This window comes from Candidatus Poriferisocius sp., from assembly GCF_965219775.1.
Classification (GTDB): Bacteria; Actinomycetota; Acidimicrobiia; order Acidimicrobiales; family Bin134; genus Poriferisocius.
The window spans coordinates 2461950-2575979 of the sequence record NZ_OZ244793.1 but is presented as its reverse complement, the minus strand read 5'-3'; the positions used below and the strand labels follow the sequence as shown (position 1 = coordinate 2575979).

Genomic DNA, 114030 nt, shown 5'->3' with positions numbered 1-114030 from the left:
TGGGCTGGACGCTGTTCCTGCTGGCCGTGGTGCTGATCCCCTTTCTGATCGCCGACACCTACAGCCCGACGATCCTGGGCAACCGCTACACGGTGGGGTTGGGCAACCTGAGCCAGGCCATCGGGCTGATGGTGGCCATCTTGGGGTTGAACATCGCCACCGGCTACAGCGGGCAGCTCTCGTTGGGCCACAGCTTCTTCGTGGGGTCGGGGGCGTATCTGACCGCGGTGTTGGTGAGCGAGTTCCACTGGTCGTATGTGGCCACGCTGGGGGTGGTGGTGCCGGGGTTGTTCGTGTTCGGGGTGCTGTTCGGGATCCCGGCGCTGCGCATCCAGGGGCTGTACCTGGGGTTGCTGACCTTTGCGGTGGCCGCGGTGTTCCCGTCGATCATCCGGCTGGACGAGGTGGCCGACCGCACCGGGGGGAGCAACGGGCTGTTGATCGACAGCGACCTGGTGGCGCCGAGTTGGGCGCCGCTGGATGCCGTGACCGAGTGGTTGCACGCCATTCCGCTGGTGGGGTCACGGGTGCCCGACGGCCTGACCGGGCGTCAGGAAGAAGCGGTGTACGGCTACTTCCTGTTGGTGGTGATGGCGGCGGTGTGCTTCTGGCTGGTGCGCAACATTTTGGCGGGCCGGGTGGGGCGGGCCCTGGTGGCCGTGCGGGACAACCCGCTGGGCGCCGCGGCCAACGGGGTGAACCTGGCCGCCTACAAGACCCTGAGCTTCGGCATCAGCGCGGCGGTGGGCGGGGTGGCCGGGACCATGCTGGCCATGCACTCGGGGTTCGTGGGGCCCGACGAGTTCGGCTTCCAGATGGCGATACTGCTGATCGTGGGGTTGATCGTGGGGGGGTCGGGGACGCTGCACGGCCCGGTGGTGGGCGGGCTGGCCATTCAGTTCGTGCCCCACTGGTCGAGCCAGACCCAGACCCTGCCCGGTTCGGACATCGCCCTGGAGGGGCCGTACGGGGCGGCCATCCTGGGGGGGCTGCTGATCGCCATCACCTTCGCTCTGCCCGGTGGTGCCGCCCAGGGATTCCGGCGGCTCAAGGCCCGGCTGTTGCCGGTGCAGCCCCCTCCGCGCTGAAACTGTCGCCGCCGGCGCGTAGGCTTGCCTGACCACTTCACCCCGTTGTCCAACCCTGAAGGGGAAGAATCCATGTCGAAGTCTCTGAGAATCCTGTTCGGTCTGCTCGTTGTGTTCGCGCTGGTGGCCACCAGTTGCGGCAACGACGACGACTCGGGAACCACGACCACCCCGGCGGCCACCGACGAGCCCGCCCCGGCACCGGCCCCCGACGACGACGGCGACACCGACGAGCCCGCCCCGGCACCCGAACCCGACAGCGACGGCGACACCGAGGAACCCGCCCCGGCACCCGAGCCCGACAGCGACGGCGACACCGACGAGCCCGCCCCGGCACCCGAGCCCGAGGTGCCCTCGACCATCGTGGAACTGGGCGGCGGGGCGGTCATCGACATGGCCGAGTGCCCCGAGGAGTGGGACAACTATGCCGGGGTGACCGACGACGAGATTCGCTTGGGCAGCAGCCTGCCCCGGTCGGGCGCCCTGGCCGGGTTCGGCACCATCGCCGACGGCATCCAGCTCTACTTCGACTACGTCGGCCCGATCGACGGGCGCAGCGTGGTGGTGGTCAGCCGGGACGACGCCTACGTGCCGGCCCGCACGGTGACCAACGTGGAAGAGATGATCGACGTGGAGAACCTGTTGGGCTTCGCCGGGATCCTGGGCAGTCCCAACAACCTGGCGGTGCGCGACACGCTGAACGAGAACTGCATTCCCCAGTTGCTGAACCTCACCGGGTTGCCCGAGTGGGGCGACCCCACCAACTACCCGTGGACCACCGGGGCGTTGATGTCGTACGACACCGAGGCCTTCGTGTGGTGCCGCCACATCGCCGACGAACTGGGGGCGGGGGCCACCGCGGCCGTGTTGGCCCTGGGCAACGACGCCGGTGAGGCGTGGCGGGTGGCCTTCAACAATTGTGCCGCCGACGCGGGCATCGAGGTGGTGGACGAGGTCAAGCACGACCCCCAGGCCGATTCGGTGGGGGCCGACGTGATCACCCTGGCGGCCAGCAACGCCGACGTGTTGGTGGTGGCCTCATCGGGGGCGTTCTGCCCGCAGGCGGTGGCCACGGTGGCCAGCCTGCCGTGGGAGCCGCTGACCCTGGTGACCAACGGGTGCCAGCGCATCGCCCTGTTCTGGGTGCCCATCGGGCCGCTGGCCAACGGCATCCGGTTGGTGAACAACCAGAAGGACCTGTCGGACGCCTCGCTGGCCGACGACGAGTGGGTGCAGTTCGTGCGGTCGGCCCTGGAGGAGCAGGGCGTCGACCCCGACGCCGAGTCCCATGCCCTGGGCTACATCTTCGGAGAGGTTCTGCACGAGGTGCTGATGGACGCCGCCGAGATGGACGGCGGCATCAACCGCACCAACGTGATGCGAGCCATGTGGCAGGTGGACTTCGAGTCCCGGGGCGCGCTGGGCAACGCCCTGCGGACCATGGACGGGGCCAACGACTCCTACATGGTGGAAACCGGGCGCATCGAGGAGCTGGTGGTGGACGCGGACGGCGCCTACTACCGGCCAATCAGCGACATCATCTCCTTTGAGGGCGAGACCGGCACCTACGGCCAGTAGCGCCTCCTTCAGGGGACGGTGATGGGCACCGAGGAGTAGCCGGCCACGTTGGACATCTGCACCCGACGTAGGCCGGACTCCTCCACCCGATAGTCGGGCCAGCGGCGGGCGATCTCCTCGATGGCCACCCGGCTCTCCAAGCGGGCCAGGGCGGCACCCAAACAGGCGTGGAGGCCGTGGCCCAGGCCGACGGCCAGGCCGGGGTCGCGGGTGATGTCGAAGCGGTCGGGGTCGTCGTAGCGACGGGGATCCCGATTGGCGGCCCCGGTGATGAAGAACACCGGCTTGTGCTTGGGGATGGTGACCCCGTGCCAGACGGAGTCGACCATGGAGTAGCGGCCCTGATACTGCGAGGGCGCCCAGAACCGGAGCACCTCTTCCACCGCGTTGGCCAGGATTCCGGGGTCGTCCAGCACCTTGGCCCACTGGTCGGGGTGGCGGTGGAACAACACCATGGCGTTGCCCACCAGCTTGGTGACGGTCTCCGAGCCGGCGGCGGACAGCAGGGTGCCGAAACCGGCGATCTCCATGTCGTCGAGGCGGGTGCGCTCTCCGTCGTCGGTTTCCACCTCGGCCTCGATCAGGGCGGTGAGCATGTCGTCGGCCGGTTCGGCTCGCTTGCGCTGAGTGAGCTGATACAGGTACATGCCCTGGGCCATGCCCGCTTCCGCCGCGGCCTCGCCACCGGTGGCCGAGCCCTCCTCCCGGTGCAACATGGCGTCGGCCCAGTGCCGGATCTGCTGGCGGTCTTCGGGGGGCACCCCCAAGATGGTGGAGATGATCTCGATGGGGAACGGGGCGGCGAACTCCTCGAGGATGTCGAAGCGGCGACGGCCCACCAGGGGGTCGAGGTAGTCGCCGATGATCTCGCGCACCAAGGCCTCGTAGTTGTCGATGGACCGGGGGGTGAACGCCCGAGACACCAACTTCCGGTAGCGGGTGTGCTCGGGGGGGTCCATCGAGATGATGGAGTTGAACATGGGCGGGTCCTCGGCGGTGAGCTGCTCGTAGGTCTGCCCGTGGGAGGAGCTGAAGGTGACGAAATCCCGATGGCCGGCCACCACGTCGTCGAACCGGCTCAGGGCGTAGAAGTCGTACTGTTTGCTGTAGTAGCAGGGGGCATGGTCGCGCAGGGCGGTGTAGGTGTCGTAGGGGTCGTCGAAGAAGTCCCGGCTGAACGGATCGAACTCAACGGCGGTCGTCTCGGTGCTCATGGCCCCAGTATTGACTATTTCCCGCCCCCGTCAAACAGGGTGGACCCGGCGGCGGTGATGGCGTCGGCGGCCGGGCCCTGCCAGGTGATGGCCCCGTGGTCGAGGAGGATGGCCCGCTCGCAGAGGGAGAGGGCGTGGCCGACGTGCTGTTCGACGATCAACAGGGCGGTGCCCGCGTCGCGGATGCGGGCCAAAACGGCATACACCTCGTCGGTGACGATGGGGGCCAAACCGAGCGACAACTCATCGGCGATGAGCAGGCGGGGGGTCTCCACCAGGACCCGGGCCATGGCCAGCATGCGCTGCTCGCCCCCCGACAGGGTGCCCGCGATCTGACGGCGACGCTGGGCGATGGGGGGGAACAGCTCGAAGGCCCGGCCGAGGGCGTCGCGCACGCCGGTCCGGTCGCGGGAGCGGGCGAAGGCCAAGGTGAGGTTCTCCTCCACGGTGAAGTCGGGGAACACCGCCCGGCCCTCGGGCACGTGGACCACCCCGTTGCGGACGTAGCGGTGGGCCCGCACGCCGGTGACGTCGTTGCCGTCGACCATCACCTCGCCGGACGTGGGGGTCACCAGGCCGCTGGCCACCCGGGCCACGGTGGTCTTGCCCGCCCCGTTGCGACCCAGAAGGGCCACGGTCTCGCCCTCACCCACGGTCAACGACACGTCGAACAGCGCCCGAAACGGTCCGTAGGCGGCGTTCACCCGGCGCAGCTCCAGCACCGGCACCAACGGCGGGGCGGCCCCGGCCGGGTTGCGGGCGTCCGCGGAAATCACCGCATCGCTCATGACGGCTCCACCGCCAAGTCGCCCAGGTAGGCGGCCCGCACCCGGTCGTCGTCCATGACCTCGGGGGTGGGGCCGTCGGTGATGAGCCGCCCGAAGTCGAGCACGTAGGTGCGCTCGGTGAACGAGGCCACCAACTCCACGTCGTGCTCCACCAGCAACACGCCGAAGCCCTGCTCGGCCTGGATGCGGACCAGGGTGTCGGCCAGGGCGGTGGTTTCGGCCCGGTCCAAGCCCGAGGAGGGCTCGTCGAGCAGCACCACCCGGGGCTGGGTCATGAGCGCCCGGGCCACCTCCACCAGTCGGCTCTGGCCCAGGCTGAGGGCCTCGATGGGTTCGTCGCCCATGCCGCCGAGCCCGAGGCTCTCCAGCAGCTCGTCGCAACGGTCGATCTCGGCGGGCTTGGGCAGGCCGAGGCCGAGGAGGTCCTTCCACAGCGCCCCGTCGCCCTGGCGAATCCGGTGGGCGAACAGCAAGTGGTCGCGCACCGACGACCCGCTGAACAGCTCCACCCGCTGAAAGGTGCGGCCGATGCCGAGGCGGGCCCGGCGGTACACCGGCAACCGGGTGATGTCGCCGCCGTCGAAGCTCACCTGGCCGCGGTCGGGCCGCAGCAGGCCCAAGAGGCAGTTGAACAACGTGGTCTTGCCCGCACCGTTGGGGCCGATGAGACCCACCCGCTCCCCCTCGTCCACGGCAATGTGAACATCCTCGAGGGCGGTGATGCCCGCGAACCGCTTGTCGATGCCCTGGGCGCTGAGCAGGCTCACGGCCCCTCCCCCACCTCGGATGGCGCACCCTCTCCGGGGTCGAGGCGGCCGCCGGTGGCGGCACCGGCCGGGGCCGGTTGCCGTCGGTGGAACAGCCGCTGCATCATGGCCTGCGATCGGCGCTTGCCGTGTTCGAGCACGCCCTCGGGATGGCGGGCGAAGGTAATGGCGGCGAAGCCGAACAGCACGAACCGCCAGGCCCCGTCGAGGTGCAGCCAGCGTTCGAGCACCAGCACGGGAAAGATCACGAACGCGGCCCCGGCCTGGGCGGCCCCCTCCACGGTGCGGGCGCCGAGGACCACGACGATCACCAACCAGAACAGGCCGGTCTGGGGGTCGTAGTTGGCCTCGTAGCTGACCTGCTTTTCCTCCATGGCCAACAGTCCCCCGCCGATGGCGGCGATGGCCGCCGACACCGAGAACACGATGACCCGGGACCGCCAGGCGACGATACCGATGGACTCCGCCGCGGTCTCCGAACCCCGCAGGGCCCGCAGGGCCATGCCGGTGCTGCTCTCTCGGATGAGGATCACCAGCACGCTCACCAAAACCAGAATGGCGATGCACAAGACGAGGAAGTTCTTGTGGCTGGAGAAGTCGACACCGAAGAACTCGGGACGGGGCACGCCCCGGCCGTGGAACAAGGAGCCCCCCACCCAGCCGTACTTCACCAATACGTCGTGGAAGAACAGGGCGAAGGCCAAGGTGGCGATGGCCAGCCAGATGCCGCCGAGTCGCATGACGGGCACGGAAAGGGCGGCCCCCACGGCGGCGGCGATGGCCGCCCCGGCCACCATTCCCACCATGACCGAGACGTCCCAACGCTGGGCGAACTGCATGGCGGTGAAGGCCCCGATGGCGGCGAAGGTCACCTGGCACAAAGCGATCTGGCCGCCGAGGCCGGTGAACACCACGATGGACAAGAAGATGATGGTGAAGATCACCGCGTGGGAGATGCGGGAGATCCAGAAGTTGTTGGCGTAGCCGAACGTCCACACCCCCACGGCGATGAAGAAGGCCAGCGCCATGATGCGGGTGTAGATGGTCATGCCCCGGCTGCGGACGGTGGCGGCCAGCGCCGGTGGGGGCGGGGCCACCCCGAGCAGGGGGTCGGTGCCGGTGATCTGGCGGCGGATGGCGGGCCAGAACACGATGATGGCGAACAGCATCACGTAGGGCAGCGCCGAGCCCCGCAACTCGTTCAGGATCACGTTGTCGCGCGGCAGATGCGTGCGCAACTCGGTGGTGACCACCCCCAGGAGGAGGCCGCCCGCCACCGCGGCGGGCAGGCTGACCAGGCGGCCGAGTGCGGCAGCGGCCAGCGCGGAGATGACGATGGGGAAGTAGCCGCTGGGCTCCAGGACCGTGCCCAACAGGGGTGTGGTGGGCACCAAGAGCACCCCGGCCAGCCCGGCGAACAGGCTGGACAGCACCCAGGAGCCCGACGACACCCAGTCGGCGTTGACCCCGTTGAGCTCGGTCATGCGGGGGCTCTGCACCACCGCCCGGATGCGCAGCCCCAGCCGGGTGTAGCGGAACAGGGCGGCCAGGGCCAGGGCGGCGGCCACCACGATGACGAAGGCGGCGATCTCGTCGCGGGTGACGGGATACCGTCCGAACAGCCGGTACACGGTGGTGCCGTCGGGGATGATGCCCACCGCCCCGAAGGGCTGTTCGCGGTTGTAGTCCACCACCAGCTTGAACAGCTCGGGCAGCGCCACCAACAGGCCCAGGGAGATGACCAGCTTGGCCACCGCCGAGGCGGCGTGGACGTGGCGGAAGATCAGCCGCTCCAGCAGCAGGCCGAGCGCCGGGGCCACCAACACCACCGCCACCAGCACCGCCGCCCAGATGGGCCAGTCGCGGCGGCTGTGGAGTTCGAAGTAGGTGGCGGCGCTGATGAAGGCCTGGGCCCCGAAGGCCAGGTTGAACACCCCGGAGGTCTTGTAGGTGAGCACGAAGCTCATGGCCACCAGGGCGAACCCCGCGCCCACCGGCAGGCCTTGGAAGAAGGCCCGTACGGTGTCCTCCCACACCCCGGCGGCCAGCACCCACTCGGCCATGGCGGCGTCGCTTCCCTCTGGTGTCGGCCGTCAGTTCACGAAGGTGAAGGCCTCGGGATCGTGCCAGTCTTCCCGGACGGTCTCCCAGCACCACCACGGCTTGCCCGGCTCCCCGGTCCAAGGCACGAAGGCGCCGTCTCGGATCTGGACGCCGGTGATGCAGCGGTACTTGTAGTCGGCGTCCGGGTCGTCGTTGGGCAGGGGGATCTGGCGGCTCCAGTCCACCGGATTGGTGAGGCCGTCGTGGCTGTAGTTGTCGAACGTGCGGAGCGCGTCCACCAGGGAGGCCCGGTCGAACTCCGGACCGGCGGCCAGGAGCCCCTCGTAGAACAGGTGGGCGTTGAGCCAGCCGACCATGGTCTGCTCCTCCACCTTGATGCCCTCGGTGTACTCGAAGAACCGCTCCTGCAGGTCGCTCTCGATGTCGGCTTCGAAGGGCACGAACTGGGTGAACACCAAATCGCCCTCGAACAGGTCGGCGTTGGCGGCCACGAAGTCGTGGTTGTAGGTGTTGGGGTGATACATGGTCACCTGGTCGCGGTAGTCCTGCTTGACCAGCTCCTGGGCAATGGTGCGCATGCCGTTGAGGTCGAGGCAGGTGATGATGATGTCCACCCCGGCGTCCTTCATCTCCGACACCTGCGGGGCGACCCCGCCGGCGAGGCCGAACTCGATAGAGGTGTCGAAGAACTCCACGGTGAGACCACCGGCGTCGGCGCCGTGGCGCTCGATGGAGTCGCGGTTGCCCTCGGCGCAGATCTTGGAGTTCTCGCTGTTGCCGTAGCCGAAGATGCCGGCCCGAGTGGCCCCCACCTGCGAGGCCACCCAGGGAATCGAGATGAGAATGCAGCCGATGCAACTCGGGGCGATGTGGCCGAAGATGTTGCGCCGGTCGGCGAACTCGTTGTGGATGCCCCAACCGAAGGTGGGCACCCCGGCGTCGTTGAGGGTGTCGGCCCCGAAGAAGAGCAGGGTGGCCACGAAGGCGGCCAGCGAGTCGTCCTCCTCCACCATGGCCAAGGCCTGGGGCTGGTTCTGGAAGAGCTGATCGTCGCGCTTGTGGGCCAGCACCAACTCCCGGCCGTAGATGCCGCCGGTGTCGTTGATGAAGTTGAAGTAGGCCTCGATGCCGTCGTTGTAGGAAGCGATGTTGGTGCCCAGGGTGTTGTTGCTGATGGTGACGATGGAGGTGACCTTGATCTCCGAGTCGTTCACTCCGGGCACGCCCTCGATGGGCACGAACGTGTGACGGTGGTCGGGCTCTTCGGGCTCGTCGGGGGCGGGCTCGTCGGCCGGGGCCTCCGGGGCCGGTTCGTCACCCGGCTCGTCGGGGGCGGGGGCGGGCTCATCGGCCGGCGCCTCGGGAGCCGGTTGATCGCCGGGCTCGTCGGGGGCGGGCTCATCGGCCGAGGCGTCGGCCGGTGCCTCGGGAGCAGCGTCGGCCGGGGTGGCGGGGGCGCTGCCCTGATCGTCGTCACCGGCGTTGCCGCAGGCGGTGGCCACCACCGCCAGCACGGCCACCGTCCACACCAGCCTCCACATACGAGCAGCCATCGGAAATCCCCCCTTGTCGCTGTGCTCCGTGAACTTAGCCGAAACGGGCCGGGCCCATCCGGGACGATGCGGGAGCGCTCAGTGGCTGGTGCGGTAGTCGCCGAATTTGGCGTCGCGCTCCGACAGGGTGGTGGTGAGGCCCTTCTTCTTGATGGACCCCACGAAATCGGCCATGGCCTGGGTGTGGGTGCCCAGCGCGCACAGTTCGGTGCCGGCCCGGATACCCGACCGCATGCCCATGTGCTCCATCTGGCGGTGGACCACCCGCTTGTTCATCTGCAACAGCTCGGCGGGCACCTGGGCGATGCGCTCGGCGATGTCGAGCACGGCGTCGGCCAGCTCGTCCTCGGGGTAGGCGGCGTTGGCCCAGCCCCGCTCCACCGCCTCGGTGCCCGACACGTAGTCGCCGGTGAGCATCATCTCCATGGCCTTGCGCATCCCCAGGAACCAGGGGTGGAAGTGCATGTCGGGTACGCCGAAGCGCACGGCGGGGTAGCCCATTTTGGCGTCCTCGGCCATGTACACCAGGTCGCAGCCGGTGGCCAGCTCGCTGCCCCCGGCCAGGCAGTAGCCGTGGACCTGGGCGATGACCGGCTTGGCCAGGTCCCAAATGCTCATCCAGCCTTCGGTCACGTGCCGGGGCCACTGGCCTTCGCCGCCGGGGGTGTAGAAGGGAAGCTCGTAGCCCTCGTTGCCCCCGCTGAGGTCGTACCCGGCGGAGAACGACGGGCCCGCCCCGCAGACGATGCTGACCTTGACGGTGTCGTCCTGGTCGGCCTCGGCGAGGGCGTCCAGCACCGCCCCTCGCAACGGGTGGATGAGGCTGTTGCGCTTCTCGGGCCGATTCATGGTGATGCGCCGGACGTGGGGGCGGGGGTTGTCGATCAAGACGATGTTGTCGCTCATGGCCGCCCACCGTAACCTGCCAGCCCATGGCCGACCCCACCGCTGCCGCGGCAACCGGGCCGCCTCGACGTGGCGGCTGACGTGAGGCAGCCGTGAGCGATCCCGTGCTGGTGGCCTCCTCCAAGGGGGCCCAGGTGGCCTTGCACGACCTGGGCGGGGACGGTCCGCCGGTGCTGTTCACCCACGCCAACGGCTTTTGCGGGTTGACGTGGCAGCCGGTGGCCGACGCGTTGGCGTCGCGGGCCCGGTGCTGGGCGATGGACTTCCGGGGTCACGGCGACAGCATTTCGGGCCCCGACGAGGACTACCACTGGTCGGGTATGGCCGACGACGTTCTGGCCGTGGTGGACGTGTTGCGGCCCGCTCCCCGGCTGGCGGCCGGCCACTCGTTGGGCGGGGCGGCCATCCTGAAGGCCGAATTGGCCCGACCGGGTACCTTCGATCGGGCCTGGGTGTACGAGCCGGTGGTGATCCCCCCCGGCGTCATCCCCCCCGGCGGGGTCAACGAGCTGGCCACCACCGCCCGCAAGCGCCAGGCCACCTTCGCCTCGCGCCAGGCGGCCTACGACCGGTACGCGGCCCGGCCCCCGCTCAGCCTGCTCGACCCGAGGGTGCTGCGGGCCTACGTGGACGAGGGCTTCCGGGAGCTGCCCGACCGCACGGTGACCATGAAGTGCTCCCCGGAGGTGGAAGCGGCCGTCTTCGAGAACCCCGAGACCGACGCCTTCAACCGGCTGGGGGAGGTGGCCGCCACCGTCACGGTGGCCACCAGCCCCGACACCGATCCCCCGGCCATGGTGGCGCCGTACGTGGCCGAGCGGCTTGCGGCGGGGTCGCTGGTGCGGTTCGACGATCTGACCCACTTCGGCCCCCTGCAGGAACCCGAGCGCATCGCCGCTTCCATCGCAGCGGCCCTTTTCGACGACTGACTGCCCGGTACCCGGCCGGATACCGGGGGGCGACGGGACGCCCGGGGAGAGCGTCGGCGGTCCTACAGAATGGCGCCCGACTCCTTCATGGCGGCGATGTCGTCCCAGGGGACCCCGGCGTCGAGCAGCAGTGTCTCGGTGTGCTCGCCGTGCTCGGGGGCCCGCTCGACGGCCACCGGCTGCTCGTCGAACATGGCGGGGTTGGCCACCAACTGCACGTCCTGGCCGTTGGCCGCGGTCATGGTGGGCAGGTAGCCGTTGGCGATGACCTGAGGATCGTCGTAGAGCTCGTTGAGGGTCTGGAACGGGGTCCACACCCCTTTGAAGTCGGCCAGCGCCTCCTTCCAGTGGGCCAGGGGTTGGGCGCCGAACACCTCGTCGAGAATGGCGATGCAGGCCTCGTTGTTCTCGGCTCGGGCGGCCATGTCGACAAATCGGGGGTCGGTGGCCAGATCGGGGCGGCCGATGCACTCGCAGAACTGGGGCCAGTGCTTGTCGGTCTGCAGCAGGATGAAGCTCAAGAAGCGGTCGTCGGCGGTGCGGTAGACGTTCACGCCCGGATTGACGGCCTGGGAGCGGTGGGCCACCGGGAAGCCCTCCATGTTGTAGAGCCGGGCCGAGATCACCAGCGGGGAGAGCTGCCACATGGCCGTGGCCAAAAGCGACACGTCGACCACCGAGGGCTCCCCGGTGGCCGACCGCTGGTACAGGGCGGCGGCAATGGCCCCGGCGGTGGCCATCCCCCCCATGACGTCGCCGAAGGCGGGGGCCGGTTGCATCATGGGCCAGCCGTCAGGGCGGGAGGGCAGGGTGACGCCCATGGCCCCTCGGGCCCAGAAGGACGCCCCGTCGTAGCCGCCCTTCTCGGCGTCCGGTCCGAGCGGTCCCTGGCCGGTGCCCCGGGCGATGATGATCCGGGGGTTGCGCTCCCGCAGGTCGTCGTTGTCGATGCGGAGCTTGCGGCGCACCGGGGGCATGTAGTTGGTGAGGAACACGTCGGCGGTCTCCACCAGCTTGAGCAGCATCTCCCGCCCGTCGGGGTGGGCCAGGTTCAAGCCGATGGAGCGTTTGCCCCGGTTGGGTTGCTCGATCATGAAGTTCACTCCGCCGGCGCCGCCGGGGACCAGGCCCGAGGTGATGAGGCCCCGCTGGGGATCGCCGGTGACCGGGTGCTCCACCTTGATGACCTCCGCGCCCCAGTCCACCAGTACCGACCCGCCGGAGGGGACGAACGTCCAGCTCGCCACCTCGACCACACGGACGCCGGCGAGGGGCAGGCCGGCCGCGTTGGTGGAGGCGTCGGGGGAGGCGCTCACCACACCAGCTCCAGGTTGTCGACCTGGCGGACCCCCTGGCTGTAACGCAGCTCGATGCCGTCGGCCAGGCGGTAGTCGGGGACCCGGGCGTGCCACTCCTCCAGGGCCACCCGCAGTTCCATACGGGCCAAATGGGAGCCGAGGCAGCGGTGGACGCCGGCCCCGAAGGCGATGTGCTTGTTGGACTCCCGGTCGAAGTCCACCAGGTGGGGGTTGTCCCACACCCGCTCGTCGGTGTTGGCCGAGCCGACCAGGGCGGTGATGCGGGTGCCCGCGGCGATGGGGCAGCCGCTGATCTCGGTGTCGGCGGCGGTGATGCGGGCCACGGCGGCCACCGGGCTCTCGTGGCGCAGCAGCTCCTCGATGGCGTGGGGGATCACGGCGGGGTCGTCCACCAGGCGCCGGCGGTGGTCGGGGTTCTGGGCCAAGAAGGCGATCATGCACTCCAACGAGGCCGACACGGTGTCGAGCCCGGCCAGGAAGAAGAGGTAGCCGATGTCCACCACGTCGTCGCGGCTGAGGGGTTCACCGGCCACCTCGACATCCAGGATGGTGGAGAAGAAGTCGTCCTGGCGCTCGGCCATGCGGGCCTCCACCACCTCTTCGAGCACGGCGTAGATCTTCTGGCCGGTGGCGGCCACCTTCTCCCGGCGCTCGGCCATGGAGCGGGCCGGCGGGCGGATGATGCCGTCCTTGAGGGCCAGGAACTCGTCCACCCGGCTCACCGGCAACCCCAACAACTCCAGGAACACGGTGGAGGGCAGCGGCTCGGCGATGGCCTGGTGGAAGTTGCAGTGGCCGTCGTCCGCCACCTGGTCGATGAGTTCCCGGACCAGCTCCCGCACCCGCGGCTCGTAAGCGGCGATCTGGCGGGGGGCGAACAGGGGATCGAGCGCCTTGCGGTGCTTGCTGTGGTGGGGGGGATCCACCTGGAGGGGCACCAGGGGGCGAACGGTGCCGATGTCCACGGCGGCGGGATCGGAGGAGAACACCTCGGGGGTGCGCAGGGCGGCCACCACGTCCTCGTGGCGGCTCACGGTGAGCGACCCTCGGCCCATACGGCCCCCCAGCTCGGTGACCGGGGCGTCGTCGCGCAGCTCCCGGTAGAGCCCGTGGGGGTGACGGGAAACCTCGGGGGGGTCAAGGGAGTAGGTGGTCATGGGGTCTCCTGGGTTAGGTATCGGTCAGCAGGATGGCATCTTCGGGACAGTTGCGTTCGGCCCGGCGGGCCTGGTCGGCCAGTTCCGGGGCCACGGGGCGCTCGGCGGTGGGTTGGCAGTAGCCGTCGTCGTCGGCCTCGAACAGCCCCGGCGCCAGCACGTAGCACCGCCCGTGCCCCTGACAGAGCTCGGTGTCCACCCGGATGCGCATTGCTGGGGATAGTAGGCCATCGGGGCGTGGTGGGTTCGGTGAGGCGCATCGGGGGTGGGGGTGGGACACTGGAGGGGTGACGGTGGAGACGGCGCCAACCCAGCAAGCAGGGGTTGACGCGGCGGCGGCTGGGGCCGCGGTTGCGGGGGCGGCGGAGCGGCGGTTCAGCCAGTCGATGCTGGTGTCTGGCACCCGGTGCTTTCTGACCTACTTGGTGTTCCCCTACCTGCTGCCGGTGCTGGGGGTGGCCGAAGGGGTGGGGCCGGTGCTGGGGGTGGTCATCGGGCTGGTGGCCATCGTGTTCAACGGGTTGAGCATCCGGCGGTTCTGGCGGTCCGACCATCGGCTGAGGCGGCTGGTGATCACGGTGAACGTGATGGTGATCGCCCTGCTGTGTTATCTGACCGTCAGTGACCTCGTCGAACTTGCGACCTGATTCCGGCGGCCTTGATTCCGGCGGCCCTGGTTCCGGCGGCCCTGATTCCGGCGAAATGGCCGCCGTCGGCCACTCCAAAGTGGCCGCCAATCCCCTGGCCCGGGGGCTGTGGGCATCCGGGGGGTTGGTGTGCGTGGGAATCGGGACGCTGGGGGTGGTGGTGCCCGGCCTGCCGTCCACGGTGTTCTTCATCATGGCGGCGGGGGCGTTCTCCCGGTCGAGCAGGCGCATGGAGCAGTGGGTGCTGGGGCTGCCGGGGGTGGGGAAGCTGGTGGCCGACTACCGCTCGGGGTTGGGAATGCCGTGGCGGACCAAGGTCACGGCGGGGGTGATGATCGTGGTGGCAGTGGGCGTGAGTTCGGGGCTGCTGCTCGACCCGTGGCCGTGGCGTGGGGTGGTGATCGGGCTGGGGGCTTTGGGGTTGGCCTACGTGTTCGGGCGGGTGCCGACCCGGCGGTAGGGGTTGGTGGGGGTAGAGGCCCCCACGGGATCAGAGGTTGGCGATCTCGTGTTCGATGCGCGACTCGATGTAGGTACGGGCCTCGGCGATGCGGGTGGGGAGGTGCTGGGAGGGGAACAGGCCGTCGGAGGGGGCGTGGCTCTTGAGGATCTGCTTGGCGATGGTGTCCTTGTGGACCTCGGTGGGACCGTCGGCGATGCCCATCACCGGCCCGGAGAGCCACATGGAGGTGAGCGGCATCTGGTTGGACACCCCGAGAGAGCCGTGGGCGTGCATGGCCCGGTACACCACGTCGAGCAGCACCTTGGGGGTGGCCACCTTCACGCCGGCGATGTGCTGGCGGATCTTGGCGTAGTCGCCCTCGTTGTCGATCAGCCAGGCGCAGTGGAGCACCTGGAGGCGGAACTGCTGGATCTGAATCCAGGAGTCGGCGATCCAGTGCTGGATGGACTGCTTCTCGGCCACCAGTGAGCCCTTGGTCTCCCGGGACAGCACCCGCTCGCACATCATGTCGAGAGCCCGCTGGGCCACCCCCACCGAGCGCATACCGTGGTGGACCCGGCCGCCGCCCAGGCGGGTTTGGGCGATCTTGAAGCCCGACCCCTCGTCGCCCAGCAGGTTCTCGGCGGGCACCCGGACGTCGTTGAACCGGAGGTAGGCGTGGTCGCCCTCGTCCAGCGATTCGGTGCCGAGGCCCACGTTGGAGACCACCTCGATGCCGGGGGTGTCGGTGGACACCAGCATCATGGACGAGCCCCGGTACACGGCCACATCGGGGTTGGTGATCAACATGACGATCATGAACTCGGCGTAGCGGTAGTTGGAGGCGAACCACTTCTCGCCGTTGATCACCCACTCGTCGCCGTCGCGGTGGGCCCGGCAGGTGAAGTAGTTGGGGTCGGACCCGCCTTGCGGCTCGGTCATGGCGTAGGTGGAGGAGATCTTGCCGTCGAGCAGGGGCTGGAGGTACTTCTGCTTCTGTTCGTCGGTGCCGTAGTGGGCGATGATCTCGGCGTTGCCGGAGTCGGGGGCCTGGCAGCCGAACACCACCTGGGCCCACAGCGCCCGGCCCAGGATCTCGTTCATGAGGGCCAGCTTCACCTGGCCGTAGCCGAGGCCGCCGAGGTGGGGGCCGAGGTGGCAGGCCCAGAGCCCTTTGTCCTGTACCTGCTGCTGCAGCGGGCGGATCAGGGCGTTGGCCGTCTCGTTGGTGCGGTCGAAGGGGTTGACCTCGCCCCGGAAGTAGAGGTCGATGGGTTCGATCTCCTCGGTGACGAAGGTGTCCATCCAGTCGAGCTTCTCCTGGAAGTCGGGTTCGACGGAAAAATCGATGGCCATGGGATTACCGCGCTCTCCTGGTGGGCTTGTTCTGTTGGCTCTACCCTAAGGCGTCATGAAGTTTGCCATGACGCCCAGCGAGATACTGGCGGCGGCCCGGGCCCCCGAACCCGGTGACGAGGGCTACGACCCGTTCGAGGCCTTCGACCACGCCCAAGGGGCCGACGAGGTGCCCGACCCCTATCCGGTGTTCGCCGAACTGTTGGCCGAGTGCCCCGTTCACCACGGCAGCATGGGTGCCCGGCTGGGCAAGCCCTCGGTGTCGGACCTGTTGGCCGGTGAGCGGCCCATCGTCAACGTGTACTCCTACGACGGGGTGGAGGCGGTGCTGCGGGACGGGGGCACGTTCTCCTCCGCGGGCTACGCCGAGTCGATGGGCCTGGTGATGGGTCACACCATCTTGGAGATGGACGAGCCCGAGCACGGCCAGTACCGCAAGCTCATCCAGCAGGCCTTCACCCGCCGGGAGATGGAGCGGTGGGAGCACGAGATCGTGGTGCCGGTGCTGAATCACTACCTGGACGCCTTTGTGGACCGGGGTCGGGCCGATCTGGTGGGCGAGTTGATGTTCGTGTTCCCGGTTCACGTGATCGCCATCGCCCTGGGGCTGCCCGAGGCCGACCTGCCCGCCTTCTACCGCCGGGCGGTGGAGATCACCAACATGGCCAACGAGATCGAACGGGGGTTCGCGGCCTCCCAATGGCTGTACGACTACCTGGAGCCGGTGGTGGAGGATCGGCGGGCCGAGCCCCAGGAAGATCTCATCAGCCTGCTGGCCCACGCCGAGCTGGACGGTCAGCGGCTCACCAACGACGAGATCATCGCCTTCTGCCGGCTGCTGTTGCCCGCCGGGGCGGAAACCACCTATCGGGCGGCCAGCAACATGATGGTGGGGCTGCTGGGCGACCCGGCCCAACTCGACGCGGTGCGGGCCGACCGGTCGCTGGTGTCGGCCGCGGTGGAGGAAGCCATCCGGTGGGAGGCGCCGCTGACGGGTATCTCCCGCACCGCCACCGTGGACACCGAGGTGGAGGGGTCGGCGGTGGCCGCCGGGTCGCTGGTGAACACCTGCTTGGGGGCGGCCAACCGGGATCCCGACCGCTGGGACGACGCCGAGCGTTACGACATCTTCCGCTCGTCCAAGCCCCACGTGGGCTTTGCCACCGGGCCGCACCTGTGTCTGGGCATCCATTTGGCCCGCATGGAGATGCGGGCGGTGCTGGAGTGCCTGCTGGATCGCCTGCCCGGCCTGCGGCTGGACCCCGACGCCGAGTTGCCCACCATCGCCGGTCTGGCCTTTCGGGCGCCGGCCACCCTTCCGGTGGTGTGGGACGTCTGACTCCTGGTGGGGGCCTGGCGGGGCCTCCGGCGGGTGTGACCCGGCCGTAGGGTCGGCCGGGGCTACAGGGTCGTAGTGCGGGCCAGGTCGGCGGCGTCGCGGGCGAGGTCGAGGACGACCCGGCCGAAGGCCTCCATGCGGGGGTTGTCGGCCCCGCCGGAGACGTAGCGGGCGTAGCCGCCCTCCAGCACGATGGCCAGCTTGAATCGGGCCAGGATCACGTAGTAGTCGATCTCGTCCACATCGCGCCCCGACATGGTGGCGTAGCGCTCCAACAGGTCGTCACGGAAGGGCAGCCCCTCGTAGTCGACATAACCCACCGAGGGGCGGCCGGCCTCGTCCGCGGGCCAGTTCATCACCACCCAGGCCAGGTCGAGCAGGGGGTCGCCCACCGTGCCCATCTCCCAGTCCACGATGGCGGCCATGCGGGCCGGGGCCCCGTGGTGGAACATGACGTTGGCGAACTGGTAGTCGCCGTGCATGATGCCGGGCTCAAAGCTGCGGGGCGTACGACCCCGCAGCCAGTCCCCGGCGACGTCGAGGCCGGGGATGTCGCGGAACTTGAAGCGCTCGAGGTGGGCGTACCAGCGATCCACCTGGCGTTCGTGGAAGCCGTCGGGACGGCCCAGGCCCTCGAGGCCGTTGGCCCGCCAGTCCACCTTGGAGAGCCGGGCGATGGCGTCCACCAGCTCGTAGGCCAGGCCGGGTCGGGCGTCCATGTCGGAGGCGAACGGCTCGGGCCAGCCGGGCTCGCTGATGGGCGACCAGCCGTCGACGAAGTCCATGAGATAGAAGGCGGCCCCCAGCACGCTGGTGTCGTCGCAGCCGCCCGCGGCTCGAGCGTGGGGCACGTCGGTGTCGGCCAACGCCGAGAGGATGCGGTACTCCCGCATCATGGTCTCGTTGCGACCCTCGGGCACGTTGCGGGGCGGGCGGCGCAGGGCCCAGCGGTGGTCGCCCCGGCAAATCTCGAAGATCTCGTTGGAGGCACCGCCGGAGATGAAACGGCTGGTGACCGGCTCGCCCTGGCCGGGCAGCCCCTGGGCGTCCATCCATTGGGCGAGGGCGATCGGGTCGATCAGACCCTGGGTGCGTTCGGCCTCGGCGGCTTCGCCGGTGTCGTCCCGGAGGAAGACCCGGGAGTCGGCCCCGCTGCCTTCGTTGTCGCCGGCGTTGGTGTTGGGGTTGGCGTTGTCGCTCATGCTGCCGGACGAAGGGTGAGGAGCTCCTGGAGGTTCTCGGACATGACCTTGCGCTGATCTGTGGGGCTGCGGTCTTCCACTTCCTTGATGAAGTCGAGGGGGCGTCCGAGGCCCTCGGGGTGGGGGTAGTCGGAGCCGAACAGCACCCGGTCGATGCCGATGGCGTCGATCAGGCCGGCGATGTCCTCCTCGTAGAACGGGCTCACCGAGACATGGCGGCGGAAGGTCTCCACCGGGTCTTCGGCGAACTCCTGGGGCATCTTGCCGTAGGCCTGGGACAGCTCCAGCATCAGGGGGGCCACCCAGGTGGAGCCGTTCTCAATGGAGGCCACCCGCAGGTTGGGATGGCGCTCGAACAGGCCGTGGCAGATCATGGCGGCAATGGTGTCGTAGATGGGACGGCCATGGCCGACGACCAGTCGGAAGGCGGCGGGCTTGAACGGGAGGAACTCGTCGCGGCCCCCCTCCCAGGCGTTGGCGTAGGCGTCGTAGCCGGAATCGGAGGCGTGGCAGGTGACCAGGATCCCGGTCTGCTCCACTGCCGTCCAGAAGTCGTCGAACTCGGGCAGGCCCATGGAGCGGGAGCCTCGCAGGCCGGGTACGGGGGCGGGGCGGATGAGCACGGCCCGGGCGCCGTTGTCCACGCACCATTCCAGCTCCTCGATGGCCCGGCGGGGGTCGGGCAGGGTGATGATCGGGGTGGGGAAGATGCGGTCCTGGTAGTTGAATGTCCACTCGTCGAGCATCCACCGGTTGAAGGCGCCGATGGCGGCGTGGGTGAGTTCGATGTCGTCCTTCATCCGCTCTTCCAACAAGGAGGCCAGGGTGGGGAACAGCAGGGTGCCGAACACCCCCTGTTCGTCCAGCAGCTTGATGCGGTCGTCGGGGTGGCGGAAGGCCGGGTGGCAACGGATGGGCTTGCCGGTCAGCTCTCGGAGGGTCTTGCCCTCGGTGTTGTTGCCGCGGTAGTACTCCTCCCAGGCGCCGGGGGCCGCCACCACCTCGAAAGTGGGGTTGGGGATGTACTCGCTGATCTTGTTGTTGACGGCGATCTTGGTGCGGCCGTCCACGTCCACGTAGCGGATGGCGCTGCGGTAGCGCTCGGGCAGATGGCGGGTGAACGAGTCGATGGGCTCGTACAGGTGGTTGTCGGCGTCGTAGGCGTCGTAGTTCAGGTTCATGGCAACTCCGGGGAGATGATTTCGGGGCCGTGTTCGGTGATCAGCACCGTGTCGCGAGCATATTCCTCGCCGACGAGGGCGCTCACGCTGAGCACCATGTGGGGTTCGATCAGCTCGGCGGCACCGTGGCGGGGGTTGATGACCGGGGGCTCGAAGCCCAGGCCACAGCCCCGCACCAGCCATTGCCCGTCGGGGGCGGCCCGGCGGAGGTCTTCCCCGGAAGCACCGGGTAGGCAGGCGGCGATGAGATCGGCATGGGGGCGTTCCTCGGGGGCGGCGCCGGGGGCCGTTGGTGGGGCCGTGCGGCCCAGGCCGCCCTCGTAGTGCGAGCGGATGCACCCGAAGTCCACCAATGGACCTTGCACCCGGGGTGCGGTGGCGGGGGTGGAGGAACCGGCTCGGGCCATGGCTTCCAGGCCGGCGGCCAGTCGTTGATGGTCGTCGCCGGGGTGTTGCCGGGCAGCGGCCACCGCGGCAGCGGCCACCGCGCAGGCGGCCCGGATGGCGGCCACCTCGGGCGCCAGCTTGATGCGGCGGGCTCGGGCCAACAGGTCATCCACGGGGATCACCTCGGCTCGGGGGGCGATCGACCCGATGAGTCGGGCCATGCCCGGGGACCAGGCGTCGATTCCCACCCTTCGGGCGTCGGCCATGCCAGGGGTGGCGGCCAGTCGGCGGGCCATGGTTGCCCCGTTCCAGGTGATGCCGTGGAGGTGGTGGATGTCGATGTCGTCGGGGATGCCCTCGTCCCAGGTGGACAGCAGGAACAGCTCACCGGTTGCGGTGTTCAGGGTGCAGATCGGGGCGGGCAGGCGGGTGCCGGCGGTCCAGAGCTGGTGGGCGCCGGTGATGTCGTTCACGTTGTCCTGTCGTCCGCACACCAACAGGTCGATGCCGGCGGTGCTGAGGGCATCGACGGTTCTTTGGCGGCGGCGGAGATGGAGGCTCATGGGTGTGACCCGAACGGATGGTGGGGGTGGCCTCCCCCCAGGGGGATCCAACCGTCGTCGGTGACGGCCACGATCTCCTCGGCCCGGTAGCCGCCCACGCCGTCCTCCCAGATGGCGGGCTCCAGCACCAGCACCATGCCGGGGGCCAGGGTGTGGGTGGCGTCGTGGTCGGGGCCGTTGTCGGTGCCCAACAGGGGCATCTCGGCGCTCTCGATGCCCACGCCGTGGGCCAGGTAGAAGTGGGGCATCCAGGGGCGCCCGCCGGCGGGTTGGTGGGGGGTGTCGGCGGCTTCGGCGGCGGCACACACCTCGGCGTAGGTGGCGCCCGGCGCGATGGCGGCGTAGGTGGCGTCCATGACGGTTTGCCATCGCCGGAAACAGCGCTCCTCGGCGGGGGTGGGGGGGCGGCCCACCACCCAAGTGCGACCGAAGTCGGAGGCGTAGCCGTGGTAGTGACTGCCGGCGTCCACCCAGATCAGATCGCCCTCGGCGTACACCGGGTCGCCCGACCAGGTGGGGAAGGCCAGGTGGCCGGTGGTGGTGCGGGGGCCGTCGGCGAGGCGGCGGGCCATGGGCTGGAAGATGACGTCGATGACGTTGGCGTGGATGCCCCTTTCCTGGAGGCGGCGCAGGAACAGGGCGGCCAGCTCGCTGCGGCGCACACCGGGCACCAGGGCTTCGGCCACCGACGTCATGGCCCGGTTGGTGCGGATCTGAGCCTGGTGGATGCAGGCCAACTCGTCGACGGTCTTGTGGAGCTTGACGGCGGCCATGGTGGGGGCGGCGTCGGCGATCTCGGCGGCCGCCAGCACCCCGGCGCGGCGCATGGCCCCGGTCATGCAGTCGACGGCCACCCGCCCGGTTCGGGCCCGGGGTCCGAGAATGGCGTCGAGCTGGGCGCCGAGATCGGCGGCCCCCTCGTCGAGTTCGGGCCAGACGCAGGGGTGGGCGTCCACGTCGAGGTCGCTTGGGTCGCCCCCCAGCAGGGAGGGTCGGGGGTGGTCGGCCACCACCACGGCGATGGGGCGCCGGGCCGAGGCGTGGGTGACATCGATGGCCGGGGGTAAGCAGTCGGTGGCGTAGGCCACGTGAGGGCCGTGCAGCAACACCAGGGCGTCCAGCCCGTCGGCGGCCATCTGCGCCTGCAACTTGGCGAACCGCTCCCCCCGCAACCGCCCCACGTCCGGCCCCCACCCCGTGTCGGGTTCTTCCCCCTTGGTGTGACCCATGGACGGCCCCTCAGACGAACTCTTGGAAGCGGCTGGGGTCAGGCGTTGCGGTGTTCGGCGAAGACGTCTTGCATGGAGGACTTCTGCATGCGCCGCTCCAGGGCGCCCAGGGCGGTGTCGGTGTTGTGCATCCAGTGGTGGGCCATGAAGTGGTAGTCCCAGGCGTCCTTTTGGCCCATCAGCTCCAGGGTCTTGTTGATGGACCGCTTCACCACCGCGGCGGTGGCCGGGGGGACCAGGGCGACGGCCTCGGCCATTTCCTGCGCGGTGGCGGCCAACTCGTCTCGGGGCACCACCCGGTTGACCATGCCGAGACGCTCGGCGTCGGCCGCGGTGATGGTCTGGGCGGTGAGCAGGAACTCCTTGGCCTTGCGGGGCGGCATCTCCCAGGGCTCGATGAGAATCTCCACCGCGGCCCCGGTCATGCGCAGCACCGGGTTCTGAAAGGAGGCGTCGTCGGAGGCCACGATCAGGTCGCACATGCAGGCCAGCATCACGCCAGCGGCGATGCACTTGCCGTGGACGGCGGCGATGGTGGGCTTGGGGAAGTCCCGAATGCGCAGGCACCGGTCGAAGTACATGGTCTTCTCGTGGTGGAACTTGCCCTCGGGGGTGGCCCGCAGGAGCCGCCACTCGTCGGGCTCGACGTCGCCGACGAGGGCCTTGAGATCGTGGCCGGCGGAAAAATGGCGACCGTTGGCGGCCAGAACCACCACCCGGACATCGGCGTCGGCCTCGGCGAGATCGAAGGCGGCGTCGAGTTCGTCGATGAGCCGGGTGTCCTGGGCATTGGCCACCTCGGGCCGGTTGAGGGTGATGGTGGCCACGGCCCCGTCCACTAGATACTCAACGGTGTCGAAAGCGTTGCTCATGGGTGCTCCTAGCGGGGGTCTCGGGGGAGGCCCAGGGTACGTTCGGCGATGATGTTTCTTTGGATTTCGCTGGTGCCGGCGAAGATGGTCGCCGCCTGATAGTACAGCCAGGAGCGTTGCCAGAGGCCGCTGGCCGGGGAGTGCTCGTCGTCCCCATCAAGGGTGGCCGACGGTCCCAGTACGTCGATGGCGGTGGCGTGGAGGCGTTGGCTCATCTCGCTCCAGTAGAGCTTGGCGGTGGCCGACTCCGGCCCGTGGTCTCGGCCCGCGGCCATGCCGGACAGCACCCGCCAGTTCTGCAGCTGGAACAAGCGCACCTCGGAGTAGGCCCGGGCCAGGGCCTGGCGCACCACCGGATCGTGGTTGCGGCCGGTGTCGGCGGCCAGTCGGAACAAGTCGTCGAGGAGCTGGAGGTGGATGACGAGCTGGCGGGGGTTGGTGCCCCGCTCCACACCGAGGGTGGACTGCGACACTCGCCACCCGTCCCCCGGTGGGCCGATCATCTGATCGTGGGCCACAAGCACGTCGTTCAGCCAGACCTCGTTGAAGTCGGACTCCCCGGTGATCTGCCGCAGGGGGCGTACCTCCACCCCGTCGGCCTCCATGTCCACCACGAAAGCGGTGATGCCCCGGTGCTTGGGGGCGTCGGGGTCGGTGCGGGCCAGGCACAGTCCCCACTGGGCGAACTGGGCGTAGGAGGTCCACACCTTTTGGCCGGTGAGCCGCCAGCCGCCGTCGGCGGGCACCGCGCGGGTGGACAGCGAGGCCAGATCGCTGCCCGCGTCGGGCTCGCTGAACAGTTGGCAGAAGATGCGCTCGGCCGGGAGGATCGAGGGCAGCCAACGTCGCTGCTGTTCGGACGTGCCGTGGGCCAAGATGGTGGGGCCGATCAGGTTGACGCCGATGCGGCCGACCAACTCGGGGGCTCGGGCCCGGGCCAGTTCCTCCTGGACGATGTAGTGGTGCAGCGGGCCGGCGCCGCGGCCGCCGTGCTCCTCGGGCCAGGTGACGCCGACCAGCCGGGCCCGGGCCAACGCCGCCTGCCAGCCCCGCAGAAACTCCACTTCCTCGGCCAGGTCGTCGAATCGAGGCGGACGGCCGGTGCCGTACTCCCAGGGAAGGTGCTCTTGCAACCACCGGCGGCACTCGTACCGGAACTCCTCCTGCTCGGCGGTGGGCGCCAAATCCATTGGTCACGATTCTGCCCGATGCTCCTGGCTCCGGAGGGCTCTGGGCGGGAGGGCTTGATGATCAGGCGGCGGTCACAAGAATCCGTTGGGGTTGATGGTCAGGCAGCAGTGACGAGAATCCGTTGGGCTTGACAATCAGGCAGCAGTGACGAGTATCCGTTGGCTGGCGAAGCTGCCGATGCCGACGTGGTGGCCGCCGATCTCCACGGTGGTGGTGCCGTCGGGGGAGGAGGCAGTGATGACGCCCTCGGCGCCGGGGATCATCGAGGATCCTTCCAGGTAGTCGAGCAGCCCCTCGGTGAACTCCAGCTCCTCGGTGATGCGGGTGACCACGAAGCGCTCGCCCACCCCCACGTTGGCCAGCGCCCGGGTTGGCGGGGCCTGGTAGTCAGCCCCGGGGATGGGATTGCCGTGCGGGCAGGTGGTGGGGTCGTCGAGCACCCGCATCATGGCCTTCTCCACGACCGGGGAGATCACGTGCTCCCACTTGCCGGCCTCGGCGTGGGCGTCGGCCCACGACAGACCCAACACCCTGGTGAGGAACACCTCGGCCAAGCGGTGTCGGCGCACCACCCGCTCGGCCAGATCGAGGCCGTCGGGGGACAGCTCGATGGTTCGGCCCTTCAGGGTCACCAGGCCTTCGGCGGCCAACCGGTGGATCATCTCGGACACCGCTGGGCGGGACACGTCGAGGCGCTCGGCGATTCGGGCTTGGATGACGTCGACATCGTCTTCGGCCAACTCGAAGATGGTCTCGCAGTATTCCTCGAACGCGGGGTGCCACTCGGGGGTCTGATACTGGGCCACGTTGGGCAGTTTATCGGGCGGGGTCGTCCAGCATTCGGGCCAGTGCCGACGGGTCGGGCTTGCCCGAGGCCATCCGGGGAAGTTCGGTCACCGGCACCACCTGCTCGGGGCACATGAACCGGGGGGCGCCCCGCTGAGAGAACCAGCGGCGGCACTCTTCCCGATCGAACTCACCTTCGGTCACCACGAAGGCGGTCACCCGCTCGCCGAGGCGTTCGTCGGGCACTCCCAACACCACCGCTTGGCGCACCTGCGGGTGGGCTTCCAGGAGGCGCTCCACCTCGGCGGCGTCGATGTTCTCGCCGCCCCGGATGATTCGGCGCCCCAGTCGTCCGGTCACGATGAGGCGGCCGTCGGCGTCGATGCGTCCCACGTCGCCGGTGCGGAACCAACCGTCGTCGGTGAAGGCGGCGGCAGTCTGGGCCGGGTCGAGGTAGCCCACCGCCACCTCCGGGCCCTTGACTTGGATCTCGAGGTCCTGGCCGATCCTGATCCGGGTGGGCGGGAACGGGCGGCCGTCGGTTTCGGCCATGTGGCGCGGGTCGTCGTCGGTGGTGGCGGTGGTGACGGTGGGGGCTTCGGTGGAGCCGTAGGCCCGCTTCACCACGCAGCCGAAAGCCGCTCGGGCCCGATGCACGAAGGCGGCGGTGACGGTGGCGCCCCCCACCGAGAGGAACCGGAGCGAGGCAGTTCTTTCGGGGCTGAAGTCGGGGTGGTCCATGAGGTCGTTGAAGAAAGTGGGCGGGCCCACCATGTAGGTGACGTGCTCCTGCTCGATGAGCCCCAGGGCTTGGCCGGGATCCCAGCGGGCCATGAGCACCGCCTTCAGGGAGAGGGCACCGGGGATGAGCACCCCGTGAAGCAGCCCGGACACGTGGGCCAGCGACGCGGGGAATAGCACGGCATCATCGGAGGTGAGGCCGCTCATGTTGATGTACTGGCGGACCTTGTAGTCCAAGGTGGCCTGGGTGTGGATCACGCCCTTGGGCACCCCCGACGACCCCGAGGTGAACATGATGAGGGCCCGGTCGTCGGGTCGGGTGTCGGCCGGGGGTGGCGGCTCGACGGGGTTCGAGGCCTCGGCGGGGTCGAACAGCCGGTTCAGGCCGAGCTGGGCAAAGGCCTGGCTCCTCTGGTGGCCGCCGTCGGAGGGCAGCAGGGGGACGGGCACCGCCCCGGCCCGCCAGCACGCCCGGTAGGCGACCACGGCCTCGGGGCCGGTGGGGAGTTGGAACGGGGTGGGCCGGCCGACTTCGAGACCGGCCGATGCCCGGTCGACCCAGTCCACCACCTCTTCGGTGGACAACCGACGCCCACCGGCCACAATGAGGTCGTCCCGGCGAGGCCCGCTGGTGAGCAGGTCGTGCAGGAGGTTCACCGGCGCTGTCCATCGGTTGATCGACGACCGGCAAACGGGTTGGCGTTGCCCATGGCCCTACGGCGCGATTCTCATGGGCCTACGGCGCGAAGCGGTCCGTGAGGATCCGTTGCACGCCGATGCGGTCGATCTTGCCCGAGTCGAGCCACGGCAGCTCATCGGGGGTGGTGTACACCGCCAGGTGGCGGGGCACCTTGTAGGAGGCCAGCCTCTGGCGAGCATGGGCGGTGAGATCCTCGGGGGTCAGCGGTGCGCCGGGTCGCAGCACCACCGCGGCGGCCACATCCTCGAGCCGATCCGGGTGGGGGATGCCGCACACAAAGGCGTGGGCCACCCCGTCGGCCTCCTCCAACGCCAGCTCCACCTCGCGGGGGGCGATGTTCATGCCCGACGACTTGATGAGATCGCCCATGCGCCCGGTGAAGTAGAAGTAGCCGTCGGCGTCGAAGTAGCCGCCGTCGCCGGTGCGGTACCAGCCGTCGGGAGTGAAGGCGTCGGCCCTTTCCACCTTGTACAGCCCGGTCATCAGGGAGTAGCCCCGAACCCACACCTCGCCCTGCTCCCCGGTCGGGCACTCCTGCCCGGTGGCCGGATCCACGATGCGGTGCTCCATGCCCGGTACGGCCCAGCCGAAGGAGCCGCGCTTCTCCTCGGGAAGCCGGGCCCCCATGACGCCCAGGGTGTGGGGCCCGAGGGTTTCGGTCATGCCCAGCGAGTTGACCCGCAGCTCCGGATCGCTCACCCGCCGTTCGGGAGGCAACAGCACATCGAGGCTGCCGGAGCGGACCGACGACAGGTCGCGGCGGGCAAAGTCGGGGTGATCGATCAGCATCTTGGACATGTGAGGCCAGCCCATGACCATGGTCACCCGCTCCCGCTCAATGAGGGCCAGCGTCTCCCCCGGCTCGAACCGCTCCTCGAGCACCAAAGCGGCGCCCACGTGGATGGCGGCCACCAGGGTGAACGACATGCCCCCCACCCAGAACAGGGGCATGGGGGTGTAGATGCGATCGGTGGGGATGAGATCCCGGAACTGGGCCAAGTTGTGGGCGTGGCGCACCATGGCCCCCTGGGTGTGGACGGCGCCTTTGGGAGCGGCGGTGCTCCCCGAGGTGTACACCACGGCGAACTCGTCGGCCGGGGCCACCTGGGCTTCGGCGGCGGCCAGCAGCTCGTCGCTCACGGCGTCGCCCGCGGCCAGCAGGTCGCTCATGGGGTTGGCCCACGGGCGCTCGGCCTGTCCCCAGGACCACACTGAACGCAGGTAAGGGTGCGATGGGGAGCGGATGGTCGGTTCGTCTCCCGGTCGGGCGATCTCCTCCAGTCGTTCGAGGTAGTCGTGACCGAGGTGGTGGGAGGCGCACAGCAGTACTTGCACATCGCCGTGGCGCAGCGTCCAGTCGAGTTCACGGGCCTGGTGGTAAGTGTTGAGCATCACGCCCAGCGCGCCGATCCGCCCGATGGCCAGCCACGCGGCGATCCAGTCGGGGCCATTGGGGGCCAACAGCCCCACCCGGGTGCCCTTGCCCGCGCCGGTGGCCAGCAGGCCCTTGGCCAGGGCGGCCGAGGCGGCCTCGGCGTCGGCGTAGGTCATCCGGCGGCTGCCGAGCACCGCCACCTCGGCGTCGGGGTGGGCGTGGGCCGCCGCCCGGATCAACCGGGGGATGGTGGGCTCGTACGCGGGAAACTCGACCGGATGGGTGGGAGCAGTGGTGGGCAGCGCAGCGGGGCCGACCTCGGCTTGGCCGGCGGTCACCGTGGTTGGGCGGGGGCGATGACGGACTCGCCGTAGCGGCGCATGGTGTCGAGGGTGTGTTCGATGTCGTGGCCGGGGACGTTGACGGTGATCCAGGTGACCCCGAGGGCCTCCAGCTCGGCCAGGCCGGCGATGTGGGCCTCGGCGTCGAAGTCCTCCGACGAGGGCGGGCCACCCTCGTTGTTCAGGTAGCTGACGTCGATGTCGGCCGGGTCGCGGCCCGCTTCGTCCACGTAGGTCCACAGCTCGTCGAGCATGGCCGACAGGTCGTCCAGGGTCTCCAGGGGCGGGGTCTTGGCGGTGGTGGCCAGCACCCGAGGAGCCGGGAACGGGGTCCAACCGTTGCCGAAGGCGGCCACCCGGCGCCGCGCCCGCTTGGAGTTGCCCCCGATCCAGATGGGGGGATGGGGCTCCTGTACCGGTTTGGGGTTGGCGGTTTGGCCCAGGGCGGTGAAGGTGCTGGCTTCAAACGCGAAATCGTCGGTGGTCCAGACGCCGATCATGGCTTCCAGGGCTTCGTCGTAAATCCGATTGCGGTTGTCGAAGTCGACGCCCAGGGCCTTGAACTCCCCCTTGAGGTAGCCGGCGCCGGTGGCGAAAACGAACCGCCCGCCGGACAGGACGTCGACGGTGGCAATGGACTTGGCCATGATGAACGGGTTTCGGTAGGGCACCACCACGATGTTGGGGATCAGCTTGATGCGGTCGGTGATGGCCGCGCAAAAGGCCAAGGCGGCAAACGGGTCGAGGGCGTCGTGTCCGCCGGCCTTGAGCCAGCGATCGGTGGGGCAGGGATGGTCGGTGAAGCCCATGCCGTGGAATCCGGATTCCTCGGCGGTGCGGGCGAAGGCAGCCAGGCCCTGCTTGGTGATCAGCTTCGGATCCCAGGGATGGCCCACCATCGGATAGGTGACTGCGAACTTCATGGTCCTTCATTCTGCCCGACGCCAAGAGGCCCCGCACCGACAACCGCGACCCCGGCTTTCCTCACCGTTCTTCCTTCGATTGCACGGGCTCGGCGGCGGCGTCGCAGGCGGCCCGCCACTGGGGGTAGCGGCGGTCGCAGGCATCGGACCACTCGGGTCGGGGTTCGACCCGGCGGCCGACGAGTGCCCACCGCCCGGCATCGGCCAGGTCGGTGGATTCCCGACCGGCGCTGACCCGGGCCAGCCAGGCCGCCCCCCGGGCCGCCCCCTCGGGCACGGCGGCGACGTCCACCGGTACGTTCACCGTGTCGGCCAGGGCCTGCATCCAGCGGTGGACGTGAACGCCACCGCCGACGGCCACCAGGCGTTGCGGCGACACCCCGGCCACGTCGAGATGGTGGCGGACGACGAACCCGGACGCCTCGTAGGCAGCGGCCAGCACCTCCTCGGGGCCGTGGCCCACGTGGAGTCCGACCAAGGCGGCCCGAAGGTCGGGGTCGTGGCGGGGGGTGCGCTCGCCCCGAATGTAGGGCACCCACAGCGGCACCCGCTCCGGGTGGGCCGGCTCGGCTGCCGGATCGCCGGTGAGGGCTCGAACCCGTTCCAGGAACAGGCCGCCGGCGTTGCTGGGCCCTCCGACGGCGGCCAGCCCCGGCCGCAGATGGGGAATGGTCCACAACCCCTCGGCTGCGGGCCATCCCTCGCCCACCGCCCAGGTGATGAGGGTGGTCCCGCAGATCACCAGCACGTCGCCGGGTTCGTCGGCCCCGGCCACGATCTGCTCGGCCATGGCGTCGACCGTGCCCGCGGCCACCGGCGCCCCGCTGCGGTGCCCCACCGGGGTGTGGTCCAAGGCCGGTCGGGGAAGCTTGGCCGGATCGCACCAGCGGGCGTCCCAGCCACCGGAGTCGAACACGGGCAGACAGCACAACGCGGTGACCCCGTCGATGGCGGCCTCCCCGCACAGGGCGGCCCCGGCTACGGCCTGGGCAGGCCAGTAGCCGGCGGCGTGGGGCTCGGCCTGCTCCAGCCAACGCAGGAACCCGACGAACTCGCCGTCGGGATGATGGCCCCGCTGGTCGCCGTACAGGATGCCGGCGGTGATCGGCACGCCGTCGCCGTCGACCGCGGCCAGCGAGGGGACCATGGCGGCCAGGCCGATGCCGACGACGGAAAACCCGTCGGACACCGCATCGCAGGCGGCGACCACCCGGTCTCGCCACACGGTGGCGGCGTCGTGCTCGAACACCGACGGGGTGGGGGCCACCACGGGGTGGGTGAGGCGGACTCGACGCGGCACGCGTCCGTGGGTGTCGACCGCCACCGCCTTCACCGAGGTGGTGCCGATGTCGATGCCCACCGTCACCTCGACCGCATCCGCCACGGCGATCCACCGTACCGGTGATCGGCGACGATGCCGAGCCGATGGCGAATGCCCGAGGGTCGGGTCGTACGCTGAGGCGGTGAGCCGACATCGGGCCCTGGTCACCGCCCCGCTGCGGGGGCCGGGTTTGGACCGACTGGGTGAACTGGCCGACGTGGTGTTCGACCCGTGGATCGACCACCGGCCCATCCGGCTGTACCGGGCCGCCGAGCTGGCTGCCCGGCTGGAAGAGATTTCCGCCGACCTTCTGGTGTGCGAGGCCGACGACTGTCGGGGACCGGTGTTCGAGCAACCGCTGGTGGCGGTGGCGTCCACCCGGGGCGATCCGACCAACGTGGATGTGGCCGCCGCCACCGCGGCGGACATCCCGGTGCTGCACGCGCCGGGCCGCAATGCCGACGCGGTGGCCGAGATGGCGGTGGCGCTGGCACTGGCGGTCAACCGCCACGTGGTGGCGGGCGACCGGGACATGCGGACGGGCCGGGTGTTCGGCGACACCATCCCCTACCAGCGGTACCGGGCGTGGCAGCTCGCGGGCCGCACGGTTGGCCTGGTCGGCCTGGGGGCGGTGGGGCGGGCGGCCCGCTGGCGTTTCGAGGGACTGGGCATGACGACCATGGCCTGCGATCCCTACCAACCGGACGCCGACAGCTCGCTCGAAGAGGTGCTGGCCACCGCCGACGTGGTGTCGATGCACGCCCCGGCCAACGCGGAGACCGCGGGCATGATCGGTGCCGACCAGTTCGCCTCCATGCGACCGGGCGCGATCTACGTCAACACCGCCCGGGCCGCGCTGCACGACACCGAGGCCTTGGTGGCGGCCTTGGAGTCGGGGCATCTGGGGGGCGCGGGCCTGGACCATGTGACCGGGGAAACCCTGCCCGACGACCACCCGCTGACCCGGCTGGACAACGTGGTGTTGACCCCGCACGTGGGGGGCGCCACGTACGACACCGAGGTGAATCAGACCGACATGGTGGTGGAGGACATCGCCCGCGTCCTGGCCGGCCAACGGCCTCACCGCCTGGCCAACCCGGAGGTGTGGCTATGACCGACGAGACCGACGTCCGGACCCAGGTGGTGGCCGCCGCCCAGGCCATGGCCGCCGCCGGGCTGGTGGTGGGCACGGCGGGCAACGTGTCGGGACGAGACGGCGACGGCACCATCTGGTTGACTCCTTCGTCGCTGCCCTACGACCAGGTGACCGAGACCAATCTGGCCGCGGTGGACGAGAACGGGAACCTGGTGCCGGACACCGGGCGGCCGTCTACCGAGAAGGCCATGCACCTGGCCTGCTACCGGGCCTTCCCGGAGGTGGGCGGGGTGGTGCATTGCCACCCGGTGCATGCGTCGATGTTCGCGGTGACCCACCAGCCGATCCCCGCGGTGATCGAGGAGGTCATCGTCTACCTGGGCGGGGACGTGCCGGTGGCCGACTACCGACCGACCGGGTCGGACGAACTGGGGGCGGAAGTGGTACGCCATCTGGCCGAACGGTCGGGGGTGTTGATGGCCAACCACGGGATGCTGTGCGTGGGCCGCTCGCCCGATCACGCCCTGCACGCGGCCATGGTGGCCGAACACACCGCCCGCATCATGTGGGGGGCCCGTCGCCTGGCCGACCCCGTGGACCTCCCGGAGAAGGCCCGCACCGACTTCGCCGCTGCCTACGCCTACCTGCGCCACCAGACCTGGGTCGCGGGTTGACGGGGAGACCGGCCCTGACGGTGGGCCGCCTTCGGTTGGCAGGCCGGCTCAGACGCCGGCCAGTTCCAGGGGGGCGATGTCCTCGAGGCTGATGGGGCGGTCGGCGATGCCGTCGAAGGGACTGCCACCGGAGTAGACCTCTTCGCCGGTCAGCCGGGCCTCGGGATCATCCAGATCCACCGGCCACACGATGCCCATGCGGGACTGGGCCAGGTAGTAGGAGTCGGGATCCTCCACTTCGATGCCCATGGCCACCAGGGTCTGGCCGGGGTAGGCCATGCGCATGACCCCCTCGGTGAACACGGCGTCGTCGTCCACGATGACCCGGTCGCAGTCGAACTCCAGCCGGTGGGCGCCGGTTTGCACGATGGTGCGGTTGTAGAAGCCCCGGATGGCGTCCTTGGAACCGTGGGGACTGGCCACGGGATCATCGGGGTCCGACCAGATGACGTAGCGGGGTTTGTCGCTGAGGGTGGCCACCACCCCCTCGATGTCGGCCTGGGCCTCGCACTTCATGTGGGCCAGCACCAACTCCAGGACGTGCCGCCGCCGGGGGTTGGTCTCGCCCTCGAGCCGCTCGGCCACCAGGCGCCACGTCTTGTTGGGATTCATCTTCGGATTCATGGTCTTGGCCTTCCCCTTTCGCCTTTGCCCCACGATAGGGCGCAGCCGGCGGTCGAACCACAAGCAAGGGAAGTCGGCGGCCGGCGGCCGGACCACGAGCACAGCCCACCTTTGGCCGGGCGATAGTGTCGCCCGCAGATGAGTGATCGGGAGTTCGCCGGGCAGACGGCCATCGTGGGCATCGGCGGCAGCGAATTCGCCCGGCTGTACCGCTCCCCCGATCCCGATCGCACCGGGGAGGCGCTGGCCACCCAGGCCATCGCCGAAGCCGTCGCCGACGCCGGTCTGCAGAAGTCGGACATCGACGGGCTCATCACCGGGGGGCTGGCCCACTACGAGCCGGTGGCCTACCGCACGGGGCTGACCGATGTGCGCTTCGTGGCCGACTACCCCCAGGCCGGCCGGATGTGCTCCACCGCCCTCATGCACGCCGCCACCGCCGTACACCACCGCTTGGCCGACTACGTGGTGCTGTTCAACTCGGTGACCTTCCGCACCGACCGCACCAGCTTCGGCGCCCAGCCGCAGGGCCTGCTGTACGACCCGGTGTACGGGATGGCCTCGCCGGGCGCGCAATACTCCTTGGCTTTCACCCGCTATCAGGCCCAGTACGGCGGTACCGAGGAGCAGCTCGGGGCCATCCCGGTGGCCATTCGCTCCCACGCCCGGATGAACCCGGTGGCCATCATGCAACAGGAGATGACCATCGACGACTACCTGCACGCCCGTTACGTGGCCCAACCGCTCCGCCTGTTCGACTACTGCCTGGTGAACGACGGGGCGGTGGCCTACGTGGTGACCACCGCCGAGCGGGCCCGCGACCTGGCCCATCCCCCGGTGCTCATCGCGGGCACCGCCGGACGGGCCAACTTCCGTCAGTGGTACGTGGACCTGGGCTTTTGGGAGGAAGCCTGTCGCTCGATGAAGTCCGATCTGTTCGACCCGCTGGGGGTGACCACCCACGACATCGACTGCCTGCAGGTGTACGACAACTTCAGCGTGTCCGTGCTGTGGGGCTTGGAGGGATTCGGCTTCGCCCCCCGGGGCCAAGGCCTGGAATGGGTGCAGGACGGGCGCATCGCCCTCGGCGGGGAGCTGCCGGTGAACACCAGCGGGGGGATGCTGAGCGAGGCCTACCTCCAGGGGTGGAATCAACACGCCGAGGCGGTGCGCCAGCTTCGGGGCACCGCCGGGGCACGCCAGGTGGCCGACTGCGACTGGTCGCTGTACTGGTGCCTGTCGGCCCTGCCGGGGGCCACGCTGTTGTGCCGGGACGGTCTGCTGTGAGTGAGCAGGCTGCCTACGCCAAGCCCCTGCCGGTGGTCACCGCCGAGGATCGGGAGTTTTGGGCGGCGGCCCGTCGGCACCAATTCCTGCTGCCCCGGTGTCGGGCTTGTGGCCATGTGTGGTTTCCGCCCTACGCCAGTTGCCCGCGCTGCCTGTCGTTCGACCGAGGTTGGACCGAGGCCTCGGGCCGGGGTTCGGTGTGGGGCTTCACCGTGATGCGCCAGCCCTACATTCCGGCGTTCGAGGCCGACCTGCCCTACAACGTGGTGCTGGTGGAGCTGGAGGAAGGTCCCCTGGTGTATTCCAACCTGGTGGACATCGACAACGCCGACATCGCCTGCGGGCTGGCGGTGGAGGCGGTGTTCGAGGACGTCACCGACGAGATCACTCTCATCAAGTTCCGCCCAGCAGGCCTTTAGGGGAGCGAGTGGGCCGGTTTCCCGTCAGGCCACGAGGCGGACTCGCTGGTGCTTGACCGCACCGATGTGCAGATGACCGTGGCGCTCGGGCTCGTCCACCAGCTCCAGTTGGGGCAACAGCGGTAGCACCGCCTTGAGCATGGCCCGCAGTTCCCAGCGGGCCAGGTTGGCCCCCAAACAGAAATGGACACCGTGGCCGAAGGCCATGTGGTGATTGGGATGGCGGCCCACGTCGAAACGCTCGGGGTGGTCGAACACCGATTCGTCGCGGTTGGCCGACGGGTAGAACACGCCCACGGTGTCGCCCGCTCGGATTTGCTGGCCGTGGAGTTCCACGTCGGCGGTGACGGTGCGGGCGAACTGGATGACCGGCGACGTCCAGCGGAGGATCTCCTCCACGGCGGGCTCGATCAGCGATTCGTCGGCCAACAGCCGGTCGATCTGGTCGCGGTGTCGCAGCAAGGCGGTCAGCCCCGCGGTGGTGGCGTTGCGGGTGGTCTCGTTGCCGGCACCGAGCAGCAGGGTGATGTAGCCGGTGAGCTGCTGCTGGTTGAGCGGGCAGCCGTCCACCTCGCCATGGACCACCGCCCCGGCGAGATCGTCGCGCGGCTCGCCCTGGCAGCCCTCGATGATGGTGCCGATGTAGGCGCTGAACAGCCTGCTCATGCGCAGCTTGAGGTCGTACATGGTCTCGCCCGGTTCGGCCCAGCGCATGTTCTCCTCGTCATTGAACGCCATCTCGGTGAACCGGTGGACCTTCTCCCAGTCGTCGACGGGCAGGCCCATCAGATCGCAGATGGTGGCCAAGGGCAGCTTCACCGCATAGTCGAGCACCAAGTCAGCCTCACCGTCGCGCTCCAGGATGCCCTCGAACTCGGCGGTGAACCGGGCGGCGTAGGCGGCCAGGTGTTCCTCGTGGTCGCGCATGGCTCGGGGGGTGAATCGCCGGGCGGTGAGCAGGCGGAACTTGGTGTGACGGGGACGGTCCATGAACACCATGTCCATGGGTTCCTCCAGATCCCAGCCCAGGTCGGTGAGCCGTTTGGTGCGGCGCTCCCACATGCCCTGGTCGTCCTCGATGGAGGCGAGGCGCAACCGGGGGCCGCCGTTGATGAACAGCTTGTCGTTGGACGAAACCCAGTGAATGTCCTCGTGGCGGGTGATGGCCCAGAACGGTTCGATGCCGGGGCGGTCGTACCAGTACACCGGGGCCTCGGCCCGCAGCCGCTCCCACGCGGCCCACGGGTACCCGCGGTCGCGGTACTGCTCGGTGGAATGGATGTCGATCTCCTCCAGGGAGAGCGACCCGGCAACGTCGGTGATGGTCATGTGCGGCACCCCCTTGCTCCGCCGCCTCCGTATCTTGGCAGAGCAGCACACCGCGGCCCCACCTCGGTGCCGGGCCCGCCTACGGAATGGCCTTGCCGCTGCCCTCCCAGAGCTGGTTGCGGAGGGGTTCGGCCCGCCGCCCGCGATCAAGGTAGGAGGTCGAATGACGGACAGTGCCGGGGTCTGACCACCGAGAAGTGCCTGCGATCCATGGTTGCCACAGTGTGCGCATCGAGGCGCTCGGCGACAGTCACAACCGAAGCGTCGACTGTGCCGAGAGGAAGATCACGGTACTCGTGGACGAGTTCCGCGATGCGCAGCCAGTCGCCGACCGCCACTGGTTCCACCCCCAAGTGGCCCGAAGCAAGATCTCCCAGGAAGCGCACCTCGGCATTGGACCCCAGACGGGTTCCCACCAGGTGGCAGACTTCGGTGACCACCAACGTCGGCACGACGAGAGGGCCGGGATGCGTCAGCAGCAGATCAAGGCTGGCCTTGTGGTGCCGGTCGTCGGCGTCGATGTAGGCGTACAGCGGACCGGCGTCGACAATCAGTGCGATGGTGCAACCTCTCTGGCGAGAATCTCCTCGATTCGCTCGGATATGTCGCGATGGCCGCTGCGCCCCGCGGCCGCTGCACCCAACCTCCTCTGCATCCCCAAGTGCGCCTGTAGCGCTTCCCTGGTCAACTCGGAAATGGTGATGCCTCGCCGCTGAGCCTCATGCCGGAGTCGAGCATCCACCTCGTCGGGAACTTTCACCGTCGTGCGCTTCATGTATGCCAGCATACTTTTCGCAGAGGGTGGCAGCCGCAGAGACTCGGCACGAGGTGTTCGGCACAACCGGGCCCGCCTACGGAATGGCCTTGCCGCTGCCTTCCCAGAGCTGGTTGCGGAGGGGTTCGGGGGCCACCAGCTCGAAGCTCTGGTTGTCGAGGCGGGCAAAGCCGACCAGGGCGTGATCGGGGCGCCACCACAGGGCGTTGGGGCTGACCGAGTTGGGACCGGCCAGGTAGCGGACGTAGCTGGCGGCCAGCATGGACGCCGAATCATCCACGAACTGCTCGTTCAGCTCCACCGGGCACACCATCACGGTGTGGGCCGCGGGCACGGTGACCACCGCTCCCAGGGGGCCGACGTCGGGAATCGTGCGGGCAAAGTCGAGGAGGTGGCCGGAGACGAACAGGGAGTCACCGGTGAGCACCCGATAGTGGCCGTTCGACTTCGTGTCCTCTTCGGCGGCCAGCGGTGCGCCCATCAGCGTGTTGGCCAGCGCACCGGCCATCACCTCGCCGTGGTCCACCCCCCATTCCCTGAAGTAGCTGCGGTCCACCGGGCAGGAGGCCCCGTTCAGGTCCACCGCCAGGCAGGCGAACAGGCCGAGGGGCAGCGGGTCGCGCACCGCGTCGATGTGACACAGGTGCTGATCGCCCACCACCCGGACCCGCAGATCGGGTTGGAGACGCTCGTAGTCCTCCAGCCGTTTGGACAGCAGTTCGGGGGCGAAGTCGTCGAGCCGGGCCACGTGGCCGTAGATGATGATCCGCCACTCCTCGGGCTCGGCCGCACGGCAAGTTTGCGCCAAGTTGGACAGACCCAAGACGCAGTCCATCCTCTCGACGGTCACGGTGCCCTCGTCCTCATCGAGGGTGTGATCGCCGAAGCGGCCCTGTACGACCGCCTCGACGTGGTCCAGGAAGTCCCGGCGTTGTGATTGGGTCCACCACGGGGCCCAGGTAGAGATGACAGGCGGAGCAGCCAAGGCTCCTCCCTTCGGAAGTTTCAAGAAGGGGGAAGCTGAGGCCGACCCTAGCGGGGCCTCCCTGGGGATCGCTTGTGGAAATCTCATTTATTTCCATGTATTTTCACTTTCCAGAGATGGGCGGACTCGAACGGTTGGGCCGGCTAACCTGAGGGCGTGGGCGACAAGGGCAATGGCCACGCAGGCGGCAACGACCATCAGGCCCTGCTGGGCATCATCCGGCGACAGGGGCTGCGGCGGCTGGATGAGCCGGTGGAGCTGGCCTGCGGGGCCATGTCGAACGACTTCATCGACGTCAAGCTGGCGCTCTGCCGCTGGGCCGACCTCCAGGTGGCGTGCCGGGCCATCGTTCGACGGGTGCGTACCGCGGGGATCGACTTCAACGCCGCCGGGGGCATGACCATGGGTGCCGATCCGCTGGCGGTGGGCATCGCGGCGGAGACCGGCGGCCACTGGTTCTCCATCCGCAAGACCCCGAAGAACCGGGGAACCAACCAGCTCATCGAGGGCACGCCCCTCGGGACGGAACACCGGGTGCTGCTCCTGGAGGATGCCACCACCACCGGGGGCTCCTCGCAGAAGGCCTACCGGGCCGTGGGTGACACCGGGGCCGAAGTGGTGGCCGTGGCCACGGTGGTGGACCGGGGTGACACCGCCCGGCAGAGCTACGGGGAGTTGGGCGTGCCCTACTTTCCCCTCCTGACCTACGCCGATCTGGACATCGAGCCGGTCATCCCGCCCGATTGAGGCCGGACGCCCGCTCGCTCAGGCCGAGCGCCCCTCAGGCGGAGCGCAGGGTGGTGGCGGGAAGGCTTTCGAGCCGGTCGAGGAGGCTCTGACCGTCCAGCCGGGTGGGGGTGCCCGCCACCAGGATGTGGTCGATGCCCGAAGGGGCGTCGGCGATCAGGCGCTCGCCGTCGGCGGGCATGTCGTTGACCCGACGGATGGGACCGACGGCCAGGCGGTCCCAGTCCAACACGGTGATGTCGGCCACCGCACCGGGGCGCAGGTATCCCCGATCGGGGGCCAGGCCCAGCATCTCGGCCAGCTCGCCGGTGAGCTTGTGAATGCCGGCTTCCGGGCTCATCACTTGGCGGTCCCGTACCCATCGGGACAGGAAGTCGGTGGGCATCACCGCGTCGCAGATCTGGCCGACGTGGGCCCCGGCGTCGGACAGGCCCATCACCGCCCCCTCGGCCTGCATCAGGGCGGTCACCCCGTCGATCTCGTCGTTGGCGAAAGTGATCTCGAAGCGGGTCAACAGGTGGTCGGCCAAGGCGATGTCGCACATGGCATCCCACGGGGTACAGCCCCGCTCGGCGGCCACCGCCCCCACGGTTCGGCCCTCCAGGTCGGGCTGGTTGGGGGCCTCCACCACGGCCAGCGTGTCCCAGCGGGAGGCCAGCAACCCATTGGCGTCAAGGTCGGCCTGCACCCGGGCCCGCCACCGGGGGTCGGCGTACAGCCGGTGGCGGTCCTCATGGGCCAGGGCCACCAACTCCTTGAAGGCACCCATGGTGTAGAAGGGGGTGGGTTCGATCATGGTGACGTGCTGGGTGATGGGGCGACAGGTGACCTGCACCCACACGTCGGCCCCCGCGGCCCGGGCGGCCAGGTGGTCGGCCAGCTTGGTGCGGTAGTCGGCCCGTGAGGAGGCGGCCGCCGGGTAGGTGAGGATGGACGACCAGTTCAGCCGCCGCCCCAGCTCGGGCTGCAGGTCGTACACCCAGCGGTAGTTCTCCCCCGGCGCCACGTGAACCACACCCCGGCCGATCTCGGCGGTCACCCCGATGAGGGCTTCGGTCTCTTCCTGGGAGGCGGCGATCGACGGCACCGGACGGCCGCCGTCGCCCAGATGGAACCCGGCCCGATCGGTGGAGAACCCCAGCGCACCACCCCGGATGGACTCGGCCACCACCGCCTTCATCTTGTCGATCTCCTCGGGCGTGGCCTCCCGCTCGTAGGCGGCCTGGCCCATCACGTAGAGCCGCACCGCGGTGTGGCCCACGTAGCCGCCGAAGTTCACGGCCAGGCCCCGGCGCTGGATCACCCCCAAATACTGGCCGTAGGTCTCGAAGTCCCAACTCACCCCGGCTTCCAGGGTGGCCACCCGCATGTCCTCCACCTTGTCGAGGGTGCGGATGAGCGAGGCCCGATCGGCCGGTTTGGTGGGGGCGATGCTGTAGCCGCAGCTCCCGGCCACCACCGAGGTCACCCCGTGCCAGCACGAGGGCGACAGCCACGGGTCCCACAGCACCTGGGGGTCGTAGTGGGTGTGGCAGTCGATGAAACCGGGGCACACCAGCCGCCCGGTGGCGTCGATCTCGGTGGGGGCGGCCACGGTGTCGTCCATGGCCACGATCCGGCCATCGGCGATGCCCACGTCGGCTCGCCGGGGCGGACCGCCGGTGCCGTCCACCACGGTGCCGCCCCGGATGGCCAGTTGCACGTCCACGTCATCAATGTAGTGGTGCGCCGACCGGTGGGCGGCGAGCGCCGGTCGGCAAGCAGCGGCGCCGGGGCCGGCACCGGGGCCAGGATCAGTGTCGGGTGAGTCGCAGTTCGTCGCGAACCGCTTCGGGCCCGAGCACCTCGTAGTTCATGGCCTCGAGGATGGTCACCGCTCGGGCCACCAAGTCGGCGTTGGTGGCGAACTGGCCCCGACTGAGGTAGATGTTGTCCTCCAGTCCGACCCGCACATTGCCCCCGGTCATGGCGGCCAAGCCCACATAGGGAAGCTGGCTGCGGCCCAGCGAAAAGGCGGAGAACACCCAGTCGTCGGGCAGGTTGTTGACCATCGCCATGTAGGTGTTGAGGTCGTCGGGCGCCCCCCAGGGAATGCCCATGCACAACTGCACCATGACCGGGTCGTCGATCAGACCGTTGTCCACCAGCCGCTTGGCCAGCCAGAGGTGGCCGGTGTCGAAAATCTCGATCTCGGGGCGCACCCCCAGCTTCTGCACCTGCCGGGCCATTTCCTCCAGCACCGAGGGGCTGTTCACCATGATGTAGTCGCCCTCGCCGAAGTTCATGGTGCCGCAGTCCAGGGTGGTGATCTCCGGCATCAGCTCCTGCACGTGGGCCAACCGCTCGGTGGCACCCGCCATGTCGGTGCCGGCGTCGTCGAGGGGAAGGGGCGCTTCGGCGGAGCCGAGGGTGAGGTCGCCGCCCATGCCCGAGGTCAGGTTGAGCACCACGTCGGTACTCGACGCCCGGATGCGCTCCACCACCTCGGCGTACAGCTCCACCTCTCGGGAGGGCTCGCCGGTGTCGGGGTTGCGGACGTGGATGTGGACGATGGCCGCCCCCGCGTCGGCGGCGCCGATGGCCGAGTCGGCGATCTGCGCGGGGGTGACGGGCACCAGGGGGGATTTGGACGTGGTGTCGCCACTGCCGGTGACGGCGCAGGTGATGAACACTCCTGTCATGGGACACTCGGATTTCTGTGGGACATGGATTGTCCGGGGTGCGGAGTTGTCATGCGGGGACCGGTTCGGCTTCCTTCGCTCGACGATTGAGGATGCGCAGTTTGGAGTACACGTCGTCGCTGTTCACGTAACACCCCCGGAACCAGCGGCGACCGGAGGAGACGTCGAACGGCTCCCGAGCGTGCTGCACCCGCCGATTGTCGAACACCGCCAAGTCGCCCGGGGACAACTTGTAGGTGATCTGAAATCGCGGATCTCGAACCAAGCAGCCCAATGTCCGTACCGCCCGGTAGGCCCGGGGAACGTCCTCGTCGGCCATGTCGGGAAAAGTGCGTACCGGGTAGAAGGTGCGCAGGGTGATGGGCGACCCGGCCACGCCCCAGTCGATGAGCGGCCCTGACCAGCGCCAATCCACTTCGGCGCCCCGCCCGTGATGCACCCAGCACAGCGTGGTGAGTGCCTCGTAAGCGTCGGGGTCGTGCTGTTCCAGGTGCAGGGCCACGGCCAACCCATCGGTCATCTGGCTGGCCCCACCGACACAGGAGTTGTCGAGGCAGTGGAAGAACTGGAAACCCGGTGGCGTCTCCAGTGAGGGGAAGTCACTGTGAGGACCCAGCCCGATGCTCATGTAGGCAGTGGACGTGGGAACGGGCACGGCCTCGATGTCCCACACCGGGCCGAAGTTGGAGTCCCGCAGCACGCCCACTCGGCGGGCCACCCACTCCAGTTCATCAGGATCGACGGCCAGCGAGGTCAGACGGGTCAGGCCGTAGGCCACCAAGTCGTTCAGCCACAACCGGAAGGTCTCGGGATCGGCCAGCACCGTCGGGCCGTGATAGGTGACCGGTTCGGGCAGCGTGGCGGCGTCCCACGGAATCGGAGACGGGAGAAAGCTGGATGGGAGGTGCTGCCCGTCGGCGATGTGGCGGAGCCAACCAGGGTGATAGCGCGACAACACCCCGTCGTGAGCCCAACGCACGCCCATGGCCCCGTCCGCCTCCACCCAGGCGTCGGCCACCCGCCAGTGTTCACCCAAGTCGCACGGTTCGAGCAGGCCCTCTCGGGAGGAGGGTTCCACGTCGCGATGCTCGGCCAGCCACCAGCGAAAGCAGCGGAGTTCGGCCCCGTCGGCCCATCCGGCCACCACGAACTCGCCGTCGAGACGAACACCGCTCAGTGGATGCCACTCATAGCGATAGAAGTCCGGCGTGAGCGGCCCGGCCATCGCCAAGAGCGTACACCAGCAATATGATGAGGGGTATGCCTTCTCGCCAGCTTGATTTCCCGGTTTTCGACGCCGACAACCACATGTACGAGACCACCGAGGCGCTCACCAAGCACCTGCCCGATTCCCACCGGGGGCTGGTGGACTACATCGACCACCGCGGCCGCACCAAGATCCTGGTGCGGGGCAAGATCAGCAACTACATCCCCAACCCGACCTTCCAGCGGGTGGGCTCGCCCGGCGCCCAGGAGGAGTACTTCCGGCACGGCAACCCGGAGGGGAAGTCCCGGCGGGAGATCATGAAGCCCATGGATGCCTTGCCCGCCTTCTTCGACCCCGAGCCCCGGCTGGAGCTGATGGACGAGCTGGGCTTGGACTACGCCATGATGTACCCCACGCTGGCGTCGCTGGTGGAGGAGCGTTTCCGGGACGCTCCCGACGAATGCCACATCGTGATCCACGCCCTCAACCAGTGGATGCTGGAGCACTGGACGTTCAACTACGAGGGGCGAATCTTCCCGGTGCCCATCGTGACCTTGCCCATCGTGGAGCGGGCCATCGAGGAACTGGAGTGGTGCGCGGAGCGGGGGGCCCGTGCGGTGCTCATCCGCCCGGCCCCGCCTCCCGGCCTGCGGGGCCCCCGGTCGTTCGCCCTGCCGGAGTTCGACCCGTTCTGGGAGCGGGTGGTGGAGCTGGACGTGTTGGTGGCCATGCACGCCTCCGACAGCGGCTACACCCGGTTCACCAATGAATGGGAGGGCGTCAGCGGCGAGATGATGGCATTCAACCAGTCGCTGTTCCAGACGTCGGTGATGCACAACCGGGCCATCGAGGACGCGGTCACCTCCTGGGTGGCCCACGGTGCCCTCACCCGTCACCCCAGGTTGCGGGTGGCCATCATCGAGAACGGCAGCTCCTGGGTGCGACCGCTGCTGGCCCACCTGGAAACGTGCTACCAGCGGATGCCCCAGGCCTGGGAGGAGCATCCGGTGGACGTCATCAAGCGCAACATCTGGATCCACCCCTTCCACGAGGACGACCCGGTGGGGCTCATCGGGGTGGTGGGCGTCGACAACGTGGTCTTCGGCTCGGACTATCCCCACGTGGAGGGAATGGCCGACCCGCTCTCGTTCGTGGACCAACTCGACGGCCTGCCCGACGAGCAGGTCCGCAAAGTCATGGGGGCCAACATGGCCAACCTCATGAAGGTGGCCTGAACCAACCCGACAAGGCCCGGCGACAACTCCCTCGCCGCCGATGGGCTTCAGCTCTTGGCACCCAACCGGCGCAACATGGCCTGGTGGGACTGGGCACCGATGGCCACCAAAAGGGAATCCAGTGGGAACGAGCCGATGCCCTGTTCGTCGGAATCGGCCGGAATCACCGGAAGGTCCGGGGCCACCAGATAGCAGCGTCCCCGAAAGCGATGATGCCGATTGATCAGGGCCTGCAGGCCGGCACGGCTGTGGCGGGGAGACGAGGCGATTTCGAAGGCCAGCGATCCCCGTGGATCATCGTAAATCAGATCCACTTCCTTCTTCCCCTCTCGCCAGTGGTACAAGCGAACACCGCTGTGGGCCGCCAGGGAGCGAAGCGAGGTGGCCACCAGGTTCTCCGAGAGCCGCCCCATTTCGTTGGGGTCCTCGAGGAGGGCCACACCCCGTTGCAGAGCGGCATTGCGGACCGCGCCGTCCACGAAATACAGCTTTCGGCCCCGGCGCTGGACCGCGGCCTCGGTGCCCGAGTAGTTGGGGAGCATGAAGATCAGGAACGCGTGCTCCAGGTACTTCAGGTAGCGCTCAACGGTCGGGATGGCCATGTCCAGGTCGCTGGCGATGTTCTGGGGGGAAAGTTGGCCGGCGGGCTGATCGGCCACCACATACAGGAGCCGCTCCAGCATCATTGGATTGTCCACACCGAACGACTGGGGGATGTCCTTGTAGAGCGTGCGTTCCACGGCGTCGGATCGCAACACCTGCTGTGAGAGCAACACCAGATCGACGTCGGAGTACTGGTAGCCGTCGTCGGTGCGATTCGCGGCCGAACGGAGCAGCTCCGGGAATCCTCCCGTCATCAGGAGCCGCCGACGGCCCTCCGGGAACACACCGGCATTGTCCGGAATTGAAGACACGGCTTGCATGGCCTCACCCAGCGTCTCGCCGGCCACGTTCTCCCACTCGAGCACCGGCGAACCGGCCATCAGGTCCAAGAACTCGGGAAGCGAATAGGGCGTCAGGTGCTGTTCCTCCCACCGACCGATCCCACTCTCCAGCCGCCGACGGCGGAGGGCGGCCGTGGCACTGGAGGTGGCGGCAATCTGAACCGGCCACTGCTCGTCGTAGAAGGTCTTGAGCCAGCCGTCCCAATCCTGGGCATACACCAGTTCGTCGAGCATCAGGTACACCGGGCGGGCTGTCGAGGCACCGCTGGAATCCACCGCCAGGCGCACCAGATCGCCCAACTCCTCGCGCAGCAACACCGGATGGTCCAACCGCATCCACCAAATCCGCGAGGAGTCCACGCCAGCGGCCAGCAGACGGGCCACCGTTTGGTACAGCACGGTGGTCTTGCCGACGCGGCGGGGTCCCAGGATGAGTTGGTAGCGGTGAGGCTCGTCCGCCAGGAGTCTTTGCCACAGGTGGCGAGCCAGCGGCCGCTCCACCGGAGGAGCCAACGCACCGGGCACGCGACCCTGGCTCCGCCACAGGTTCTGCTCCTGAAGAACCAGTTGGAGATCCTTGGACCTTGACTCGGGCATAAGCAAGCCTCTTCCTTCCTTGTGAGGCTTATTGTATATCTCTAACCCTCACTGGGTGAGGGTTATTGGCCAAATAACAAACACCTGGGCCGGGGTGGGTGGCTTATGGGGGGTCAGGGGGTGAGGGCGTCGCGGAGGAGGGGGAGGGGGTCGAGGTCGGCGAGGGCGGCTTCGGCTCGGGCCAGGAAGGCGGCGGCGAAGCGGCGGCGGCCCTCGGAGGCGTCGTCGGGGAAGGTGACCACCTGGCAACTGGCGGGCACGGTGTAGGCGGCGTGGATGCGGTGGGCCAGCCAGGCGTCGTCGTAGGAAATGGGTTGGGCGCCGTGGGTGGTCCGGGCGTCGAGATAGCGCCCGATGAGATCCCGGTCGCAACGGCGGCGGTCGGCGGGATCGAGCGACATGTTGAGGAAGTAGCTCACGTCGCGCATGGGGGCGCCCACGTTGACCAGGCCCCAGTCCAAGAATCCCGGCCCGCCGGATTCAGTGACGAACAGGTTCCCGATGTGGCCGTCACCCTGAAGAAGGGTGGCCGGGCCCCCGATCTCGCCCGGCACCCACAGCCGGTGCAGCGCGGTGGTGTGGTGGATGTACAGCTCGGATATCTCGGCGAAGGCGTCGGAGAGCTTGTCGCGGTGGTGGTCCAGCCCGTACCGGAGGAGTCGGGCGCCGTAGTCGCTGCCGCCCCGGTTGGCCGGGGGCACCCAGTCGGCCTCGGCCGCCCGGCGGTCGGCGCTCTCGTAGCGGGCGTGGAGTTCCCCGAAGTGGTCCATGGCGGTGGCGGCGTAGTCCACCGAGACGCCGGCGATGGGGTCGGGCAGGGATTTGGCCGAGTTTTCGAGGTCTTCCAGCAGCAGCACGAAGGCCCCGGTGTCGTCGTCGAAGGCGGCCACGTAGGGGGTGAGGGTCTCCATGGGCACCCGGTGGGCCAGCCGTTGGTAGAACAGGGCTTCCCGGCGACCCATGCCCGTTTGGTTGATCTGGGCCCGGCGGTCGGGATCCAGCGGGGGCAGCTTGGCGAACATGGTGGCGGGCAGGCCGGGGTCGCCGTGGTAGGTCAGGCCCAGCCGGGCGTTGGCGTTGGTGCCGGCGTGGACGGCCAGCACCTCCACCGCAGTGACCACCGCACCGGGGTGTCGTTGCGAGAGTTGCTCGTTGAGCCAGTCGGGGGTGATGGCCTCGGGATGGCTGGGCAGGCTCACCGGGCTGGGCCGGGCCCGTTGGCCGACCCCGATTCGACCGGCGTCCAACCACCGGGGGCCAAGCCGAGGCTGCGCTCCAGGTGGCGGTGCATGTTGATGATGCGGCACTCCTCCCCCGACAGCCACACGTGGGTGAAGCCGGGTTGGCGCAGTCCGGCCTGCATGGTGGCGATGACGCTGAAGTCCTGGTTGAGCACGAACCCGAAGTCGGCCTGGTCCATGGGCACGGTGACGTGGACCGGGGTGGTGGGCGGGGCATCCGCCGACGGCATCCGGCGGAGGTGGATGGTGGCCAGCTCGCCTTCGTCGGGGTGGGCGCCGGGACGGGCAGTGAGCACGGTGAACAGCTCGGCGCTGATCAGCACCGTGGTGTTGGGGAACAGGTTGTACTGATTGAGGTGGGTGATCTGGGCGGTGTCGTAGCCCGAGAGATCCACCCCTTGGGTGGCCTGGTGGTCGCGAATCTTCTGGGCGATCACGTCCTGGAGGGTTTGGCCGTCGGGTACCGCCGGGGCGGGGCCGGGCTCGGTGTGGTCCGGGCCCATGCGTCCCCCCTGGGTGACGACAAAGGAGTCCCACACGGTTTGGTCGTCCACGTTGCGGCCCAGGCGGGGGCTCGCCACGCCGTAGGGCTGGTAGGACGCACTGTGGCGGTCCCAGATGCGCTGGGGGGAGTTGACGTCGTCGATGCTGCCCAGCATCTCCCGGTGCAGGCCCTGCACGTGGTAGGTCTCGGAGAAGCCCTCGTTGACCACCTTCCAGTTGCAGTTCACCGGGGTCACCGTGGAGTAGGTGCCCCGGAACTCCTCCAGGTTGGCCCAGGCGATGTCGTCGGGGATGCCCTCCAGCCAATCGGCCAGCGGTTCGGCATGGACGTCGAGGTTGACGAACACCAGCCGGGCCCAGGAGTCCACCCGGACGGGGATCAAGGGCAGATCGTCGTTGCTGATCGGGCCGAAGCCCCGCCGGGAGGGGATTTCCCGCAGCTTGCCGGTGAGATCCCAGGCCCAGCGGTGGTAGGGACAGCGCAGCTCTCGGGCCTCGGTGCCTGAGCCCAGGGCGATGGGGTTGCCCCGATGGCGGCACACGTTCTGGAAGCCCCGCAGCACTCCGTCGTCGCCCCGAACCAGCAGCACCGAGTAGGGGCCGAGGCGGTGCTCGAACCAGTCGCCGGGGTTGGCCACGTGATCCACGGTGCAGGCCACGTGCCACACCTTGGGCCACAGCCGCTCGTATTCCAGTTGGGCGAACTCCGGGGAGGTGTAGCGCTCCACGGGGATCTTCACCGGGGCCTCGGCGGCCAATCCCGAGGCGGTGACCGCGGTGCCCAGAATCTCGGCCTCGTCCGGCGCAGCGACATCAACCATGGCGACCATCGTGGCACACCGTGCCGGTGAGCGGGGTCAGGCTACGAGCGCGCCTCGGTGATGAAGACGGCCTCCGCGGTGGCACACACGGTGTCGCCTGAGCGGAGTTCGCCGGTGGCGATGTGCTTTCGACCCTCGGTGTGGGAGTAGCGGGCGGTGACCTCCAGCGGTGTGTGCAGGGGGGTGCCGGCCTTGTAGCGGACGTTGATGCCGGCGGTGAGGCCGGTGGCCCCGGCCCGGGTGGCGGCGGTGCCGAGGGCCTCGTCCAAGATGGCGGCCACGATCCCGCCGTGGGCCCGATGGGGCGGGCCGGAGTGGGCCTCGGTGAGGGTGACGGTGGCCCGCATCTCCACCGGGCGGGGCTCGGCGTCGGCCGGTGGTGGGGGCACCGGGTCGAAGATCAGGCGGGGAGCGTGGGGATTGAGCAGGCCCGAACCGGCCTGGGTGAGGTTGTAGATGGTGCCGTGGTGGTCGCGGGCCACCACGATGTGAGGTTGGCGAACGGCGGCCCGCAGGCGGGTGACGATGTCGGCCAGGGTGGCGGCGATGTCGGCCCGGGTCTCGGGGGAGGCGTCGTTGGCGGCCACTGCGGCCACCAGGTCGCGGGTGCGCTCTACCAACTCGTAGGCCTCGGGGCCGAAATCGTCGGGGTGGGGCAGATCACCGAGCAACTCGGCCAGCCGGTACGCCGACGCCGTCTCGGGGTGCTCAGCCATCGCCTGGATTACGCAAGGTCGGCCAGCCGGTACGCCGACGCCATCTCGGGGTGCTCAGCCATCGCCTGGATTACGCAAGGTCGGCCACGGGGATGTCGAATCGGTCGATGTAGCGGGCGAAGCGGGCCCGGACCTCGGCCTGGGTGAGCCCCAGGTCTTCGAACTCGTAGCGGTGGGCACCGTGCTTGCCAGGGGGGGTGGCCGCCACCCGGTCCACCATGGCCGCCTCCGCCTCCGGGGTCAGTTCCATGCCGAGCTGGCTGTACACCGAGCGGGCGGCACCCACCCCGTCGGTGCTGACCAACCGGTGGGACACCTGAGCGGTGCGGTCGGACGGGAGCCGGCCGGCGTCGATCAGGTCGATGAGGTTGTCGAAGCTGCGGGCGTACAGCTCCAGGTGGTAGCGGCCGATGGCGGCAAAGTCCACCCGGTCGGAGTGGGCCCAGCGCATGGTGGCGATGAGGCTGGTCACCGAGGGCAAGATGGCGGTGGGGTCGCGGTGGGTGATCACGAAGCGGGCGTCGTCGTACACCTCGAGCAGGGCGGCCGTGCCCTGCAGATGGGCCGGCGACTTGAGCACCCAGCGGCGGCCGGGCATCCGCCGCTGCAGCACCTGCAACACCCGGCGGTGGGTGTGGTAGGCGGGGCGCAGGTCGGCGGTTTCCAGCCAGGCCTGATAGGTGGGCACGTCGGTACGGCTCACCATCTCCTCGGAGCGGAACTCCAGCGACATGGCCGACAGGCACTCCTTGTACATCCGCCCGGAGTACTCGTGGATGGCCAACAGCCCGCTGGCCACCGTCTGGGGCATCACCAGCTCGGCCCCGGCCAGGGCGATGCGGGGGTCGGTGGCCCGGATGTCGGGGTCGGGGTGGGGTGGGGGAACGGGGCGCAACAGCTCCCAACCCTCGGGGGCCCGGTGGGCGGGATCGACGGCCAGGACGCCGTGCATCACCGTGGTACCGGTGCGGGGGGCGCCGATGACGAAGATGGGTGCCTCGATGGGCTCTTCTCCGGTTCCGGGATCGGCGGCCAGGTGGTCCGTCAGGTGGATGCGGACCTCCAGGAGACGCAGGATCATGCGGCGCGACATCCACCGCCCCATCAGGGTGAGGTCGGCCTCCTGCTCCAGCCCGTGGCAGAACAGCGCCAGCGGCTCGACGAAGGCGTCGTCGCCCAGGGCGGCGCGGTCATCGGCTGCCCGACCCTGGCGGACCAGGGCTTCGGCCATGAGCACGTCCGGGTCGAAGGGGCGACGGGCCTCTTCGACCACCGGTCCGGCGTCGCCCCGGTTGACGGCGACCACCCAATCGGGGCGGGGATCAGGCGACCAGCTCATGGTGGCTGCTCGGAGAGCCGGGGTGGCGGCGCCCGGCTGCTCCAGGATCAGAAGACCAATTCACATCGCCTGCTTCGAGGCCGTTGCCAGGTAGGCACTGGCGACAAGAGTACGCTCAGGCGATGCTGCATGGGCGGGTCGTGATCGTCACCGGTGCTTCGAAGGGAATCGGCCGGGGGATCGCCGAGTATCTGGTGGACCAGGGGGCCAAGGTGACGGTCACCAGCCGCAAGCCCGAGCGGATCGAGGCCACCGCGGCGGAGCTGCGGGCCCGAGGCGGTGAGGTGGAGGCGGTGGCCGGATCGGTGGGGAGCCGGGACCACGCCGTCGAGGTGGTGCAGCGCACGGTGGACCGGTGGGGCACGGTGGACGGTTTGGTGGCCAACGCCCAGTCGTTTCGTCCGACCATGCCGCTGCTGGCGGTCAACGAGTCGGACATGGACCTGTTGTTCGACACGGGACCCAAGGGCACGTTGTGGTTGATGCAGGAGGTGCATCCCCACATGGCGGCCCAGGGCCGGGGCCGGATCATCACCTTCGGGACCACCATGGGGCTGACCGGCGGCCCGGGCTACGGCCCCTACGGTGCGGCCAAGGAGGCCATCCGCTCGCTGACCCGAACGGCGGCTCGGGAATGGGGCCGCGACGGCATCACCGTGAACTGCGTGAACCCGGCCTCGGTGGCCCACCGGGCTCCGCCCGACGACGACCCCGACCGGCAGGCGGCCTACCAGGCCCTGTTCGACAACCACCCCTTGGGGCGCGACGGCGACCCGGTGGCCGACATCGCCCCGGTGATCGGGTTCTTGTTGTCCGATGCCAGCCAGTACGTCACCGGGGAGACCTTCCAGGTGGACGGCGGCGGCCTCATGCGTCCCTGACGAGTGCTCGGCCCGCGGGGGCTCCCGCGGGCCGTTGCCTCGGGGCACGGCAACCCAGAGGGCCGGCTACGTGCGGAAGCGGTGGCGGAGGTGGGCTTGGCGGGCGGCCAACTCGGCGGACCGCTCGGCGGGGGTGACCATGGGATGGTCGTCGGGCAGGGAGGAGGCCACCTCGTCCAGGGCCACCACCTCGGTGGTGGGGGCCATGGCCCTCTCCCCGGTGGGCCAGAACCAGCGCAGCGTACACAGCCCGGTTTGGCGACCGGTGGTGTCCAGCCAGTTGGCCACACCGGGGTCGGCCGCGCTGACCACGTAGCGCACTGTGCCGTCGGCGGACACTTGGGTTTGGGTCTGGTTGCGACTGGAGATGCACCCGTAGAAGTCGACCAGCTCGAAGGTGCCCATCATGTAGAGCTGGACCCCCCAGTAGCGGGCTTCAGGTACGTCGGCGGTCACGATCAAGGCCTGGTCGGGGGCCAGATCCCAGAAGCAGAACTCGTAGCGGGCCATCGACAGCCCCTTGGACACCTCCAGGGTGCGGTTGGTGTAAGTGTTGTCGGTCCGTTCGGCCCGGTTCACCACCATGTAGGCGTTCCACCGCTCGATCGAATCGGTCATTTGCATCCCGGCCCGGCTCACGCGCTCTGCGAAGGTGGCGCCGTCGAGCACCGGGGCGGGCTCGGGGTCGAGGCACTCGATGGTCACGAAGGCGGGCTCATCGGCGGTCCACTCGAAGTAGTACTCCCGAATGGAGGCCGACAACACCCCGTCGGGGATGGCCACCGCGCCGGGATCGTTGCCCCCCAGGAGGATCTCGAAGTCGTCGTGACGGCTGAGCCCGAGTTCGGAGGCCGTCACCGTGGCCTTGGTACCCCAGACGTCGTTGTGCATGAACCCGGCCCGCAGGGCCAGGATGAAATCGTCGCAGCCGTGCATGTTGCCGTGGATCCGGTAGCGGCGGCCGGGCTCGATGCGGGCGTGGCGGTACACGTTGTCGGCGTTGGGACCGCCCCACTGGGTGATGAGGTCGTTCTGGCGGCTGAACATCGGGCGGGTGGGGTCGGCGTGGAGCACCTCCCAGGCGCCGAACGCCACCACGTTGTCGACCAGGTGTTCCAGCATCTCCAGCCCGCCACCGTCGTGGGCGGGGTAGGGCGGGGCCACCACGTCGCCCCCCAATCGCTTGAGCAGCTCGCACCACTGTTCCCAGGCGGCCAGGGCCACCTCGATGTCGGGGTCGGGCCGGCTCATGGCGACAGACTCCCGAGAAACGCTTCCACTTCGGCCAGAAAGCCGGGGGTGTTCTGGCCGTGGACGTTGTGGCTGCAATCGGGCACGGTCACCAGGGTGCCATTGGGCAAGGCGTCGGCAAACCGTTCGGCGGCGTCGGCGGTGAGCACCCAGGAGTCGGCCCCCCGCACGAGCAGCACCGGCTGGGTGATGCGACCGGCGTCGGCCAGGCTGAATCGGTCGCCCGCCCGTCGGTGCTCGGCACCGGAGGCCAGCCGGGGGCCGTGGTCCACCTTGGAGATGAAGGTGCCGTCCACCCGCTGGAGCAGGTTGTACTTCACGGTGCGCTCGATGTGCTCCCGGCTGCGGTAGGGGTCGTACTTCTGCACGGCGGCCACGAAGTCGTCGAGGTCCTGAAACTCCCGGTTCTCGGTAACGAACGTGCGGATCACCTGGGTGCCCACCTCGGAAATCTCCGGGCCGATGTCCACCAGCACGATGGCGGAGGCCAATTCGGGGTGATCGAGGGTGAGCCGCATGGTGTTCATGCCTCCCATGGAGTGGCCCATGACCACCGGGTCGGTCACCCCCAGGGCGGCGCAGAAGGCGGCGGCGTCGGCAGCCATGGCCCCCGAGGAGTAGTCGGCGTCTCGGGCCCATTCGCTGTCGCCGTGGCCGCGCTGGTCGAGGGCCAGCACGTGGTAGCGGTCGGCCAAAGCCAGGCTCACCAGATCCCAGGAGTGGGCCGACTGGTTGCCACCGTGCAGCAGCAGCACGGTGGGGACATCGGGGTGGCCCCATTCCAGGAAGTGAAACCGCTGGTGGCGGGCGACGATGTTGCGGGAGACGTAGGCGATATCGTCGCCGTGGGCGATGCCCAGGTCGGCGGCGCTGGCACACAGGCTCTCGAACTCGGCGGTGGCCGTCATGTCCAACGGCTCGGCGGTGGCGGCGAACTCGTTCAGGTGCATCAGCGTCGGGCTTCCCGTAGGTCGGCAAAGAAGTAGGTGGCCAGCTCGTTGAGCACGTCGGCTCGTTCCCATTGCAGGAAGTGGCCGCATTCCGGGATCACCACCGGCCCCACCCGGTTGGCGAAGGCGATCTCGCAGCGCTTGGGGAAGTCCTTGGGCACCACCTGATCGTCGGGGCCGTAGAGGATCAGGGTGGGGGCCTGCACCGGGGTGCCCAACATCGGGGGCTCGCTCATGGGCCGGCCGTACTCCAGTTGGTACACCGACCAGCCGGCGGCCAGCCGCTCTATGTCGGCGAACGGCTCGGTCATGAAGTCGATGTCGTGGTCGTCGAAGGAATGGGGGGAGGCCCACAACCGGTGCTCGTAGCAGTCCCGCACGTAGCGGCGACGGCGTTCTGGGGTGTCCAGGTCGGCCCGGAGTTGGTCGGGGTCGCGGCCCTGGCGGACCCGGTAGTCGCCGGTGGGGCCGTGGGGCAGGGGGTTCAGCGGCAGGCCCCGCTCGGTGTACCAGTCCACGTGGTCGACCATGAAGGGGGCCACGGTGTTGAAGAAGACCATCCGGTCGACGAACTCCGGCCACCGGTTGGCCATGTCCGCGATGACCACCCCGCCCACGTCGCCCCCGAGCAGGCCCACCCGCTGGTGGCCGAGCACGTCGTGGACCAGGGTGTGGATGTCCCGGGAGTACAGAACCAGGTCGTAGCGGTCGTCGGGCGACAGGTCGGAGTCGCCGTAGCCCCGCAGGTCGGGCACGATCACCTCGTAACCGGCGTCGGCCAACGGTTGGATGTTGCGCCACCAAATGCGCTTGGTCTCGGGATAGCCGTGGACCAGTACCAAGGGGTAGCCGCCCACGCCCTCCCGGATGTAGGCCAACGAGAGGTCGCCGTCCACCAGAGCCCGATGCACGGCAAAAGCGTCCGGGGGCGGCGTGGGTGGCTGTTCAGGCCGAATGGAAGACACGGCCCGCCAGCCTAGTGCCGCAACCCCAACCCCCAACCAACGTCGAAAGCGCGCCCGCCATGGTTAAGTAGGAGCGGGCGGGGAGGGTGGCGGAAGTCTTCCTTGGGCCTGGTGCTTGGTGGGGTGCTAGGAAATGGTGGCCGAGTACGAGCGAACGGAGCGTCGACATGGAGTTTGGACTCTTCATCCAGGGGTACGTACCCCAGCACCGCCGGGACGCCGATCCCGATGCCGAGCACACCGCCTTCATGGAGGAACTGGAGTTGGTGAAGGCCGCCGACCGGGCCGGTTTCAAGTACGTGTGGCTGCCCGAGCACCACTTCCTCGACGAGTACTCCCACATGTCGGCCAACGATGCCATCGCCGGCTATCTGGCCTGCGCCACCGAGCGCATCCACATCGGGTCGGGCATCTTCAATCCCCTTCCCCAGGTGAACCACCCGGTCAAGGTGGCGGAACGGGTGGCCATGCTCGACCACCTCTCGGGGGGCCGCTTCGAGTTCGGTACCGGCCGGGGAGCAGGCAGCCACGAGATTCTGGGATTCCTGCATCGGGACGGCATCAACGACACCTCACAGACCAAGGAGATCTGGGAGGACGTGATCGGCGAGTTCGCCAAGATGTGGACCCAGGACACCTACGAGGGCTACGAGGGCAAGTTCTGGTCGCTGCCGCCCCGCAAAGTGCTGCCCAAGCCGTGGGGCAAGGGGCATCCGGCCATGTGGTACGCCGCGGGCAACACCACCAGCTACGCCATGGCCGCCCGCAAGGGGCTGGGGGTGCTGGGGTTCTCGGTGGGCTCCATCGAGGAGCTGGCCCCGGTGCTGGACGCCTACAAGAAGGACATCGTGAACGCCGAGCCGGTGGGGGCCTACGTGAACGACAACATCATGGTGACCTCCGGGGCGTTCGTGGCCGAGACCACCCAGGGGGCCATCGATCACGCCCTGCGGTCGTCGATGACCTACCTGCAGTCCAACGTGTTCCGCTACCACGACACCTTCCCCCGGCCCGACTGGGTGCCCCCGTGGCCCCAGACCATTCCCATGCCGTCGGCCGAGGAACTCTGGTCCGGCGTGGGCCAACCGGGCTCGGTGATGGGCGATCCCGACCAGGCGCTGAAGGGTTGCCAGGACTGGGCCGACGCCGGGGCCGACCAGTTGGTGTTCGGCATGGGCTCCAGCGAGCGGGCCGACGACCTCAAGACCATCGAGCTGTTGGGCGAGTACGTGATCCCCAAGATCGACACCGATCCCGTCCACCGCACCACCCGCCTGCGCCAGGCCGCCTAGTCGGGCTGCGTGCATCATGGCTGAGGACCTCGCTGGTCATCCCCACGCGGCCGTCACCGTCGACGACGGCATCGTCACCGTCACCCTGGATCGTCCCGACAAGCTGAACGCCATCAGCCACGACATGACCGCCGTGCTGTGGGATGCCGTGCTGGCGCTGGGCGACCGTGACGATCTGCGCTGTCTGGTGATCACCGCCAAGGGCCGCTATTTCACCGCCGGTCAGGATATCTCCAGCCCGGCCGGGAACCGGCCCGGCGACCCCGAGACCAAGCACCAGCACCCGGGGTGGAACTTCCGCCGGGACTACCGCAGCCACCACCTGCTGTACGACGAGATGGAAGCGGTGGAAAAGCCGGTGATCATGGCCATCCAGGGTCGGTGTCTGGGCGCCGGGGTGGAGATGGCCGGATCGGTGGACTTCCGGTTCTGCACGCCCGAGGCCACGTTCGCGTTGCCCGAGGTGAAGCTGGGGGGCATCGCCGGCAGCGGGGGCACCAGCAGGCTCACCCGGTTGGTGGGGCCGAGTTGGGCCAAGTGGATGGCCATGGCCACCATGGAGATCGACGCGATCCAGGCCAACAGCATCGGCCTGGTCCACCAGGTGTACCCGGCCGAGTCGCTGATGGACGAGGTGTACGCCTTTTGCCGCCACCTCATGTCGCTGCCCACCGAGGCGTTGGGACTGGCCAAGATGGCGGTGGACGTCCACGCCGACGTGACCGACCGCAACATCCAGCGCCAGTTCGACCGGATGTCGGTGTACTCCACCCTGGCCGCCTTCGAACAGTCCATGGAACGCTTCGGCCGCCAACCCGACAGCTAGCGAGGCAAATCGAACTCTTGACGAGGGCAGCGCCAGTCCGGGGATTCTGAATAAAGTACACTGATTGTAGCCGTACCGGGGGGACTGTGGAGATGCCTGCGACGAACCGGCACCCGACCGTGACCAGGCTCGAAGTTCAGGGCGATGTACTCAGTCCGCGCTCGACGCCCGCGGCGGCGACCGTCGGTGACATCATCTACATCGTCGGGGGTGGTTACGACTCGGATCTCGAAGAGGTCGTCATTGCCTACAACGACATCCACGCGTTCGACACCACAACCAGCACGCTCACGGAACTCCACCCCAGCGGTACCCCGCCGCCCCCGTCGTTCTTCGCCGCGGGTGCGGCGGACGAGACGAACGGCCACGTGTACGTCTTCGGCGGGTCGAGCTACGACCATGGGATCGCCAACCTCACGATCTTCGGCGACCTGCACCGCTATTCCGTCGCCGACAACGAATGGACGCTCGCGGCACCCGCCAGCGAGGGTCCGGGACCTCGCGTCCGCCCGAACCTGTGGTCCCATGGAGCCCACATCTATGCGTTCGGCGGGCTCGACCATCAGCTCCAGAACCACAACGACATCTGGCGGTTCAGCACCATCGATCACGTCTGGGAGCAGGTCGCCGACGACATCAACACCCCAAGGGGTCGGTACGAAGCGGCCTCCGGGAACGCCTCGCACGATGGCAAGGTGTATGCCCTCGGCGGCGAGAACATGCGTGCCGCCGAGTTTCGACCCGTCTTGGTCCCGGGGACGCTCGAAATCGATCTCGACAGCGGTGTGATTCGTCGGCTCCCGATCGATCGTCCGAACGACGTCACCGGAGCCATGCGTCACCAGGCGGCTGCGGCGACCCTGGAAGGCACGCTCTATGTCTACGGCGGTGACGACCCTCACAACAAGAAGGCCGGTTGCGGCGCCCCTTACCCGCAAGGCCCGATCGGCCAGATCTGGTCCCTGGACGTTGCGAACAACTCCTGGCACCTCTCAGACCATTTGGGCGCGCCGCTGAAACGAACGGTGGCCTCGGCCGCCAACAACAAGATGTACGTCTTCGGCGGCTACGGATTCGAATGTGAGGACGGCGTGGGCCCAGGCCAGATCTGGAACACCGACATCTACGTGATCGACCCCACGTAGAGAAGTTGGCTATCGGTTACCGGCCTCCCCCGTGAGACGGTGGAGGCTGCGGTGCGTCAGACCGTGGAGCGCGCCCGCCGACTGGCGGTCATCAACATGACGCCGGCGGCGAGCATCGCAACCGCAATGACGACCAAGAGGCCGGTGTTGAGGCCGGTATTGGCCAGTTCTTCGTCCTGACCGGTGTCGTCGGCTCCGCCGTCTACGACACCACCGTCTCCCATGTCCTCAGGCTGCGCATCCCCGCCCATGGCGACGAACGCCTGCCAGATCAGGCTCGACAACTTCCACGTTCCATCCTCAAGGACGTGGATCCCGTTGGCACCATCAACCTGTGATGGATTGCCGAACGAAAGCGCCGAGAACAGATAGTTGGCTTGCGTGTTGTCCTCGCTGAACGTCGGTTCCTCATCGATCACCACAGTCAGCTCGGCGGCATGCGCAAGGGCTGCAATCCCGGGAATCTGCCCCTGCACCTCCGCCGTATCGCCACCCTCGATCAACGCAGCCGCTGCCGACACCGCCTCCTCGGCCTCCGCCGCAGAGCTGTCCGGGTTACCGGCGACATCGAGGTACGTGAACAGATCGATCAGATTCTCCACAACCTCCTCCGACGCGGCCTCCGCGTCGAAGTCATCCTGCGCCGCTACCGGTGCCGTACCGAACGCAATCAGCGCCCCAATGGCCACCAACGCGCCCAAGCCTTGAATCAACTTTCCCCGCATGGTTCTTCCACCTCCGCTTGGCTATTGACGACAAGAGTATACCCTTTCCCAGGAGAGGGCCAGTGTCCGCTGCTCACAGTCCTACGCGGCGTGTCGAGGCATCACCAACGGCGACTACGACTCGGTCATGAGAGCTTCAAACGCATCGGCGACGGCCTGGGCGACCTCCGCGTCCTGCTCGTAGTGACCCCCGCTCACCCCGACCGCTCCAACCGTATCGCCTTCGAATTTCAGGGGAATGCCGCCGGGCACGAACATGCGATCCGGACTGTTCGACAGCGCCCGCCACAGCACCTCGTCCTGCTTGAGTCGCTTGTCGAGGAAGAACTCCGTGGAGACCCCTAGTCCGGCGGAAACCGTGGCCTTGGCGAGACCGCCTCGCCAGCCTCTCGGGTTCGTCGCTTCGGTCGACGCGACCGCCACGATCTCCCCCGAGCCCTCGGTGATCACGATCGCCGCGTTGACCCCCAGCTCTTTGGCCTTGGCGAGGCCGGCCCCGATGATCTGACTCGCGGCGGCGTACGTGATGTGTCGTTTCGTGACGAGGTGCTCCGACATTGTTGGTCCTCTCTCGGTTTCACTCTCCGCATCGCCGACGACGCCCGTCCCGACAGGGCCTGGGCGAATCCTGCATCAACAATGCCGCGCTATAATACAGCATACTCAATTTGGGAAATGCGGTGTCACGCCGGCAGCGCGACGATCGGGGGGTGATTCCGGTGAAGGCCAAGTCCTGGATCGCGGCACTGCTGTTGATGATGTTGATCGCCGCTGCCTGCTCATCGGACAACGATGACGACGCCGCGGTCCCGGCCGACGCGGCACCGACCACCGCCCCCGCCCGCCCCGATGATGACCCCGCCAACACGGAAGACGACAGCGCCGACGACAGCAGCGCAGGGGACGGCACAGTCGACAGTGACAGTCGCGGTGATGACGTTCAACCCGGCGACAGCGGCGCGGACGGCGACCAAACCGACTCCGCGGAACCAGAACCAGGTGAGCCCACCAATGAGGTCACCCAGGTCCTCAAGATCGGCTACGCGTACCCCGACGTCGCCGCTTTTGCAGTGCTCCACGACAAGTTCTCCATCGGAGATCCCGAGATCCAAGCCGCTTCCGTCCTCCAGGGGTGGCGGCGTGACGGCATCCTCCCGGTCAACGGCATCGACATTGAAATCGTCTACGGGAAGTACAACATCCTCAGCTCGGACGACAAGATCGGTGTCTGCACCCAATTCGCCGAAGACGACAACGTCTTCGCCGTCATCGCCGGCCGCGACTTCCAGGTAGGAAGCGAATGCCTCGCGGCTCGCTTCGGGATCCCGGTCATCGATTCGTCGGGGCTCGCTCCTTCGACTTATCAGCGAACCGCTCCGTGGCTGTTCACCGTGCGCGCCAGCGAAGCTCAGGTGCTTGAGCGGTTCGTCGCCTGGGCCGACGAGAGGGGGGCGCTCGACGGCAAACGGATAGGCGTGTTCTGGGACACGCGCTCGGAGGAGGCGGTCGATCAACTTCGGGTTTCGCTGGCCGCCGTCGGCCAAGAGATCGCCTCGGATCTCCCATCCGACGGGGAGGGGATCGGCAGCCCCCAGGATCAGATTGTCGTCCAACGCTTCGTCTCCGACGATGTCGACTTCGCCATCCTGCTCGTCTCCACCAGCAGCGTGACGAACTTCCTCGCCAGCGCCGAGTCCCAGGGCTACGAACCCGACCTTCTGGCCTTCGAGTGGGCCAACCAACTGACCGACGTTTCGACCCAGTCCTACCCCCAACTGCTCATCGACGGAATGGAAGCAATGGCGATGGGCCGATTGGGTGAGATCGCCGCGGGCTTCGACCAACCGCCTCAGGCGCTCAGATGCATCGAGAACTATGAGGCGTACTCAGGAGAAGAGGTCTCTCTCGTATCCCCGGAGAGCGGGGAGACCATCCAAACCCTCTTCACCTGCGACCTCATGGCGTTGCTCCTCGAAGGGCTCAAGGGCGCCGGGCCGAGTCCCAGTCCCGAGAGTTTCGTCGCCGCCCTGGAGACAGTGACCGACTTCCCGCTCTCGCTCTGGGGCAACCTCACCTGGACGCCGGACGATCACGCCGGAATCGAACAAGTGCGCACCGTTGTGTGGTCCACCACCTGCGAGTGCTGGACGGCCCAGGGGGAGTTCTCGGACCCACTCGACTGAGTCGACCCTCGGCTTCAAGCCACGACAATGGCGGAGCCGCCGCGGCGCCGGTCGGCACCGGCCGACAACTCGCCGTTGTGCCAGCCCACCACCTGCGCAGCCCCGAACCCTTCCGGGCCCGGATCTTTGTCGGCCGCTTCGGGATAAGCCGCAAGCAGGGGATGACCGGGCTCCAGCGCAAGCTCGCCGCCAAAGCAGATTTTGAACCGCGGGGCGTCCAGCGCAGCTTGGGGCTCGAGGCCTTCCACCAGAATCCGGAGCGCGAGTTGCACTTGGGCCTGGGGCTGCATGACCCCGCCGGCGACACCCATCACAAAGGCCAAGTCGCCATGGGCCGTCGTGACCAGGCCCGGAATCGTAGTGTGCGGCGGTTTGCCCGGCACCAGCGGATACGACGCAATTCGGAAGGTGGTGGCCCGATTGTGAATCGGACCTCCCAGCGCCGGTACGCCGAGGTGGGAACCGAAGTCACCGAACACCGACGTGATCAATGACGCCCCCGCACCGTCATGATCGACCACCGCGATAAAGGTGGTGTCACCCTTTGCGGCGTTGGAAATGGGGCCCCCGACCTCGGCCGGATCAAAGCGGGCCGAGATCATTCCCGTCCGCACTGCCTGATACACCTGATCCCAGTCGGGCACATCCACCGGTCCGATCTCCGCCAGCGCCGCAATCACCGCGGGCCCTTGGGTGGGTTCGGGCAACTGCCACACCACGTGATCCCCGAACGCAACGCTCAGCGGTGCCACCTCGACGGTGGTGTGCGTCGCAAGATCATCGACACTCAAGAAGCCATCGTTCGCCGCGACGGTGGCGGCAATTGATTGGGCCAGGTCTCCCGTTGCCAACGCAGCAGACCCCGACGCTGCTATCAGGTCGAGCGCGCCCGCCAGGGCCGGGTTGACGATCACGTCGCCCTCGCTCACCGGGGCGCCTCCGGGCCAGTACAGCGGACCCAGTACCGGATCGCTTGCTGCATCGGTCTCAGCGGCCCGCCGGGCGGCCTCCGCCAGGCTCGGACGGACCGCGAATCCCCCCGCCGCCAACGCCTTCGCCGGGGCCACGACATCGGCCAGTCGCATCGTACCCCCGCGAGCCAAGGCGGTCTCGAGCAACGCGACGGCCCCGGGTGCCGTCGCCGTCTGTGCTCCCCGAGACGGCACATTCGGCAAACCACGCGCCGCCAGCACCCGGGGTGTTAGTGCGGCAGGCACCGCACCGGAGCCATCGAGGGCAACCGGTGCGCCACGACCCTTGTGGATGAGCATGAACCCGTCGCCGCCGATGCCACAGGACTGTGGTTCAACCACGTACAGAACGAACGCCGCCGCGGCGGCGGCGTCGACCGCGTTACCACCCGAGCGAAGGATTTCGACTGCCGCGTTGGTAGCGCGGGGGTCCGAGGTGGCCGCTCCTGCGGTCACAGAATGCGCATGTAGGTCTCGGCGTTGGTCGACATGAGCTTCGTCATGACGTCCTTGCCCAGGGCGTCCTCCCACTCCAAGGCCATCTCCGTCGAGACTGGGAACTCTGCTTGGTTGTGCGGGTAGTCCGAGGAGTACATCAGCACGCCATCACCCAACAGGTCCGTCACCGATTTCGCGATCCCAGCACCCTCGTAGAGTTCGATGCCACAGTAGATGCGGCCATTCTGGGCGTACTCCGTGGGCGACATCTGGCGGAACGGCACCTTCGCGGCCATGTAGTCGGCCTGTCCTTCGAGCCGGATCAACCACGACGGCAACCATCCGGCCGAGCACTCGGCAAACCCGATTCGCAGGTTGGGGTAGACATCGAAAAGACCCGACAGCGTGAGATAGGCGAGCAGGCGCTGCGCTCCCCACGGGTGGGCCGCGGCCCGGGCAATGACCACATTGCCCCAGATGTCCCGGTAGCCCGGGAAGTACGGCGGCTCGTAGAAGAAGGAGTGATGGAGGAGCGGCAGGTCGTAGTCACCGATTGCCGACCACACCGGATACAGCACCGGATCGTCGATCGGAACACCCTCGGGGAGCACCACGCTGACCGATGCGACCCACTTTTCGTCACCGAGTTCCTTGACCATGCGGACTGCTTCATCCGGCGCCTGTGCGGGAAGCAGGATCGTCGCCTTGAGCCGGTCCTCGTCCTCGCTGCAGTAGTCGGCAATGTACCGGTGGTAGGCGTCGTACAGCTCGACCGCCAGTTCGTTGTCGAACGTCGTTGCCGCATTGCCGAAGGTGCCAGGGATGATCAGGTTGACGTCCACGCCTTCGATGTCCATGTCTTCGAGCCGGCCCTTGGCGTTCAGATTCGACACGTCTTCGGCGGGGGGCTGGTCAAAAGCCTTCGTGACCGCGCCTCGAAGGGGAGAATCTCCACCCTTTTCCGACTCCTCCCCCGCATGCTCGGTGCCGAGCTCGCGGCCGTACTTCATCGGGTTCACGCTCAAGAAGTGGCCGCCGAGCGTCACCGGCTGCAGAAATGGGTCGAACTCCGACCACCGTTCCTTGAGGCGATCGGAGGCATAGATCTTCAGCGTTTCGAGGTTTGGGCCGACGTGGGTATCAGAATCGATGATCTTGTAACCGTTCTTCACCGCGATCTCCTCTCGGGTTCCCTCTCACATATTCGGTATACTATTTATGCTACGACAGCAAGCCGTCGATGCCAAGCCTTGATCCGTTAGCCTCAAGCCCGTGAGTGCCCAGTCCGACAGGATGGAGACCGCGACCCCCGGGCGGAATCTGGGCGAGATGCTGGCGGAACGAATTGAGAACGAGATCATCGCTGAAGGCTGGAACGTCGGCAAGGTCATCGGCTCCGAAGCGGAACTCTGCGTACGATATGGCGTCAGCCGGGCGGTCTTCCGTGAAGCCATCCGTATCGTGGGGCACCACGGCGTCGCCGAGATGCGCCGGGGACCTGGTGGGGGCCTCGTGGTCGTGGAACCACGAGTGGATGCTGCCGTACGGACCGTGCTGTTGAACCTCGAGTACCTCGACATCAGCCCAACCCAGATCAATGAAGCCCGCTCCGCCCTGGAGATCGCGTGCGTTCGATCCGCAACCAGCAACCTCACCAAGCAGGGCGAGGCTCGCATTCGCGAATTCCTCGACCAGGAAGTCGAGCTGATCATCGAGGGCCGTGATCCCGGCCAGCCCAGCGAGGACTACCCGTCCAACCAGTTCCACCTCCTCCTGGCCGAACTCACCGGCAACCCCGCCATGTTGCTCTTCGTGCAGATCCTCAGCCGCGTCACCAGCCGTCACAGCGATCCTGCTCAATCCCGTGCCGACGTGGAACGAGCCGCCGTCGAGGTCCACAAAGCCCACTCCCGCATCGCCGAAGCCATTCTCAGCCGGGATCCCGACGCAGCCGAGCGGCGGTTGAAGCGACATCTCAGCGCCATCGTGAATTACATGCACGACTGAGGTTCGCCGACCAAGGCAGCCGCTCGGCGAGCGCCAGGCGTGGGCTCTCAGCCCGTGACGTCGGATCCGAGGATGGCTTCGACGTCGGGGCGTTCACGCCAGCGATAGAGCCGCTCCGCATTGCCATGGGTCATGGCAGCGACGTCGTCCGCGGGCAGGTCCGACAACAGCTTTCGGAGTTCGCCCTGGCTGTTCGGCCACGGCGTGTCGGCGTGCGGATAATCGCACTCCCACATGATCTTGTCCCCACCAATGTGGTCACGAGCCTCGACCCCGGCCTGTTCATCAATGAAGCACACCCACACATTGCGGCGGAAAATCTCGGAAGGCGGCGTGTCGTCGAGATCGGCCCAATAGCGGTGGCGCTCCCAGGTGCGATCGATCCGCTCCAGCGCGAAGGGAACCCAGCCGATCCCACCCTCGGAGAGCGCGACTTTGAGATCCGGGAATCGTTGGAAGATGCCGCACAGCAGGATGTCCATGAAGGTTATCTGCGCATTGACGGGCCCGAGCGCAACTGCGACCGAGAATGAGGCATCATCGGACGGCATGAGGGTCCTGCCACTCGTGCCGATGTGGATCGAGACGACCATGTCGGTGTCGACGCAGGCTTGCCACACCGGGTCCCAGTGGGTGGTGTGGAACGACGGCTCGTCGAATGGCGCTGTGCTCTCAGGGAAGCTGACCGACCGAACGCCGCGCTCCGCATTACGCCGAATTTCGGCTGCCATCAGTTCGGGGTCCCACAGTTGTCCGATCATCATCGGGATGTAGAGGCCCGGGACGGCATCACACCATTCCTCCAGCATCCAGTCGTTGTAGGCCCGCACACACAGATCGGCCAGGGTCTTGTCCTTGGCGGTCAAGAAACGCTGGCCGGCGAAACGAGGGAAGGTGGGGAAACACAAGCTGCCCCGAATGCCATCCTGCAACAGATCCTGGGCCCTGGTCACCGGGTTGAAACAGCCCTCGATCATGTCGCCATAGGACGCGGGGTCCATCGCGAAGTCCTTGTGCGCCTTGCCCGCCACCGCGTTCAGACCCATGGTGGCGAGTTGTTCGCCCTCGTACTGCCACATCTCGGTGCCGTCGTCCCTGGTCACCACCCGTGGGCACTCGTCCTGGTACTTCGCGGGGATTCGGTCCGTCCACACGTGCGGCGGCTCGATGATGTGATCATCCACGCTGATCAAGTCGAACTCGTGCTTTGGAGCCATGGCAGCCCCTCTCTGGTCGAGATGTTTGAGACCACGCTTGCGCACGCAACCGCTCCGCGCAACTATAATAGAGCATACTGAATTTGTCACAGGCGGTCTGCCGCCGCGGACGTTGAGGAGCATTGATGCGAGTCAGCCTTCTGGAGGATGTCTGCCAAGGCCACACCCTGTGCGCCATTGCGGCCCCAGCGATCTTCGGTCTCCGCGAAGAAGACGGTCACGCCGTCTTGAAGGTCGCCGACGTGCCCCCCGAACACGAAGCCGGAGCCGAGCGAGCCGCTTTGGGGTGCCCCGAGGGCGCCATCGTCATCGAGTAGAAGCGCCGACACGCCTGCGTCCGAGAGGCCCGCACCAGGCCCCTGATCAGGCTTTGAGACGAACGACCGCGTCGATCTCGACGCTCGCGCCACCCGGTAGCGAAGCGACACCTATCGCCGAGCGCGCGGGAAGCCGATCCGCGCCGAAGATCGCGGCCAGCACCTCAGACGCACCATTGATCACCAGCGGCGGGTCGGTGAACTCGGGGCGACATCGAACGAACCCCATCACCTTCACAAATCGATCCACCCGGTCAAGGCTCCCCCCGAGGACACCCTTCAAGTTCCCCAGAGTGCACCGCATCGCCAGCGCGGCCGACTTCTGAGCGGTTTCCAGGTCGATCTCATCACCCACTGAACCGGCGTAAGCCATGCTCCACGGGGGTCCCTCCACCGCCACGATTCCCGACGTGTACACCACGGTGCCGTCCACCACTGCACCGGGAAACAGCGGGTGCGCCGGCAAGGGGGGTGGGATCTCGATTCCCGCCTCGGCTGCCCGCTCGTCCCAGCTCGCACTGCTACTCACGCCTCGCTCACTCTCATTCTCACCTCACCGGCCAACCCCTTGGCGGTGACAGTAAGATCAGCATACTCAATTCCAACCATTGGCACCCCGGCAGTCGGCCCGTCAAGGCACTTTTCGACGCGACGGATGGCGGTCACGAACCGCTGGTGGCGATGACTCCGGCTTCCTCGAGCGCAGCGATCCGGGACGCCGAGTAGCCCAATTCGCCCAACACCGCGACGGTGTCGGCCCCGTGAGCCGGTGCCGGTGCCGGAGTTTCGTAGGCATGGCCGTCGACGATGACCGGGGTTCCGACGTAGGTGAAGTCACCGGCAACCGGGTGGTGCCCGTCCACGACGATCTCGCGGTCATGAACGTGGCGATCCTCCTGCAGACTCGACGCACCCTGATGAGCCGGGCCGATCGGCAGCCGATGCTCGATCGCGACGTCGACCCACTCCGCCTGTGTTCGTCGGCCGATGATCTCCTGCAGCTCTCGCCGCAGGTCGTGGTCGTCTCGGCCGAAGTCCACCGCGCCCGCCTCCGTGACCCGCGTCGCCAGATCCGGGCGCTCCACCACCTCACAGAACCGGGTCCAGAACTTCGGCTCGATGCAACAGAACAGCACATAGCGGTCGTCCGCCGTCCGGTAGTACTGGTACTTCGCGCCGGTGAGCGTCTCACTACCCGGGGCACGCAGCCCGGTGTGGTCGGTGATGCGGTCGTAGTTCCAGCCATAGACGGCGCCGATCCACCCCTGCGCAATCACCGCGTCCGAGGCCGAGGCGTCCAGGAATGCTCCCTCACCGGTCCGGTCTCGGCGCCAGAGCGCCGCCACCACATGAAGGGCAGCATGAATCGCTCCGGCGGCCGTGCCATCGCCGCCCCCCGACGTACCCCACATCAACTCCCGGTTCTCCGCGACCCTCACGAACCCGTCGTCGTGGGTCGCCAGAGTCACCGCCGCGGCCTCGGCGTTCATCATCTGACCGTGTGTGGGGATCGCGGCGTAGGGTCCGCGGCGACCGAACCCGGTGTACTGGCAGTAGATGACATCGGGCTTACGGGCTCGTTGGGCCGCATAGCCGATCCCCAACCGGTCGGTCGCGTCGTTGGCGTATCCGTCGATGAACGCGTCAGCGGTGTCGAGCAGATCCCAAAAGACCTCCCGACCCGCGACGGAGCGGACATCCACGGCAACGCTTCGCTTGTTCTTGTTCACCTGCAAATGGGCAGGACTGTGCCGCGGAACGATCTGCCCCAGGATGTCGCGGAGGTAGTCCCCACCGGATGGTGACTCGACCTTGATGACCTCAGCCCCAAGATCGGCGAGGTGCATTCCCAGCGTGTCGCCGTTCAACAAGACGGCAGACTCGATAACCCGTACACCCTGGAGCAACTTCGCCATCGCGTTGACCCCCCTCGGCCACTAAACCAAGAGGGCCCCGCCATCGACGCGCAGCGTGATGCCGGTGGTGTAGGTGTTCGTGACCAAGAACTGCACTGCGTGCGCGATCTCCTCGGGTTGGCCGATCCGCCCGAGTGGAATCGAGTTTCCGAGCCGGGCCAATCCCGCCTCGGGGTCGGGTCCGAGGGCTCGCCGGAGGACCTCAGTGTCGAAGGCGCCCGGACACAGGGCGTTCACCCGTATCGGCGCGAGCTCAACCGCCATCGCTCGACAGAAAGACTCCACTGCGGCCGTCGCCACCGCACCTGGTGAGCGTCCGGGCCGGGGCCGAATGGCCGACAGACCCGAACAAAACGTGAAGGACCCGTCGGGGGGCATCATCGGCGCCGCGATGGCGCAGCAGTTCCGGGCCGCCCAAACGCGAGCGTCGAAGGCCGAACCGAATATCTCATGATCGGTATCGCCCACCCGAGCCGCGGGCTGCAGACCCGTAAACGACACGACATGGTCCACCGCGGCCAACCCGCCCATGAATTCGCCGAGCGCATCGGCGTCCGCGGCATCGAGACCGGCGGCCACAACGTCCCCGCCGAGCGCGGCGGCCGCCTGCGCCGCCTTGTCGGCATCGCGTCCCACCACCGCGATCCGCGCGCCCTGTTCGGCGAACAACGCCGCAGTCGCGTAGCCCATGCCCGACGTCCCACCGACCACAACCACCGACCGGTCCTTCACTGACATGGGATCACCTCACGCCGAGTTCGCTCGGACTGCCGCATTGCCCGAATAGAGTATGTTGACTTTCGAAATCGGGCCAACGACCGGAGTTTCCACCATGGCAAGCCTCGAACCCGTCGACGCGAACTCCTCCGACCCGGCGCTCGCTCCGGTTTTCGATAATTTTCGTGATGCGGGACGCAATGTTCCCCTTCTCTATCGACTCCTCGGCAACGCACCGGCAATGCTCGATGCCTGGGTGGGGATGGCCTGGCCCCTTCGCTCGGAGCCAACTACCTCTCGGGCCCTCCGAGAACTCCAGATCATGCGCGTCGCCCTCCTCACCGAGGCGAGCATGGAGTGGCATTCCCACTGGCCCGCCGCCATCGCGGCCGGCGCCAGCGAGGCCCAGCTCCGCGACCTCGGGAACCCCGAGACATCCGAACTCTTCGATCCCGGTGCCAAGGCGGCGCTGAAGTGCACCGAGGAGATCATCACCCTCGGCGGAGCGTCCGAGGAAGGCATGAAGGAACTTCGACGGCACTTCGACGACGGCGAGTGCGTCGAGTTGATACTCACGGCGAGCTTCTATGCGTGCGTGTCAGCCACCATCCACAGTTTGGCGATCCACGCCCCTGCCGACAGCGAACCCCTCGCGGTCTTCCAGGAACTCATCGAACAGTGCTGAGAGCAGTCGACTGAGTCAGCCGACATTCCAGCGTTGGCGGGCCACCAACGCCGCCGCCCGCCCGAGGGCTGCGGCCTCCGAGCGCAAGCCGACCAGGCGCATGGTTGCGAAATGGAGGTCGTACTCCTGAGTGAAGCCCATCGCGCCCGTGTACTGATGAGTCCGCCCGAACACGACCTTGGTGGCCTCGAGCGCGTGCGTCAGCGCCACGGCCGCCGCCTCTGCGCTCCCGACGAACGCAGCTTCCAGGGCCAAAAGGCGCGCGCCATCGGTCGCTATCGCGCACTCCGCCAGGCCGTGCTGTACGGCTTGGAACGATCCAATCGAGCGACCGAACTGCTTGCGATCGATCACGTAGGCCACTGTCAGGTCGGTCGCAAACCGAAGTGCTCCGGCGATCTCTACAGCCAGGGTCACTTGCAACCACGCTCGAATCTCGGCCGGATCGACACCATCGAGCACCTCACCGCCAACGGGGGCGCTGAACTGGCCCACGGGAAACCCCAGGCGCGACAACGACCGATCTGCGTTTGGCGCGGGGCTCGCCAGGCGAACCTGGTCAGCGCCCACCACAACCACAGCGTCGGCGTCGGCGGCGAAGCGCGCCGGGCCGACGAAGCCATCGGGAACCACCGCCAGCGGCCCGGTCACCGTGATCGGCAGCGACGGCGCCACCAACAGTCGGTAGCCGGTCGCCGCTGTCCCCAGAGCCATCGAGATCGCTTCCTGCACCAGGGCTGCGTCAAGGCGATTCGTACTGCCAAAGGCCGCCACGTCGAAGAACCCGGCGGCCTCGAGGCGTTTGTCGAGGTCGTGGTCATAGTCGGGGCTGTCGCCACCGAGAGCCCGAAGACGCGTCGGACCCGAATGTCGCTCGAGCAGGGTCGACACTGCGGAAAGGACCGCACTTTGGTCGTCGTTCGGACGGAAGTCCATCTCGCTCAGCCCTTCGGGAGTCCGAGATGCAGCCGAGAGATCAGATTTAGCTGCACCTCGTAGGTTCCTGCTGCCACTCCGGCGGCGAGGGATTTCCGGACTTGATGGTCGGCGCGCGATCCATAGGCCAGCGTCTCGGGGCCGTCGATGGTCAGGCAAGCCTCGGCCACCAGGCGCTCGGCCTGCACCATCGCGGCGCGGGCCATGTTGCCATGGGGTGAAGGGGGCAGGTCTCGCGCCCGCTCATCGATCACCCGGTAGCTCAGTATTCGGGCCGCCTCACAGGCCGACTTCGCCACTCCGATGGCCTGCAGGGCCACCTCGTCCAGTTTCCTGTCGGCGCTGAGGGCTGCCTCGATCGCCTCATTCAACACGAACGCGGCCCGCGCCCAGCGAGGTGCCCCGACGCGCTCAAAGGAAAGCGCCTCCCGCACGACTGCCCAGCCCTCGTGTTCGGGTCCCAATCGATTCTCCACCGGCACCCGAACATCTCGGAACACCAGCTCATTGAACGAGTGCTCGCCGACCACACCAGGGATCGTGTTGACTTCCAACCCGTCGGCGGGCATGTCAACCAACAGGACGCTGATGCCTTGGTGGCGCTCACTCTGCGGATCCGTGCGAACCAGCAGGTAACAGTGCTCGGCGACGTCGCCATAGGAGGTCCAAATCTTTTCGCCGTTCACGACGTACTCGGCACCGTCGCGCTCGGCCCGAGTCCGTAGTGACGCCAGGTCCGTGCCCGAGTCGGGCTCCGAAAAGCCCTGGCACCAAACCACATTGCCTGCCGAGATCGGCGGGAGATAGCGGCTCTGTTGCTCAGGGGTGCCATGAGCCATGATCGACGGGCCGATCCAATTGGCGTTCATGTACTGCGGACCGCGCGGCTCTCCCCGACTCCACAACTCCTCCCCGAGCGCCGCCAGCATCCACGGCGACGCCTCTTCTCCGCCGTACTCCGACGGCCAATGCGGGGTCAGCCACCCGCGCTCGGCCAACAGGCCCGCAAAGCGTCGGGAGTAGGCGACGTTCTCGCGCGAACCCAAGACTGCCGTCGCTCCGTGCCAGTGTGACGGAAGCTCTTCATCGAGGAACGCCACGACATCGTCTCGGTAGGCGAGATGGTCGCTCTCCCATCCGAACTCCATCGAGAGAACCTCCATCCGACCACAGAGGGTCATTCAGTACACTAAATAGTAGCCCAAGGGGTGCCGGCCCGTCCACCGGCCGGACCCTCTACCAGCCCTTCTGCGAACTCAGCACCCTGTCGGCGAGCACCTCGGCCTCATAGAGCGCGTCGATCTCCGCCGGGGCAAACCCCAGTTGGTCCAAGATGACGCGGTTGTGTTGGCCCAGAGTGGGTGACGGTGCGCGATTCCACCGGTGTGGTCCCGCTCCGAATCGTGCCGGCCACGAAGCAACGGGGAACGTACCGCAGACGGGGTGCTCCATCTCCTCGAAGAACCCGCGATGGACGAGTTGTGGATTGTCGAGTACCTGGTGCGCCCAAACCACTGGCGCAACCGGAACCCCAGCATCCTGGAGTTCCGCGGAGGCATCGCCGGCACGACGCCCTACACACCACTTGGCGATCGAATCGGGATCGGATGATCCCACGACACCCGCCAACGCCGTCATGGCCAGGTCGTCAGGTAGCGATACGGCGAGCCACTCGTCGTCACCCGACGCGGGGTAGACATCCTGCTGGAACAACGGTGACCGGTTCCCCATCGCCTGATGCAATCGGCCGGTGAGCGAAAAATCGATGACCTGCTCGGCGGTGGTCGCCAGGCCTGCACCGACCATCGGGGACTCCACCACCATCCCCTCGCCCCGCCGATCACGTTCCGCGAGGCCGACCAGGGCGGCGATCGCGCCGAACACGCCCGCGAGCGGATCGCACATTCCGTTCGGAATGACCGGTTCCTCGGCAACATAACCCGTCAGGTACGCCAGGCCGACCGCCTGTTCGATGGTCTGGGCGAAACCGACGCGATCGCGCCAGGGACCATGGAGTCCGAAGGCGGGCATGCGCACCACCACGAGATTTGGATTCGCGGCCAGCACGGCGTCGGCGTCGAGCCCGATTTGGTCGACGACGCGAGGCGAGAAGTTTTCCACCATCACGTCGCAGGAACCCAACAAGGCCAATGCGACATCCCGGCCGGCGGCGGTGGCCAGATCCAGCGTCAGAGACAGCTTGTTCGTATTCGCCCCGCAGAACAGCGGCGACCACTCCCACCACTGGTCGTCGCTCATTGACCGGATGGAGTTCATCCGTATGCCGTCTGGTCGCCGTGGACCTTCGACGTGGATGACCTCGGCACCGAACCCGGCCAGAATGCCGCTGGCCATCGGCCCCGCCCAGAACCCCGAAAAGTCGGCGACCCGAAGCCCGGCCAAGGGAAGGGCGGCCACCGAGCCTGCCGGGTTGGGCCGGTCATCCCAATGATCGACACTCCCGGCACCCAGGGTGTCGGTCGCTACGGCCGGGCACACCGGTTCGTCGACAACCCGGTAGGGGCGGCGGGGTTGGAGGAACCCGTCGGGGTTGACGACGAACCACTCCTCCGCCACGAACTGGTCGATCTCGGGCAGAGTGGCACCGGTCCCGATGGGTGCCACCGGGATACGCATTGATGACGCGAGTTCGACGAGTTCGGCCGTCGTCTGCGTTGCCGTCCAAGCCCGAATGGGACCCAACAGCTCATCGGCACGCTCCCGGCGGGTCGTGGCGATGAACAAGGAATCATCCTCCGCCCATTGCGGCTGACCCACCAACGAACAGAAGTCCAGCCACTGCTGTCCGGTGATCACAAAAAATCCAACGTGGCCATCGGCCGTGGGCTCGATCCCCGGCACCGGTGTACCCCGAGTCGTCTGGAACGGCCTCTGGGCGATGGACGCGAACGTGACGGGGTGCATCCCGTGCTCCAGATGGGCCGCTTCGAACATGGACACATCGATCAACTCACCCTCGGTGTCGGGCCGCTGTCGCACCATTGCGGCGAGGACGCTCACCGCCGCGATCGATCCGGCAAACCAGGCCGTCGGTTCGCCCCCGACCATCAACGGGGCTCGGCCGAGAGCACCTCGGGGTGCCATGCCGCCCGAACCGGCCTGCAAGGTCAAATCGGTCGCCGGCCGATCGGCCCATGGCCCCTCCAGTCCATAGGGTGTGATGACCACAACGGTCACGTGCGGGTGGCGGGCATGAAACCTCTCCCAACCCCCCGGAATCGCGTCGGTCACCACCACGTCAGCGCCCGATGCCAACTCCCCGGGGTCCATGGCGTCACCCAGGATGCTTCGCTTCCCGCCATGCAAGTACCCGTAGAGCGAGCCGTCGCCGCGCCCTCGTAACGGGTGTCCACCGGTCGGTTCCACCACCGCAACATCGGCGCCGGAGTCGGCCAGGATCTTGGCACAGAAGGCTACCTCGATCCCGCCCTGCAGTTGCAGGACACGAAGATCCCCGTTCGGCACCATGGGGTCGGCAGTCTCGTCAGTTTGCCGGAGCCATGGCGGCGAAGTCGTCCTGCGCCCGCCAACAGGGACAGGCCGCATCCCACTGGATCGTCCGGTACTCATCGATCAACGAGTGATCCTCTGCGCTGAAGGATCCTCCTGCCGACCCCACCAACTCGATTCGACCGGCCTGCTCCAACGCGGCCACAAAGTTCGCGCCGGACGGGTCATCGGCTGCCCCTGTCAGCGCGGCCAGCAGCACGGTGAACAGATCACAGGTGCGCAAGATGCTGCTGTACTCACCGGACTCAGGGGGTTGGCGAGAAATGTCCTGCGCGGCGTATCGCTCATAGTTGGCAAGACACGCCTCCGCCCCGGCGTTCTCGACGCCGCCCGCCTGCTCGCCGATCCGCGTCACTGTCATGGCCAACGTTCCGTCGTACTGGTTGGCCGGGTTTGTCTTCGCTGCGACATCGGTGGTGTGTTCGGCATAATCCACGTCGAGGTACACGGGCCGATACCCCTGACTCTCGGCAAAGTTGTACATGTTCACGGCGCTGCTTCCGCCGACAAGCGGCAGGACGACGTCGACTTCGTCATCAAGGAAGCGCTGGACAACCGTCCGGTCCTCAGGGCCGCCGATGCCCTCGCCTGACGTCTCGGTCACCGAGACGATCTGGACACCGGCCGCCTCGAGCCGCCCGCGCATGGCGTCGACCCCGTCGGTCAGCGGCGTCTCAAAGAACAGCCCGACCCGACGGTCGGCCAGGATGCCCTGGTCGATCGCCCAGTCGGCAAAAGCCGAGTAATAGGTGATGTCATCTGGTCGCAGGGTGAACAGCCATGGCGCGCCGCGTTGGTAGGTGGCACGATCTTCCCCCTCCGTGGCGATGACCGGGATCCCGAATCGCTCGGCGAGACATTCGGCGCCGACCCAGAACGTCAATCCACTGACCGCAATGTCGACGTCAGCGTCCTCAGCAAGTTCGGTGCATGCGGCGATCTTGTCCGTGGTACTGATGATGTTGTACGACGCGAACACCAAATCAACCTCTATGCCGGGCGGCAGCAGGCCTTGGCGGCGCCAGCCGTCCACAACCGCTTCGGCCTGCAACTGCGGGTCGCCGATCCCGAAGTCCTCGTTCAGGACCGCAAAAGCGGCCAAGTCGGGGAACGCGTAGCCGACGCGGACGACGCGCACCTCCTCGGGTGGCACCTCCTCCGGGACCGTCCGTTCGCCCTCCGGCTCGAAAATCGGGGAGGGCTCCTCCTCCGAGGCCGGGCCATCGGGTTGGTCCGACCCGTCGGATATATCGGCCCCTCCCGGTCCTTCGGTTCCGGCGGGTCCGTCCGGAGCCGCGGTCGGTTCCTCGTCCCCGAAAGTGGGCGTTGCCGCGGCATCACGGTCGGCGTCGTCACCCGAGCACGCGGTTGCGACCAGACCCAGCGACAAGAGCAAGCCGACTACACGTAACCGACGTCGGGCAGCGTTGCGGTGACGATGCTTCATGAACCCCCCTGACGCCAGATCAGTATACTGTACTCGGTATGGTGGCCCAAAAAGATCTGACGACCAGCGTCGAACTCCGACCATTGACTGGATCCGTCGGTGTCGCGCTGACCGGCATCGACCTCCGGGGGCCGATTTCCGAAGCAGCCGCCCAGACGATCCGTGACGCACTGTTCCAGCACTGTGTGCTCATCATTCGCGGCCAGATGCTCGAACCCGATCACCACCTCCGACTCGCTGGGCTGTTCGGAGAACCATTTCTGCCCTACTACTACGCCGCCAACGCCCTCGACGGGTATCCCGAGATCGCCGTCGTCCCCAACTTCGGCAAGGCCAAGGCCCCTGCCGAGGCATGGCATACGGACTGGTCCCACATGTCCACCCCACCGACAGTCTCGATAGCCGTTGGCCACGTCATCCCGGACTACGGCGGTGACACCATGTTCTCGAACCAGTACGCGGCCTACGACCGTCTGTCCGACGGCATGAAGGCACTGCTCTCTGGCCGCCGGGCCACGTTCGTCGGAAGCCGCCCCGTCAAGCCCCAGAAAATGGCCGGTACAGCCGACACCCTGCCTGCGTCCGCCCGAGAGACTGTCATCAACCACCATCCCATCGCGCGTGAACACCCCGGCACCAATAGGACGGCGCTCTACCTCAATCGGCCCGGCGGAGCCATGGTCGCCCTGGAAGGCTTCACCGAACACGAGAGCCTTCCCATCCTTCAGTTTCTCTACGATCAGTCGGTCACCCCCGACAACGTCTACCGCCACCAGTGGCAGCCGGGCGACGTCGTCTGTTGGGACAACCGATGCGCCATGCACTACGGCGTGCACGACTACGGCGACATGGAACGTACCCTCCATCGGATCACCGTGGGAGGTGCCGAGTGACCATTCGCAGCCTGCGACAAGACGACCTCGACTCCGTCGCCGCGATCAACCAGCTCAACGTCGGCGACGTCGGACCGATTTCCGACCACCAACTCGCCCTGGTTCTCTCGAGTTCCCGCATGGCATTCGCGGTGGAGAACGACGAAGGCAACGTGGTGGGATTCGCCCTCATCATCGACGCCGCTTGCGGGCACCTCACGCCGCGGGCCGAGTGGGCCCTGCAAGCCGGGGCGGCGGATCTGCACCTCGAACGCGTCGCATTCGACATGACCTACTCGGGCCAAGGCTTGGGCCTCGCGCTCTACGACGAAATCGACGCCCGCATCCTGGAGGTGGCCGCCGGGGTGGGCGCCGGCACCACCACCTTGTCATCGCTCGTCTGCCTCGACCCCCCGAACCAGCATTCGATCGGATTCCACTCATCGAGAGGTTTTGACGTCCTCGACCGAGCGACTTTCGACAACACCACCATCGGCGTCGCCTGCAAGACATACGTGGTCTGAGCCCACGGCCGCCACCCGCACCGAAGGGCCCCGCGGCTCAGGCGGCCGACCTGTACTTACCGCCGAGATCCAGTTCGATGACCTCAATGTCGCCGCAGTCAACCCCGTCCAGGTCCCGGATCGATGACGTGACTTTCAGTAGCGGCCCAAAGGGTTTGTGTTCATCGTGGACCGCCACCAAACGAAGGGTTCCCAGCAACCGCGTCGCCTCCAGCATCTCGTTGGCCGTGGCGGACAACTGGCGCCCCATCAGATGCACGCCGTTGACCGGCCCGATGACTACGTCGAACGGCTCGTTCGCCTCCCCGCAGCGTCGGATCGCATCGAGGTCGAGCACTTCGCCGCCGAAGAACACTCGGGCGTCGGGACCGATCACGCCGTAGTTGTTGGTTCGGCGCCCCCGTCCGATGTGCTCTTCGTATACCTCGAGCGTGACCGTCCTCGTCAGCGACCGCGTGGCACCCCACTCAAGCGTCTCCGCGTTGGTGAACCCATGCTTCTCCGCGTGCTTGACCATGTTGTCGGAGCACACATAGATCGGCAGGTCCTTTCTCGGGTAGGCAGCAAGTTCCCTCAGGTGGAAATGGTCCTTCACCCAGTGTGAGCCGATGATGGCGGTGAGTTCGCCCACCTCCTCGGCTCGAACGGGGGAGACTTTTCGAAACGCCCGACTGGGCGTGAACCAGGGATCGGTGAGGATGCGTGCGTCATCAACCTCGATGATCGTCATCGCGTTGTGCAGCCTGGTCACGGCCCAGCCGTCCACTCTGTCCTTCACATCGTCCATCACATCGCCTCCGCTAGGCCCCTCTGCGCAATATAAGTGTACTCAATTGACGGTGAGTTTGTAGACCCTCGTTGCGGTGTCGATGAACAGTGCAGCCTGTTCTGCCCGCCCCAGTTCGGCGACCGTGCCCCGATAGGCGTCGATCACCCGCTCATAGTCCCCGTAGAGCCGATCGATCGGCCAATTCGACCCGAACATGGCTCGGTCAGGACCGAATACCTCGACGCAGCGGAGGATCCACGGGCGGATCGAGGCCTCGGTCCAGTTCGGATCCGCGCCGCTGGCCAGCGCCGATATCTTGACAGTCACATTCGGCAGTATCCCGAATTGCGCCAACTCCGCACTCCAGGCCTTGAAGTACTCCGGGTCCCGATGCTCGGCAAGCCCAGCGTGACCCAGAACGATCTGGGTCTCGGGGTGGCGGACAGCCAGCGCACCGACGTCGCGGTACTTCGGATACGGAACCAGCACCTCCAGCGACGAGCCGGAGGCAGCGACCGCGTCGAACCCCGCCGTGAACTCCGGAGTTCCGATGGTCTGAGGGGAGGCCATGTCGCGCACCCCCCGGTACGCGGGTTGGCATGCATTGGCGGCGAGGACGACGTTGACTTCGGGGGCCGCGACCCGGGCTCGAGCCACGATGGCACCGATCATGGGACGTTCGTCCGCCATGGACTGTACCCACGCCGACTCCAGTCCGGGCGCGTCCTCCTCACACGACTGGACGTGGATCACGCGACTGGGGATGTAGGGGCCGGCTTGCGCGGTGAGTTCCACGTCGGTGAACGCGGGGGCATCGAGTCGATGCATACCGCGCAGCCGGGGGTGGTCGAAGCCCCTTTCGAGGAACACCCACCGCAAGCCCTCGACGCTGTGGTCCCAGAAATGGACGTGGGCGTCGACAAACTCGAAGGTCTCGGTCACGCTTCGTCGCCCGTCCGAGTGGTACCGACGTTGACATTGGTGAACGATCCGTCCTTCGAAAGCGCCGCACCGCGATCGGAACCCACGTACGCGGCGATAACCCGTTGGTCGGTGTCGAGGATGGACGGCGGACCATGAGCAATCAGACGTCCTGCTTCCAGTACGTACAGTCGGTCGACCAACGTGCGCATCATCGGCACGTCGTGATCAATTACCACCACCGTCACCCCCTGAGTAGCTCGAAGGTCTGTCACGATCCGAGTGAAGGACTCGACCTCTTGAGGGGTCAGGCCCGCCGTCGGCTCGTCCAGCAGGATCACGTGCGCTCCCAGAGCGGACGCGCACGCCAACTCGGCCAGGCGCCGACTCCCGGTCGAGAGGGCACCGATCTGGTGATGGGCGAAGGGATCCAGCTCCAGCGCAGCCAGGATCGACATGGCGTTCGTGTTGCGCGTGCGGTCCTTGCGCCGCGCCCCCGGTGTGCCCACCACCGCGCTCAGGGCGTTGGTCGGGAACTCACGCTCCAAGGCCATGTTGACCACGTCCACGAGCCGCATGTCCTCGAACAGCCGGGCCTGTTGGAACGAACGCCCGAGGCCTCGCCGAGCACAGGCCTGTGGCGGGGCCCTGGAAATGTTCTTGCCCTCGAGATACACCTCACCAACCGTCGGACGCTGATGGCCCGACAGGACGTCGAAGAGGGTGGTCTTCCCGGCACCGTTCGGGCCCATGATCCCGACAATCTCGTCGCGGCCGATCTCGATGGAGACTCCGGAAAGCGCGTCGATGCCTCCGTAGGAGACCTTGATGCCCGCCGCGGTGAGTGGCTTCGTCGACGTGTCATCCGATCGCCGCTTCGCCGGCACAAAGCCACCCTTGGCCGGGGTCTCGATCGGACGGGGGGTCAGCCAACCCTGATCCACTGCTCCCTGAACCCACCGGTCCCGGGCCTTGAACACCAACGAAGCGAGGCCGCCAGGCAGCACCAAGAGTACGGCCAGCACACCGATGCCCGACGACAGCAGGCCCCAGTCCTCGCCCAAGATGCGGGGGATGCCCTGAACCCACACCGCTCCCAGGATGGCGCCGGTGATCGTCGTCACCCCCCCGAAGACCGTCATGACGACCAACGACAAGGACTCGCCCGCCCCGAAGGTGCCATCAATGTCTCCAGAAAAGTTCACCAGTAGACCGCCATACAGAAAGCCGCCGAATGCAGCGATCATTCCCGAGATCATGAAGGCCAACAGTTTCGTGGTTCGTGGCGAAACTGCCACGCTCGCCGCCGAGGGCTCGTTGTCACGGACGGCGATCATCCGCCGTCCCAACCCGGAATTCCGCAATCGATGCACAAAGGCCACCGCCATCACCAGCGCGCCGAGGCAGACCCAGTAGTAGCGGATGCCCGAGTCGAAGTCGATGCCCAGAAACACCGGTCTGGGGATGCTCATCGACGTCGAGCCATCGGCGCCACGATGATTCAACCAGTCCCGTTGCAGCAGCCATCCGCTGGTGGCAACCGAGAACGCGAGGGTGATGACGGCTAGGAACAGTCCCCGAATCCGAAGCGCCGGGATGCCGACCACCAACGCGAAACCACCGCCGATCACCGTCGCCAATACCAAACCCGGACCGTGTGGGATCCCGAGTTGGTACAGGCGTCCGCCAAACGCGGCGCCCACGGCGACGAACGCGAACTGACCCATCGAGACCTGGCCCGCAAATCCGGTCAAAACCACGAGCGACAGTCCGAAGACCGCGAACAGGGCGATGCCCGAAAAGAAAAACTGTTCTTTTGATGACACCAATGTGGGCACATAGGCCACGAACACCAACAGTCCCGCCAGAACCAGGGTCCGGACCCATCGCAAACGGGCCACCGAGGCCATGCTCGGCGCCAGTGGGAGAATCGATGCGGCCAGCGACCATGACGATGTTTCCGCCCCCCTCGCCACTGCGCCCAATCCCCGTTTGACCAGGAAGCTCACGGCGATGGCGATCAGCAGCGCAAGGTCCAACGCCCCCCCGATGGGGAAGTTCCAGATGATCAGGTTCTCCAGGAGTCCGATGGCGAGACCGGCTGCGAACACGGAGTAGGACCCGGACAATCCTCCCAGCATGGCGGCGGCCAACGCCCGCAACATCAGGTTCGGGCCGAGTGCCTCCGAGAGCCCGAGCGGTCGTGTGGGCCCGATGAGGATCGCGGAAATGCCGGCCAACAAACCGGCGATCGTCCAGACTGCCATCGACACCCGCTCGACCGGGATGCCGGCGAGGCGCGCGGCGTCTCCGTTTTCCGCTGCGGCCCGGCTCGCCTTGCCAAGCCGACTCCTCCCCAGGAAGAGGGCAAGGCCGATCGTCAAAAGCGGGACCGCTACCAGGATCGTGAGGTCACCGGCGTTGAGCCTCAGCGTTCCTATGGTGACCGAGGACGTGAAGGGTGTCGGATAGCTCTTTCCCGCAAAGTCGCCGCCCTTGGGCAACAGCGCCCCGGAAAAGAACAGGAGCTGAGCAGCACCGATCGTGGCCACCAACACCGTGAGGCGACTCGCGTTGCGTAGCGGTCGGACGATGGAAAACTCGAACAGGCCCCCGAGCACGGCGGCCGACAACAGCGCCAGCGTCAACGCGATCGGGTACGGCCAACCGAGGCTCAACACGAAGATGGGGATCAGCAAAGCCGGCAGCGCCCCCATCTCGCCGTGAGCAAAGTTGATCACCCTCGACGACCGGTACACCAAGGTGATACCGATCCCCAACAAGGCGTAGGTGAGCCCTCGGATCAGCCCGATGGTGACGATGTTTCGCGGGACTTCGAAGTCGATCAACGGGATCGTGAAGCCGATGATGTCGCCGAGCACTGACCCCCCTTCCCAGCGAACAATATCGTGTACTCAATCCGGGCCATGGGCCCGCCGCCGAGAGGCTGGACCGGCTGCGAATCCGATGCCGGTCACGGGCATTCGTTCTCCTCTTCGATGAAGCCGACGTACTCGTCGAGTTCCTCGTTGAATTCCTGAGCGGAGATTTGCGTCAGGGTGCCGATGTAGTTCGCGCTCTCCCCCGGGCCGAGTCGGCCGTCGGACAGATCCGGCAAGGCAATGCCCGAGTCGAGATCCAGACCCTCACGATCCAAGGCGGCGATGCCGACAATCGGGCAGTACGCCGTGTCCCCGCTGGTGTTGCGGACTGTGACCTGTACTGTCGCCATCCTGCCCTCGACGCGGACACGGGGATCGCCGACGTCCAGCACGGGGTCGATCACGGCCTGACGCACACCAAGGACGAAACCCACCACGAGCCCGAGCGTCACCAGCGCAATGAACACCTGGCGTTGGAGTCGCCCCGTCCACCAGGGAACGCGGCGACCACCCTCTTTGCGGGGAGTCACTCCCGACGCTCCAGCAGTCGCCGCGTCAGCTCGTCGGCATCAAGTCCCTCGGCGGGACCCAACGGTTCCACGACACCCCGATCCATGAAGAACACCGTGTCCGCCACCGAAAATGCGACACCGATCGACTGCTCGACCAGCAGGATCGTGGTGCCGAACTCCAGAACGTGGTCCAGCACGTCCAGAAGTTGGCCCGTCACGGTTGGGGCGAGACCGAGTGACAGCTCGTCGATCAACAACAGGTCGGGGCCCGCCATCAACGCCCGGCCCAAGGCCACCATCTGCTGTTCCCCACCCGACAACGTCCCGGCCCGTTGGTCCAGTCGGGGCTTGAGTGCCGGGAAGACCTCCAGGACCGCCTCGCCGCGTTCTTGGGCCAACGCCGCGTTGTCGGTGAAGGGGTAGGAGCCGAACCACAGGTTGTCTCGGACGCTGAGTGACGGGAACGTGGACCGGCCGGCCGCCATCAGCGTGATCCCCAGCTTGGTGCGCTGATCCGCCGGAATGCCCGTCAGCTCCTGACCCTTGTAGAAGATCCGACCGGATTGACCATCGAGCAAGCCGCCGATGCTGGAGAGCAGTGTCGTCTTGCCAACCCCGTTCCGACCAACGAGCGCATGGCAGCCACCCTGGGGGATAATCAGATCCACGCCGAACAAAACCTGGATCTGACCATAGGAGAAGTCCAGCGTTTGCACCTCCAGCATGGGGCCCTGATCGGGACTCCACAACTGAACGGCTTCTGAAAGCGACAGCTCGATGTTCTCCCCAAGCTCCGTATTGTCGTCCTCGCGCTTGCCCGTGGCTCGCAGGCTCTCGAAGTGTTCACGCCGGACCTGCTCTCGTACCGCCCGCTCGTCGCGTCCGTAGGTGGCCAGGCCGAGCGTCAACAACAGGAGCCCCGACAGGGCGGAAAGCGGCGACAAGATCAGAAACGCCGTGCGCAGGTCCAAGGCGTCGGACAGAATGCCGAAGATGACCGGTGACGCGGCCGACGCCAGACTCTGCGAAACCGCGTCCATCGACGTGCCCCGGCCTCGCAGGCGCGGATGCAACACGTCGGCGCGGGCGGCGTTGGTCAGGGGAATGCCCGCGACCAGGAACATGGCCGCGGCCATGAGCGATATGAGGGCCACCTCCGTGTAGGAGACCACGAAGGCGATGATGAAGAACGGCACGGACGCCGCCCGGGCGATGCCGGCCAACGCGATCCGCGCCGTGGGATGTTTCGCCTGGATGAGGTAGTCGGCGAGGTTGCCCGACGCGACTGCACCGATCAGCCCACCGACCGCGACCACGGCGATGGCAGAAGCCGCCTCCGCGATCTCAAGATCGTGATAGCGGATCAAGAAAGTGGGCACCCACACGCCAATTCCACCGAAGAACAAACTGCCCAGCATCCCCGATGCCAGCATCGCCACGTAGGAGCGACACCTCAGGAGATCGGCATGGGCGCGAAGCCCTGAGCCTTCCTCGATTCCAGAGGTGGACACCGTGTCCTCGTTCTCCTCCAGCCTCTGGTGCCTGCGATCCTGCACCCCTCGTTCGGGTTCGGGGAGCCGCCACGCCAAAGCAGAGACCACGAACGCGGGCAGCGCGAAAAAATAGAAGGTGGCGCGCCAACCCCACGCCTGGGCCATGATCCCGGCGATGGGCAGCAGGATGAAGCCGGCTAGCTGCCCTACTTGATAGATCCCCATTACCTTCGACCGCTGATTGACCGGGTAGTAGTCGGCCAATAGGGACTGCGAAGTGGGGTTGTCACACGGATCCCACATCCCCAACAACATCCGGCCGATCAGCAGCATCGGGAACCCTGCGGCCGAGCCGGTGAAGATCATCGTGATGCCCCACGCCATGGTTCCCCAGGCGATGATGCGCGTGCGGTTGTAGCGGTCCGCCAGAATCCCGAAGGGCACCGTGAACAACGTCACGCTCACAAGGTACGAACCACTCAGGAACCCCAATGCCGTATCCGAGAGGCCGAATTCGCGCTTGAGCAACGGGAACATGGCCGGCAGCAGGAACTGGTCGCTCACGTTGATCGTGTAGATGACGGTCAACAGGGCCAGGGGCCACTTGTCCACACCAACCAGCTTGCGGGTGATGTGAAAGTTCTCTCTCGGCGTGAGCGTCGGCGACAGAATCGACCGGCCATTGGGCTCGGTGGCCGTCATGACCCAACCCCTCCTCTCGCCGGGACCAAGACTTGAGTGTACTGATATTGTCTTGGTCAGCCGCCCCGAATGACTGAGATGCACGCGATGTCCGAACGGTGTCCTGTGGAGTTTGACCACCACTCCCAAGCCTTCGCCGATGACCCGTGGTCAACGCTCGCGCACCTGCGAGCAGAACGCCCCGTGGCGTACACCGAAAATTACGGCGGGTTCTGGATCCTGAGTGGGTACACCGAAATCAAAGAGGTGGCCGGCGATGACATCCGCTTCTCCTCAGCCCAAGGCCTCACCATCCCCGACAAGGCCAATCGGGGGCAGCGATCCATCCCCGCCGAGATGGACCCCCCAGACTTCCTTGCATTCCGACGCATCCTGCACCCGATGCTCTCCCCCTCGGCCGTCGAAAGGCTCACCCCGGTCATCGAGCGGTTCGCCCATGCCGCCATCGACGAGTTCATCGAGTCCGGCGAATGCGATTTCGTTCACGACCTTGCCGACCCGCTACCGGCAATGACGACCCTCTACAAGCTCGGACTGCCCGTCGAACGTTGGAAGGAGTTCTCCGAACCGCTGCACCGGGCCGTCTTCTTGCGGCAGGACAACCCCGAGCGCGCCGATGTCGTCGAACATCTCCGTGCCATCGGCGAGGTGCTCTACGAGACGATCGCCGCTCGCCGTGAGTCACCGCGCGACGACATGATTTCCTACCTCCTCGGCTGCAGCGTCGATGGCCGACCCGTCACCGACGACGAGGTGAAGGAGATGGCCTACCTGGTCATCCAAGGCGGCTTCGACACCACCGGTTCGGCCATCTCGAACGCGCTCATCCAGCTCCACCACGACCGCGGCGCCCGCCGGCGCCTCATCGACGACCCGGGCCTTATGACCTCGGCCATCGAGGAGTTCCTTCGCCTCGAGGCCCCCCAACTCGCCCTGGCCCGCACCGCCAACGTGGACTGCGAGATCGGCGGCCACCAGATCAGCGCCGGCGACAAGCTCCTGCTGGTCTGGGCATCAGGGAACCGCGACGCCGATGTGTTCGACAACCCCGACGAACTCCAACTCGACCGGTTCCCGAACCGGCATATGACGTTCGGCCTGGGCGCCCACCGGTGCTTGGGGTCGAACCTGGCGCGCCGCCAGATCGAAATCGCACTGCAGGCCGTCCTACAGCGATTGCCCGACTACGAAATTGACCTCGACGCCGCCACTCGACCGCAGACCGTCGGCATCGCCTACGGCATGTACGCGCTGCCCGCCCGATTCACCCCAGCCCCCCGCTGGTACCGCCAGACCGAGAGCCTCCGATGAAGATCGCACGAATAGAAGCCTTCCCTTTCGACCTCAATTACATCCGAGACAGGGAGTTCCTCGTCTCCTACGGGGTCATCGACGCCATCAAGAACGCGGCAATCCGTATCACCACCGACGATGGCTTGGAGGGATGGGGCGAACTCATGCCACTGCCCCTGGACAATCGCGACGAGTGTCTCGAGAAGATGAAGCCGATCGCCAAGACCGTCATCGGCCAGGATCCCTTTGAGATACGAGAAATCCATGCCCGCATGGACGAGCAACTCTCCGACGAACCCTGGAGCGACGAGCTGCTCCCCAAGGGCGCGATCGATTTCGCGTTGTACGACATCATGGGCAAGGCCGCCGGGCTCCCGGTCTACAAGCTTCTGGGCGGAGAGTACGACGACGGCGTCCCGATGCACTTCTCGATCAGTATCCGGAGCCCAGAGGAAATGGGCGAAGACACCGCGGCAAGGGTGGCCGAAGGGTTCCAAGCGATCGAGGTCAAGCTCGGTCGGTACTTCGGTGAGCTCGATCTCGACACCGAGGTGGCGCGCATCGCTGCCATCAGGGAGGCGGCCGGAACCGACGTCGTGATCATTGCCGATCCCAATATCGGCTGGACCGCGGAGGAAGCCATCGAGGTCCTCCCCGCCATGGAGGAGTTCAACATCTACGTCGAACAGCCGGTCAAAGGCCTCGACGACCTCAAGAAAGTCCGCGACGCCATCAACTCACCCCTGATCGCCGACGAATCCGCAGCGAACGCGAAGGTTCTCGCCGAGATCATCCGCCGCGACGCGGTCGACATGATCAACCTCAAGATCCTGCGGACCGGCGGGCTCCACGAAGCCTGCAAGATGCTGGACATGTGCGAAGCCTTCGGGATCGGCTACCGCCACGACAACGTGATCCAATCGCGGCTCGCCTCGACCACCATGATTCACTTCTCCACCACCTACCGCCGCAGCCTCCCCGACTGCGGCGGAACCCAGTTCACCCGGACGGTCGAGGACGTTGTCAACGCGGGAGAAGGCGTCTACATGGAAGGCGGGACCGCCAAGCTCTACGACCCCGACGCCCCCGGCATCGGGGCCACGCCAAACCCCGCCATGCTCGGCGACACCATCCTCATCGCCGACTGACGCTCGGTCTATCCCTCCCGAAGCGGGCGGGCTTGAGGGGTCAGCGTCATCGGCGACATCGCCGTGAGATCAACATCGAGAACCCAGACACCACCCGTCTCGATCGCGCCGACGAAGGCGTCGCTGAATTCGTCGGCGGTCCCCACCGAAGCGGACTGGACGCCAAAGGCTGCTCCCAGAGCAGCAAAGTCCGGTGTCGAGAGCTCGACACCAACGCGGCGCCCGCCGACCGCCATGTCCTGGATGAACCGCAACATACCGTAGCCGCGATCGTTGAACACGCAGACCACCAGCGGGAGGTCGTACTGCGCTGCGGTCGCGATCTCTCCGACGCTGAGCATGAGACCGCCATCTCCCTGGACGACCACCGTTGGCCGCCTGGTAGCCACGGCTGCACCAATGGCCAGGGGCACCCCGGGCCCGATGGCTTGTGACACCGGACGGATAGCGGTCCGAGGCTCTTCAACGCGTAGCAGCCGATTGGCCCAAAGATAGGCGCTCATGGTGGCGTCCTTCGCCACCACGGCGTCGGCGGGCAGCGCTGCAGCGATGGAGTCCAGAATTGCGACCACATCCGGCCCGAGATCGGCGCGGGTCGCGGCGATGACCTCATCACGACACGCGGCACACCGAGCAACCCAATCATCAGTGTCCTTGCGCTCGCCGCCAAGCTCGCCAACCAATGACGCCAGCCCGACCTTGGCGTCGCCGACCAGCGCGATCTCGGCCGGATGGACACGACCGATCATCGTTGGGTCGGCGTCAAGGTGGATGAGCCGGCCCGGAAACTTGAGCCATTTGGCCACGTTGGAGGTGAGCTGAAACCTGGTCCCCACGGCCAAGAGCACATCGGCGCCGGCAAGGATCGGGTCCATCGCAGACATGTCGGTGTTGGGTCCGAGGGCCAGGCGGTGACTCTCAGGGAGAGCGCCACGACCCTCCACGCTCGTCGCGACGGGGGCCCCGAGTGCCTCGGCCAGCGCGGTCAACTCGTGAGAGGCGTCGGCGAGAATCACACCGCCTCCGGCGATGATCAGCGGTCTGTCGGCTCCAGCCAACACGCCGGCTGCGGCCGAAATGGCGGCCTCGGCCGGCGCCGTTGCCCGACGCTCTGGTGGATCCACGGCCACGTCGGCGTGGTGGGCATACTGGAGATCGATGGGGATCTCCACGGCCCCCGGGCCGGGGCGTCCGCTGATCATGTCCGAGATCACCGCCAAGATGGTCGGGGCGATGTCGGATGACGTCGTGATGCGCTCGGAGCGCTTGGTGACCGTGCGCAACATCGTGAGTTGATCCTCGGCTTGGTGGATTGTGCCCCGGCCGCGCCCGTACTCGGACGTCTCGACCTGGCCGGTGATCATCAAGACCGGACTCGAGGCGTAGTTGGCCTCGAACAGGCCCCCCATGGCGTTGGCCGCGCCTGGTCCCGTCGAGGTCAACGCCACACCGATCTTGCCCGAGGCGCGGGCGTAGCCGTCGGCCGCGTGGACCGCGCCCTGTTCATGGCGGCAGGCGATGAACTCGATCGACCCGGAGCGAGCGATGGCGTCGAGGGTAGGGACGTTGTGCACGCTGACGATCCCGAAGACCGTGTCCACATCGGCGGCCCGCAGGGCCGCGACCACGGCGTCACCGCCGCTGTGAGTCGTCATGTCACCTCGCCCTCCCGGAGTCGTCGTCAGACCTTGGGTCGCGGCTCGGGCACCAGCCAGTCAAGAACACCACGTTGGGCGCGTTGACGCTTGTTGGACGGAGGTTCACAGCCGCGAGTTGTAGCCGCCGTTGACCAGGAACGTCTGGCCCGTTACCCAGTCGGCGTCGCGGCTCACCAGGTAGCGGATCATTCCGTACAGGTCTCGTGACGTACCCATGCGCTTCATCGCCGTGCCCGCAATCATCTTGTCGATCATCGCCTCCTTCGGAAGCTGGGCCCGGGTGGCTTCGTTGTCGATCGGGCCCGGTGCCACAGCGTTGACGGTGATCCCCGACGGCCCGAGTTCGGTCGCCAAGGCAAAGGTCATCGAGTTCAAGGCCAGCTTCGACACCCCGTAGACGCCTGACGGCATGTAGGCACCCATCGAGGAGATGTTGATGATCCGACCCCAGCCCTCGGCGCGCATGTGATCAAGAACCGCCTGTGCGCACAGCAACGGTCCTCGCACGTTCACCGCCATCACGAGGTCGAAGTAGTTGGGGTCGGTGGCCGACAACGGCGCAGACTCCAGGTCGCCCCAGATGCCGGCATTGTTGATCAACACGTCGACACCCCCCAACCGTTCCTCCACCTTCGCGATCATGGTCGCAACGCTGTCAGCAGAGGCCACGTCGACCTCCAAGCCGATCACCTCTGCACCCGTGGCCGAAGCAGTGTCTTCGGCCGCCGCAGCAACCGCGTCGGCCTGGATGTCGGCCAAGACCACTCTTGCGCCGTCGGCCGCAAACATGGCGGCATAGTCACGGCCCAGTCCTCGGGCCGCGCCCGTCACGACCACGACCGGACCTTGCGAATCCTCGCTCATCACCACCCCTTCATCCTTGTCGCATTCTTCGTCTTCTCACTGCAAAAGTTCAGCGGATCGGCAGCCCGAGACCCTGGCTCGCGATCACCCCGCGCATGATTTCGGAGGTCCCGCCACCGATCGTCTCGCTGATGGACTGTCGCCACAGGAACTCGATCTCTGAACCGACCATCACCGACTCCGGTGCCCCGAGGTCTCCCGCCACCCGGGCCACGGCTTGGGCTGCCTCACTACCCGCCAACTTGTTGGCAGCGGCCTCCACCGCTGCGTCCCGGCCGTCCTGGACAGCCTCCAGCAGCGCCAATGCGTGAGCTTCGACTTCGGCCACCACCACCGCGGTGTCCACCAATCGATGGCGAACGACGGGGTCGTCGGTGAGCCCGCGTTCCTTGAGCCAGCTCACGAGTTCGGCAAAGTCCTGTTGCACACGGGCCGGGGAGAATTGCACGTGGCGTTCGGTGGCAAGCGACTCTGAGATCAAGCGCCAGCCGCCGTTCTCCTCGCCGATCCGGTTGGCCAGCGGCACCTCGACGTCATCGAAGAAAACTTCGTTGAAGCGTTCGCCCCCGACCGCCGGAATCGGTGAGACCGTGATTCCGGGCGACGTCATGTCCACGATCAGAATCGTCAACGCTCTTCCCCGCGCCTCCGGCTCGCCGGTCCGGCACAAGACCCAGAGGTAGTCGGCTCGATGACCGCCCGAGGTCCAGCGCTTCTGGCCATTGAGGATGTAGCGGTCTCCATCCCGGACCGCCCGGGTCCGCAGCGCAGCCAGATCCGAGCCGGCCTCCGGTTCGGAATAGCCCAGCGAGAACGCGATCTCCGCCGTTCGGAGTCGCGGCAGAAACCGCTCCTTCTGCTCTTGCGTGCCGGCCGCAATGATCGTCTTGGCCACGATCCCCGAACCCAGGGGTGGCCGGGCCGCGCGGTACCGAGCCATCTCGTCCCACAAAACAAACTCATAGAGCGGATGCCGGCCCTCGCCGCCGGCGTCCGTGGGCCAGGCCAGTGCCAGCCAGTTGCGCTCCCCCAGCGCCCGATGCAGCTTGAGGGTGGCGATGTGATGATCGCCTTCGTGATGAAAGAACCCGTGGGTGTCGCGGTAGTCTTCCAGGAAGTCCCGGACCTCATCACGAAACGCAATGAGTTCGGGTCCGAGTTCGAGATTCATCCGTCGTCTGAGGCTTCCCCGTCAGGATCCTCCTCGCCGGTCACCCACACCGGGTCGCGACCCTCCATGAAAGCCTTGGGGCCTTCAGCCATGTCGGGGTGATCCCAGTGCATGCGAATCAGAGCCCAGCCGTACTCCATGGAATCCCGGTAGCTCATCTCCAACGCGCCCCACAGGGCCTGCTGGGACAGCGTCACCGCCGCCGGTGAGTTCTTGCAGATGTCATGGGCAATCTCCTCGGCCGTGGCCATGAGGTCCTCGGGTTCGCACAGCTCGTCGAAGAGGCCGAGGTTGTACGCCCGCTCCGCGGTCATCCGATAGTTCCGGCCCTGCAGAGTCAACCGGAGCGCCGAGCCGAGCGGGAGACGCTTGGTCAGACCGATGTTCTCGATCGCGCCCACCATGCCCACATTCACGTGGGTGTCGACGACCTTCACCGTGTTGGCGGCCACGATGATGTCGCTGTCCACGACAAAGTGCAGACCGGCACCGGCCACGGTGCCGTTCAGGGCGCAGATGACCGGCTTCCACACCCGGTTCTGGCGTGGCGACCAGAACACCTCCTCGGTCAACGGGCCTCGTCCGGCCGCCACCCGACCACGCGACGCCACCGCTCCCACGTCCGCTCCAGTGCAGAAGTGCCGCTCGCCGGCTGCGGTCACGATCGCGCATCGGATCCACGGGTCGTCGCGGACTTCGGCCCAAATCGCCTTGATCGGCTCCACCATGGAGCTGTGCAACGCGTTGGCCCGGTCGGGGCGGTTCAAGGTGATGTAGGCGATGTGGTCCTTCTTCTCGTAGATCAAACCCTCAAGGGGCTGAGTCAAATCCACCATGGTGTGCTCCTTTTCGACAACGGAACGGCCTCACAGTCCCAGTCCGGCGGCAACCACCTCGCGGACGCAGCCCTGACTCGGCGCCAGGAGTCCCACCTGGCGGATCCGGTGACTTCGGAACGCCACCGGACCTTCCAGGGTGAACCCCATCGCCCCGAACAACTGATGTGCCCGGTAGGCCGCGTCGGTCGCCGCTGCTGTCGCGGACAGACGCGCCAACGCCGCGGCCTGAGCTGCCTCGGTGTCCCCGGCATCCAGCCGCTGCGCCGCGCCCCGTACGAGAATCCGTGACGCGTTGAGCCGCGTCGCCGCCGAGGCCAGGGGATGCGACACCGCCTGAAACGTAGCAATCGCCTTGTTGAACTGCATCCGATTCCGGGCGTACTCGGCCGACAACGAGACCAGCTCGTCGGCGGCACCCACCATGTAGGCCGCCACCGCTACCGACGCCCGAGCGGCAGCCGGCGAGGAGTCACCCAACGATTCCAGCCGCTCGGCTGCCATACGGGCCCACGGCTCGCCTGCCGTAGTGTCGACCGGCTCAACAGGACCGGCGGGCTGGACCCTCCAGGCCTCCGACACCCCGAGTTCCAGGAAGACGTCCGCGACCGGCGCCCACGGGAAGACTCCTTCCGCGCCAACACTCACCAGCGAATCACCGCTCTTCACCGGGCCGAGGACTGCGTCGTCCAAGAGCGCGGTCGCCGCGAAGGTTCCCACCAGCGGTCCAGGTGCGCCGTGGGCACCAAGCGTCTCCATCACCGCCGCAATCTCGAGCACACCGCCGCCGCCGGATTGGGTGCCCAATCCGAGGACCCCAAGGTCGGCCAACCCGCTCCAAAAGCCTTCCGGTAGCGGCGAGGAAGAACAGAACCCCGGACCTGTCCCGGCTCGGCGGCAGAAGCCATCGACGGAAGCCTGCAGGGCCAACAGTTCATCGCCGTAAGAGAGGTCCAGGCTCACCAAGCACCCCTGTCTCCGTACGAGCAGCCACCGCCGATTGCATCGTCGAGTACCATCAGGGCTCCCCGTGGGCCTTATCGCCCACTATCAGTACACTGAATAGTACGGCGGCTGGTACCGCTGGTGCCAGTCCTTCACAATGTCACCCAACCGCATCGCCGGATGAGCCTCAACCCCGCCGTCGGCCACGCCGTCGAGGTCGCTGCACCAGGAGCATCATGGCCAACGCCACCCCGCCGAACATCGCTGCAGACGGCACCGGCCACACCCTGTTCTGCACCGATACCTTCTACGGTGATCACCACGACCGCCTGGGCGATCTCGCCCCCGGTCTCTCCGTTGTCCTACTCGGGCCCGACGATGCGACCCCCGAAGCCATCACCGAAGCCACGATCGCCTTCATGTCTCGTGACGTGTGGCCCGATCGAGCCCGAGCCTTCGTGAACTCGCTCTATCAGGCCTCCGGCCTGGACTGGTTTCACGTCATGTCTGCGGGCATCGACGGTGACATCTTCGACACCCTCAAGTCTCGTCGTGTACGTATCACCCGTTCGGCGGGTGCATCTGCCAATGCCATGGCCGAGACCGTGTTCATGTTCCTCCACGGCCTCGGCCGCGACCTCCGCAACGCCGTCGACCGCTACCGGACACGTGACTTCAGTTGGCGCCGGTGGCGAGAACTGGAGGATCGGACGATCGCAGTCTTGGGATACGGCCCCGTCGGGCAACGCATCGTCCACCTGGCGCTCGCCTACAACATGGAGCCGACCATCATTCGCCGAACCGTACGCGGTGACGAACCCTGCCCCGCCCGCCCGATCACCGAACTGGCTGATGTGGCCGCCTCTCACGACATCCTCGTTGCCGCACTCCCGATCAACGACGACACCCGGGGCATCATCTCCGCCGACGTCATCGACGGCATGCCACCTGGGGCGCTGTTCGTCAATGTGGCTCGCGGCGCCCTCGTCGACCAGCCCGCCCTCACCGCTGCCCTCCAGCGAGGCCACCTCGGCGGTGCGGGCCTCGACGTGTTCGCCACTGAACCACCGTCCGATGACGACCCGCTGTGGGATATGCCCAATGTGTTGATCACCCCGCACAACTCCGGAGCCAGCCACGGCAGTCCCCAGCGCGTCATCGAACTCTTCTTCGACAACCTGGCCGCATATCTGGAGCAACAACCCCTGCTCTACGAAATCGACAACGACCTCTTGGAACCCCTGACAAGAAAAGAGTAGCCTGAATTCTGTGGCCGCGTCGCTGCACAACGACGGCCTCTCCGGGGGCCCACCCAAGTTCTTCACCTTCGTGGAAACAAACTCCGGAGCCCTCCTCGTCGGCACATGCGTACGCGGCATCTCGCGCTCACTGGACGGCGGCGAAACCTGGAAGCCCGTCGACGGCCTCGACCATGTCTCGGTGAACACCTTCTCCGACCACGGCACCCATCTCAGCGCCGCCACCTCTGGCGGCCTGTGGCATTCCTACGACGACGGCCTCACTTGGGAACAGATCGACTCGACGCCCCGGTACGCGAACCTCCCAGCCGGCGCCGACACACCCCCCGACATCACCACCTTCAGGCTCTTCTCGCTCTGCGGAGGCCGTCGCCTTGCCGGTACCGACCAACAGGGCATCTGGTTCACCGACGACGACACCTGGGCGCCGCTCGGCGCCGATGGATCCATCGTCTACAGCTTCGCGGAGACCCGATCCGGTGCCCTGCTCGCGGGAACCCGTGGCCACGGCATCCTCCGCTCTGACGACGACGGCACAACCTGGAGGCAATCCAACAGCGGACTCGATGACGTCTACGTCCACTGCCTTCTCACCCTGGCCGACGGCAGCATCCTCGCCGGCACCGGGCAGGGCCTCTCCCGCTCAACCGACGATGGCCAGACCTGGCAGCCGTATGCCGCCGACATCGCCGGCCACCGCATGTTCGCCATCCATGAACTCGCCAACGGCACCCTCGCTGTCGGCAGCTACGCCCACCTTTGGGTCGGCCGTGAAGAAACCTGGCGCCAAGTCGATCCCGGCCTCACCCCGGACGAAGCCTGGTCCGTTCACTTCACCGGCAACACCATCTACGCCGGTACCAAGACCGGCGTCCTCGCCTCCACCGATGACGGCGACACCTTCACCAACGTCGGCGGCGGCTCGGTCGTCTTCGCCTTGACCGAGAGCCACGACGGCACCATCTTGGCCGGCGGAGACGACGGCGTGCTCCGTGGCCCGGACTGGAACCCGGTCGGTCACCTCGGACGTCGCGCCTATTGCATCTTCGAAACCGAACCGGGGACCCTCCTGGCCGGCACCCTCACCGAGGGCCTCTACCGCTTCCGGGACGGTGTCTGGGCTCCCCACCCCGAAGGCCCCCCGCACTGGCAGGTCTACGGCATCGTTCGCTCCCAAACCGGCCGCCTCATCGCCTGCACCGGCGCCATCATCGACGGCGAGAAGGTCGGAGGCGTGTTCACCTCCGACGACAACGGCGACACCTGGTGCGAGAAGCTCGCCGGCCGGAGCTACTACGCCATCACCCAAACCTCCGACGGCGCCGTGTACGCCGGAGGCCGGCGTTGCTACATCTCGGTCTCCACCGACGACGGCGACAGGTGGGCCCTCCTCCCGCTCCCCCTCGGCCAGGAAGCCAAGATGTACTCCCTGTTCGCCGACCACGACAACCGACTCTTCGTGGGCGCCGGTGGCCAACTGCTGCGAAGCGACGACCACGGCCACCACTGGGACGTACTCGACGAGGGCATCGACGGTGTCAGCGTCTACGACCTCGGACAACGTCACGATGCCCTGCTCGCGGCGGCCACCAGTGCCGGGGTCTTCACCAGCGCCGACGGCGGCGACACTTGGACCGCCGGTCGGCTCCGCTGACCCCGACCTAGAGAAGTACTCGCTCAGCGGGGACCCGCCTACCCCTAGCCGATCTCGTCTGGGGGGCCGAAGTCCTCAATCTCTAGGCGATAGACCTCTGCGGCTGTTCCCCAGAACAAGCGGTCGCGATCATCGCCGTCCACACCCTCGAAGATCGCTCGCAGCGCCCCGACCACATCCTCGTATGTGCCGAACAGGCGATCGATCGGCCAGTTCGTCCCCACCATGCATCGTCTCGGCCCGAACACCTCGAAGCACGCCTCGGCCCAAGGACGAATGGACGACACCGTCCATTCCGGATCGGAGCCACCACAGAGCGCCGAGATCTTGCACACCCAGTTCGGACGCCGCGCCAGTTCCGTGGCCGCCGCGCGCCACTCCCGGAGCGTCTCAGCCGTACGCTCCAACGGCAGCCCGGCATGGCTCAGCACAAAGGTCACCCCAGGCCATAGGTCGGCCAACTCGCCGAACGTTCCGAATTCCGCAGGGCCAGTCCGCAACTCCACGGAGAAACCGAGCTCCGCGGCTGCGTCCAACGTCGCCGCGCACGCGTTGAGGTCGAGCCCATCGGGTCCGCTCATGTCCCGCACGCTCCGACAGCGGCCACTCGCCTCCCGATGTCGCAACAGCAACCCCGCGCCATCCGGCGAGGCCAAGTGCCCGCGGCCGATGAGCGCACTCGGCCAGCCCGTGCGCTCCGTCATGGCGTCCAACCATGCGGTCTCCTGCGACGGGTCGTGTTCTGCGGTCGCCGACTGCGCGTGGACCACCCCCACCACCCCGGCCCCCTGGACTTCAGCCCGGAACTCTTCGGCCGTGTAGCGGGGCGCAGCAAGCCCACCGTCGCGGTCGTCGGATTCCTCAGTCCACCGATGGCGAGTGCTCCGAAACCCCTTCTCCAGCCACGGCCAGCTCAACCCGTCGACCCCGTGCTCCCAAAAGTGCACATGCGTGTCGACCAATCCCGTCATTCAGACCCCCCGATCCCCACCGCTCCCAACATAGGCCACCGCAGCCATCCCCCCTCCGACGGTGTCATCGGCAATGGCAACCACCGTACGCCGGATACCACACCTCAGATCGTCCTGTCCGGGAACAGTGAGGCCAGGCTCTCCTTGTCGGCTTGCGCCACCCCTCGTTCCGTGATGATGCCGGTTACCAGCCGAGAGGGTGTGACGTCGAATGCGTCGTTGGCGGCGGGTGTGTCCGACGGCGAGAGGCGCACCTGGACCAGACTTCCGTCCGGGGCCTGACCGGTGATGTGGGTGACTTCTTCCGGCTCTCTACGCTCGATGGGAATCTCGGCAATCCCGTCTTCGATGGTCCAATCGATGGTGGACGACGGAAGGGCGGCGTAAAACGGAATCCCATTGTCCTTCGCTGCCAGGGCCTTCAGGTAGGTGCCGATCTTGTTGCCCACGTCGCCGGAGGCAGTGGTTCGGTCGGATCCGACGATGCAGAGATCGACCAGCCCGTGTTGCATCAAGTGTCCGCCGGCGTTGTCCACGATCAGGGTGTGCGGCACCCCCCACTGTCCGAGTTCCCAGGCGGTCAAGGAGGCTCCTTGGTTGCGGGGCCTGGTTTCGTCAACCCACACGTGTACGGGGATTCCTGCGTCGGCGGCCTTGTAGATCGGTGCGGTTGCCGTTCCCCATTCCACGGTGGCCAGCCAGCCGGCGTTGCAATGGGTGAGGACGTCGATGCGGCCCTGTTGGCCCTTCGCCTCCCACAACGACTCGATCAGCTCCAGCCCGTGGTCGCCGATGGCCGAACACATGGCCGCGTCGGTGTCGGCAATTTCGGCGGCCTTGGCGTAGGCCGCTTGCGCCCGATCGTGGGCGGGCAAAGGGCGAACAACGTCCTCCATTTCCCGAATGGCCCATTGCAAGTTGACCGCGGTCGGGCGGGTCGCCAGGAGCCGGACCACGGCGCCTTCCACTGCCTCATCTGAGGGGTCAACCGCCAGCCCGAGCGCCATGCCGTAGGCTGCGGTGGCCCCGATCAACGGTGCCCCGCGAACCACCATCGTCTCGATGGCGACCGCAGCATCTTCGAGAGTTGCCAGCTTCTCGGTGGCGAAGACATGGGGCAACAACGTCTGGTCGATCACGACCACGGTGCGGCCGTCGTCGTCGACCCAGATCGTCCTCTTGGGCGTGTCTCCGGCTCCGGTCACGTGCTCTCCTGTCGGCGGTTCTGTTCGAGAACCTCGGCTGCGATCTGCTGGAAGATCACGTCGAGCTGACCGATACCGGTGGTGTCGGCCCGTTCGAGGATCCAGCGGCGGGCGGTCCGCAGGACGATGGTCGAAGCCGGCAAGTGTAGGTGGGCCGGCAGGTTTTCGATGTCGGTGACTTTGGCGAGGCCGATAATCCGGCGGATGGCCTTGCAACCGCCGTAGCCGATGCTGTCGGCCTTGATCTTGGCCAGCCAGGAGCCCAGCAACTCGTCGGTCCAGGTCGGGTCGAGGCGGGAGGGCCACAGCCGGTGCATCTCGGTTTCGAATGCGTCCCAGGTCTCTGCGGCCAGACCGGAGACCCAGCTCTGGAACTCTGGGGGCCGGTTGAGGACGGCGGCTCGGGTGCGGGCCGCCAGGTAGTTGCCAAAGAGGGCGCCGAGGTCAAACCCGACCGGCCCGTAGAAGCAGAACTCCGGGTCGATGACCCGGCACTGGCCGGCACCGTCGGTGTTTCGCACCATGACCGACCCGGTGTGGAGGTCACCGTGGATCAGGGCTTCGGCGTGGGTCATGAACTGGTGCTTCAACATGCCGACTTGGGCCCTGAGCTGTCGGTCGTTGCGGAGGGTGGCCACTTCGGCTGACAGCGCATCGGGGTAGCTGTTGTTGTCGTGGTCGATGTACGGCTCGGTGAGCACCAGATCCTCGGTGATCTTGCACAGCTCGGGGTTGATCGACGCGGCGACCTGCACCTTTGCTTCTTCGGCACCCACAGCGAACAGTGAGGTGGAGAACGCCACGTTGGCCACGTAGCGGCCGAGATGGGCCCCCACACCGGTGTGTACGTGACCCTCGTTGAGCCGGCCTCGCCAGATGTCCCACCCATCCAGGTTCTCCATGACGACTACGAAACGGCTTCGATCCAGCGTGTGGACCTCCGGAACCAGGTCGGGAACGACCCGGGCGGCAGCCCGCAGTCCCCGGGCTTCGCAGATGATGCGCTCGGGGCTGAGCGGCCAGGCCTCACCCACCAATCGCAGGTACGGCAGCGACTGCTTGAGACACAGGCCCCGCCCATTGCGGTCGCGGCACAAGAACACCAGGTTCAGGTTCCCGTCACCCACCTCGGCGACTTCCAAGGAACCCGTGTCCACCAAGCCGGCCAATTCCGGATTCCCGTCGATGTAGTCCGCGACCGTCTCCGGGGTCAGCACCCCATAGTCAACCCCCATCCTCGCGACCCTTTGGTTTCGCCAGGTTGTCAGACATATTGGGACTGTAGGGCAATACTCGACACAGCGTCAACCACTCCGCACTCTCCAAACTCGGATTCAGACTTGGGCTGCCAGAGTGGTTTGGTAGTGCTGTCGACGGCCAGGTCTATTGACCGCCCAGGGAGTTCTTGCCTAAATTGTCAGACAAGTTGTCAACCAACCATCTGATGATGAGGGAGATCACCATGGCTACTCGAGTGGTACTGGACATGGACGTGGGAATTGATGACGCGTTGGCCATCATGTTCTTGGCGGCTCACGACGACGTGGAGATCGAGGCGTTGGGCAGCATCCACGGCAACATCGATGCACAGCGGGGCGCCCTGAACGGATTGCGGGTGCTGGAGCTGTGTGGGCGGCCGGATGTGCCGGTGGCCGAGGGGGCAACCGAACCCTTGAATCAGCCGCTACGGACGGGGTGGGTGGTTCACGGCACCGACGGGATCGGCAACATGTACTCACCTCCGGAGGGCACGATCACCGGGGAATCGGCGTCCGACCAGATCCTGCGGTTGAGCCAGGAGTCCCCGGGGGAGCTGCACTTGTTGGCCACCGGCCCACTCACCAATCTGGCGTTGGCCGCCACCGCCGATCCCGAGGTGTTCACCCGGTACAAGTCGGTGGTGATCATGGGCGGATCGGGCTACGAGACCCTGCACTGGGGATCGCTCACCGAGGACCCCAACGTCGATTACGATCCCGAGGCCTCCGACATCGTGTACCGCACACCCGGCAACTACACCCAGATCGGCATGAACCTGGAGCCCTACCTCGTCCTCGACGAGACCAGGCTGCCGGAATTGGAGAAGGCAAAGCAGCCCCACTCCGAGTTCGTCTGGAAGATGCTCCAGCAATACCTGGACTTCCACGAGAAGATCTTCGTCCACCGACGCATCGCCACTCTGTGGGACCCGCTGGCCGCCGCTGTGCTGCTCGACCCGACGCTCATCCAATCATCCACCCAACGGCCTGTCGACCTCGTCCCCTCCGACCTCGGGTTCCGCGGCCTCGGCCTCAACGACCGACGAGCAGGGGGACGCTTCGATCAACGCCCCGATGTCAACATCGTCACCGCCGTCGATGCCGACCGCTTTGTCGACGTCTTCCTCGAGAAGCTCACCGGGCCCATGCCCCGCACCGGCTAGCCTGAGCCCGCCCGGCAACACCAAACCCGACCACTGCGAAGCAAGGATGTGGATAGCCCGCGGATCGACCCCGAGAAGTTCCGAACTCGAGCCGACTGGATCGCAGCCGACCTGCATGGCCGGCTGAGTTCAGGAGAATGGGAACCAGGGCAGAAAATGCCCACCGAGCAGGCCCTCTCCGAGCAGTACGAGGTCTCGCGGGCCACGATCCGAACAGCGCTGCGGGTCCTCGACGGGCAGGGCCTCATCGCCGCGAGGCAGGGAAGCGGAACCTACGTGCTCGCCGCTGCCGCAGCTGACGTAAGCGCCGACCTACGCAGGCTCGAGTCGCTCTCGGAGACGATCAAGCGGCACGGACTCGAACCGACCATGGAGTTCCGTTCGGTCGCAATCCGGTCTGCAACCGAAAGGGAGACCGCCCGACTCGGCCTTGCCATCGAGGACAAAGTCCTCGCAACCGAACGAGCCCTCCTCGTCGATGACGAGGTCTTCGCCTACTCCTACGACGCGATTCCGAGAAGCCTGCTGGGCAACACTTTCGACATTCGCCAAGTCAGGGGTTCGATGTTCGCACTCCTCAGGGAGTTCGACATCACTGTCCTGACCGCACACACCGAACTGCACGTCGAGACCGGAGCCGGCACCGCCTGGGGAGCGGACCCGACTGCCGCGTTCCTCCGCCTCGACCAGACCCACCGCGATGACAAGGACAACGCCGTCATGGAATCATCAACGTTCTTCATCGAGGGCCACTTCAGATTCTCCCTGGTGAGACAGGCCACGACTACGATCCCGCACTGCCGATGACAGGGGCGGAGGACGCCGGCGACGGCCCCGATGTCGCCATGGCCGGAGCGGCGAGAGCCCGGGAGGGGAATCGAACCCCTGACCTATTCATTACGAGTGAATCGCTCTGCCGACTGAGCTACCCGGGCGCCGGGGTCAGGTTACCAGCCGGGCAACTGGGGCAGAGAGAGGAAAAGGGCCTGTAGGAGCAGGGTCTCGTTGGGGTTGCGGACCAGGGCGGCGTGGGCGTCGCGGATGCGGTCGACGGCGGCCACGGCCTCTTTTGCGTGACGCCCGTCGGTCAGGCGTCGGCGGTAGCAGTCGGCCAGGGTGGCGAGCCCGAAGCGCAGTTCGTCGGCCCGCAATAGCCGCTGTTCCCGGCGGTGGCGGACGTCCATCTCCCGGCGCACCCGGTTTTGGGGTCCGGCACCCGCTTCGATGCGGGCCAGATCGTCGGCCTCGGCGCCCTGGCGAGCCGCCAGCGGCGACTGGGCCTCGTCGATCAGCGACCGCAGCTCGTCGACCAGCACGGCCACGGTGGCCCCGGTGCCGTCCAGTCGGCCGGGGGCCGCGGCCCACGCGCGGCGGCGGGCACCCAGGCCCTGGTCGGCGGCCAACAGACGGGCCCGGCCGATGTCTCCCGCGGCGGCGGCCACGATGTCGTCCAGGGCGTCGGGGTCGACCCCGTCGGCGGCAAGGAGGCGGCGGAGGGTGTCGTCGGGAACCGGGTGGAACCGCACCACCACGCAGCGGGAGGCCACAGTGGTGTGACCGGGAGGGATTTCCTCGCTCAACAGCACGATCACCGCGGTGGGGGGCGGCTCCTCGATGGTCTTGAGCAGGCCGGCCACCGCCTCGGGCTCGGCGGTGTGGAACCGGTCGCAGATGATCACCTTGCGAGGGCCCTCCACCGGACTGCGGGAGGCCTCGAAGATGATCTCGTCGGCCTCGGTCACCCGCAGGGTGCGACCCTCGGGCTCCAGGACGGAGACATCAGTATGGTGACCGGTGGACGCCAGGCGGCGGCTCCGGTCGTCCACCCCGATCAGGGCGGCGGCAAAGGCCAAGGCGGCGGCCCGCTTGCCGGTGCCCCGCGGTCCGCAGAACAGGTAGGCGTGTACCGGCTGGGCGGCGGCTGCCACCAGGATCTCGGCGGCCTCGGGCTGGCCCTCCAACCCGACCCATACGTCGTCCACCGTTGCGACCCCCGCCGAGGGTGACCCGTCAGACACCGAGGCGCTCCCGAACGGCGGCGAACACCGCTTCGGCCACCTCCTCAACGGAGCCTTCCCCGTTGACGATCACCCAGTGGGCCGGATCCTCCTCGGCCAGGGTGCGATACCCCTCGGTCACCCGCCGGTGGAAGGCGGCGTCCTCGGCTTCGATCCGATCACCCGGCGACATCCGGCGGCCGCGGGCCACCTCGTCGGACACCTCCACCAACACGTTCACGTCGCTGCGCAGGCCCCCGGTGGCGAACAGCGACAGCGCCAGCACCTCATCGACCCCCAAGCCCCGGCCAAAGCCCTGATAGCACAGCGACGACCCGATGAATCGGTCGGTGACCACGTGAATCCCCGCGTCCAGGGCGGGGCGGATCACCTCGGCCACGTGCTGGGCCCGATCGGCGGCCATGAGCAGGGCCTCGGTCCGATCCGCGGGCGACGGGGCCGACCGGTCGAGCACCAGGGAACGGATGCGGGCCCCGAGATCGGTGGCACCGGGCTCGAACGACAGACGGGCCCCGAGGCGCTCGGCCAACAGGCGGGCCTGGGTGCTCTTGCCCACGGCCTCACCCCCCTCCAGAGCGATCAACCGACCGGACACTTCCCCACCCCCTCCAGAGCGATCAACCGACCGGTCACGATTTGGATCGGCGCATGGACGCCAGGGTCAGCATTCCGGCGGCCACCATGATGAGCGCGGCCAGCCACAGGGTGAGGCGCACACCGGGGATGATCACGTCGAAGCCGAGGATGTTCACATCCTTGTCGAAGAACTTGTCGGACAGCCCGTTGAGAAACAGGGCCAAGGCCGGACCGACCAGCAAGGCCAGCATCACCGAGGAGCGAACCAGGGTGAAGAGCCCGGCAAAGACGCGGGCCCGCAAGTCCTCGGTGGCGCTCTCCTGCAACAAGGTGATGCCCAGCACGTACACGGTGCCCGCGCACACCCCGAGGCCCCCCACGAGCAGGGCCGATCCCACCAGGGTCCACATGGACGTGGCCACGAACAGGCACGCCCCCGCACCGAACACCGCCACCAGGAACACCTGCTCTTTGTGCAGTCGATGCTGCCGAACGGTGAGGCCGGCCACGCCGATGGCCACCCCGATGCCCAACGCCACCATGAAGACCCGGAACCCGTCGCCGGGATCGACGCCGAGCACATCCTCGGCAAAAACTGGCCCCAGCGGCACGATCATGCCCCCGCCGATGAGCCCCACGGCCAGGGCCACGTTCACCGTGCGCACGGTTGGGTTCCAGAAGATATAGCTCCACCCGTCCCGCAGGTCGCTGAAGACCTGCCCCGGCGACCAGGCCCGGGCGTCCTCGGTGGCCGACGATCCGGTGGCTTTGGGGCCTCGGGGCAGGGCGAGCCGGGAAATGATGAAGGCGGAGGCCCCGAAGGTGGCGGCGTCGATGTAGAAGGCCATCGACTCGGCGTCGATGCGCAGGAAGTCCACCGCCTCGAACCGGCGGATCACCGTGGCCAACCCGGCCAGGCCGATGGACACGGCCGCGGCCACCGGGAACGTTCCGTAGGCGGCCAGCAGCGACAGCGAGTTGACCCCGGTCAGGCGCTCTCGGGGCACGAGGTTGGGTACCGAGGACTCCTTGGCCGGGGCCCACAAAAGGGCGAACCCCTCGAGGATGAGCGAGGCCACCACCAACTGCCACACGAAGTCCACGAACGGCAGCCACAGCAGGGTGGCCGCCCGTCCCAGGTCGCAGACGATCATGGTCCGCTTGCGATCCCAACGGTCCACCAGCACGCCCGCCGCCGAACCCACCAGCAGCCCGGGGAGGAAACGGGCGATCATCACGTAGGCCACCGAGGCCTCCGGGGTGCCGCCCCCCACCCGGTCGGCGGTGATGAGAATGGCGAACAGGGCCAGCCAATCACCCCCGGAGGACAGAATCTGGGCCAGCCACAACCGGAAGTACTGGGCGCTTCCGAAGACCCGGTCCATCCACGGAGGCGTCGTGGCGTTGGACTCGTCAAACGCCATGCCGAGCCGCCTCCACCTCGCTCAGGCTAGTGGTGTGTCTGGCGGCGGGCAGGGATCAACAGCGACGCTACGGCGTCTTCTTGGCCGCCCCGGCGCCCGCCGGGGCCCTCTTCTTGGCCGTGGTCTTCTTGGCGGGAGACTTCTTCGCCGTGGTCTTCTTGGCAGGGGGCTTGCGGCGGGCCTTGGGCTTGCCACCCCCGGCGGCCACTTTCTCCCGGCGGATAACGAGCAACTCCGAGGCCCGCTCCACGGTCAGCGCCTCCACCGAGTCGGTCTTGCTGAGCGAGGCGTTCACCTCGCCGTCGGTCACATAGGGCCCGTAGCGGCCGTCCTTGACCACCATGGGCTTGTCGGTGACCGGGTCGAGTCCCAACTCCCGGAGGGGAGGCTTGGCCGTTTGCCCCCGTCGACGACGGGGCTGGGCCAACAGCTCCAGGCACTGTTCCAAGGTGACGGTGAACAACAGCTCCTCGGAATCGAGGCTCCGGCTTTCCTTGCCCTTGCTCACGTACGGTCCGTAGCGGCCGTTTTGCACCACGATGTCGACCCCGTCGGCCGGGTCGGCGCCCACCACCCGGGGCAGCGACAGCACCTGCAGGGCCTCCTCAAGGGTGATGGTCTCCGGCTGCATGCCGGTCAACAAGGACGCCCGCTTGGGCTTCTCCTCACCGTCGGCCGGATCGGCGCCCACCTGGACGTACGGTCCGAACCGGCCGTTGCGCACCACCACCGCCAGACCGGACTCGGGATCGGTGCCGAGGGTGCGGTCGTCGGCCGGGGCAGCGATGAGGGCCAGGGCCCGCTCCAGGGTCACCTCGTCGGGGGGCAGGTCGTCGGGAAGGCCGGCCCGGTCGTCGCCGCACTGCACGTAGGGTCCGTAGCGCCCGACCCGTACCACCACCGGTTGGCCGTTCTCGTCCACACCGATGGGGATGGAGTTGACCGCTCGGGCGTCGATTTCCCCCAACCGATCGGACACCGCGGTGCGCAGGCCGTACTTGGCCACGCCGTGGGCCGACTCGTCATCGGATTCCCCGTTGTCGGGACCGAAGTAGAAGCGGCTCAACCAGGGGATGGCCTCCCGGTCGCCTGAGGCAATGCCGTCGAGGTCGTCCTCCATGCGGGCGGTGAAGGCGTAGTCCACCAGATTGGGAAAGTGCTGCTCCAGCAGGGTCACCACCGAAAAGGCGGTGAACGACGGCACCAGAGCGGCCCCCTTCTTCCACACGTAGCCCCGGTCGACAATGGTGTTCATGATGGCGGCGTAGGTGGACGGTCGTCCCACCCCCAGCTCCTCCAGCCGTCGCACCAAGGAGGCCTCGGTGTAGCGGGCGGGGGGTTGGGTGGTGTGGCCGGAGGGTTCCAACTGCTCGACGGCCAACGGGTCGTCCACTTCGAGGGCGGGCATGCGCTTGCCCACGTTGGATTCCTCGCTGCCGTCCTCGGCGCCCTCGGTGTACACCCGGCGGAATCCCTCGTGGGTGATCACCGTCCCGGCGGCGGAGAACACCACATCCCGGCCGTCGGCGGCGGTACCACCGAGATCCACGTGTACGGTCTCACCCACCGTGTCGGTCATCTGCGAGGCCACCGTGCGCTGCCAGATCAGCTCGTACACCTGACCCTCCAGCGTGGGCACCTCGGACTGCACCTCGGCCGGAGCCCGGAACCGGTCGCCCGAGGGACGGATGGCCTCGTGGGCCTCCTGGGCGTTCTTGACCTTCTTGGCGTATCGGCGGGGCTGGTCGGGCAAACACGAGGCCCCGAAGCGCTCGGATACGGTGGCCCGGGCCGCCTGCAGGGCGGTGTCCGACAGCGTGGTGCTGTCGGTTCGCATGTAGGTGATGTATCCCTTTTCGTACAGGGCCTGGGCGGCCCGCATGGCCATGGCCGACGACAGGCGGAGCTTGCGGCCGGCTTCCTGCTGGAAGGTGGAGGTCATGAACGGCGCCGGGGGGCGGCGACGGTAGGGTTTGACCTCGATGGACCGCACCGCGAATTCGGTGTCGGCCAACCCCTGGGCCAGGGCGCGGGCGGCGGCTTCGTCGAGGTGGACGGCATCGGCGATGCGCAGTTGGCCCTCGCGGGAGAAGTCCTTGCCGGTGGCCACCCGGGCGCCGTCCACCGCGGACAGTGAGGCGTCGAACACCGGCGGGTCGCCCGGCTCCAGCTTGCCCGTCACCCGAAACTCGGCGCTCAAGCCCCAGTAGTCGACGGCCACGAACGCCATCCGCTCCCGCTCCCGCTCCACCACGATGCGGGTGGCCACGCTCTGCACCCTCCCGGCCGACAGGCGGGGGAGCACCTTCTTCCACAGCACGGGCGACACCTCGTAGCCGTACAGCCGGTCCAGCAGCCGGCGGGCCTCCTGGGCGTCCACCAGGCGCCGGTCCAGATCCCGGGGGGCTTCGATGGCCGCCCGGATGGCCGACTCGGTGATCTCGTGGAACACCATCCGCTTGACGCTCACACCGGCCTTGGGCGACAGCACCTCCAGCAGGTGCCAGGCGATGGCCTCGCCCTCCCGGTCTTCGTCGGTGGCGAGGTACAGCTCGTCGGCGTCCTTGAGGAGCTGCTTCAGCTTGGTGATCTGGGCCTTCTTGGCGGACGGCACCACGTACAGGGGTTTGAAGTCGTTGTCCACGTCGATGCCCAGGCGGGACCACGACTCCCCCCGATAGGCCTTGGGCACCTCGGAGGCGTTGCTGGGCAGGTCGCGGATGTGTCCGATGGAGGACTCCACCGTGTAGCCGCGGCCCAGGTAGCCCGCGATGGTCTTGGCTTTGGCCGGGGATTCGACGATGACCAGGGCGTTGGGCACGGGAAGAAACGTAGGGGCAACCTAGGCACGGTTGTCAAGCAGTTACGAGACTCTTTCGGCGGCTTCCCCGTCGGACCGCGCCGGGATCGACCGGCACCCAGGGCCCGGAAGGCCGCCGGCGGATCAGGTCTTATCCGAGGCGAATGGGGGTCGTTCGGTGCGGGACAGGATGGCCAGACCGGCCACGGCGGCCACCAGGGAGCCGAACAGGATGCCGATCTTGGCCTCGTCGCCGATCACCTGATCGTCGAAGGCCAACCCGGAGATGAACAGCGACACGGTGAAGCCGATGCCCGCCACCATGGCCACCCCCACCATGTGCATGCCGGCCATGGAGGACGGGATGGTGACCAGACCCAGCCGGGCGGCGATCCAGGAGAACAGGGAGATGCCCACGGTCTTGCCCGCCACCAGCCCAATGGCCACCCCCAGCGTCACCGGGGAGGACACCGCATCGGAGATGATCTCCCCGGACAGCTCCACGCCCGCGGCCGAGAGGGCGAACACGGGGATGATGATGTAGCTGGTGATGGGGTGGAGCATCTCCTCGATCCGCTGACTGACCGGTTGCGACTCCCGGATGTGAAAGCCCACCCGACGCACGTCCACCAGAAGAATCTGCTCTTTGTCCTGCAGCCACTGGGCCCACCGGCAGGCCTCGGCATCGGACTGCAGCGGTTTGGCCGGGGTGGTGAAGCCCAGGATCACCCCGGCGATGGTGGCGTGGACACCCGACTCCAACACGGCCAACCAGAAGGCCACCCCCAGCACCAGGTACACCGGCAGGTACCACACCCGCAGCCGCCGCAGCAGAAAGATCGCCCCCCACAAGACGGCCGAGGTCACCAGCCAGTTGCCCGACAGGTCGCCCGCGTAGAAGATGGCGATGACCAAAATGGCCCCGATGTCGTCGACGATGGCCAGGGTCAGGAGGAACAGCTTCATCTTCCGGGGAATCCGGTCGCCGAGCAGCGAGAGCACGCCGACGGCGAAGGCGATGTCGGTGGCCATGGGGATGCCCCAGCCGTCCTGGCCCGGACCGCCGGCGTTGAAGGCGAAGTAGATCAAGGCGGGCACCACCATCCCGCCGAGGGCGCAGGCGGCGGGCAGGGCGGCGAACCGGGGATCCCGGAGCTGGCCGCTGACCAGTTCTCGTTTGATCTCCAGGCCGACCACGAAGAAGAAGACCGCCATGAGGCCGTCCTGGACGATGTGGTACAGCTCCTGATCGAAGTGGTAATCGCCCACCGAGAAGGCCACGTGGGTGTCCCAGAAGTGATGGTAGGAGTCCTGCCAGGGGGAGTTGACCCACACCAGGGCGGCCACCGTGGCGATCAGCATCAACAGGCCACCGGCGGCCTCCACGGCGGCGAACCGATGGATGGGACGGCCGATGAAGCGGGCCAGACGATTGCTGCTGCCCAGGAAAGTCAGGTCGCTGAGCGGGTTCCCGTCGGCCATCGGCGATGAACGTAGTGTTTCCGGGCCGGGCTTTCGCAGTCACAGCCCGGAGTCGGCGGCACGAAACTTGTCAGGGTCGTTCGGGGGGAGCAGGGGAGGATGGAGCGTTGCCGGACGACAGCCGGATGGCCAACGACACCTTGGTGCCCTCGGGGCCGGTTTGGATGTCGACCTCGTCGGACAGGACCCGCATGAGATAGATGCCCAAGCCCCGGTCGAAGTTCAAGCGGCTGGGATCGTCGGGCTCGGGAAGCACCTGCACCTGGTCGGGGTAGAACCCGAACCCGCGGTCGGAAATGTGGCATTCCAGGCGGCTGTCGGTGAGCGTGCAGCGAATCTGGATGGACTCGTCGCGGCACGCCCGGGCGTGGGCCTCGATGGCGTTGGTGGTGGCCTCCGACACGGCCACCTTGAAGTCCTCCACCCGCTCTTGGCTGAGGGAGGTGTCCAGTTCGGCGGCCTCCACCACCAGGGAGCGGACCAGCGACAGATACTCCGGGCGGGCGGGAATCTCGATGTCGAAGCAGATGGGGTTGTCCATCACCGCTCCGGTTCCCCGGCATCGCCAGGATCGGCCACCGCGGCGGCAACCGTGTCGAAGACGTCCAGCATGCGATCCAGTCGGGTGATCTCGATGAGGCCGGTGAGCCGGGTGCCGGTGGTCACCAGCCGAATGTCGCCTCCCTCCCCTCGCACCCGCTTGACCGCGCCCAGCAGCACCCCCAAGCCGGTGGAATCGATGAAGTCAACCTCGGAGAGATCGATCACCACATGGTGGGCTCCGGTATCGATCACGGCCCGCAGTCGTTGGCGGAAGCGGGGCGCCGTGGCCATGTCGATCTCGCCACCCACCCTGAGAATTTCCCAGCGACCGTGTGAGGTAACGGTGACACTGAAATCCACAAATGCCGAGACTAGTGGGCGGTCGCTCGGTTGCCGAAAATGCCGATTGCCGGGCGGCGCAGCCAGGAACGCCGTTGGCTATTCCACCCGCACCGTGAGGGACTCCTCGATGGTCACCGAGGAGAACAGCCGCCCCAACAGGGGCACGGCGGGCTCGGGCCGATAGCGCACCGTCACCCGCAGGAGGCTGCCGGTGGTGCGTCCCCCGGCGGTGTCCACCTGAAGCCGGGCTGCATCCAGATCGGCAGCGGCTCGGGCGGCGGCCATGGCGGCGTCGGTGGTCGGCTGCACAGCAGCAGCCCGGGCGGCCTCCCGGGTGGCGTGGACCACCAACACGTGATCTCGAACCAAGAGGCCCACCTGCACCAAGACCAGCGCCACGGCCAGGAGCAACGGCAGCACCAGCGCCGTCTCCACCGCCGCCTGGCCCCGGTCGGACGGGTACCGCCCGGTGGTGGCCGGGATCGGGTCGCCTCGGTTGCTCAATCTTCCACGGGTGTTGGCCACCCACCGCCCGAAGGCGGCGACCGATCAACTGACGAGGCCGGTGATGTGGCGGAACACGGTGTCGAGCAGGTTGGAGATGCGGTTGGTCTTGGCCACCCAGGTCACCAACAGCATGGCCACCGCGGCGGCCCCCACCAGGATGAGGGCGTACTCCGCGGTGGCTTGGCCTCGTTCGGACCGCCATCGGGCCGTCCACCGGTTGATGGCGGTCAGCAAGAGAATCAACATCATGGGATGCTCCCGGGGGTCAATGGATGTTCAGGGGAAGACAAAAGGAAGGCAGGGGAGGACAAGGCCGGTGCGGAGCGGTTCATGGGCGCAGCATGATCAGCGTCTCGGCCATGACCGGAGCGAGGGTGAGCAGCATGAACGCGGGCAGGATGCAGGTGACCAAGGGCAACAACAGCCGCAGGGGCAGGCGGCGGGCCTGCTCCTCGGCCCGGCGGCGACGCTGCAACCGGCTGTCGGTGGCCAGTTGCTCCAGGGCAGGGGCCAACTCGGTGCCGTAGCGGTCACCGTCCACCAGCACCCGAACCAGTGGGCGAACCGGCTCGCCCACCGACGCAGGCAACGCCTCCAGGGCATCGGCCAGACGCTCTCCGGCGTGCGCCCGGTCGGCGGCCCCGGCCAGGGCCGAGCCCACCGGGCCACTCAGTCGGTCGCCCACGGCGGCCACCGCCAGGTGCACGTTGAGTCCCGATGAGACGGCCAGCCGGAGCAGGTCCACGGCCTCGGGCAATTCCTCGACGGTCTCGGCGTGCTCCCGTCGGCGACGTTGCGCCCGTCGGCGGCGAGGGACCATCCAGATCACCACCCCGACGGCGATCCCCACCAACAGATCCAGGGCCAGAGCGATCACCCCGGCCAGGGCGTACCCCACGACCGGGGCCATGGGGGGCCGAGCGGTCTGCTCGGGGGCCGGGTCCGACCACAGGCGTCGGACGGGGCCGGGTCGGGCCCGCCACCCTGCGGCCACCACCACGGCGGCCCACAGCAACCCCAACCCGATGGGCAGCGCCACCCTAATCACGGGCGTTGACGATGCGGTGCATCCACAGGGCGCCCAGGGCATCGAGGGAGAGCCCCATGGCCAAGAGCACCAGGCCGAGGCGGTTGGTGAACAAGAAGTTGGCCGACCGGTCGCCCACACTCGACGACATCAGCAGGAACCCCACCGGCAAGGCGGCGATCATCAGGGCCGAGGCCCGAGCCTGCGAGGTGAGCGAGCGAACCTCCAACTCCAGCGCGGCCCGGTCCCGCAGCGTGGCCGCCACCCCGTCGATGGCTTGGGCCCGAGCCCCGCCGGCCGCAGCGGCAAAGGCCATGGCGGCCGCGGCCAGACCGGCGCCGCGGTGGGGATGGCGTCGGGCCCATCGTTCGAAGACGTCGGCGGCGCGAAGGCCCCGACCGAGTTCGTCGGCCACCGGGGCCACCTCTTCCTTGAGCGGGGGCGGGGTGACGGCGGCGGCCTCCACCGTGGCCGGACCCAGTTGTAGACCGGTGCGCAAGCCACGGGCCACGGCCTCCAGGAAGCCGGGCAACTGGGCCTCAAGGCTTCGTCGGCGACGATGGCCGTTGGCCTTGAGCGCCACCAGGGCGCCGACCACGGCCACCACCATGCCCACTGGCACGCCGACCAGGCCGCCCTGCAGGGCGCCGAAACCGGCCCCCAACAGCGCCACTGCCCCCAGCCCCCGCCGCAGCTGGGTGGGCGTGAGTTGGAGGTCGGCCTCGTGGGCCATGGTCAGCAGCCAACCGACCGGCGCCCCCGGTCGACCGCTGGGGGCACAACCGCCAAGGGCCCGACCGTTGCGGTCCGGCACGTTGTCCGCCGTCACCGGTTGACCCATCGGGGATCGGGATCGGGCGCGTCCGGTGTGCGGGCTGCCACTGCGGGCAGGCAGTGCAGGCCCTGCTCATCGGCGAGGGGTCGGAGCGGCGGGTGGCCGGCCTCCTGACCGTCGAGCCGGCGGCCGTGCTGATGGTTGTCGTCATGACGGGCCACCTCGGCCACCGCGGTGATGCGGCGCCGGCCGTGGGGGCGACGGGCAACGTGGACCACCAGGTCGACCGCGGCGGTGATCTGCCGGCGAACCGCGGCCAGGGGTACCGAGCCACCGTCGAGGAGCACCATGGTCTCCAGGCGGCTGAGGGCATCAGCGGGGCTGTTGGCGTGGCAGGTGGACAGGGAGCCTTCGTGCCCGGTGTTCATGGCCTGGAGCATGTCCAGGGTCTCGGCCCCCCGGACTTCGCCGACGATGATGCGATCCGGTCGCATCCGCAGGGCGTTGCGCACCAAGTGGCGGATGGTCACCGGCGCCACCCCGTCGCGATCGGCCGGGCGGGCCTCCAGGCGCACCACGTGATTGCTGGCCAGGGCCAATTCGGCGGCATCCTCCACCGTCACCACCCGCTCACCGGGGGCGATGGCGGTGGCCAGGGCGTTCAGCAAGGTGGTCTTCCCCGCCCCGGCCCCACCGGAGACCACCAGGTTGCAGCGGGCGGCCACCGCCCATCGCAGGGCGGCCACCACCCCCGGCGCGGCGAAGTCCTCCAGGGGAACCGGCCGCACCGAGAAGCGTCGGATGGTCACGTAGGGACCGTCCACCGCCACCGGGGGCACCACCGCGTTGAGACGGGAGCCGTCGGCCAGTCGGGCGTCCACCATCGGGGAACTCCGGTCGATGCGTCGACCCAGGGGGGTCACCGACTGTTCTATGAGCAACTCGATGGTCTCGGTGTCCAACACGGTGGTGGTGGTCTCCACGCGGCCTCGACGCTCCACCCACACCGGTCCGGGGCCGTTGATCATGATCTCGGTCACCTCCGGGTCGCCGAGAAACCGATCAATGGCTTCTTGCCCCCGACCACGGCCACTCCACACCACGGCTCGCCCCTCAGCTCTCGGCCAGCAGCCGGCCGAGGGCCTTCACGGCGCCCTTGGGCACCCGAGTCCGCAACATGCCCGCGTCCACCGCCCGGGCGATGTCGGGATCCACGGCCACGGTGGCCAGCACCGGCGCGCCGATGGCCCGCTCGCAGTCCGACCGGGTGAGCGCCCGGCCCGCCTCGGCCACCAGCACCACCCCGGTCGGTCGGACGGGCAGCGACACCGCCCGCCGCAGGGCCAGGTAACACGCACGGGTGACCAGCACCGACCGGTCGGCTTCGGCCGCCAGCCGGAGGCGCAGGTCGTCGCCCGGGTTCCCCGCCACCGCCCGGCCCGGCCCGACCAGGACACCGGCGTCCACCACCACGGTGGCATCGGTGTCCAGCCAGGCCAGCAACTCGTCGCACCGTCGGGGGTTCAGCGGACCCGGCCCCCGAGGGAGCAGCGAGAGGTCGGGGGTCAGCTCCTCCATGGCCCCCTCGAGCGAAGCCGGGACCAGGTCGCCGTCGAGCCAGGCGCTCAGTCCGGCGGGCGATTCCGCGCAGCCGAACACCGCGGGCAGATCGCCGACGAGATCAATGAGCAGTACGGAACGCTCGCCCCCCTGGGCAGCATGTAAGCTCGCCAGGGCGGCAATGACCGTCGTCCCCGAACCACCTTTGGTTGACCAACAGGTCACCAACATGACAACCTCCGCGAATTGTTCGCATTGGCACACGGAGGGGAAGCCAGAACAATCTATGTGGAAACTGACTGAAAAGCAACAGGGATTTCTGTTGGTCGCCCCATGACCCGCCTCTTGCGGCCCTTCGCCGGGCTCGTGGTGCCCCTCGGCGCGGTGATCGCCGCCCTGGCGGTGGGGGCCATCCTGCTCGGGATATTCGGGGCCAACCCCCTCACGGGCTACCGCGCCTTGTTCACCGGGGCGTTCGGTGGCCCCGACGAGCTGGCCGCCACCGCCATCAAGTCCGTTCCGCTGATGCTGGTCGGGGTGGGCATCTGCATCGCCTTCCGCGCCGGGGTGATCAACATCGGGGGCGAAGGGCAGATCATCGCCGGGGCCATCCTGGGCACCCTGGTGGCCTTGGCCGTGCCCGATGCGCCCCGGGTGGTTCTGGTGCCGCTGGTTTTGATCGCGGGCGGCGTCGGCGGGGGAATCTGGGGGGCCATACCGGGGGCCCTCAAGGCCTACAGCGGGGTCAACGAGATTCTCAGCACCATCATGATGAACATCATCGCCGGGTACTTCATGAGCTTCCTGCTGGAGGACTGGCTCATCGAGGAGGGCGCCATCCGCATCCAGCAAACCGAGCGGTTGAGCGAGAACTCCGATCTGCCCCTCTTGCCCGGCGGCACCCGCCTGCACATTGGCATCGTGGTGGCGCTGATCGTCGCCCTGTTCTTGGGGTACTTGCTGCTGTTCCGCACGAGCCTGGGGCTGCGCCTGCGGGCGGTGGGCCACAATCCCCACGCCTCCCGCTCCGCGGGCATGCGGGTGGAATGGAGCGTCACCCAGGCCTTGGCCTTCAGCGGGGCCTGTGCGGGCATCGCGGGGGCCGTGCTGGTGTTCGGCAGCGAATCCCACCGCTTCATCGGCGAGGGGGGGCCGTTGGCCTTCACCCAGAGTGCGGGGTTCAACGGCATCGTGACCGCCCTGTTCGGCGGGCTGCACCCGTTGTACACCATCTTCTCCTCGTACCTGTTCGGCGGGATGCTGGCGGGCGGCATCTCCTTGCAACGGGCGGTGCAGGTGCCCCAGGCACTGGTGATCGCCCTCAACGGGGTGGTGGTGGTGTTCGTGGTGGGCAGCCTCGGATTGCGGGCCTGGGTCCAGCGGTGGGCTGAGGGCGACGTGCAACGGGAGGGGCGGGCATGAACGACTTCTTCACCACCTCCATCATCATCGCCACCCTGGCGTCGGGCATTCGCTTGGCGGTGCCCTTCCTTTTGGCCGCGCTGGGCGAGACCGTGGGCCAGCGGGCCGGCGTGCTCAACCTGGGGGTGGAGGGCGTGATGCTCATCGGAGCCTTCGCCGCCTACTACACCGCGTTGGAGACCGGCAGCGCCTCCTTGGGCTTGCTGCTGGGTTTGGTGGTGGGGGCGGTGATGGGGTCGCTGTACGCCTTCATCACCGTGGTGATGCACGCTGAGCAGGGCATCAGCGGCATCGGGATCTATCTGTTCGGTCTGGGCTTCACCGACCTGTTGTTCCAGAAGCAGGTGGGCACCCCCATACCCATCCGCGGGCTGCAGACCAAACCCCTCAACTGGCTGGCCGAGGACACTTCGCATGTGGGTGAACTGCTGTTCAGCCACACCGTGCTCACCTACGTGGCCTTCCTGCTGGTGCCGGTGGTGTACTGGGTCATCACCCGGACCACGTTCGGGCTCAACGTGCGGGCCGTAGGCGAGAATCCCCAGGCGGCCGACACCCTGGGCGTGAGCGTGAACCGCATTCGGACCACGGCCATTATCATCGGCAACACCATGGCCGGACTGGCCGGGGCCGCCCTGGCCCTGGAGATCGGCATCTTCCAGCAGAACCTCACCGCAGGCCGAGGGTTCATCGCCATCGCGTTGGTGTACTTCGGGGCGTGGCGACCGGCCCGGGTCATGGCCGGGTCGCTCCTGTTCGGGGTGGTGTCGGCCACCGTGCTGCAACTCCAGGTGCAGGACGTGATCTCCGGTTCGGTTTCGTCCATCGCCAACATGGCCCCGGCGGTGCTGACGGTGATCGTGCTGGTGGTGGTGAGCCGGCGCATCGGCCAGCCCGCGGCCCTCACCCGACCGTTCACCCGAGACGGATGAACCGTGACGGATGAACGGCGCGTGAACACAACGGCCCAACCGTGAGATTTTGTTCAGACACGGGGTACGGTGCCCCGAACTTGGCTATTGTTGGCCGATCATCGGCGGGTGCCTGACCACGCAGGTATCCCAGAGAAGGGAAGAAACATGAAAACTCGATTCGCGTTGAGGACGATCCTTGCCCTGCTGGCGATTTTCTCGTTGGCAGTGGCCGGGTGCGGCAACGACGACGACGCACCGCCGTCGTCGGAACCGGCACCGGCTGCCGAAGAACCGGCCGCTGAAGAACCCATGGACGAGCCCGCGGCCGAGGAGCCCATGGACGAGCCGGCCGCGGAAGAGCCAATGGACGAGCCCGCGGCCGAGGAGCCCATGGACGAGCCGGCCGCTGAGGAGCCAATGGACGAACCCATGGACGAACCCATGGCCGAGCCCATGCGGATCGCGGTTGTGGCCCCCAGTGCCTCCAATGACTTGGCCTTCACCCAGAGCATGGTCGACGCGGTGAACGCCATCGCCGAAGACTGGGACGTGGAGTTGGCCATCACCGACGGCACCTTCATCGTGGAGGACGCCGGCGCGGCCATCCGCGGCTACGCCGACGAGGGCTACCACTTGGTGATCGCCCACGGCTCGCAGTACGGCGGCCCGCTCCAGGAGATCGCCCCCGACTTCCCCGACGTGTCCTTCGCCTGGGGCACCGCGGTGGACACCTTCGGCATTCCCAACGTGTACTCCTACTCGGTGCGCTCCGATCTGGGCGGTTACGTCAACGGTTCGGTGGCCGCGCAGCTCACCGACAGCGGCGTGATCGGCGTGATCGGCCCCATCGAGGTGGGCGACGCCAAGCTCTACGTGGACGGATTCGTGGCGGGCGCCGAGGCCCAGAATCCCGACGTGGAGGTCAACGTGGTCTACACCGGATCGTTCAGCGACGTGGC

The 114030-nt window shown here is 67.5% G+C and carries 106 protein-coding genes and 1 tRNA gene (2 of these 107 running past the window's edge); 31 read left to right on the top strand and 76 right to left on the bottom strand.

Annotation, left to right across the window (positions count from 1 at the left end; all coding sequences use genetic code 11):
• A protein-coding gene (locus ACOQPQ_RS11635; RefSeq protein ID WP_420639595.1) for a branched-chain amino acid ABC transporter permease crosses the window boundary here: on the top strand, positions 1 to 1088 show its 3' portion. Its footprint begins 55 nt before the window's first position; only the last 1088 of its 1143 coding nucleotides appear in the window; its start codon lies off the left edge, out of view; its stop codon occupies positions 1086 to 1088.
• Positions 1089 to 1160: 72 nt separating this feature from the next.
• A complete protein-coding gene (locus tag ACOQPQ_RS11630) occupies positions 1161 to 2666 on the top strand; it encodes an ABC transporter substrate-binding protein (protein ID WP_420639594.1) in 1506 nt (501 codons plus the stop codon).
• Between the two features lie 8 nt (positions 2667 to 2674).
• Here ACOQPQ_RS11630 and ACOQPQ_RS11625 read toward each other — a convergent pair whose 3' ends face one another.
• The 6 genes from ACOQPQ_RS11625 to ACOQPQ_RS11600 all read right to left on the bottom strand — a co-directional run bounded on the left by ACOQPQ_RS11625 (position 2675) and on the right by ACOQPQ_RS11600 (position 9958).
• Positions 2675 to 3880 (bottom strand): cytochrome P450, encoded by a 1206-nt coding sequence (locus tag ACOQPQ_RS11625; protein ID WP_420639593.1) that lies wholly within the window; start codon positions 3878 to 3880, stop codon positions 2675 to 2677.
• A 14-nt stretch (positions 3881 to 3894) separates the two neighbouring features.
• The gene (locus ACOQPQ_RS11620; protein WP_420639592.1) at positions 3895 to 4668 is read right to left on the bottom strand and encodes an ABC transporter ATP-binding protein; all 774 of its coding nucleotides are present in this window, start codon (positions 4666 to 4668) and stop codon (positions 3895 to 3897) included.
• A complete protein-coding gene (locus ACOQPQ_RS11615; protein ID WP_420639591.1) occupies positions 4665 to 5435 on the bottom strand; it encodes an ABC transporter ATP-binding protein in 771 nt (256 codons plus the stop codon). The genes ACOQPQ_RS11620 and ACOQPQ_RS11615 overlap by 4 nt, the downstream gene beginning before the upstream one ends.
• Positions 5432 to 7498: an ABC transporter permease gene (locus ACOQPQ_RS11610; RefSeq protein ID WP_420639590.1), complete on the bottom strand. Its 2067-nt coding sequence runs from the start codon at positions 7496 to 7498 to the stop codon at positions 5432 to 5434. The genes ACOQPQ_RS11615 and ACOQPQ_RS11610 overlap by 4 nt, the downstream gene beginning before the upstream one ends.
• Before the next feature lie 30 nt (positions 7499 to 7528).
• Complete coding sequence (locus ACOQPQ_RS11605) at positions 7529 to 9052, bottom strand: ABC transporter substrate-binding protein (RefSeq protein WP_420639589.1); 1524 nt, start codon at positions 9050 to 9052, stop codon at positions 7529 to 7531.
• A gap of 78 nt (positions 9053 to 9130) precedes the next feature.
• Positions 9131 to 9958 (bottom strand): enoyl-CoA hydratase-related protein, encoded by an 828-nt coding sequence (locus ACOQPQ_RS11600; RefSeq protein ID WP_420639588.1) that lies wholly within the window; start codon positions 9956 to 9958, stop codon positions 9131 to 9133.
• 92 nt (positions 9959 to 10050) lie between these two features.
• Between ACOQPQ_RS11600 and ACOQPQ_RS11595 the strand changes: the two genes are divergently transcribed.
• Positions 10051 to 10887 carry an alpha/beta fold hydrolase gene (locus tag ACOQPQ_RS11595; protein WP_420639587.1) on the top strand — a complete coding sequence of 279 codons (837 nt, stop codon included), beginning with the start codon at positions 10051 to 10053 and terminating at the stop codon, positions 10885 to 10887.
• A 62-nt stretch (positions 10888 to 10949) separates the two neighbouring features.
• Here ACOQPQ_RS11595 and ACOQPQ_RS11590 read toward each other — a convergent pair whose 3' ends face one another.
• Genes ACOQPQ_RS11590 through ACOQPQ_RS11580 form a run of 3 tightly spaced genes read right to left on the bottom strand, consistent with a single transcriptional unit; the run spans position 10950 to position 13574 of the window.
• Positions 10950 to 12203: a CaiB/BaiF CoA transferase family protein gene (locus tag ACOQPQ_RS11590; RefSeq protein WP_420639586.1), complete on the bottom strand. Its 1254-nt coding sequence runs from the start codon at positions 12201 to 12203 to the stop codon at positions 10950 to 10952.
• Positions 12200 to 13363 (bottom strand): cytochrome P450, encoded by a 1164-nt coding sequence (locus ACOQPQ_RS11585; protein ID WP_420639585.1) that lies wholly within the window; start codon positions 13361 to 13363, stop codon positions 12200 to 12202. The genes ACOQPQ_RS11590 and ACOQPQ_RS11585 overlap by 4 nt, the downstream gene beginning before the upstream one ends.
• A gap of 13 nt (positions 13364 to 13376) precedes the next feature.
• The gene (locus ACOQPQ_RS11580; protein ID WP_420639584.1) at positions 13377 to 13574 is read right to left on the bottom strand and encodes a ferredoxin; all 198 of its coding nucleotides are present in this window, start codon (positions 13572 to 13574) and stop codon (positions 13377 to 13379) included.
• Between the two features lie 82 nt (positions 13575 to 13656).
• Between ACOQPQ_RS11580 and ACOQPQ_RS11575 the strand changes: the two genes are divergently transcribed.
• Both ACOQPQ_RS11575 and ACOQPQ_RS11570 read left to right on the top strand, forming a co-directional pair.
• Entirely contained in the window at positions 13657 to 14010 is a 354-nt protein-coding gene (locus ACOQPQ_RS11575; protein WP_420639583.1) for a hypothetical protein, read from the top strand.
• A gap of 55 nt (positions 14011 to 14065) precedes the next feature.
• Positions 14066 to 14470: a YbaN family protein gene (locus ACOQPQ_RS11570; RefSeq protein WP_420639582.1), complete on the top strand. Its 405-nt coding sequence runs from the start codon at positions 14066 to 14068 to the stop codon at positions 14468 to 14470.
• A 30-nt stretch (positions 14471 to 14500) separates the two neighbouring features.
• Here the strand turns inward: ACOQPQ_RS11570 and ACOQPQ_RS11565 are convergent, their stop codons facing one another.
• Positions 14501 to 15808 carry an acyl-CoA dehydrogenase family protein gene (locus ACOQPQ_RS11565; protein ID WP_420639581.1) on the bottom strand — a complete coding sequence of 436 codons (1308 nt, stop codon included), beginning with the start codon at positions 15806 to 15808 and terminating at the stop codon, positions 14501 to 14503.
• A 55-nt stretch (positions 15809 to 15863) separates the two neighbouring features.
• Here ACOQPQ_RS11565 and ACOQPQ_RS11560 point away from each other — a divergent pair, with 55 nt between their 5' ends.
• Entirely contained in the window at positions 15864 to 17147 is a 1284-nt protein-coding gene (locus ACOQPQ_RS11560; protein ID WP_420639580.1) for a cytochrome P450, read from the top strand.
• Positions 17148 to 17209: 62 nt separating this feature from the next.
• Here the strand turns inward: ACOQPQ_RS11560 and ACOQPQ_RS11555 are convergent, their stop codons facing one another.
• From ACOQPQ_RS11555 to ACOQPQ_RS11505, 11 genes are all read right to left on the bottom strand, one after another.
• Entirely contained in the window at positions 17210 to 18199 is a 990-nt protein-coding gene (locus ACOQPQ_RS11555; RefSeq protein ID WP_420640402.1) for a phosphotransferase family protein, read from the bottom strand.
• Positions 18200 to 18345: 146 nt separating this feature from the next.
• Positions 18346 to 19530 (bottom strand): amidohydrolase family protein, encoded by a 1185-nt coding sequence (locus ACOQPQ_RS11550; RefSeq protein WP_420639579.1) that lies wholly within the window; start codon positions 19528 to 19530, stop codon positions 18346 to 18348.
• Positions 19527 to 20480, bottom strand: coding sequence for an aminopeptidase P family protein (locus tag ACOQPQ_RS11545; RefSeq protein ID WP_420639578.1), 954 nt, complete (start codon positions 20478 to 20480; stop codon positions 19527 to 19529). The genes ACOQPQ_RS11550 and ACOQPQ_RS11545 overlap by 4 nt, the downstream gene beginning before the upstream one ends.
• Complete coding sequence (locus ACOQPQ_RS11540) at positions 20477 to 21709, bottom strand: M24 family metallopeptidase (protein WP_420639577.1); 1233 nt, start codon at positions 21707 to 21709, stop codon at positions 20477 to 20479. Before ACOQPQ_RS11540 ends, ACOQPQ_RS11545 begins: the two co-directional genes overlap by 4 nt.
• A gap of 38 nt (positions 21710 to 21747) precedes the next feature.
• Complete coding sequence (locus ACOQPQ_RS11535) at positions 21748 to 22581, bottom strand: enoyl-CoA hydratase (RefSeq protein ID WP_420639576.1); 834 nt, start codon at positions 22579 to 22581, stop codon at positions 21748 to 21750.
• Positions 22582 to 22589: 8 nt separating this feature from the next.
• On the bottom strand, positions 22590 to 23771 hold the full coding sequence (locus ACOQPQ_RS11530; RefSeq protein WP_420639575.1) for an acyl-CoA dehydrogenase family protein: 1182 nt from the start codon (positions 23769 to 23771) through the stop codon (positions 22590 to 22592).
• Positions 23772 to 23906: 135 nt separating this feature from the next.
• The gene (locus ACOQPQ_RS11525; RefSeq protein ID WP_420639574.1) at positions 23907 to 24578 is read right to left on the bottom strand and encodes a metal-dependent transcriptional regulator; all 672 of its coding nucleotides are present in this window, start codon (positions 24576 to 24578) and stop codon (positions 23907 to 23909) included.
• A 10-nt stretch (positions 24579 to 24588) separates the two neighbouring features.
• A complete protein-coding gene (locus tag ACOQPQ_RS11520) occupies positions 24589 to 25956 on the bottom strand; it encodes a class I adenylate-forming enzyme family protein (protein ID WP_420639573.1) in 1368 nt (455 codons plus the stop codon).
• Between the two features lie 79 nt (positions 25957 to 26035).
• Positions 26036 to 27712 (bottom strand): class I adenylate-forming enzyme family protein, encoded by a 1677-nt coding sequence (locus ACOQPQ_RS11515; protein WP_420639572.1) that lies wholly within the window; start codon positions 27710 to 27712, stop codon positions 26036 to 26038.
• Positions 27709 to 28638, bottom strand: a complete 930-nt coding sequence (locus ACOQPQ_RS11510; RefSeq protein WP_420639571.1) for an LLM class F420-dependent oxidoreductase — start codon at positions 28636 to 28638, stop codon at positions 27709 to 27711. The genes ACOQPQ_RS11515 and ACOQPQ_RS11510 overlap by 4 nt, the downstream gene beginning before the upstream one ends.
• 61 nt (positions 28639 to 28699) lie before the next feature.
• Positions 28700 to 30022: a xylulokinase gene (locus ACOQPQ_RS11505; protein WP_420639570.1), complete on the bottom strand. Its 1323-nt coding sequence runs from the start codon at positions 30020 to 30022 to the stop codon at positions 28700 to 28702.
• Positions 30023 to 30101: 79 nt separating this feature from the next.
• Here ACOQPQ_RS11505 and ACOQPQ_RS11500 point away from each other — a divergent pair, with 79 nt between their 5' ends.
• On the top strand, positions 30102 to 31073 hold the full coding sequence (locus ACOQPQ_RS11500) for an NAD(P)-dependent oxidoreductase (protein WP_420639569.1): 972 nt from the start codon (positions 30102 to 30104) through the stop codon (positions 31071 to 31073).
• Positions 31070 to 31729: a class II aldolase/adducin family protein gene (locus ACOQPQ_RS11495; RefSeq protein WP_420639568.1), complete on the top strand. Its 660-nt coding sequence runs from the start codon at positions 31070 to 31072 to the stop codon at positions 31727 to 31729. The genes ACOQPQ_RS11500 and ACOQPQ_RS11495 overlap by 4 nt, the downstream gene beginning before the upstream one ends.
• A 48-nt stretch (positions 31730 to 31777) precedes the next feature.
• Here the strand turns inward: ACOQPQ_RS11495 and ACOQPQ_RS11490 are convergent, their stop codons facing one another.
• Positions 31778 to 32353, bottom strand: a complete 576-nt coding sequence (locus ACOQPQ_RS11490) for a nuclear transport factor 2 family protein (RefSeq protein WP_420639567.1) — start codon at positions 32351 to 32353, stop codon at positions 31778 to 31780.
• Between the two features lie 138 nt (positions 32354 to 32491).
• Here ACOQPQ_RS11490 and ACOQPQ_RS11485 point away from each other — a divergent pair, with 138 nt between their 5' ends.
• Positions 32492 to 33640, top strand: a complete 1149-nt coding sequence (locus ACOQPQ_RS11485) for a thiolase C-terminal domain-containing protein (protein WP_420639566.1) — start codon at positions 32492 to 32494, stop codon at positions 33638 to 33640.
• Positions 33637 to 34059: a Zn-ribbon domain-containing OB-fold protein gene (locus ACOQPQ_RS11480; protein ID WP_420639565.1), complete on the top strand. Its 423-nt coding sequence runs from the start codon at positions 33637 to 33639 to the stop codon at positions 34057 to 34059. Before ACOQPQ_RS11485 ends, ACOQPQ_RS11480 begins: the two co-directional genes overlap by 4 nt.
• Before the next feature lie 24 nt (positions 34060 to 34083).
• On the opposite strand, the gene ACOQPQ_RS11475 is transcribed toward ACOQPQ_RS11480, so the two are convergent.
• The 4 genes from ACOQPQ_RS11475 to ACOQPQ_RS11460 all read right to left on the bottom strand — a co-directional run bounded on the left by ACOQPQ_RS11475 (position 34084) and on the right by ACOQPQ_RS11460 (position 37013).
• Complete coding sequence (locus ACOQPQ_RS11475; protein ID WP_420639564.1) at positions 34084 to 35388, bottom strand: cytochrome P450; 1305 nt, start codon at positions 35386 to 35388, stop codon at positions 34084 to 34086.
• Between the two features lie 146 nt (positions 35389 to 35534).
• Positions 35535 to 35909: a type II toxin-antitoxin system VapC family toxin gene (locus ACOQPQ_RS11470; protein ID WP_420640401.1), complete on the bottom strand. Its 375-nt coding sequence runs from the start codon at positions 35907 to 35909 to the stop codon at positions 35535 to 35537.
• 29 nt (positions 35910 to 35938) lie between these two features.
• Positions 35939 to 36163 carry a CopG family transcriptional regulator gene (locus tag ACOQPQ_RS11465; RefSeq protein ID WP_420639563.1) on the bottom strand — a complete coding sequence of 75 codons (225 nt, stop codon included), beginning with the start codon at positions 36161 to 36163 and terminating at the stop codon, positions 35939 to 35941.
• A 76-nt stretch (positions 36164 to 36239) separates the two neighbouring features.
• The gene (locus ACOQPQ_RS11460) at positions 36240 to 37013 is read right to left on the bottom strand and encodes a hypothetical protein (RefSeq protein WP_420639562.1); all 774 of its coding nucleotides are present in this window, start codon (positions 37011 to 37013) and stop codon (positions 36240 to 36242) included.
• 291 nt (positions 37014 to 37304) lie between these two features.
• Between ACOQPQ_RS11460 and ACOQPQ_RS11455 the strand changes: the two genes are divergently transcribed.
• Positions 37305 to 37895, top strand: coding sequence for an orotate phosphoribosyltransferase (locus tag ACOQPQ_RS11455; RefSeq protein ID WP_420639561.1), 591 nt, complete (start codon positions 37305 to 37307; stop codon positions 37893 to 37895).
• A gap of 34 nt (positions 37896 to 37929) precedes the next feature.
• On the opposite strand, the gene ACOQPQ_RS11450 is transcribed toward ACOQPQ_RS11455, so the two are convergent.
• The 3 genes from ACOQPQ_RS11450 to ACOQPQ_RS11440 form a co-directional block, all read right to left on the bottom strand.
• Positions 37930 to 39603: an N-acyl-D-amino-acid deacylase family protein gene (locus ACOQPQ_RS11450; protein ID WP_420639560.1), complete on the bottom strand. Its 1674-nt coding sequence runs from the start codon at positions 39601 to 39603 to the stop codon at positions 37930 to 37932.
• Between the two features lie 85 nt (positions 39604 to 39688).
• The gene (locus tag ACOQPQ_RS11445) at positions 39689 to 40576 is read right to left on the bottom strand and encodes a 3-keto-5-aminohexanoate cleavage protein (protein ID WP_420639559.1); all 888 of its coding nucleotides are present in this window, start codon (positions 40574 to 40576) and stop codon (positions 39689 to 39691) included.
• Positions 40577 to 40625: 49 nt separating this feature from the next.
• Complete coding sequence (locus ACOQPQ_RS11440; RefSeq protein WP_420639558.1) at positions 40626 to 41801, bottom strand: TauD/TfdA family dioxygenase; 1176 nt, start codon at positions 41799 to 41801, stop codon at positions 40626 to 40628.
• Between the two features lie 35 nt (positions 41802 to 41836).
• Between ACOQPQ_RS11440 and ACOQPQ_RS11435 the strand changes: the two genes are divergently transcribed.
• Positions 41837 to 43018 carry an amidohydrolase family protein gene (locus ACOQPQ_RS11435; protein ID WP_420639557.1) on the top strand — a complete coding sequence of 394 codons (1182 nt, stop codon included), beginning with the start codon at positions 41837 to 41839 and terminating at the stop codon, positions 43016 to 43018.
• A 47-nt stretch (positions 43019 to 43065) separates the two neighbouring features.
• On the opposite strand, the gene ACOQPQ_RS11430 is transcribed toward ACOQPQ_RS11435, so the two are convergent.
• From ACOQPQ_RS11430 to ACOQPQ_RS11410, 5 genes are all read right to left on the bottom strand, one after another.
• On the bottom strand, positions 43066 to 44559 hold the full coding sequence (locus ACOQPQ_RS11430; RefSeq protein WP_420639556.1) for an ATP-binding protein: 1494 nt from the start codon (positions 44557 to 44559) through the stop codon (positions 43066 to 43068).
• Between the two features lie 113 nt (positions 44560 to 44672).
• A complete protein-coding gene (locus tag ACOQPQ_RS11425; protein WP_420639555.1) occupies positions 44673 to 45758 on the bottom strand; it encodes a phosphotransferase in 1086 nt (361 codons plus the stop codon).
• Positions 45755 to 47125 (bottom strand): aromatic ring-hydroxylating oxygenase subunit alpha, encoded by a 1371-nt coding sequence (locus tag ACOQPQ_RS11420; protein WP_420639554.1) that lies wholly within the window; start codon positions 47123 to 47125, stop codon positions 45755 to 45757. The genes ACOQPQ_RS11425 and ACOQPQ_RS11420 overlap by 4 nt, the downstream gene beginning before the upstream one ends.
• Positions 47126 to 47166: 41 nt before the next feature.
• Positions 47167 to 47841, bottom strand: a complete 675-nt coding sequence (locus ACOQPQ_RS11415) for a PaaI family thioesterase (RefSeq protein ID WP_420639553.1) — start codon at positions 47839 to 47841, stop codon at positions 47167 to 47169.
• Positions 47842 to 47911: 70 nt separating this feature from the next.
• Positions 47912 to 49180, bottom strand: coding sequence for a sulfotransferase family protein (locus ACOQPQ_RS11410; RefSeq protein ID WP_420639552.1), 1269 nt, complete (start codon positions 49178 to 49180; stop codon positions 47912 to 47914).
• Between the two features lie 122 nt (positions 49181 to 49302).
• On the opposite strand from ACOQPQ_RS11410, the gene ACOQPQ_RS11405 reads away from it, so the two are divergent.
• Positions 49303 to 50061 (top strand): SDR family NAD(P)-dependent oxidoreductase, encoded by a 759-nt coding sequence (locus tag ACOQPQ_RS11405; RefSeq protein ID WP_420639551.1) that lies wholly within the window; start codon positions 49303 to 49305, stop codon positions 50059 to 50061.
• 66 nt (positions 50062 to 50127) lie between these two features.
• Here ACOQPQ_RS11405 and ACOQPQ_RS11400 read toward each other — a convergent pair whose 3' ends face one another.
• The 3 genes from ACOQPQ_RS11400 to ACOQPQ_RS11390 are packed head-to-tail and all read right to left on the bottom strand — an operon-like array spanning position 50128 to position 53227.
• Positions 50128 to 51312 (bottom strand): DUF1214 domain-containing protein, encoded by a 1185-nt coding sequence (locus tag ACOQPQ_RS11400; protein ID WP_420639550.1) that lies wholly within the window; start codon positions 51310 to 51312, stop codon positions 50128 to 50130.
• Positions 51309 to 52262, bottom strand: coding sequence for an alpha/beta fold hydrolase (locus ACOQPQ_RS11395; protein WP_420639549.1), 954 nt, complete (start codon positions 52260 to 52262; stop codon positions 51309 to 51311). Before ACOQPQ_RS11395 ends, ACOQPQ_RS11400 begins: the two co-directional genes overlap by 4 nt.
• Positions 52262 to 53227 (bottom strand): alpha/beta fold hydrolase, encoded by a 966-nt coding sequence (locus tag ACOQPQ_RS11390; RefSeq protein ID WP_420639548.1) that lies wholly within the window; start codon positions 53225 to 53227, stop codon positions 52262 to 52264. The genes ACOQPQ_RS11395 and ACOQPQ_RS11390 overlap by 1 nt, the downstream gene beginning before the upstream one ends.
• Positions 53228 to 53394: 167 nt before the next feature.
• On the opposite strand from ACOQPQ_RS11390, the gene ACOQPQ_RS11385 reads away from it, so the two are divergent.
• The 3 genes from ACOQPQ_RS11385 (at position 53395) to ACOQPQ_RS11375 (ending at position 56490) form a co-directional block, all read left to right on the top strand.
• Positions 53395 to 54519: an LLM class flavin-dependent oxidoreductase gene (locus ACOQPQ_RS11385; RefSeq protein ID WP_420639547.1), complete on the top strand. Its 1125-nt coding sequence runs from the start codon at positions 53395 to 53397 to the stop codon at positions 54517 to 54519.
• A gap of 16 nt (positions 54520 to 54535) precedes the next feature.
• Positions 54536 to 55345, top strand: coding sequence for an enoyl-CoA hydratase/isomerase family protein (locus ACOQPQ_RS11380; RefSeq protein WP_420639546.1), 810 nt, complete (start codon positions 54536 to 54538; stop codon positions 55343 to 55345).
• A 92-nt stretch (positions 55346 to 55437) separates the two neighbouring features.
• Complete coding sequence (locus ACOQPQ_RS11375) at positions 55438 to 56490, top strand: Kelch repeat-containing protein (protein ID WP_420640400.1); 1053 nt, start codon at positions 55438 to 55440, stop codon at positions 56488 to 56490.
• A gap of 56 nt (positions 56491 to 56546) precedes the next feature.
• Here ACOQPQ_RS11375 and ACOQPQ_RS11370 read toward each other — a convergent pair whose 3' ends face one another.
• The gene (locus tag ACOQPQ_RS11370; RefSeq protein WP_420639545.1) at positions 56547 to 57215 is read right to left on the bottom strand and encodes a hypothetical protein; all 669 of its coding nucleotides are present in this window, start codon (positions 57213 to 57215) and stop codon (positions 56547 to 56549) included.
• Between the two features lie 114 nt (positions 57216 to 57329).
• Positions 57330 to 57773: a GlcG/HbpS family heme-binding protein gene (locus tag ACOQPQ_RS11365; protein WP_420639544.1), complete on the bottom strand. Its 444-nt coding sequence runs from the start codon at positions 57771 to 57773 to the stop codon at positions 57330 to 57332.
• Positions 57774 to 57925: 152 nt separating this feature from the next.
• On the opposite strand from ACOQPQ_RS11365, the gene ACOQPQ_RS11360 reads away from it, so the two are divergent.
• On the top strand, positions 57926 to 59398 hold the full coding sequence (locus ACOQPQ_RS11360) for an ABC transporter substrate-binding protein (protein WP_420639543.1): 1473 nt from the start codon (positions 57926 to 57928) through the stop codon (positions 59396 to 59398).
• 14 nt (positions 59399 to 59412) lie between these two features.
• Here ACOQPQ_RS11360 and ACOQPQ_RS11355 read toward each other — a convergent pair whose 3' ends face one another.
• The gene (locus ACOQPQ_RS11355; RefSeq protein ID WP_420639542.1) at positions 59413 to 60825 is read right to left on the bottom strand and encodes a gamma-glutamyltransferase; all 1413 of its coding nucleotides are present in this window, start codon (positions 60823 to 60825) and stop codon (positions 59413 to 59415) included.
• On the bottom strand, positions 60822 to 61979 hold the full coding sequence (locus ACOQPQ_RS11350; RefSeq protein ID WP_420639541.1) for an amidohydrolase family protein: 1158 nt from the start codon (positions 61977 to 61979) through the stop codon (positions 60822 to 60824). Before ACOQPQ_RS11350 ends, ACOQPQ_RS11355 begins: the two co-directional genes overlap by 4 nt.
• A 100-nt stretch (positions 61980 to 62079) precedes the next feature.
• On the opposite strand from ACOQPQ_RS11350, the gene ACOQPQ_RS11345 reads away from it, so the two are divergent.
• Positions 62080 to 62814: a FadR/GntR family transcriptional regulator gene (locus ACOQPQ_RS11345; RefSeq protein ID WP_420639540.1), complete on the top strand. Its 735-nt coding sequence runs from the start codon at positions 62080 to 62082 to the stop codon at positions 62812 to 62814.
• 47 nt (positions 62815 to 62861) lie between these two features.
• On the opposite strand, the gene ACOQPQ_RS11340 is transcribed toward ACOQPQ_RS11345, so the two are convergent.
• Positions 62862 to 63998 (bottom strand): amidohydrolase family protein, encoded by a 1137-nt coding sequence (locus ACOQPQ_RS11340; RefSeq protein WP_420639539.1) that lies wholly within the window; start codon positions 63996 to 63998, stop codon positions 62862 to 62864.
• Between the two features lie 158 nt (positions 63999 to 64156).
• Here ACOQPQ_RS11340 and ACOQPQ_RS11335 point away from each other — a divergent pair, with 158 nt between their 5' ends.
• A complete protein-coding gene (locus tag ACOQPQ_RS11335; protein ID WP_420639538.1) occupies positions 64157 to 64348 on the top strand; it encodes a ferredoxin in 192 nt (63 codons plus the stop codon).
• Between the two features lie 46 nt (positions 64349 to 64394).
• Here ACOQPQ_RS11335 and ACOQPQ_RS11330 read toward each other — a convergent pair whose 3' ends face one another.
• The 3 genes from ACOQPQ_RS11330 to ACOQPQ_RS11320 all read right to left on the bottom strand — a co-directional run bounded on the left by ACOQPQ_RS11330 (position 64395) and on the right by ACOQPQ_RS11320 (position 67002).
• A complete protein-coding gene (locus tag ACOQPQ_RS11330; protein WP_420640399.1) occupies positions 64395 to 64784 on the bottom strand; it encodes a RidA family protein in 390 nt (129 codons plus the stop codon).
• A 226-nt stretch (positions 64785 to 65010) separates the two neighbouring features.
• On the bottom strand, positions 65011 to 66264 hold the full coding sequence (locus tag ACOQPQ_RS11325; protein WP_420639537.1) for a CaiB/BaiF CoA transferase family protein: 1254 nt from the start codon (positions 66262 to 66264) through the stop codon (positions 65011 to 65013).
• 21 nt (positions 66265 to 66285) lie between these two features.
• The gene (locus tag ACOQPQ_RS11320; protein WP_420639536.1) at positions 66286 to 67002 is read right to left on the bottom strand and encodes an SDR family oxidoreductase; all 717 of its coding nucleotides are present in this window, start codon (positions 67000 to 67002) and stop codon (positions 66286 to 66288) included.
• Positions 67003 to 67096: 94 nt separating this feature from the next.
• Between ACOQPQ_RS11320 and ACOQPQ_RS11315 the strand changes: the two genes are divergently transcribed.
• Positions 67097 to 67666: a carboxymuconolactone decarboxylase family protein gene (locus tag ACOQPQ_RS11315; protein ID WP_420639535.1), complete on the top strand. Its 570-nt coding sequence runs from the start codon at positions 67097 to 67099 to the stop codon at positions 67664 to 67666.
• Between the two features lie 15 nt (positions 67667 to 67681).
• Here ACOQPQ_RS11315 and ACOQPQ_RS11310 read toward each other — a convergent pair whose 3' ends face one another.
• The 4 genes from ACOQPQ_RS11310 to ACOQPQ_RS11295 all read right to left on the bottom strand — a co-directional run bounded on the left by ACOQPQ_RS11310 (position 67682) and on the right by ACOQPQ_RS11295 (position 73580).
• A complete protein-coding gene (locus ACOQPQ_RS11310; RefSeq protein WP_420639534.1) occupies positions 67682 to 68602 on the bottom strand; it encodes an acyl-CoA dehydrogenase family protein in 921 nt (306 codons plus the stop codon).
• Positions 68603 to 68607: 5 nt separating this feature from the next.
• The gene (locus ACOQPQ_RS11305; RefSeq protein ID WP_420639533.1) at positions 68608 to 69750 is read right to left on the bottom strand and encodes an acyl-CoA dehydrogenase family protein; all 1143 of its coding nucleotides are present in this window, start codon (positions 69748 to 69750) and stop codon (positions 68608 to 68610) included.
• Between the two features lie 88 nt (positions 69751 to 69838).
• Positions 69839 to 72091 carry a CoA transferase gene (locus ACOQPQ_RS11300; protein ID WP_420639532.1) on the bottom strand — a complete coding sequence of 751 codons (2253 nt, stop codon included), beginning with the start codon at positions 72089 to 72091 and terminating at the stop codon, positions 69839 to 69841.
• Positions 72092 to 72107: 16 nt separating this feature from the next.
• A complete protein-coding gene (locus ACOQPQ_RS11295; RefSeq protein ID WP_420639531.1) occupies positions 72108 to 73580 on the bottom strand; it encodes an ABC transporter substrate-binding protein in 1473 nt (490 codons plus the stop codon).
• An 83-nt stretch (positions 73581 to 73663) separates the two neighbouring features.
• Between ACOQPQ_RS11295 and ACOQPQ_RS11290 the strand changes: the two genes are divergently transcribed.
• Both ACOQPQ_RS11290 and ACOQPQ_RS11285 read left to right on the top strand, forming a co-directional pair.
• On the top strand, positions 73664 to 74473 hold the full coding sequence (locus ACOQPQ_RS11290) for a TauD/TfdA dioxygenase family protein (protein ID WP_420639530.1): 810 nt from the start codon (positions 73664 to 73666) through the stop codon (positions 74471 to 74473).
• A complete protein-coding gene (locus tag ACOQPQ_RS11285; protein WP_420639529.1) occupies positions 74470 to 74976 on the top strand; it encodes a GNAT family N-acetyltransferase in 507 nt (168 codons plus the stop codon). Before ACOQPQ_RS11290 ends, ACOQPQ_RS11285 begins: the two co-directional genes overlap by 4 nt.
• 37 nt (positions 74977 to 75013) lie before the next feature.
• Here the strand turns inward: ACOQPQ_RS11285 and ACOQPQ_RS11280 are convergent, their stop codons facing one another.
• From ACOQPQ_RS11280 to ACOQPQ_RS11260, 5 genes are all read right to left on the bottom strand, one after another.
• Entirely contained in the window at positions 75014 to 75763 is a 750-nt protein-coding gene (locus tag ACOQPQ_RS11280; RefSeq protein WP_420639528.1) for an MBL fold metallo-hydrolase, read from the bottom strand.
• 42 nt (positions 75764 to 75805) lie between these two features.
• Positions 75806 to 76687, bottom strand: a complete 882-nt coding sequence (locus ACOQPQ_RS11275) for an amidohydrolase family protein (protein ID WP_420639527.1) — start codon at positions 76685 to 76687, stop codon at positions 75806 to 75808.
• The gene (locus ACOQPQ_RS11270) at positions 76684 to 79548 is read right to left on the bottom strand and encodes an ABC transporter permease subunit (RefSeq protein WP_420639526.1); all 2865 of its coding nucleotides are present in this window, start codon (positions 79546 to 79548) and stop codon (positions 76684 to 76686) included. Before ACOQPQ_RS11270 ends, ACOQPQ_RS11275 begins: the two co-directional genes overlap by 4 nt.
• A 92-nt stretch (positions 79549 to 79640) precedes the next feature.
• Positions 79641 to 80015 (bottom strand): hypothetical protein, encoded by a 375-nt coding sequence (locus ACOQPQ_RS11265; RefSeq protein WP_420639525.1) that lies wholly within the window; start codon positions 80013 to 80015, stop codon positions 79641 to 79643.
• 59 nt (positions 80016 to 80074) lie between these two features.
• A complete protein-coding gene (locus ACOQPQ_RS11260) occupies positions 80075 to 82255 on the bottom strand; it encodes an MFS transporter (protein ID WP_420639524.1) in 2181 nt (726 codons plus the stop codon).
• A gap of 183 nt (positions 82256 to 82438) precedes the next feature.
• Between ACOQPQ_RS11260 and ACOQPQ_RS11255 the strand changes: the two genes are divergently transcribed.
• Together ACOQPQ_RS11255 and ACOQPQ_RS11250 are read left to right on the top strand one after the other, a co-directional pair.
• Positions 82439 to 83566: a cytochrome P450 gene (locus ACOQPQ_RS11255; RefSeq protein WP_420639523.1), complete on the top strand. Its 1128-nt coding sequence runs from the start codon at positions 82439 to 82441 to the stop codon at positions 83564 to 83566.
• Positions 83563 to 84696 (top strand): mandelate racemase/muconate lactonizing enzyme family protein, encoded by a 1134-nt coding sequence (locus ACOQPQ_RS11250; protein WP_420639522.1) that lies wholly within the window; start codon positions 83563 to 83565, stop codon positions 84694 to 84696. The genes ACOQPQ_RS11255 and ACOQPQ_RS11250 overlap by 4 nt, the downstream gene beginning before the upstream one ends.
• Before the next feature lie 8 nt (positions 84697 to 84704).
• Here the strand turns inward: ACOQPQ_RS11250 and ACOQPQ_RS11245 are convergent, their stop codons facing one another.
• From ACOQPQ_RS11245 to ACOQPQ_RS11225, 5 genes are all read right to left on the bottom strand, one after another.
• Positions 84705 to 86351, bottom strand: coding sequence for a thiamine pyrophosphate-binding protein (locus ACOQPQ_RS11245; RefSeq protein WP_420639521.1), 1647 nt, complete (start codon positions 86349 to 86351; stop codon positions 84705 to 84707).
• Positions 86352 to 86456: 105 nt separating this feature from the next.
• Positions 86457 to 87218 (bottom strand): SDR family NAD(P)-dependent oxidoreductase, encoded by a 762-nt coding sequence (locus ACOQPQ_RS11240; protein ID WP_420639520.1) that lies wholly within the window; start codon positions 87216 to 87218, stop codon positions 86457 to 86459.
• Between the two features lie 49 nt (positions 87219 to 87267).
• A complete protein-coding gene (locus ACOQPQ_RS11235) occupies positions 87268 to 88389 on the bottom strand; it encodes an acyl-CoA dehydrogenase family protein (RefSeq protein ID WP_420639519.1) in 1122 nt (373 codons plus the stop codon).
• Complete coding sequence (locus ACOQPQ_RS11230; protein WP_420639518.1) at positions 88386 to 89225, bottom strand: enoyl-CoA hydratase/isomerase family protein; 840 nt, start codon at positions 89223 to 89225, stop codon at positions 88386 to 88388. The genes ACOQPQ_RS11235 and ACOQPQ_RS11230 overlap by 4 nt, the downstream gene beginning before the upstream one ends.
• 30 nt (positions 89226 to 89255) lie before the next feature.
• Complete coding sequence (locus tag ACOQPQ_RS11225) at positions 89256 to 90188, bottom strand: acyl-CoA dehydrogenase family protein (RefSeq protein ID WP_420639517.1); 933 nt, start codon at positions 90186 to 90188, stop codon at positions 89256 to 89258.
• A 218-nt stretch (positions 90189 to 90406) separates the two neighbouring features.
• Between ACOQPQ_RS11225 and ACOQPQ_RS11220 the strand changes: the two genes are divergently transcribed.
• On the top strand, positions 90407 to 91429 hold the full coding sequence (locus ACOQPQ_RS11220) for a D-2-hydroxyacid dehydrogenase (RefSeq protein WP_420639516.1): 1023 nt from the start codon (positions 90407 to 90409) through the stop codon (positions 91427 to 91429).
• 10 nt (positions 91430 to 91439) lie between these two features.
• A complete protein-coding gene (locus ACOQPQ_RS11215; protein ID WP_420639515.1) occupies positions 91440 to 93083 on the top strand; it encodes a hypothetical protein in 1644 nt (547 codons plus the stop codon).
• 44 nt (positions 93084 to 93127) lie between these two features.
• On the opposite strand, the gene ACOQPQ_RS11210 is transcribed toward ACOQPQ_RS11215, so the two are convergent.
• From ACOQPQ_RS11210 to mtnK, 3 genes are all read right to left on the bottom strand, one after another.
• A complete protein-coding gene (locus ACOQPQ_RS11210; protein ID WP_420639514.1) occupies positions 93128 to 94054 on the bottom strand; it encodes an amidohydrolase family protein in 927 nt (308 codons plus the stop codon).
• A gap of 104 nt (positions 94055 to 94158) precedes the next feature.
• Positions 94159 to 95259, bottom strand: a complete 1101-nt coding sequence (gene mtnA / locus ACOQPQ_RS11205; RefSeq protein WP_420639513.1) for an S-methyl-5-thioribose-1-phosphate isomerase — start codon at positions 95257 to 95259, stop codon at positions 94159 to 94161.
• On the bottom strand, positions 95256 to 96494 hold the full coding sequence (gene mtnK, locus ACOQPQ_RS11200; protein ID WP_420639512.1) for an S-methyl-5-thioribose kinase: 1239 nt from the start codon (positions 96492 to 96494) through the stop codon (positions 95256 to 95258). The genes mtnA and mtnK overlap by 4 nt, the downstream gene beginning before the upstream one ends.
• A gap of 227 nt (positions 96495 to 96721) precedes the next feature.
• On the opposite strand from mtnK, the gene ACOQPQ_RS11195 reads away from it, so the two are divergent.
• Both ACOQPQ_RS11195 and ACOQPQ_RS11190 read left to right on the top strand, forming a co-directional pair.
• Positions 96722 to 97681 (top strand): nucleoside hydrolase, encoded by a 960-nt coding sequence (locus tag ACOQPQ_RS11195; RefSeq protein WP_420639511.1) that lies wholly within the window; start codon positions 96722 to 96724, stop codon positions 97679 to 97681.
• A gap of 48 nt (positions 97682 to 97729) precedes the next feature.
• A complete protein-coding gene (locus tag ACOQPQ_RS11190; protein ID WP_420639510.1) occupies positions 97730 to 98488 on the top strand; it encodes a GntR family transcriptional regulator in 759 nt (252 codons plus the stop codon).
• A 55-nt stretch (positions 98489 to 98543) separates the two neighbouring features.
• On the opposite strand, the gene ACOQPQ_RS11185 is transcribed toward ACOQPQ_RS11190, so the two are convergent.
• The 14 genes from ACOQPQ_RS11185 to ACOQPQ_RS11120 form a co-directional block, all read right to left on the bottom strand.
• A tRNA-Thr gene (locus ACOQPQ_RS11185) sits at positions 98544 to 98616 on the bottom strand.
• A gap of 12 nt (positions 98617 to 98628) precedes the next feature.
• Positions 98629 to 99663: a hypothetical protein gene (locus ACOQPQ_RS11180; RefSeq protein ID WP_420639509.1), complete on the bottom strand. Its 1035-nt coding sequence runs from the start codon at positions 99661 to 99663 to the stop codon at positions 98629 to 98631.
• 28 nt (positions 99664 to 99691) lie between these two features.
• On the bottom strand, positions 99692 to 100294 hold the full coding sequence (tmk, locus tag ACOQPQ_RS11175; RefSeq protein WP_420639508.1) for a dTMP kinase: 603 nt from the start codon (positions 100292 to 100294) through the stop codon (positions 99692 to 99694).
• A 34-nt stretch (positions 100295 to 100328) separates the two neighbouring features.
• Positions 100329 to 101699 carry an MFS transporter gene (locus ACOQPQ_RS11170; RefSeq protein WP_420639507.1) on the bottom strand — a complete coding sequence of 457 codons (1371 nt, stop codon included), beginning with the start codon at positions 101697 to 101699 and terminating at the stop codon, positions 100329 to 100331.
• A 67-nt stretch (positions 101700 to 101766) separates the two neighbouring features.
• A complete protein-coding gene (gene topA, locus ACOQPQ_RS11165) occupies positions 101767 to 104520 on the bottom strand; it encodes a type I DNA topoisomerase (RefSeq protein ID WP_420639506.1) in 2754 nt (917 codons plus the stop codon).
• Positions 104521 to 104643: 123 nt separating this feature from the next.
• Positions 104644 to 105981 carry a Na+/H+ antiporter NhaA gene (gene nhaA, locus ACOQPQ_RS11160; protein WP_420639505.1) on the bottom strand — a complete coding sequence of 446 codons (1338 nt, stop codon included), beginning with the start codon at positions 105979 to 105981 and terminating at the stop codon, positions 104644 to 104646.
• A 70-nt stretch (positions 105982 to 106051) separates the two neighbouring features.
• A complete protein-coding gene (locus ACOQPQ_RS11155; protein ID WP_420639504.1) occupies positions 106052 to 106522 on the bottom strand; it encodes an ATP-binding protein in 471 nt (156 codons plus the stop codon).
• Entirely contained in the window at positions 106522 to 106884 is a 363-nt protein-coding gene (locus ACOQPQ_RS11150; protein WP_420639503.1) for an STAS domain-containing protein, read from the bottom strand. Before ACOQPQ_RS11150 ends, ACOQPQ_RS11155 begins: the two co-directional genes overlap by 1 nt.
• 78 nt (positions 106885 to 106962) lie before the next feature.
• Complete coding sequence (locus ACOQPQ_RS11145; protein ID WP_420639502.1) at positions 106963 to 107370, bottom strand: TadE/TadG family type IV pilus assembly protein; 408 nt, start codon at positions 107368 to 107370, stop codon at positions 106963 to 106965.
• A 45-nt stretch (positions 107371 to 107415) separates the two neighbouring features.
• Positions 107416 to 107622: a DUF4244 domain-containing protein gene (locus ACOQPQ_RS11140; RefSeq protein WP_420639501.1), complete on the bottom strand. Its 207-nt coding sequence runs from the start codon at positions 107620 to 107622 to the stop codon at positions 107416 to 107418.
• 79 nt (positions 107623 to 107701) lie between these two features.
• Positions 107702 to 108412: a type II secretion system F family protein gene (locus ACOQPQ_RS11135; protein ID WP_420639500.1), complete on the bottom strand. Its 711-nt coding sequence runs from the start codon at positions 108410 to 108412 to the stop codon at positions 107702 to 107704.
• 1 nt (position 108413) lies between these two features.
• A complete protein-coding gene (locus ACOQPQ_RS11130) occupies positions 108414 to 109229 on the bottom strand; it encodes a type II secretion system F family protein (RefSeq protein WP_420639499.1) in 816 nt (271 codons plus the stop codon).
• The gene (locus ACOQPQ_RS11125; RefSeq protein WP_420639498.1) at positions 109226 to 110215 is read right to left on the bottom strand and encodes a CpaF family protein; all 990 of its coding nucleotides are present in this window, start codon (positions 110213 to 110215) and stop codon (positions 109226 to 109228) included. The genes ACOQPQ_RS11130 and ACOQPQ_RS11125 overlap by 4 nt, the downstream gene beginning before the upstream one ends.
• Before the next feature lie 73 nt (positions 110216 to 110288).
• The gene (locus ACOQPQ_RS11120) at positions 110289 to 110966 is read right to left on the bottom strand and encodes a hypothetical protein (RefSeq protein ID WP_420639497.1); all 678 of its coding nucleotides are present in this window, start codon (positions 110964 to 110966) and stop codon (positions 110289 to 110291) included.
• Between the two features lie 102 nt (positions 110967 to 111068).
• On the opposite strand from ACOQPQ_RS11120, the gene ACOQPQ_RS11115 reads away from it, so the two are divergent.
• From ACOQPQ_RS11115 to ACOQPQ_RS11105, 3 genes are all read left to right on the top strand, one after another.
• Positions 111069 to 112157 (top strand): ABC transporter permease, encoded by a 1089-nt coding sequence (locus ACOQPQ_RS11115; RefSeq protein WP_420639496.1) that lies wholly within the window; start codon positions 111069 to 111071, stop codon positions 112155 to 112157.
• Entirely contained in the window at positions 112154 to 113089 is a 936-nt protein-coding gene (locus tag ACOQPQ_RS11110; RefSeq protein ID WP_420639495.1) for an ABC transporter permease, read from the top strand. The genes ACOQPQ_RS11115 and ACOQPQ_RS11110 overlap by 4 nt, the downstream gene beginning before the upstream one ends.
• Before the next feature lie 147 nt (positions 113090 to 113236).
• Positions 113237 to 114030, top strand: the 5' portion of a protein-coding gene (locus tag ACOQPQ_RS11105) for a BMP family ABC transporter substrate-binding protein (RefSeq protein ID WP_420639494.1). 379 nt of this gene lie beyond the right edge of the window; only the first 794 of its 1173 coding nucleotides appear in the window; its start codon is at positions 113237 to 113239; the stop codon falls past the right edge of the window.

Coding starts and splice junctions, on each gene's coding strand:
- ACOQPQ_RS11260 (WP_420639524.1), bottom strand. CDS start 82,255: ATGACGGCCACCGAGCCCAATGGCCGGTCGATTCTGTCGCCGACGCTC.
- ACOQPQ_RS11170 (WP_420639507.1), bottom strand. CDS start 101,699: ATGGCGTTTGACGAGTCCAACGCCACGACGCCTCCGTGGATGGACCGG.
- ACOQPQ_RS11545 (WP_420639578.1), bottom strand. CDS start 20,480: ATGAGCCTCCATCTCCGCCGCCGCCAAAGAACCGTCGATGCCCTCAGC.
- ACOQPQ_RS11430 (WP_420639556.1), bottom strand. CDS start 44,559: ATGCCCGAGTCAAGGTCCAAGGATCTCCAACTGGTTCTTCAGGAGCAG.
- ACOQPQ_RS11570 (WP_420639582.1), top strand. CDS start 14,066: ATGGCCGCCGTCGGCCACTCCAAAGTGGCCGCCAATCCCCTGGCCCGG.
- ACOQPQ_RS11555 (WP_420640402.1), bottom strand. CDS start 18,199: ATGGACGCCCAGGGGCTGCCCGGCCAGGGCGAGCCGGTCACCAGCCGT.
- ACOQPQ_RS11335 (WP_420639538.1), top strand. CDS start 64,157: ATGCGAGTCAGCCTTCTGGAGGATGTCTGCCAAGGCCACACCCTGTGC.
- ACOQPQ_RS11155 (WP_420639504.1), bottom strand. CDS start 106,522: ATGGACAACCCCATCTGCTTCGACATCGAGATTCCCGCCCGCCCGGAG.
- ACOQPQ_RS11465 (WP_420639563.1), bottom strand. CDS start 36,163: ATGAAGCGCACGACGGTGAAAGTTCCCGACGAGGTGGATGCTCGACTC.
- ACOQPQ_RS11110 (WP_420639495.1), top strand. CDS start 112,154: ATGAACGACTTCTTCACCACCTCCATCATCATCGCCACCCTGGCGTCG.
- ACOQPQ_RS11195 (WP_420639511.1), top strand. CDS start 96,722: ATGGCTACTCGAGTGGTACTGGACATGGACGTGGGAATTGATGACGCG.
- ACOQPQ_RS11300 (WP_420639532.1), bottom strand. CDS start 72,091: ATGGTGCCGAACGGGGATCTTCGTGTCCTGCAACTGCAGGGCGGGATC.
- ACOQPQ_RS11580 (WP_420639584.1), bottom strand. CDS start 13,574: ATGCGCATCCGGGTGGACACCGAGCTCTGTCAGGGGCACGGGCGGTGC.
- ACOQPQ_RS11380 (WP_420639546.1), top strand. CDS start 54,536: ATGGCTGAGGACCTCGCTGGTCATCCCCACGCGGCCGTCACCGTCGAC.
- ACOQPQ_RS11510 (WP_420639571.1), bottom strand. CDS start 28,638: ATGAAGTTCGCAGTCACCTATCCGATGGTGGGCCATCCCTGGGATCCG.
- ACOQPQ_RS11245 (WP_420639521.1), bottom strand. CDS start 86,351: ATGACGACTCACAGCGGCGGTGACGCCGTGGTCGCGGCCCTGCGGGCC.
- ACOQPQ_RS11375 (WP_420640400.1), top strand. CDS start 55,438: ATGCCTGCGACGAACCGGCACCCGACCGTGACCAGGCTCGAAGTTCAG.
- ACOQPQ_RS11230 (WP_420639518.1), bottom strand. CDS start 89,225: ATGGTGGATTTGACTCAGCCCCTTGAGGGTTTGATCTACGAGAAGAAG.
- ACOQPQ_RS11440 (WP_420639558.1), bottom strand. CDS start 41,801: ATGGCCGGGCCGCTCACGCCGGACTTCTATCGCTATGAGTGGCATCCA.
- ACOQPQ_RS11530 (WP_420639575.1), bottom strand. CDS start 23,771: ATGGATTTGGCGCCCACCGCCGAGCAGGAGGAGTTCCGGTACGAGTGC.
- ACOQPQ_RS11295 (WP_420639531.1), bottom strand. CDS start 73,580: ATGAAGCATCGTCACCGCAACGCTGCCCGACGTCGGTTACGTGTAGTC.
- ACOQPQ_RS11115 (WP_420639496.1), top strand. CDS start 111,069: ATGACCCGCCTCTTGCGGCCCTTCGCCGGGCTCGTGGTGCCCCTCGGC.
- ACOQPQ_RS11325 (WP_420639537.1), bottom strand. CDS start 66,264: ATGGCGAAGTTGCTCCAGGGTGTACGGGTTATCGAGTCTGCCGTCTTG.
- ACOQPQ_RS11630 (WP_420639594.1), top strand. CDS start 1,161: ATGTCGAAGTCTCTGAGAATCCTGTTCGGTCTGCTCGTTGTGTTCGCG.
- ACOQPQ_RS11585 (WP_420639585.1), bottom strand. CDS start 13,363: ATGACCACCTACTCCCTTGACCCCCCCGAGGTTTCCCGTCACCCCCAC.
- nhaA (WP_420639505.1), bottom strand. CDS start 105,981: ATGGCCGACGGGAACCCGCTCAGCGACCTGACTTTCCTGGGCAGCAGC.
- ACOQPQ_RS11605 (WP_420639589.1), bottom strand. CDS start 9,052: ATGGCTGCTCGTATGTGGAGGCTGGTGTGGACGGTGGCCGTGCTGGCG.
- ACOQPQ_RS11535 (WP_420639576.1), bottom strand. CDS start 22,581: ATGAGCAACGCTTTCGACACCGTTGAGTATCTAGTGGACGGGGCCGTG.
- ACOQPQ_RS11320 (WP_420639536.1), bottom strand. CDS start 67,002: ATGTCAGTGAAGGACCGGTCGGTGGTTGTGGTCGGTGGGACGTCGGGC.
- ACOQPQ_RS11220 (WP_420639516.1), top strand. CDS start 90,407: ATGGCCAACGCCACCCCGCCGAACATCGCTGCAGACGGCACCGGCCAC.
- ACOQPQ_RS11120 (WP_420639497.1), bottom strand. CDS start 110,966: ATGTTGGTGACCTGTTGGTCAACCAAAGGTGGTTCGGGGACGACGGTC.
- ACOQPQ_RS11235 (WP_420639519.1), bottom strand. CDS start 88,389: ATGAATCTCGAACTCGGACCCGAACTCATTGCGTTTCGTGATGAGGTC.
- ACOQPQ_RS11140 (WP_420639501.1), bottom strand. CDS start 107,622: ATGATGTTGATTCTCTTGCTGACCGCCATCAACCGGTGGACGGCCCGA.
- ACOQPQ_RS11495 (WP_420639568.1), top strand. CDS start 31,070: ATGACCGACGAGACCGACGTCCGGACCCAGGTGGTGGCCGCCGCCCAG.
- ACOQPQ_RS11485 (WP_420639566.1), top strand. CDS start 32,492: ATGAGTGATCGGGAGTTCGCCGGGCAGACGGCCATCGTGGGCATCGGC.
- ACOQPQ_RS11550 (WP_420639579.1), bottom strand. CDS start 19,530: ATGAACCTGAACTACGACGCCTACGACGCCGACAACCACCTGTACGAG.
- ACOQPQ_RS11240 (WP_420639520.1), bottom strand. CDS start 87,218: ATGAGCGAGGATTCGCAAGGTCCGGTCGTGGTCGTGACGGGCGCGGCC.
- ACOQPQ_RS11475 (WP_420639564.1), bottom strand. CDS start 35,388: ATGACCATCACCGACGTTGCCGGGTCGCTCTCCCTGGAGGAGATCGAC.
- ACOQPQ_RS11420 (WP_420639554.1), bottom strand. CDS start 47,125: ATGGTTGATGTCGCTGCGCCGGACGAGGCCGAGATTCTGGGCACCGCG.
- ACOQPQ_RS11540 (WP_420639577.1), bottom strand. CDS start 21,709: ATGGGTCACACCAAGGGGGAAGAACCCGACACGGGGTGGGGGCCGGAC.
- ACOQPQ_RS11400 (WP_420639550.1), bottom strand. CDS start 51,312: ATGAGCCGGCCCGACCCCGACATCGAGGTGGCCCTGGCCGCCTGGGAA.
- ACOQPQ_RS11560 (WP_420639580.1), top strand. CDS start 15,864: ATGAAGTTTGCCATGACGCCCAGCGAGATACTGGCGGCGGCCCGGGCC.
- ACOQPQ_RS11490 (WP_420639567.1), bottom strand. CDS start 32,353: ATGAATCCGAAGATGAATCCCAACAAGACGTGGCGCCTGGTGGCCGAG.
- ACOQPQ_RS11620 (WP_420639592.1), bottom strand. CDS start 4,668: ATGAGCGATGCGGTGATTTCCGCGGACGCCCGCAACCCGGCCGGGGCC.
- ACOQPQ_RS11280 (WP_420639528.1), bottom strand. CDS start 75,763: ATGGACGATGTGAAGGACAGAGTGGACGGCTGGGCCGTGACCAGGCTG.
- ACOQPQ_RS11370 (WP_420639545.1), bottom strand. CDS start 57,215: ATGCGGGGAAAGTTGATTCAAGGCTTGGGCGCGTTGGTGGCCATTGGG.
- ACOQPQ_RS11250 (WP_420639522.1), top strand. CDS start 83,563: ATGAAGATCGCACGAATAGAAGCCTTCCCTTTCGACCTCAATTACATC.
- mtnK (WP_420639512.1), bottom strand. CDS start 96,494: ATGGGGGTTGACTATGGGGTGCTGACCCCGGAGACGGTCGCGGACTAC.
- ACOQPQ_RS11435 (WP_420639557.1), top strand. CDS start 41,837: ATGCCTTCTCGCCAGCTTGATTTCCCGGTTTTCGACGCCGACAACCAC.
- ACOQPQ_RS11600 (WP_420639588.1), bottom strand. CDS start 9,958: ATGAGCGACAACATCGTCTTGATCGACAACCCCCGCCCCCACGTCCGG.
- ACOQPQ_RS11405 (WP_420639551.1), top strand. CDS start 49,303: ATGCTGCATGGGCGGGTCGTGATCGTCACCGGTGCTTCGAAGGGAATC.
- ACOQPQ_RS11625 (WP_420639593.1), bottom strand. CDS start 3,880: ATGAGCACCGAGACGACCGCCGTTGAGTTCGATCCGTTCAGCCGGGAC.
- ACOQPQ_RS11310 (WP_420639534.1), bottom strand. CDS start 68,602: ATGGACTTCCGTCCGAACGACGACCAAAGTGCGGTCCTTTCCGCAGTG.
- ACOQPQ_RS11210 (WP_420639514.1), bottom strand. CDS start 94,054: ATGACGGGATTGGTCGACACGCATGTGCACTTTTGGGAGCACGGGGTC.
- ACOQPQ_RS11415 (WP_420639553.1), bottom strand. CDS start 47,841: ATGGCTGAGCACCCCGAGACGGCGTCGGCGTACCGGCTGGCCGAGTTG.
- ACOQPQ_RS11305 (WP_420639533.1), bottom strand. CDS start 69,750: ATGGAGTTCGGATGGGAGAGCGACCATCTCGCCTACCGAGACGATGTC.
- ACOQPQ_RS11365 (WP_420639544.1), bottom strand. CDS start 57,773: ATGTCGGAGCACCTCGTCACGAAACGACACATCACGTACGCCGCCGCG.
- ACOQPQ_RS11610 (WP_420639590.1), bottom strand. CDS start 7,498: ATGGCCGAGTGGGTGCTGGCCGCCGGGGTGTGGGAGGACACCGTACGG.
- ACOQPQ_RS11565 (WP_420639581.1), bottom strand. CDS start 15,808: ATGGCCATCGATTTTTCCGTCGAACCCGACTTCCAGGAGAAGCTCGAC.
- ACOQPQ_RS11395 (WP_420639549.1), bottom strand. CDS start 52,262: ATGCACCTGAACGAGTTCGCCGCCACCGCCGAGCCGTTGGACATGACG.
- ACOQPQ_RS11385 (WP_420639547.1), top strand. CDS start 53,395: ATGGAGTTTGGACTCTTCATCCAGGGGTACGTACCCCAGCACCGCCGG.
- ACOQPQ_RS11315 (WP_420639535.1), top strand. CDS start 67,097: ATGGCAAGCCTCGAACCCGTCGACGCGAACTCCTCCGACCCGGCGCTC.
- ACOQPQ_RS11445 (WP_420639559.1), bottom strand. CDS start 40,576: ATGACAGGAGTGTTCATCACCTGCGCCGTCACCGGCAGTGGCGACACC.
- ACOQPQ_RS11410 (WP_420639552.1), bottom strand. CDS start 49,180: ATGAGCTGGTCGCCTGATCCCCGCCCCGATTGGGTGGTCGCCGTCAAC.